Source organism: Streptomyces sp. NPDC052101 (assembly GCF_040680235.1).
Classification (GTDB): Bacteria; Actinomycetota; Actinomycetes; order Streptomycetales; family Streptomycetaceae; genus Streptomyces.
In genome coordinates this window covers 56390-170437 of record NZ_JBFAWH010000006.1, presented here as the reverse complement: position 1 = coordinate 170437, position 114048 = coordinate 56390, and the positions used below count along the sequence as shown (strand labels likewise).

Here is a 114048-nt window from a genome sequence, read left to right as displayed (position 1 = left end):
TGGCTGGAGCCGGAGCAGGCCGCCGACGCGCTGGAGGAGATGGAACCGGCCGAGCTGGAGAACCTGCTGCGCGAGGCGGCCCCCGAGCACGCCGCCCGGCTGGTGGACGAGATGGAACCGGACGAGGCCACCGACGCGCTGCGCGACCTCGCCCCCGAGGAGCGCGAGGCCCTGCTGCGCCGTATGCCCAAGAGCGAGGCGGCGGAACTGCGCCGACTGCTGACCCACCGGGAGGGAACGGCGGGTGGCGCCATGACCACGCTGCTGGTCACTGCCCGCCAGGACGAGACGGTCGCCGAGGTGCGCGGTCGGCTGGCCGAACAGGCTGAACACCGTACCGAGATCGATGCCGTGGTCGTCGTCGACGCCAAGGGCCATGTGCTGTGCGACATCTCCCTGTTCGACCTGGCGGTGGCCGATGACACGGCCTCGGTGGCCGACGTGGTGGCCTGGCTCGGTCAGTTCGGTCCGCCCGTGGTCGTGCGCCCCGACATCGGCCTGGCCGAAGCCGCCAACCAGCTGGTGGCGGCCCGCGCCTCTTCCCTTCTGGTGGTCGACGACACCGACCGCGCGATCGGCCGGATCCTGGCCGACGACCTGCTCGACGCGATGCTGCCCGAGCGCGGGCGCCTGCACTTTAGGAGGTTCCTGCAGTGACCCGCGACCCGGACACGACCACCGAGCCCACCGCCCCCGCCGCGGCGCCGGTACGACGCACCGGCTGGCGGCGCATCACCATGGTCGCGGCGATCGCGGGCCCCGGCCTGGTCGCCGCGAACGCCGGAAACGATGCGGCAGGCATCGCCACCTATGCCTCGGCCGGCTCCCAATTCGTCTACGGCACCCTGTTCTTCATGGTGCTGGTCACCATCGCCCTGGTGATGGTGCAGGAGATGGCCGTCCGCCTCGGCGCCCACACCGGCAAGGGCCTCGGCGCGCTGATCCGCGAGCAGTTCAGCCTGCGCCTGACCGGGCTGGCCGTCTTCTGCCTGCTGCTGGCCAACACGGGCTTGGTGGTGAGTGAGTTCGCGGGTATAGGCGCGGCGTTCGAGCTGCTGGGCATCCCCAAGTGGGCGGTGATTCCGCCGGCGGCGATCCTCCTGTGGGCGTTGGTGTTGTTCGGCTCCTACCACTGGGCCGAGCGCATCTTCCTGATCATGTCGCTGGCGTTCTTCGCCTACCCCATCGCGATGATCCTCGGCCACCCCGACTGGGGCGCCGTCGGCCACCACCTCATCGTCCCGCACATGGAGCCGCACAAGGACTTCATCCTGCTGGCGGTCGCCCTGATCGGTACGACGGTCAGCCCGTATATGCAGTTCTACGCCGCCGCGGGCGTCGTAGACCGGGGGGCCAAACCGGCCGACTACCCGCTCATCCGCACCGACGCCATCCTCGGCGCCGTCTTCGCCTGCGTCATCAGCCTGACCATCATCATCGCCACGGCCTCCGCCATCGGCGGCACCGGCCCGCTCGACTCCGCCGCCCAGGCGGCCGAGGCCCTGAAACCGGTCGCCGGCCAGAACGCCGAGCTGCTGTTCGCGCTCGGCCTGATCGGTGCCTCCGCCCTGGCCGGAGCGGTCGTCCCGCTGTCCGCCAGCTACGCCGTAGGAGAGGCGGCGGGTGTGGAGCGCTCGGTCTCCCGCAGCTTCCGTGACGCCCCGCTGTTCCTGGGCCTGTTCACCGCCCAGATCGTGCTGGGCGCCACGGTCGCGATGACCCCGGTGGACGTCATCCAGCTGCTGATCGGCACCCAGGTCCTGCAGGGCCTGATCAGCCCGATCGTCCTGGTCTACCTGCTGGTCCTGACCAACCGCCGCTCCGTCCTCGGCGACGCCGCCAACGGACCGCGCTACCGCATCGCCGCCACGGCCGTGGTCGTCGGCGTCGCTGCCATGTCCACCATCCTGCTGGTGCAGACGGTGCTCGGCTGGTTCAGCCTGGCTTGACCCCGGGGACACGGCGCACCGTGGGACACCACGGTTCCCGTGGGTGGATAGCGTGACGCATATCTGATGACGCATGTAAGAACCCGCGCAGATAGGTGCGGCACCCCTGGCAGGTAGGCAGGCGCAGGTCAGCCGGTCTGGGCGATGGCGCGCAGGGCGTCGAAGGTCTCCTGTTCGTCTTGCTGGTCGCCGTAGTCGCTGAGTTTCACCGCGACGGTCCTGCTTACGGGGTCGACGTAGATGTACTGCCCGTACACGCCGACGGCGGAGTAGTCCTTGCCGTTGCCGCCGGGGGGATGCCACCACTGCGCGGAGTAGCCCCAGCCGTCGACTTTGTGGGGTGCTGGGGTGGCGATGCGCTTGATCCACGCCCGGGGAATGATCTGTTTGCCCTGGGCGCGGCCGTTGTTCAGGACGAGTTGGCCGAGCTTGGCGTAGTCGCGGGGGGTGGCGTTGATACAGCAGAACGCCTTCTCGTTGCCGTTGTTGTGGTCGAGGTTCCAGGTGGCGGTGTCCTGTGCTCCCATCGGTGCCCAGATGTTGTCCGTCAGGAGGTCGGCCAGTGGTCGGCCTTGGACCTTGGTCAGGACCTGTCCGAGGAGTTCGGTGTTGATGCTGCGGTAGGCGCCTTGGCTGCCTGGCGGGAACTGCAGGTCGCGATGGTCGTGTGCGAAGGCGGGCAGGTCACGGGTGAGGTACATCCGGGCGGTGCCGGTCAGCGGGTAGTACTCGTTGTAGTTCTCCGGGACGTCCACGCCCGAGGTCATGTCCAGAAGGTCGCGCACGGTGATGGCGTCGTAGGCCCCGCCGGTCTTCAACCGGGGCAGGATGTCGACCAGCCGGTCGCCCTCGCGGAGTCTGCCCTGCTCGATGGCCTGCCCGGCCAGCAGGGACACCACCGACTTTGCGGCCGACCAGGAGGACAGGCGGGTGGTGGGGCCCACCCCGTCGCGGTACCACTCGTGGGTCAGCCGACCGTCCCTGAGGACGAGGAAGGCGTTGGTGTGCGTGGTGGCCAGGAACTGCCCGGTCGGCACCCGCTCGCCCTTCCACGGCACGGTGGCGGGAAGCCGCTCTTTGTGGACGGGCAGAGGCGCCGGTGCGGCCGAGGCGGGGATCGTGCGGGTGGCGAACAGGTCGCCTTGCCGCGAGGGCTCGGTGGTCAGCAGTTGGGCCAGCGTGGGCGGCGAGGGGATGTCGAGCAGCGCGGTGGCCGTGTAGGAGCCGGCCACCAGCACGCCAAGCGCCACCGGCAGCGCGATGAGGATGCGCCGTAGTGCGCGTCGTGCCCGCGGCTTCGCAGACGTCGAGGCGGCCACGGTTCGGTCGGTCGGCGCGGCCACTGGGGTGGCGGGGTCGGCGGCGGGAGCGGGCCGGGGGTTTACTGCCGGCCCGGGGCCGCGGCTGTGCGGGGCTTTGGGGTCCGTGTCGGCTGCCTCGTCGGCGACTTCCTCGGCAGGATGGCGGTCAGGCATCGGCGTCGTCCTTGGGGGTGGTGCGGGCGGTTGCGTCGACAGCCAGCCAGAACGCCTCCATCAGCGTCTGGAAGACGGCCTCGTCGTCCTGCGCGGCCAGGTGCGGCAGGTGCGTGGTGATGGCCGGATAGCGTTCGGGGGAGATGGTGGCGTAAGCCCCGGCCCAGGCGTGCTCGTCAGCGGCGCGCACCTCCTGTGGGAGCGCGGCATACCCGGCACGCATGCCTGCGTACGCCAGCACGGTGTCGGCGAGCATCCGTTGGTACCGGGCCACACTGCCCTCGTCCAGACCGATCTCCTCCAGCGCCGCGAGCATCGTCTCCATCGCGGCGAACTCCCCCGGGCCGCGGGTTGTCCGGCACGCGACGGCCGCACCGACGTACGGGTGGGCCTCGAAGACCTCCACCAGGGAGCGGGCCAGCTCCTGCAGCACCTCCCGCGGCCCCAGACCGTCTGGTACCCGTTCCACGGCCATGGTCAGCAGCCGATCCCCCACGGCCAGCAACAGCGTGTCCCGGTCCGAGAAATGCCGCCACACCGCCGACCGGTCCACCCCTAGTTCCTCTCCTAGAACTCGTCCGGTCAGCCCGTCCGGTTCCGCCCGCGCTGCGATCCGCAAGGCCGCCTCCACGATCAGCTCCGGCGACAACCGCACCGCCCGGCCTTTGCCCACAGCCATATCCGCCCCGCCTTCGCGCATATCAGTGTTGTCATCAATGATGACAACACTGATACGAGATGGTCAACTCCTCGATCTGTTCGGTGATTCGGTAGACGTCGTCCGAGACCATCCGTTCCAGGTTCGCGGCGTAAGCCTCGCCGTTTCGGAGGCCGCATCCGGACATCAGGTCGATGACGACGCGCAGGCCGTCGCTGGCGACCGCCTTCATGGAGTGGAGCTCGTCCAGCGTGGGGACGGTGATCTTCCGAGGGACGTACTCGGGCGGGATCACTCCGGCAAAGAGGTCATCCGTGATGCCTCCGCGACGTCGTGCATCGAGAAGGATCTTCTTGAGCGTGTCGAAGGCGTTCTGCTGCGCGGCCAGACCTACTGAACGTTCCTCCATCGACATGATGAAGTCTTCGACAACGGTTGATGTGAACGTGTTCATCCGGCGGGACTCGAGAACCGGAAGAATCTGGCTGCTGAGTACTTGATTGACCGACCGGATGCTTCCCGCAGCGTAATGGCGCTGTCGGGTAAGCCAGGTGGAGGCGTACGCCCCGAAACGTTGTGCTCCGATCTCCCGCTTGAGGTCTGCCTGCTGGCGAGGGGTGTTGCACTTGTCGCTGTAGATCCTGGTCAGCCGTTCCAGCGCTGACTGCTGAGTCGCGTACCCCGTCTCCTCGCACTGGCGACCTGTTGCATCGCGGTAGCGAATGACATAGGGATGGGGGCATCGGTTCTGGCGAGAGCAGGCGCAGTTCTTGAAGAAGCTGCCCATCCCACGTATGAGCTGGGTGGCCAATGTGCACGTCTCCTGATTCATGCTGAGGATTTGCTGACCAATGAGCCCTCAGCATGGCCGTGACCTGCGGCCGCGCCAAACTACGGAACGTTGATCAGCATCTTCATGCCTATCTCCTAGGAAGCTCGGTAGGTGATCCGACGGGTCATCGGGGCCCCCTGGGGTCGCCTCGGGGAGGGTGGACGAAAGCCTTGCTCATCAGTATCGGCCTTGCGGGCGGTGAAGATCATGTGTCCTGCGGCTTCCGGCACGGGGTGACCCGGCCGTCAGCCATCGAGACCCGGTGGTCGGCGCCGTCGCGGACGGAGCCGCCCCGCAGCGGATTCCCGTGGCCTGGGCGGTGCGCGACGGACGCCGCGGGTACTCGGAGAGCGGGACGACCCGTCGGCGTCCGTCCGCTCTTGACGGTGAGGGAGGAAGCATGACCCAGCAGGTGCGCGAGATCATGACCACGGACATCGTCACGGTGGAGCCGCTGACCTCGGTGGTCGACGTCGCCCGGCTGATGCGCCGTGCGGACGTCGGCGATGTGCTGGTGGTCGACGAGGGCCACTTGCGCGGAGTGGTGACCGACCGGGACCTGGTCGTCCGGATCATGGCGGAAGGCGGCGATCCCGGGGACCGTACCGTGGTGAGCGCCTGCAGTGAGGACCTGGTCACGGTCGCCCCCGACGACGACGTCGACCAGGTCATCGGCCTGATGCGGGAGCGGGCGGTGCGCCGGGTGCCCGTCGTCGAGGGTGACCGCCCCGTCGGGATCGTCTCCCTGGGCGACCTGGCCATCGAACGCGATCCCGGCTCCGCGCTCGGGGACATCAGCGCGGCACGGCCCAGCGACTGAACGGGGACTTGGGCGGTCGCGTGACGGGAGACGGATCTCCCGTGCCGGCAAGATCGCCGTCCTGGCCGCGTGGACGCCGACGCCTCCCCACGGGACTTCGTCGGCCTGGTCCGTTCGCACCGGGTCCTGAGGAGCATCCGGGCGCCGGCTGCTGCCGCTCCCTCCGGGGGCGATGCGGGTACTCGGCCGGGGTGGACCCACCGGGTGGCAGGGGATGAGAGCCATGGCCGCGACACATACCGAGGTCCAGGGCCGCCGGGACGGCCAGGGACACGACGCGACGCCCTTCCTCCCGGGCCGGCGCGCGGGTCTGCCCGGGCTGCGGAAGGCGGCCGCGCAGTGTCGCGGCTGCCCGCTGTACCGGGAGGCGACCCAGACGGTGTTCGGCGCGGGCGACGCGGACGCACGCGTCCTGCTCGTCGGCGAGCAGCCCGGGGACCAGGAGGACCGCCAGGGCAGACCGTTCGTCGGCCCCGCGGGCAGGGTGCTGAGACGGGCCCTCGCGGACGCGGGTATCGATCCGGAACAGGTCTACGTCACCAACGCGGTCAAGCACTTCAAGTTCACCGTTCCGGAAGGCCGCAAACGCCGTATCCACAAAGCCCCGACCTTGCGCGAGATGACGGCCTGCCGGCCCTGGCTCGCGGCCGAACTGCGGGTCGTGGCCCCCACCCTGGTCGTGGCGCTCGGCGGGACGGCGGGCAAGGCCCTGCTCGGCCCGGGATTCCGGGTGACCGAGCAGCGCGGTGCCCTGCTGCCCTGGCCCGGCCTCGACGAGAGCGGCGACGCGGACGGTACGGGCGGGGCCGACGAGGGGATCAGCGGGCTGGTGGCGACGATCCACCCGTCCGCCGTCCTGCGCGCCACCGACCGCTCGGCGGTCTACGACGGCCTGGTCGCCGATCTGCGGCTCGTGGCGGACCTCCTCGCGGACGGCGACGGGCGCGCCCGGTGCGACGAGGGCCGATGACCCTCCCCTATCCCGCCAACCTGGGACAGAACCGTGGAACAGAGGATCGGTGACTGGGCGATGACGACCAAGACCGGCAGGAAGACGCGAGGCGGCGCCACGGACAAGGCTGCGGTAAGCGCTCTGCTCGACCGGCAGAAGCGCACCTATGCCGCCGCGGCCGGCATCCGGCTGCGGAACACGCCGGCCCCGCTGTATCAGGCACTCATGCTGGCGATCCTCCTCAGCGCCCGGATCAGGGCCGACATCGCGGTCGCGTCGGCTCGCGCGCTGTTCGACGCGGGGATGCGTGATCCGCGGGCGATGGCGAAGGCGTCCTGGCAGGACCGCGTCGACGCATTGGGCAAGGGCGGCTACCGGCGCTACGACGAACGGGCCTCCACCCTGCTCGGCAGGGGAGCGGACCTGGTGCTCGACCGCTACGGCGGTGATCTGCGCCGGTTGCGTGCGGAATCCGCCCCGGAGAAGGCCCTGTTGGACATCCCCGGGATCGGGCCCACCGGGGTCGACATCTTCCTGCGCGAGGTGCAGGGCGTCTGGCCGGAGTTCGCGCCGTACATCGACCGCAAGGCCCTGGACGGGGCGCGCCTGCTCGGGCTGCCGGCCTCGCCGGCAAAGCTTGAGGGCCTTGTCGCAGAGCGTGACATGCCGCGTTTGGTGGACGGCCTGGTCCACGCGGCGCTCGACAAACCGCTGGCCCACGAGATCCTCGCCGCCGCCGGCGCCACCTGACGTACGGCACGCCTCGCGCAGCTTCTGAGCGCGCCGCCCCCGGGTCGAGGGCGCCGTCCACACCGGCCAGCCGCTTGCCCGCCCGCGCGAGGCCGGGCGCGTGCAGCACACCGTTGACGAGCCCCGGGGCCGGCCGTGCCAGGTGCGCCCATACCGGCAGCCAGCCCATCGAGTAGTGGGCCGCCGGGCGCAGCCGGCCGGCATAGTGGTGGGCGAGGAACTCGGCCTTGTACGTGGCCATGTCCACCCCCGTCGGGCAGTCGGACCTGCACCCCTTGCACGCCAGACACAGATCGAGCGCGTCGCGCACCTCGGTCGAGCGCCAGCCGTCCGTGACGGCCGAGTCGGGGTGGCCGTCGAGCATCTCGAACAGCAGCCGGGCGCGGCCACGGGTCGAGTGCTCCTCCTCCTTGGTCGCCCGGTACGACGGACACATCACGCCGCCCCTTAGGGTGCGGCAGTTCCCGATCCCCACGCAGCGCAGCACCGCCCGGTGGAAGGAGTGGTCGTCGTGCGGGTAACCGAAGTACGTGTCGGACGCGGCGGGCCGCCAGGTGGGGCCAAGCCGCAGCTGACCGTCGACCGGCTGCGGGTCGACGACCTTGCCGGGGTTCATCCGGTTGCCCGGATCGAACACCGCCTTCAGCTCGCCGAAGGCGGCCACCAGCCGCTCGCCGAACATGCGGGCCAGCAGCTCACCCTGCGCCTGGCCGTCCCCGTGCTCACCCGACAGCGAGCCGCCGTAGGACGCGACGAGGTCCGCGGCCCGCTCCAGGAAGCGGCGGAAGTCCGCGACGCCCTGCGCCGTCCGCATCCCGAACGGGATCCGGGTGTGCACACACCCCTGCCCGAAATGGCCGTACAGCGAAGGGTGGTCGTAGTCGAACTCCGTGAACAGCCGCTTCAGGTCGCATATAGTCGCCGAGCCGCTCGGGCGGGACGGCGGAGTCCTCCCAGCCCTCCCAGGTCTCGCGGCCGTCCGGTGGACGCGCGGTCACCCCCAGCCCGGCCTCGCGGGCCCTGAGCATCCTGTCCTTCCGCTCGGGATCGTCGGAGAAGGCGACCGAGGCATCCTTCGCGTCGCGGCCGATCGCCTCCAGCAGCGCGTGCGCCTGCTCGTCGACGTCCTCCTGGCTGTCGCCGCTGAACTGCAGCAGCAGCCAGCTGTCGCCCTCGGGAAGGGTGCGGAGCGAGTCGAGGTAGGCGTGCTCCTCGCGCATCAGCTGGGCCATCCGCCCGTCCAGGGCCTCCAGCTGGCCGGGAGAACAGTGCTTCAGCAGCCGGGGTACGTCGTCGGCGGCGCGGCAGATGTCCTCGTAACCGAGGACGAGCAGGGACCGGCTGGGCGGTACCGGGACGAGATCGAGTTCGGCGCGCAGGACGGTCACCAGGGTGCCCTCGCTGCCGACCAGGGCCTTGGCGAGGTCGAAGCCGTTCTCCGGCAGCAGGGAGTCGAGGTTGTAGCCGGACACCCGGCGCGGGATCCTGGGGTAGCCGTGCCGGATGTCGGCCAGATGACCGGCGACGATGCGGTCCAGTCCGTCGTAGACCTCGGCCCGGCGCCCGCCCTCGGCGGCGATCCGCGCACGCTCGGCGCCGGACGTAGGCCCCACCCACATGCGCAGGCCGTCATAGGTAAGGACCTCCAGCCGGCGCACGTTGTCCACGGTCTTGCCGTACGCCTGCGCGGAGGCCCCGCACGAGTTGTTGCCGATCATGCCGCCCAGGGCGCAGTGGCTGTGGGTCGAGGGTTTCGGCCCGAACTGCGGGCGGTGGTCGGACAGCCGCCGGTTGAGTTCGTCCAGGACGATGCCGGGTTCCACCACGCACGAACGGGTCTCGGGGGTGACGGAGACGACGGCCTCGACACCGCGCGGGATCACGACGCCGATCGGCACCTGCCGGTAGTTGGAGCCGTCCGTGGAGTACGCGCCCCCGGTGCCTGCGTCGAAGCGGACCTCGGCATCGGTCTCATGGCGCAGCGCCGCTGCCGGCCCGGCCTCGTCCACGGGGGCTGCGCGTGCCTCGCCCGCACGCCTGCTCATGGTCGCTCTCCGGTCCTCGCACTGGCATCCGTCCGCTGACTCGGACACCGGGTACCCCGGCGGCGCGGAGGCAACAGCGATCCGCCGGAGTACCCGAGCGTACGGACGAGGAGAGACCTCGGCTCACGGGCAAGGAGCGGTCGAGGATCAGGCGGGTACTCCCTCGGAAGCCATGAGGACCGTGGAGCGTGCCTGATGCCGGCGCTCATAGTCCAGCACCCGCCGGGTGACCCGCTCGGTGGCCTCACCGAGGCGCTTGAGGATCTCGTCCTCGTCCATGCCGTCGTACCCGGGCCACGGCTCGGGCCCGAGCAGGTCCGCGATCCTGCTCAGGACCGCGGGGCGCGCCGCATGAGAGCGCTCGTAGGCGCCGACCGTGGCGAGATCCGTCTGGTGCAGCTGCGGCAGCCGGTCGAGGATCGTCCTGGCGCCGAGCCGCCGGTAGTCGGAGATCGGCAGTTCCATCTCCGAGATGAGGGCACCGTCCGGCGCACCCCGAAGCCGGTCCGCTCCCGGCATGCGCTCGGCGGTTTCCCGCAGCCAGTGGCTCCATTCGCGCACCGCATGGGCGACGCCGCCGGCGGCCGGGCTCTCGGCGGCCACGACCGCCGCCTCGGCCTGCTGTTCGAGGCTGTTGCCCAGTTCCTCCAGCGTCTCCTCGCCGTCGCGGCGAATGGAGCGCAGCAGTTCCGAACTGACGCTGTCCCGGGCCTTCTGCGCGATCCGCTCGGCCGCCCGGCAGATCGCCACCCCGAAGGCGGTGACCGCGTACTCGTCCTGGGCGTTGTTGAGCAATTGCTGCTCTGCGGCCGTTCCCCGCCCCCGCAGCAGGGCGTTCGGGACGACCCACACCGTTTCCAGGGTCAGCCGGGCCGCGTGCTCGGCGATGTGCCGGACGTTCCCGGCAGCCGTCTGCACCAGCCCACGGGGCTTCAAGAAGTTCAGCCGTTCGTCGAGGAGATACACATGGCCCCGGGCATCCCCCATGCGACGCTCCAGGATCTCCCGGTACTCCCCGACGGGGGTGACGGCGAGGTGGGCTCTGAAACGGCCGGCGAGCGCCGCCTCGGCCTCACGGACCTCACGCAGTGCCTGAACAAGCATGTCTGTGGCTACGGTCATCACGTTTCCTTCGGCTGGTGCGATGCTCGCAACAATCGGACCGGCTGGATGGCCGGCCCGGCCTCCTCACGGTGCCCCGAAACGACCGCCCCCGCATCTCGCGGGGTACGGATGGAGCAGCGCTGCCGACAGCACGTGAACGCGTCCGTCGCGCGGCGTGTCGCGCAGGCCACCCCGCACATCCCCCTGATGCCGCAGCTGACCTGCCCGACGATGCGCTACCGACAACCAACCCGCCGCCCCTCGGGGTGGCGGTCTCCGGCGAGCAGTCCTGCCGGCCGGCGGGCCGACTCGCCGACTCGCCGACCTGATGACCGCCGTCGAGCCGGCCGCGAGGCTTGCCACCGCCTTGGACGAGAACGGTGGCGCCGCGCAGTCGCCCGACCTCGACCGGGCGGAGAAGACGCCGCCGCCCGTACGCCGCCCCGATCCGGCCGGATGCCGGCTGCACGGCCCGTGGTGCGACACGCCCGAGGCGAATCGTTGCGTCAGGGGCGGGGCGGAGGCACAGTGAAGCCCCGGTCAAGACGCGGCTGGCTGATCCTTCCCCACCCAGGAAGTCCGATCCCCAGGAAGTCCGATCCCATGGAAAACGGCCAGCTGTCCCGTGCCCGGGCCCGCCCCGGCCACCCGGCCCCGCTTCTTCTGACGCAGACCGTGCACGAGCACCGGCCCGAGACCGGCGCGCTCAGTGTCCTGAAGGCCCGGGGCACGGTCGACGCCTCCAACGCCATGGCGTTCTCCGAAGCGGTCGCCGAGCACATCGCCCGAGCCGACCGGGCCGGCGAACACCCCGTGCTGGACCTGACCGAGGTGTACCTCGCCTGCGCGGCCGCTGTGCGGTCCATGGACCGGGCGACCGGGGTCCTCGCCTTCTCCGGCCGCGTCCTGCCCGTCGTACAGCCCCGGCCGCATGTGCGGGAGGCGCTGCGCGCGGCGGGCCTGCCGGGCGTCCGGGTGCACGCCACGATGGCGTCCGCCCTGAACTCCCTGGACCCCCTGACTCTCGTGCACTCCCCGGAGGCCCGCCGGCGCCCCGGCCCGCCCCCCGGCGGCACCGATTGGTGACCACGGCGGTCCGGCCCCCGCCCGGCGCGGTGGATGGCGCGGCCGGGGGCCGGGCACCTACCGTGCACACAGGTCAGGAAGAGGCCCATCGAGTTCTGCGCGACATCTTGTCCGGGTGATGCCATGAAACCCTCTTCCGACCCGTCCACCGCCCCGGCCCCGCTCGTCATCGAGTCGTCCGTCGTCGACGGACTGCCCGCCGAGGAAGCCCTGCTGCTGCGCATCTCCGGCAGCCTCGACACCGCGGGGGCCCATGCCTGGGCGGCGGCGCTGCGCGGCCACCTCGAAGAGGCGGACCGCGCGGGCCTGCGGCCCGTCCTGGACATGGCGCATGTGCAGCTCGGTGGCGCCGCGGTGCTGCACACGCTCAGCGAGACGACCCGGTCGCGCACCGGACGCCCGGACCTGATCATCGTCCGCGCCCGGCCCGGAGTACGGGAGGCGGTGCATCTCGCCCGGCTGGACGGCGTCCGGCTCTACGCCACCCTCGACGAGGCGCTGCGGGAGCTGGCCCGCGCCGCCGCCCGCGTGGAGGACCTGCCGGCCTGGCGCTCGCAGATGGCGGATCCGCTGCGGCCCAGCTACGACGATCTCCGCAAGGAGGTCCGCGCGCTGCGCGCCCGGGTGCGCACCGCCCCGGTCATCGGCATGGCGCAGGGCGTGCTCATGGTCCGCTACGGCCTGCCGGACTCCGGCAGCGCCTTCCGGGCGCTGTGCGAGGCCTCGCAGCGGTTCAACGTGCCGCTGCGGGTCCTGGTCTCCGCCGTGGTGGTGGCCCGGCCCCCGGACGGCGAGCTGTGGTTCCCGGGCCGTCGCCCCCTGCCCGTGCCGCCGCTGCGCATCCTGGCGCGCGCCGACCGGGACCCCCGCTACCGGGGCCGGATGATCGACGCCGTCCTGCACGAGGCGCTGGCCCTGGGGCGCGCACCGGCCGGGTACGTGCGGCTCGTCGACCCGGCCGGGAACGCGCTGATGCTGGAGAATCACCGGGGCTGCGCGGACCCGTTCCTCGACCACCTCGTGCGCGGCCGCGACGAGGACACGGCCGACGCCGTGGCCCGCCTGCGCGGACGACGGGTGTGCGTGCCCGACGTGGCCGACGGCGCGCTGCTCTCCGAGGAGTGCCGGCGGGTCCTGCTGACCTCGGGCACCCGCGCCCTGCAGAGCATCCCGGTGCTGTCCTCGGCCGGCTCGTGCACCGGCGTGATCACCCTGCACTGGCCCGACGCCGGGCACCGGCCCACCGACGGCGAGGCCGAGACCCTCGGTGTACTGGCCGCCGACACCGCGGCCTGGCTGAGCTGGTACCACCGCACGGTACTCCTCGACGCCCTCGAACACCTCCACCGGACGGTGACCGCCTCGACGTAGTCCCGCGCCCGCTCGGCGTACGACACCTGGTGCCCCGGCCAGGGCCCCGCAGGCACTACGCTCACCGGTATGCGGATCTCGGTCTCCTCCGACATGGACGAACCCGTGGCCCGTCAGCTCCTCGCCGAGCTGCGGCGCCGCGGTCACGAGGTACGGACGCACGGCGCCCTGCGGCCCGGCGCCGACGCGCAGTGGGCGGCCTGCTCGGAGGCGGCCGCCCGGGACGTGGCCGACGGCGCCGCCGATCAGGCCGTGGTGTGCTGCTGGACCGGTACCGGCGCCTCCATCGCGGCCAACAAGGTGCCCGGCGTACGCGCCGCGCTGTGCACGGACGCCGTCACGGCGGACGGCGCGCGCCGCTGGAACGACGCCAACGTCCTCGCGCTGAGCCTGCGCCTGACATCCGCACCGCTGCTGGCGGAGATCCTCGACGCCTGGTTCGCCGGCGAGCCCAGTCAGGACCCCGAGGACCGGCAGAACGTGGACCGCGTCGGCCGCCTGGACGCCGCCCGGACGGATTCGTAGCCGCGGGACGGGCCGAGCCGGGCCGGCCGGACGGGCCGGGATTCAGTGGGCGCCGAGACCGCCGCCGCCGAACGAGCCGCTGGAACCCCGGCTCCAGCGCGGACGCTCCTTGGACGCGCTCGGCCTGCTGTCCATGTTGCTCAGCTCGTACGGGGTGAGCGGGCGACCGCCCTTGGGCATCTGGGGAACCTCCTGGGATTCCCTGTTCTCCCGGACTTCGCGCACCGGACCCTCCGGCGGCAGCTTGGGCTGTTCCTCGGGGCGCGGCCGAGGGGACTCGCGGTACTTGACGCGGGAGTTCATCCAGAAGCCGCCGGCGAGCAGCGCCAGCACACCCAGGGCCACGACGAACAGGACGAGGCTCATCAGGCCGCTCGCTGCGGCCAGCTGCATCGATGCGGTACTCATAGGATAGGGATACCCCGCCCAGAACTGGACGAACCGGACACTTTGCGTGACGACCGGTCGACGGGCGGCGACCTCGCGCTCCGCGGAATTGGACCGGGGCGTGTCATTCCCTATTTCTGGAACACGTTCTACGGTGTGCGCCGTCAGGACCGCCCTTGGGGAGCCTGGAGGCGCCGTGCATCTCGACCACACGCCCGAGCAGCAGCGACTGCGCGCCGAACTGCGCGCCTACTTCGCACAGCTGGTCCCGGACAACGCCTACGCCCGCTATGTCGACCCGGCCGCGCAGAAGCGCTTCTACCGGGACACCATCCGCCGCCTCGGCGCGGACGGCTGGCTCGGCGTCGGCTGGCCCGAGGAGTACGGCGGGCGGGGCATGACGGCGATGGATCAGTTCATCTTCTTCGACGAGGCCGCGCAGGCCGGCGTACCGCTGCCGCTGATGGCGCTGAACACCGTCGGCCCGACGCTCATGCGCTACGGCACCGACGAACAGAAGGCGTACTTCCTGCCGCGCGTCCTCTCCGGCGAGATCGACTTCGCGATCGGCTACAGCGAACCGGACGCCGGCACCGACCTGGCCGCCCTGAAGACCAGGGCCGTACGCGACGGCGACGAATATGTCGTCAACGGGCAGAAGATCTGGACGACCAACGGCGACACGGCGGACTGGGTCTGGCTCGCCGTGCGCACCGACCCCGCCGCCCCGCCGCACAAGGGCATCACCATGCTGTTGGTGCCGACCTCCGATCCGGGCTACTCCTGCACGGTGATCAACACGCTCGCCTCCCACGACACCACCGCGAGCTACTACGAGAACATCCGCGTCCCGGTCTCCCGGCGCGTCGGCGAGGAGAACCAGGGCTGGCGGCTGATCACCAACCAGCTCAACCATGAACGCGTCACCCTCGCCGCCCACGGCACCATGGCCATCCGCGCCCTGTACGACGTGCAGCGCTGGGCGCGGGAGACCAAGCTCGCCGACGGCCGCCGGGTCGCCGACCTGCCCTGGGTCCGCCGGCTGCTGGCCCGTACCCACACCCGGCTCGACGCGATGAAGCTCATGAACTGGCAGATGGTCACGGCCGTCCAGGAGAGCACGCTCACCCCGCAGGACGCCTCCGCCGTCAAGGTCTACGGCTCCGAGGCCCGCCGCGACGCCTACGCCTGGCTCATGGAGATCGTCGCCGCCGCGGGCCCCCTGAAGGAGGGCTCGGCCGGCGCCGTCCTCCACGGCGAGCTGGAACGCGGCTACCGCTCGGCGGTCATCTTCACCTTCGGCGGCGGCAACAACGAGATCCAGCGCGAGATAATCTCCTGGATCGGCCTGGGAATGCCGAGGGTGCGGCGCTAGCGGGACCTGTCGGCAGAGAAAGGTGACATCCAGCGGTGGTGGTCATACCCGAGGCCATGGGCGACCCCGGCCTGTTCACGCCGGACTCCGTGACCTGGCAGATGCACGGCGACCCCATGATGTGGGTCGCCGGTGTCCGCGCGCTCTACCTCCAGGCCCTGCACCCGCGCGCCGTCCGCGGCGTCATGCAGAACTCCGACTTCCGGCGCGACGCCTGGGGCCGGCTCATGCGCACCGCCCACTTCGTCGGCACGACGACATACGGCACCACCGAGGCCGCCGAACGCGCAGGCGCCCGCGTACGGAAGATCCACAGCATGCTCACGGCGACCGACCCGGACACCGGCGAGCGGTACGGCATCGACGAACCCGGACTGCTGCTGTGGGTGCACTGCGCGGAGATCGACTCCTATCTGCAGGTGCTGCGCCGCTCCGGCTTCCCGCTCACCGACGCCCAGGCCGACCGGTACATCGCCGAACACCGGATCAGCGCACGCCTGGTGGGCCTCGACCCGCAGACCGTACCGGCGAGCCGGGCCGAACTCGCCGCATACTTCGCCACGGTGCGGCCGGAGCTGGCCGTGGGAGACGAGGCACGCGCCGTGGACGACTTCCTGCTCCGCCCGCCGACGCATGTGCTCCTCGTACCGGCGCGCGAGGTGCTGTGGCGGCGTGTGGCGCAGTTGGCCTACGCCGCGCTGCCTCCGTACGCCCATGAGCTGTACGGCAGACCGGCTCCCGCACCCGCTGTCGTCACCCGCCGGCTGCGGGCCACGGGCACGCTTCTACGGTGCGTTCCCGCACGTGTGCGCTGGCAGCTGCCGCCCAAACACATCCTGCGCGCCATGGCGAGGCTCGGCCCCGGGGCACGTCCGGCGCCGTACAAAGTCGGGCGATAGGCCGCCATACTGGACGAGCAGGGGGTGTGGCGGGGTGCGGCCGGGCGCGGCCCGGGGCAGCTTCCCGGCAGCGGGGCGGTTGGCGACGGGGGCGGCGGATCGCTATGGGGGAGAACAGGCTGGTTCAGGACCGGTACCGGCTGCTCGACCTGATCGGGCGGGGCGGGATGGGCGAGGTGTGGCGGGCCCGGGACGAGTCCCTGGGCCGGCAGGTCGCGGTGAAATGCCTCAAGCCGCTGAGCCCGTACGGCGATCCGTCCCTCACCCGCGTCCTGCGGGAACGGTTCCGCCGTGAGGCCCGGGTGGCCGCCGCCCTCTCGCACCGCGGGGTGACCGTCGTCCATGACTTCGGTGAGTCCGACGGGATCCCGTACCTGGTGATGGAGCTGCTGGAGGGCCGTGACCTGAGCCGGCTGCTGGAGGACAACAAGGGGCATCCGCTGCCCGTGGACGATGTGCAGGACATCGCCGCCCAGGTCGCCGCCGCACTCGCCTACACCCACCGACAAGGCGTCGTGCACCGCGACTTGAAGCCGGCCAACATCGTGCGGCTGACCGACGGCACCGTGAAGATCTGCGACTTCGGCATCGCCCGCCTCGGCCACGACATCGGCCTCACCGCCCGGCTGACCGGCACCGGCGTGGCCCTCGGCACCCCGCACTACATGTCCCCGGAGCAGATCGTCGGCGACGAGGTCGACCGGCGCAGCGATCTGTACTCGCTGGGCTGCGTGCTGTACGAAATCGCCACCGGCGCACCGCCGTTCGACCTGGAGGACGCCTGGGCGGTCCTCATCGGCCACCGCGACACCCCGCCCCGGCCTCCGCGCGAACGGCGCCCGGAGCTGCCCGGCCACCTGGAGGAGATCATCCTCGGCCTGCTGGCCAAGCAGCCCGAGGAACGACCGGACGACGCGGGGGAGTTGGTCCGCCGGATCCGGGAGGGCCGTACAACGGCCGTCCCCGGTACGGCCGCAGGACCCGCGCTCCCCGAGGCCGGAGTGCGCCTGCCGCGCTGGACCCAGGGCATGACCACCGGCCACAAGGCGCTCGGCGCCGGGCTCGGCGCGCTGCCCCCGGACGCCGGGGCGGCCCTGTCGGACCGATGGGCCGGGCGGACCGCCGCCGCACCGGTGACCGTGCTCCCTGCCGTACCGCAGAAGGTGCCGCTCCCCGCCGTGCCGTCTGAGGTGCAGCTCCCTGCCGTGCCGCCGAAGGAGCCCCGCTTCGCCGTGCCGCCGAAGGTGCCGTCCCCCGCTGTGCCGCCGGAAGCTCTCATGGCCCTCGCCGCGCGGCAGCGCGATGCGGTCCGGCTGGCCGGGCTCGGCCGGTGGGCCGAGGCGGCCGAGGCACACGGAGCCGTGACCGCCGAGCGGGCCGCGCTGCTCGGTGCCGACCGCCCCGAGACACTGGCGAGCCGCTACGAGACCGCCTTCGCCCTCGTCCGCGCCGGCCGCGTCGCCGAGGCGCTGGCCGCCTATACCGACCTCGCCGAGACCAGAGCGCGCGTGCTCGGCGCCGACCACTGCGACACCCTCGCCGCCCGCCAGGAGACCGCCTATGCCCTGGGGCGGCTGGGCCGCCACTTCGAGGCCCACCAGCTCTACGCGGAGGTGCTGGCCGCCCGGGTGCGCGCCATGGGCCCCGACCACCCCGACACCCTGCGCTGCCGCCACAACCTCGCCTGCACCCTCGGCCGGCTCGGCCGCCTGGAGGACGCCTGCCGTACGGCCCTGGAGGTGGCCGCCGCCCGGGCCCGGGTACTCGGCCCCGACCACCCCGAAACCCTGGTCTCGCGCTGCGAAGTCGCCTACGCCCAGGGCCAGTCGGGCCGCTGGGAGGAGGCGCTGCGCATCTATCGCGAGGTCGCGGCGGCCCGGGGGCGCGTGCTCGGCGCCGATCACCCCGACACCCTCGCCGCCCGCTACGAGACCGCCCTCAGCCTCGGTCGCCTCGGCCGCAGCGCGGACGCCCTGCGTCTGTACCGGGAGCTGATCGTGGACCGTTCCCGTGTCCAGGGCCCCACCCACCCGGAGACACTCCGGGCCCGGCACGGCCTCGGGGTCAACCTCGGCCGGCTGGGCCGCTGGGAGGAAGCCCTGACCGAGGCACGGGACGTCTGTCTGCTCCGCGAGCAGACCCTGGGGCCCGCCCACCCCGACACGCTCGTCAGCCGACGCGAGGTCGCCGTCGCCCTGGGCTGGCTGGGCCGCTGGGCGGAGGCCCTCACCGAGTACCGGCGGGTCACCGCCACCCGCGAGCAGCTCCTCGGCCCGGACCACCCGGACACCCTCGCCGGCCGCAGCGACGAGGCCCACTGCCTGGAGCGCCTCGGCCGGGGCACCGAGGCCGGCGAGCTGTACCGCAGGGTCGCGGTGATCCGCCGCCGCTCCGCGTCCGAGGGCACCTGACCCCGCTCGGGGCGGCGGCGCGTGGCCATGGCCGGGGCCCACCTCTGGCCGCCGTGGATCATCACGTGTTACGAAGAACCATGGCTGCCAACGAGCACACCCGCACCTACGACGCCGTCATCGTCGGCGGTGGACACAACGGCCTGGTCGCCGCCGCCTACCTGGCCCGGGCAGGCCGCTCGGTGCTGGTGCTGGAACGGCTGGACCACACCGGCGGCGCCGCCGTCTCCACCCGCCCGTTCGCCGGCGTCGACGCCCGGCTGTCGCGTTACTCCTACCTGGTCAGCCTGCTGCCGCGGAAGATCGTGCGCGATCTCGGGCTCGACTTCCGGGTCCGCTCCCGCACCATCTCCTCGTACACCCCGGCCGAGCGGGACGGCCGGCCCACCGGACTGCTCGTCGGCGGCGGCGAGCAGCGCACCCGGGAGGCCTTCGCCCGGCTGACCGGCGGCGAGCGCGAGTACGCGGCCTGGCAGCGCTTCTACGGCATGACCGCGAGCGTGGCCCAGCGGGTCTTCCCCACCCTCACCGAGCCCCTGCCCACCCGCGACGAACTGCGTCGCCGCATCGACGACGACACCGCCTGGCGGGCCCTGTTCGAGGAACCGATCGGCGTCGCCGTGGAGGAGGACTTCGCCGACGACCTGGTCCGGGGCGTGGTCCTCACCGACGCCCTGATCGGCACCTTCGCCGACGCCCACGACCCCACCCTGGTCCAGAACCGCTGCTTCCTCTACCACGTCATCGGCGGCGGCACCGGCGCCTGGGACGTGCCCGTCGGCGGCATGGGCGCCCTCACCGACGCGCTCGCCGCCGCGGCCCGCTCGGCGGGCGCGGTCCTCGCGACCGGACACGAGGCGGTCCGGATCGCCACCGACGGACACACCGCCGAGGTCACCTACCGGACGGCCGACGGCGAGGGCGTAGCCGCCGCCCGGCACGTCCTGGTGAACGCCTCCCCGCAGGAGCTGGCAGTCCTGACGGGGGAGTCGTCGCCCGAGCCCGCCGAGGGCGCCCAGCTCAAGGTCAACATGCTGCTCACCCGGCTACCGAAGCTGCGCGACCCGGCCGTCGATCCCCGCGAGGCCTTCGCCGGCACCTTCCACATCGCCGAGGGCTACGCGCAGCTCGCCATGGCCCACGCCCAGGCCGCCGCCGGTGAACTCCCCGCCGTCCCGCCCTCGGAGATCTACTGCCACTCCCTGACCGACCCCACCATCCTCGGCCCCGACCTCGCCGAGCGCGGCTACCAGACGCTCACCCTGTTCGGACTGCACACTCCGGCCCGGCTCTTCGACCGGGACAACGACGCCGTACGCGAGGAGCTGCTGAAGTCGACCCTCGACCAGCTCGACGCCCATCTGGCCGAACCCCTCGCCGACTGCCTTGCCACCGACACCGACGGCCGCCCCTGCATCGAGGCGAAGACCCCGCTCGACCTCGAACGGGACCTCAGGCTGCCCGGCGGCAACATCTTCCACCGGGCGCTGTCCTGGCCGTACGCCCAGGAGGACACGGGCCGTTGGGGAGTGGAGACCCGGCATCCGAACGTCCTGCTGTGCGGCGCGGGCGCGGTGCGCGGGGGAGGGGTGAGCGGGGTGCCGGGGCACAACGCGGCGATGGCGGTGCTGGAGGCGACCCCGCAATGACGACCCTCAACGGGATCTGGCGGAACGTCAGGAAACTCTTCCCTCCTCCGGTCGGCTGCGGCATCCTGCGCCCATGCAGACGGAGCTGAGCAGGAAACTGGGAGTCGAGCACGCCGTCTTCGGCTTCACGCCGTTCCCCGCCGTCGCCGCGGCCATCAGCCGCGCCGGCGGCTTCGGCGTGCTCGGCGCGGTCCGCTACACCGCCCCCGACGACCTCAAACGCGACCTGGACTGGCTCGACGCGCACGTCGGCGGCCGGCCCTATGGGCTGGACGTCGTCATGCCGGCGAAGAAGGTCGAAGGGGTCACGGAGGCCGATGTCGAGGCCATGATCCCTGAGGGGCACCGGCAGTTCGTGCGCGAGACCCTCGCCAAGTACGGCGTCCCCGAGCTGGCCGAGGGCGAGGCGTCCGGGTGGCGCATCACGGGCTGGATGGAGCAGGTCGCCCGCACCCAGCTCGACGTCGCCCTCGACTATCCGATCCGGCTCCTCGCCAACGCCCTCGGCTCCCCGCCCGCCGACGTCGTCGCCCGCGCCCACGACCGGAACATCATGGTCGCCGCCCTCGCGGGCAGCGCCCGGCACGCCCGCAAACACCAGGAGGCGGGGATCGACATCGTGGTCGCCCAGGGCTACGAAGCCGGCGGCCACACCGGCGAGATCGCCACGATGGTGCTCACTCCGGAGGTCGTGGAGGCCGTACACCCGCTGCCCGTGCTGGCGGCCGGAGGCATCGGCAGCGGACAACAGGTGGCCGCCGCCCTCACACTCGGCGCGCAAGGCGTGTGGCTGGGCTCCCTATGGCTGACCACCACAGAGGCCGACCTGCACGCGCCCGCCCTCACCCGCAAGCTCCTCGCCGCCGGGTCCGGCGACACCGTCCGCTCCCGTGCCCTCACCGGCAAGCCCGCGCGCCAGCTCCACACCGAGTGGACCGACGCCTGGGACGACCCGTCCGGACCCGGCACCCTGCCCATGCCGCTGCAGGGCCTGCTGGTGGCCGAGGCGGTCTCCCGGATCCAGAAGTACGAGGTCGAACCGCTGCTCGGCACGCCGGTCGGCCAGATCGTCGGCCGGATGAACAGCGAACGCAGCGTCCAGGCCGTCTTCGACGACCTCACCCGCGGCTTCGAACAAGCCGTGGACCGCGTCAACCGTATCGCCGGAAGGAGCGGCCAGTCGTGAGCACACCCCTCGCCGGTTTCTGGGCCCAGGCCGCCCAGCAGCCCGACCGCACGGTCCTCGTCGCCCCCGACGGCGAGGAGTGGAGCGCCCGGCGCCTGCACGCCGCCGCCAACCGGCTCGTCCACGGGCTGCGCGCGGCCGGCCTGGAGCGCGGCGACGCCTTCGCCGTCGTCCTGCCCAACGGCGTCGAGTTCGTCACCGCCTATCTGGCCGCCACCCAGGCCGGCCTCTATCTGGTCCCGGTCAACCACCACCTCGTCGGCACCGAGATCGCCTGGATCGTCGCCGACTCCGGGGCCAGGGTGCTCATCGCCCACGAGCGGTTCAGCGAGGCCGCGCGGGCCGCCGCCGACGAGGCGGGCCTGCCCGCCTCCCACCGGTACGCGGTCGGCGAGGTCGAGGACTTCCGTCCGTACGCCGAACTCCTCGACGGGCAAACCGAGTCCGCACCCGACGGCCGTGAACTCGGCTGGGTCATGAACTACACCTCCGGCACGACGGGACGCCCGCGCGGCATCCGCCGCCCACTGCCCGAGAAGGCCCCGGAAGAGGCCTACCTCGGCGGTTTCCTCGGCATCTTCGGCATCAGGCCGTTCGACGACAACGTCCACCTGGTCTGCTCGCCGCTTTACCACACGGCCGTCCTGCAGTTCGCGGGCGCGTCCCTGCACATCGGCCACTGTCTGGTGCTGATGGACAAGTGGACCCCCGAGGAGATGCTCCGCCGTATCGACACCCACAGCTGCACCCACACCCATATGGTCCCGACCCAGTTCCATCGCCTGCTGGCCCTCCCCGATGAGGTGAAGGCCCGCTACGACGTGACATCCATGCGGCACGCCATCCATGGCGCCGCCCCCTGCCCCGACCACGTCAAACGCGCCATGATCGACTGGTGGGGGCACTGTGTGGAGGAGTACTACGCGGCCAGCGAGGGCGGCGGCGCCTTCGCCACCGCCGAGGACTGGCTGAAGAAGCCCGGCACCGTCGGCAAGGCCTGGCCCATCAGCGAACTCGCGGTCTTCGACGACGACGGCAACCGCCTCGCGCCCGGCGAACTCGGCACCGTCTACATGAAGATGAGCACCGGCGGATTCTCGTACCACAAGGACGAGGCCAAGACCCGCAAGAACCGCATCGGCGACTTCTTCACCGTCGGCGACCTCGGCTATCTGGACGAGGACGGCTATCTCTACCTCCGCGACCGCAAGATCGACATGATCATCTCCGGCGGCGTCAACATCTACCCGGCAGAGATCGAGTCCGTGCTGCTCTCCCACCCGGCCGTCGCCGACGCGGCCGCCTTCGGCATCCCGCACGACGACTGGGGCGAGGAGGTCAAGGCCGTGGTCGAACCGGCCCCGGACCACGAACCCGGCCCGGCCCTAGCCGCCGCCCTGCTCGACCACTGCGCGGGGCAACTCGCGGGCTACAAGCGGCCCAAGAGCGTCGACTTCATCACCGAGATGCCCCGCGACCCCAACGGCAAGCTCTACAAGCGGCGGTTGCGGGAACCGTACTGGGAGGGGCGGACGCGGATGGTGTGAGCGGGCCGGCAGGGCGATCGAGCCGACCGCTTCAAGGGCGACGGCGAGGCTGGTTCTCCAGGAAACCGGCGAGGCCGGCGGCGTCGGTACCGATCTTGCGATAGACACTGGACAGCAGCTGCCGCACACCTTGCTCGGTGAGGCGCAGCTGCTTGGCGATGACCGCCACGGGGTGTCCCTGGACGGTCAGTTCGGCGGTGCGGCGTTCCCGAGCGGTCAGGGTGTCCGCCGGCACATAGCGCAGCGGCAGCGGACGCATGCCAGCCGCCGAGAGTTCCGCCCTGGCCCGGCCGGCGAGTGCCTCGGCCCCGCAGTGCACGGCGCCTTCCAGGCCCTGGTAGAGCCGATCGGCGGCCTCCTGAAGCCGCCCGTTGCGGGACAGCGCGGCACCGTGGTCGATCTGGGCGCGGGCGAGTTCGTAGGCGGCGGGCGACTGCTCCAGGTGGTCGACGGCCTCCGCGTACAGGTCCAGTGCCGCAGGCCCGCCGGTCACCTCGGCGAGGGTGTGCAGGGCCTGCCCGATGGTGGAGGCGGCGCCGAAGTCCCGGGCGCGCTTCACGGCGTCCTGGGCGTGGCCGACCGCTTCCCGCGGGGCGGTGGGGGCGAGCGCGGAGGCGAGGCGGAGCTGCCACGAGCACCAGGCCGGATTCCGCCAGGCCCGATTGTCCAGCCAGTCCCCGACCGAGGACAACAGCAGCGCTGCCTCGGCGTGCCGTCCCTCCGCCAGGAGCAGTTCCGCGTACACGGTGCGCGGGTCGGGATAGATGACGGCGTTCGGAGTCGTCTCGCCGAAGTGGCGCTCGTCGGCGAGGGCCCGCGCCTCGGTGACACGCCCTCGGGCCAGCAGGGTCTGGATCAGGATGCCGACGGCGAACCACAGGGCGGGCAGGGCCCCCGCCACCTTGTCGGCGATGCGCAGACCCTCCCGGACGAGATCCTCGGCTTCGGCCAGGCAGCCCCGGTGGTAGCGGATGTAGCCGGCGAGGGTCTGGCCGAGCGCCAGATGGGAGCCGCGCCAGCCCTTGGCCACGCATTCGGCGATCCCCTTGTTGAACAGCTCCTCGGCCCGCCGCGGCTGGTCGCCGTACATGAACACCAGGGCGACCGACACGGGCACCTCGAAACCGTGGTTCTCGTCGGTCCAGCTCATCCCGCCGCGCAGGGCCCGCTCGGCATACGTGAGCGCGGTCTGCCGTGGCTCGCCGCGCTTGACGGCATCCCAGGCGCGCAGCCCCAGGATGTAGCGCTCCTCCAGGCCGGGTCCGGACAACTGCTCGGCCAGCCGCGCCAGAGTCCGGGAGCGGGCGGGGGAGTCGGGGTCGTCGGTGCGGACCATGCTCCAGACGAACTGATCGGCCTGCATCCGCAGTTTGACACGCGGATTCTTGGCCTGCCGCGCCTCCTTGGCGGCCACGGTCACGGCCTCGGCGAGCCGATCGGTGTGAGCCAGAGCCTGCGTCAGCCGAAAGACGATGGAGGCACGCAGATCGGGGTCGACGTCGCGCTGCGCCAGGGCCTGGCGCAGATGCCGCACCGTGGCCGTGGGCTCGATCAGGAACGTGGCGCACGCGAGTTCGTGAAGGAGTGCGGCACGGTCCTCGGGAAGAGGCGGCTCCTGCAGCGCGCGGGTCAGCAGGCGCCCGGCGGCCTCGGTCGCCCCGGCGCGGAGGTACTCGCGAGCCGCTGCGCGCAGACACGCGACGGTCTCGGGACTGCCCTCGCAGGGCACCTCCAGCAGATGCCGGGCGGCGGCGGTGGGGCCGTATCCCGCGGCCAGCACGGTCTGCGCGGCGGTGTTGTGCAGACCGACGCGGAAGCCCGTGCGGATGGACCGGTAGATCGTCGTGGCGATCAGCGGGTGGACGAACTCCAGCTCACCCTCGGTGCCGCGGCCGTCGGCAAGGATCCGGGCCGCGCGCAGCTTCTGGGTCGCCTCGGCGGTCGCCTCCTCGCCCAGCACCGCGATGGTCGCGGCGAGCCGGGGTGAGAACGGCGAACCCAGTACGGCCGCGGTGTGCGCGAAGCGGACGGTCGCCGTGTCGAGCCGTTCCAGACGCTCGATCAGCCCTGGCCCCTTGATCGCGGCGGCGAGTTCGCGCATCGCGGGGAGGTCGTCCTCGGTGCCCCTGAGGTTCCGCTCGGCGAGTCCGATCGCCAGTTCCACCGCTTCGAACGGGCTGCCGCTCGTGGCCGACCAGCATTCCTTGCAGAACCGGTCCTCGGCCTCCTCTCCGATTTCGTCCCTGACGATCTGTGCCACGCCGTCAGCGGTGAGCAGCGCCAGGTCGTGGGGACGGTCCCCTTGGTGCCCGGCCAACGCGCGGAGTGCGCCCTCGGACGGCAGTTCGTCGGGCCGGTACGCGACCACGATCAGCAGCGGAAGGTTCTCCACCCGTGGCGCGAAGGAGGCGAGCCAGCTCAGCGATTCGGCGTCCGCCCAGTGCAGGTCGTCCAGGAGCAGGACGACAGGCGCCTTCTTCACCGTGAGGCGTGTCATGACCCAGTCGAGACCTTCGCGGACCCCGGTCGGATCCGGCGCGGGGGAGGGGCCCCTCGCTTCGAGACCGAGCACGGCGGCGACGATGTCGTACCAACTGCCCAGGAAGGCACGGAGTTCCGCACCGTCCATCATGGCCAGCGAGGGCTGCACCAACTGGCGCACCACTCGGAACGCCGACCCCTGTTCCGCCTCCCCGCCTCTGCCGGACAGCACGGTGAATCCCTGGGCCGCGGCCCGCGCACGTGCTTCCATGACGAGTGCCGTCTTGCCCAGTCCGGCCGGCCCGGTGAAGGCGAGGAGCCCCCTGCGCCTGGCTCGCGGCACACCGTCCGTGGCGCGCCGCAGCTCCTGGAAAGCGGCGTCGAGAGCCTGAAGTTCCCGCTGGCGCTCGATCAACGCGCGTTGCTCGGTGATCGGTTGCCGCGGCCCCATCGCCATGTGCCGTACCGCCTTCTGTCGTTCGGCCAGGGACAGCCGAGGGTACGCCTCACGGCGGTGGGGCAGGCGGGATTGGCCTCCATGGGGTGAATCATTGGCTACGGGTGGGAAAATGCCCGCCCGCCGGGTACGGGACCCGGATGCACACTTCCTGGTGACGTCGTCGCCGCAGGGCGACCGGGGCGACTACGGGATGGCGGGTACCGACGCCACGTCCGCGTACCGCGGCACGGTGCGGGACCAGTGGTAGCACCCGCGGATCCAGCCGGTCATGCCCTCCACATAGCCGACGCCCGCGGGGCTCAACTCCGGCTTGATCTCCGCGTAGAGCCTCTGGAACTCCTCGATCGTGCCGTTGATCTCCTCGATGGCCAGCAGGACGGCGGCCTGCAGAGAGCACTGGTGCTGGCGTCGGTGGGCAAGGGCCAGGTTGATCATTCCGCCCGCGCGCTGTTCCTTCACCACGGAGAACAGGTCCGGTATCCACACCGCTGCGTCGGCCGACAGCCGGCCCAGTCGCCGTACGACGGGGTGGTGGAGTTCGGCAGGGGACAGTTCGCGCGGCTGTGCGGCTTCGCACAACGGGTGGAACGGCTCCACGCCCGCGGTCAGCGACCGGATCGAGGTGCAGTCTGCGGTCCGTACGAGGAAGGGGTAGGCCTGGGCCACCGCTTCGTACAGCAGACCGTGCACGTATTCACGGCTCTTCCAGGCCCACCGCGCGGCCTGCGAGGGTGTGGCCCGCTCCCGGACCTGCCGGTGGAGATCGGCCAGTGCCGCGCCGAGAGGAGTACTGGGCGGCCGGCCGTCCCGCAGGATCGCGACACTCTCGCCCAGCATGGGCAGCAGTCTGCCCGGAGAGCGCCGCCCGATGTCCTCCGCGCGGTCGTCGAAGACGAACTGATAGGCGATCTGATTGGCCACGATCTGGAGGAGACCGGAGTCCATGGCGGGGCTGGTGAACGACGCGAGTTCGGCGGGGCGCGTGCGGGCGATCATCGCCGCCACACCGGGTTCGTCGGTCAGCCCCCACACGCTCAGCCACGCGTCGACACCGGCCGCGGCCTCGGATTCATGGGGGTTGCGCCGGAACGGGAAGGGCATGTGGAGGTGGGAGTCGATCAGGTCCCTGAGCGTGGGGACCGGAGTTCCGTCCGGTACGCCGACCGCGATTTCCTCATGTGTTGTCGACACCGTGGTCACCTGCCGTCCCGGAATCCGATGCGCGAGGGTCGCCGGCTCGGGGCGCTGAGGGTCCGGCCGAAGGCCGTGCGCCTGACGGCATGGGTGAACGGGCCTCGCAGTCCATGACCAGGGCACGCTGGCCCAACGTGATCGCCGGGCGCGGTATCTGTGCGGCGTACCCGGGCCGATGTCGCAGGCGACGCCGCCCGGCGATGGTCGCGAGCGCCAGGGTGGCCTCCACCATGGCGAACTCGTCGCCGAGGCATTTGCGGTTGCCCGCCGAGAACGGCATCAGCGCCCGGCGCTGTGCGGCGGTGGGCTGCCCGGGCAACCAGCGGCCGGGGTCGAAGCGCTCGGGGTCGGGGAACGACGAGGGGTCGTGGTGCAGCAGGTAAGGACTGTACAGGACGGTGGCCCCCTCGGGCAGTCGGCACCCGGCGAGTTCCGTCTCCCTCGTGGTGACACGGGTGAAGAGCCAGCCGGGGGACGAGTGGCGCAGCGTCTCGGAGACGACGCATCGCGTGTGAACGAGGTGCGGCAGGTCGTCGGGGCCGGGCCGTCGGCCTCCGGGGAGGACGGCGTCCAGCTCGGCGTGCAGACGCTGCTCCGCCTCCGGATGGCGGGCCAGCAGGCTGAAGGCGTCGGCCAGGCACAGGGCCGGGGCCTCGACGCCCGTCAGCAGCAGCGTGATCAGGTGGTCGTGGACCTCCTGGTCGGTGATCGCCGCCGCTTCGCCGTCGCCGCGCGCGGCCGCCAGCAGAGTTCCCAGCACATCGTCGCGCTCGGTGCCTCGGCGGCGCTCCGCGATCGCCTCGTCGATGATCGCGTGCAGTCGGGTGAGCGCGCGCCGGTAGCGGCGGTTGGGGGGCGTGGGGAGCCGGAACAGGGCGTCGATCGGTACGACCGTGCGGACGAACAGGCCGCGGACGACCTCGGTGAGGCAGTCGCGCACCTCGGCGGTCGTGGCCTCGTCCAGTGAGTCGGAGAGCAGGACCCGGCTGATCACGCGTGTCGTGAGGGCCATCATCGCCTCGGTGACGGGAACCGGCCGACCCGCCGGCCACGCGTGGCACACCGACTCGGCCTCTTCGGTGATGAGATCCGTGTAGTCGGCGACATGGGAGGGACGGAAGCCGGGTTGGAGCAGCCTGCGCTTGCTCCGGTGCGTCGGCTGGCGGCAGGTGACGAGACCGTCCCCCATCAGCTTCCCGAGCCTGTCGTAGAGCGGGCCCCCCTTGTCGAAGGTGTGCGGATCCATGAGCACCTCGTGGGTCAGCTCCGGATCACACACCATCCAGGCACGCTGGGGGCCCAGCCGTATTTCGACGAGATCCCCGTACGCGGGCAAAGAATTCAGAAACGCCAGCGGCCGACGGTAGAAGGCGATACCGTGACCGAGGAGTGGGAATATGCCGGGAGCAGTACCTGTCCTCCACGTTCGTTTCTGTTCAGGCACAGCACGGGTCATGGAATCCTCCTGCCCAATGTGACGCGCTAAATGTGTGAACCGCTACGGACTTGGCGCTTGAGACATGTCCTGCCCAGGTTCAACGGTGCTCGGTGTCCGGAAACCTTTCTCCAAAGGGGCGCACAGGAGCACGTAGAAGCAAAAGTCGCATTCCTCGGCGTTCACGCCCGCGTGCTTGACCTGCCTCCGTGCCGGACCGAGGATCATGTGCCATGACGCAGGGACATGGCAGCACCGTCGACGGGGTGCTGCGGCGCAGCGCCCGACGCACCCCGGCCCGCCTCGCGGTGGAGTACGGCGAGCGCCGCTGGACATACGAGGAACTCGACGACGCCGTCTCCCGCGCGGCCTCCGTCCTGCTCGCCCAGGGCCTGGCCCCCGGCGACCGGGTCGGCGCCTACGGCCACAACTCCGACGCCTACCTCATCGCCTTCCTCGCCTGCGCCCGAGCGGGCCTGGTCCATGTGCCGGTCAACCAGAACCTGACCGGCGACGACCTGGCCTATCTCGTCGGCCAGTCCGGCAGCACCCTGGTCCTCGCCGACCCGGCCCTCGCCGGCCGACTCCCCGACGGTGTACGGCAGTTGCCGCTCATGGACGCCGAGGGATCGCTCCTTGTCCGGCTGGCGGACACGCCGCCATACGACGGGCCCGAACCCCGCACCGAGGACCTGGTGCAGCTGCTGTACACCTCCGGCACCACCGCCCTGCCCAAGGGTGCGATGATGACCCACCGGGCTCTCGTGCACGAGTACCTGAGCGCCATCACCGCCCTGGACCTCAGCGCCGGTGACCGTCCGGCGCACGCGCTGCCGCTGTACCACTCGGCCCAGATGCATGTGTTCCTGCTGCCGTACCTCGCCGTCGGCGCGACCAACATCATCCTGGACGCGCCGGACGGAGACCGGCTGTTCGACCTCGTCGAGGCGGGCCGTGTGGACAGCCTGTTCGCGCCGCCCACGGTGTGGATCGGCCTCGCGGGCCGGCCCGACTTCGCCACCCGCGACCTCGACGGCCTGCGCAAGGCCTACTACGGCGCGTCGATCATGCCCGTCCCGGTCCTTGAGCGGCTGCGCGAACGCCTGCCGCGGCTCGCCTTCTACAACTGCTTCGGACAGAGCGAGATCGGTCCGCTGGCCACGGTGCTCGGCCCCGACGAACACGAGGGCCGGCTGGACTCCTGCGGCCGGACCGTACTGTTCGTGGACGCGCGGGTCGTGGACGACAAGGGCGAGGACGTACCCGACGGCACGCCCGGCGAAATCGTCTACCGCTCACCGCAGTTGTGCGAGGGCTACTGGGACAAGCCCGAGGAGAGCGCCGAGGCCTTCCGGGACGGCTGGTTCCACTCCGGCGACCTCGCGGTGCGCGACGCCGACGGCTATCTCACGATCGTGGACCGCGTGAAGGACGTCATCAACTCCGGTGGCGTGCTGGTGGCTTCGCGCCAGGTCGAGGACGCCCTGTACACCCACGAGTCCGTCGCCGAGGCCGCCGTGATCGGCCTGCCCGACGAGCGGTGGATCGAGGCCGTCACGGCGGTCGTCGTCCCGCGCGGGGAGGTGACGGAGGATCAGCTCATCGCGCATGTGAAGGAGAAGCTCGCACCCTTCAAGGCGCCCAAGCGAGTGCTGTTCGTGGCCGATCTGCCGCGCAACGCCAGCGGAAAGATCCTCAAGCGCGAGCTGCGCGACCGCTTCAGCGCCTAGCGCGCTGCCGCCGCCGGAGAGATCCGGCTCCAGCATCTTCGGGCCGTACGCCGTCAGCAGGCGCCGGACGGGCTGTGCCGGGCCGGGGTCGGGAGCCTCCATGGTGTCCAGCTCCTCCAGCTCCCGGATCGACTCGCGTGGGCAAGGCTGACTCCGTGAGGAACGCCGCGGGGATCGGTGATGTGCGGTTCTAGAGTGTCTGCCCCAGCTCCGCGACCAGGTCGGCGATGCGCTGCTCGTCCCGCCTGTAGTGGGTCCACTTGCCCACGCGGGTGGCCCGGACCAGCCCCGCGCGCTGGAGTTCGGCCATATAGGCCGACACCGTGGACTGGGCGAGGCCCGCCTTGGCCTGGATGTGGCTCACGCACACACCGACCTCGGCCGGATCGGCGACGGCCGCCCCCATCGGGAAGTGCCGCTCGGGCTCGCGCAGCCAGCGCAGCATCTGCAGCCGCATCGGGTTGGACAGCGCCCGCAGCGCGTTGACCAGGTTCGGGTCCGGGGTGGGGGCGGTGTCCGTCATGCCTTGGGATTATAGGGCTACCGCGACATTTCGAGGTACGTCGATACGGAAGCGCCCGATACGGCCCCGGTCAGCCGCCCGCCCTGCTGCGCAGAGCCTCCTTCTTCGCGCGGTTGCCGCAGGTGTCCATCGAGCACCAGCGCCGGGAGCCGGGGCGTGAGGTGTCCAGGAAGAGCGCCCCGCACGCGGCTCCGGCGCAGTCGCGCACCCGGTCCAGCGCCGGGGAGATGACCAGCTGCAGCGCGTCCCGGGCGACCAGGGCGAGTGTCGCGCGCACCGGGTCCACGGCGTGCCAGGTCAGCTGCCCCGAAGCGGCGAGGACGGGTACCGGTACGGCATGTGCTGCGGCCTCGTTGACCTGGGTGCGCGTCTGGCTCGGGGTACGGGCATACGACCGGCTCGGCTGGCCGGGGGTGACGGGGCTGGTGGCCCTGACCGCGTTGATCGCGCTGACCCGGCATCTGACCAGCGGACGCACGACGCCCGTCCCGGCCGGGGACGCGACGGCACCGAGTCGGGTGACGTGACCTACGGCGACCCGGCCGGGTCTCCCTGCCCGTACGCCCTCCCGTGGGCCTGTCCGGAAGCGGGCGGGGTGGCTCTACCCAGCGTCCCGTTGCCGCAGGTCCACGATCCGGCGGATCTTGCCGACCGACCGCTCCAGCGACTCCGGCTCCACGATCTCCACCTCGACGGACACCCCGATGCCGTCGTTGACGGCCGCGACGATGGACCGGGCCGCCGCGTCCCGTGTCTCCGGGCCCGCGTCCGGGCGGGCCTCGGCCCGGACCGTCAGCCGGTCCAGTCGGCCTTCGCGGGTCAGCCGGAGCTGGAAGTGCGGCGCCACACCGGGCGTGCGGAGCACGATCTCCTCGATCTGGGTCGGGAACAGATTGACCCCGCGCAGGATCACCATGTCGTCACTGCGCCCGGTGATCTTCTCCATCCGGCGGAACGTCCGCGCCGTGCCGGGCAGCAGCCGGGTCAGGTCCCGGGTGCGGTACCGGACGATCGGCATGGCCTCCTTGGTCAGCGAGGTGAACACCAACTCGCCCCGCTCGCCCTCCGGCAGCACCTCACCCGTGATGGGGTCGACCACCTCCGGATAGAAGTGGTCCTCCCAGATCGTCAGCCCGTCCTTGGTCTCCACGCATTCCTGAGCCACACCCGGGCCGATCACCTCGCTCAGCCCATAGAGGTCGACGGCGTCGATCGCGCACCGCTCCTCGATCTCGCGCCGCATCTGCTCGGTCCAGGGCTCGGCCCCGAAGACGCCCACGCGCAGCGAGGTGCCGCGCGGGTCCACGCCCTGCCGCTCGAACTCGTCCAGCAGCGTGAGCATGTAGGACGGGGTCACCATGATGACGGCCGGTTCCAGGTCGCGGATCAGCTGCACCTGGCGGGCCGTCATGCCGCCGGAGGCCGGGACGACCGTACAGCCCAGGCGCTCGGCACCGTAGTGGGCGCCCAGGCCGCCGGTGAACAGCCCATAGCCGTAGGCCACATGAACGATGTCTCCGGGGCGGCCGCCGGCCGCCCGGATCGACCGCGCCATCATGTCGGCCCACATGGAAAGGTCGTTGTCCGTGTAGCCGACCACCGTGGGGCGTCCGGTGGTGCCGCTGGAGGCGTGCAGCCGGCGGATCCGCTCGCGCGGCACGGCGAACATGCCGTACGGGTAGTTCTCCCTGAGGTCGGCCTTGGTCGTGAAGGGGAAGAGGGCCAGATCGGTGAGGGAGCGGCAGTCCTCGGGGCGGACACCGGCCTTGTCGAAGGACGCCCGGTAGAACGGCACGTTGTCGTAGGCGTGCCGCAGCGAGGCGCGCAGCCGCTCCAGCTGGAGCCCGCGCAGTTCCTCGGGCCCGAGCCGTTCGCCCGCGTCGAGCAGGTCCCTCGCATCCGCCATCGCGTCCGTCTCCCTCGCCGTCCCGACATTCCGGACGACCGATCATTCGGTCGACCCATTCGGGGTCAGTAATTCAGGCCATGCGGTTCCAGGCAATAGGGCTGCGAGGAATTTCTGCGACTCTCCCGCCACGGGCGGTAAGGCATTGCGCATTGCGCCGGTGCGCGGCGGACCGACATGATCACGACTATGCCGACCTTCATCGCACCCGACGGCACCCGGCTCGCCTACCACCACCGGGGTGCCGGTGAGCCCCTCGTCGTCCTGCCCGGCGGCCCGATGCGTGCCTCCGCCTACCTCGGAGACCTCGGCGGGCTGGCCGCGCACCGCCGACTGGCCCTGCTGGACCTGCGGGGCACCGGTGACTCCGCGACGCCGGCGGACCCGGCGACGTACCGCTGCGACCGGATGGTCGAGGACGTGGAGATGTGGCGCGCCCACATGGGGCTGGAGCACATGGATCTGCTCGCCCACTCCGCGGGCGCGGCCCTGGCCATGCTCTACGCCGCCCGCCACCCGCAGCGGATCAGGCGGCTGGTGCTGATCACGCCCAACCCGTCCGCCCTGGGCATGCGGGCGACCCCGGAGGACCGGCTGGACGCGGCGCGGTCGCGCGCGGACGAGCCGTGGTTCGCCGAGGCGTTCCCCGCCTTCCGGGCCTGGCTGGCGGGCGAGGCGGACTTCGACGACGTGTTCCTGCCGTTCTTCTACGGCCGCTGGGACGATGTCGCCCGCGCCCACACGGACGCCGAGCTGGAGCAGACCAACGAGGACGCGGGGGAGCGCTACTTCGGCGACGGCGCCTTCACACCCGACGCCACCCGGACCGCACTTGCCACGCTGGCCGCGCCGGTCCTCGTGCTCGCCGGGGAAGTCGACGGCGGCCCGTGCCCCGACCTCGCCCGCCGTACCGCCGCGGCCTTCCCGAAGGCCGAGTGCACCGTCCAGCCCGCCGCCGCGCACTACCTCTGGCTGGACGGCCCGGAGTGGTTCCGGCGGCGCGTCCTCGCCTTCCTCGACGAGACCGTCCTCGACGAGCCGGCGGACGCCGCTCTGCCCTCGGCAGAACAGCGGCCAGTGCCGGGGCGACGCGGCTAGCGTGCCCGCCATGGACAGCACGGCGCCGCGCACCACCGAGGCGAACGGCATCAGGATCGAGGCGAACGGCATCGAGCTGGCCTGCCGGACCTGGGGCCCGACGGACGCCCCGCCCGTCCTGCTGCTGCACTGCCGCGGCGCCGACGGCGCGGACTGGACCCACGTCGCCGAGCGGCTCGCGGCACCCCCGCGTCCGCGCCGGGTGTACGCCCCCGACCTGCGCGGCCACGGACACAGCGACTGGCCGGGGGACTACCGGGCCGAGACCATGAGCGACGACGTCCGTGCGCTGCTTGCCGCCCTCGGCCACGACAGCGCCGATGTCGTGGGCCATTCGCTGGGCGGCCTCGTCGCCTACCTGCTGGCGCAGCGTCACCCCGGGGTCGTACGACGCCTGGTGCTGGAGGAGGTAGGCGCTCCCGTGCCGCTCGACCCGCCCCGGCCGCCTGCCGAACGGCCCGCCGAAGAGCCGCCCTTCGACTGGGCGATGATCCGGGGCACCGATGAGCAGCGCAACGCGCCCGATCCTGTGTGGTGGGACCACATGGACCGGATCACCATGCCGACGCTGGTCATCGGGGGTGGCCCCACCAGCCTCATCCCGCAGGACCACGTCGCGCAGCTCGCCGCCCTGATCCCGGACGCCTCGCTCGTGACGGTGGCGGCGGGGCACCTGGTGCACGAGTCCCGCCCGGCGGAGTTCCTGGCCGTGGTGCGGGAGTTCCTCGACGGACGACTCGTGACCGACGACTCGTGACCGACGACTCGTGACGGACGACTCGTGACGGACGACTCGTGACGGACGACTCCTGACCGATGGCGGACGGTGGCGGCGGGTTCAGCCCCTCTGCGGGCCGAACGCTGTGAGGAATCGGTCGCGGAAGCTGTCCATCGCCCAGATGGGCGCCTCCGCGGCGGGCTTCAGGCCCTCCGTCCAGCCCCAGCCGGAGACCCGGTCCAGCACCCTCGGGTCGCGCGCGACGATGGTGACCGGCACGTCCTTGCGGGGGCTGTTCGAGGTGACGGTCGGCACGGGCTGGTGGTCGCCGAGGAAGACCACGACCGTGTTCTCGTTGCCGTAGCGCCGCAGGAACCCGACGAGGCTGTTCAGCGAGTACTCGATGGAGGTGCGGTACTCGGTGCGCACGCTCTCCGGGTTGCCCCAGACCTCCTGCTCGGTCTTGCCGCCACGTCTGACCTGCTGGAAGACAGAGCCGTCACCCAGCGCCGACCAGTCCACCATGCGGGGCAGGGGAGCCCACGGATAGTGGCTGGAGGTCAGGATGATCTCCGCCATCAGCGGAGCGCGGCCCCGCTTGCCGAACTCCCGCCGCTGGAACGTCTCCAGCGCGAACTGGTCCGGCACCTGCGACCAGCCGAAGTCCGGGCCGTGGTAGTCGAGATGATGGCCGTCGTAGACATGGTCGAGGCCGAAGAACCGGCCCTCCGGCCAGGCCACCAGCACCCCGGGCACGACCCCGACCGTGCGCCAGGCGCCGGTTCTGCGGAAGGCTCCGGTGAGGGTCGTGCGGTCGCTGGAGGTGAGGGTGCGGAACCGCTGCTGGTTGCTGATCCACAGGCCGGACAGGAACGTCGAGTGGGCCAGCCAGCTACCGCCACCGGTCACCGGCGAGCGCAGCCATCCGCTGCGCGCCCCGAACCCGGCGGCCTTGAGCGTCGCGCCGCTCTGCTTGAGCACCGCGTCGATGCGCGGGGCCATCGCCGGGTCCTCGATCGCCGAACGGCCGTAACTCTCGATGAACGTGAACAGCACGTCCTTGCCGCGCAGGCCGGCCAGCAACTGGTCCGACGGCGTGTGGGCGAACGCGTCGACGGCGGCCTGCCGCCGGAAGAGACGCGCGTCCGCGAGGGAGACACGTACCTGCTTGGCACGGTCGCCGAGGAGGTCGGCGTCGAGAGTCGAGGCGACCGGCGCGCCGTCGGTGCGCAGGCCGAGCACCACGCACGTGATCCAGGCGGTGGTCAGCACCAGGACGACACGGACGGCCCGGGCGCGGTGACGCGCCATCAGGGCGGTCAGCCGGACCGTCGCGCCGGTGGTCAGGACGAGGACCGCGACCGCGAGGAGCACGGCACCGGTGATCGCGGCCAGCTCGCCGGAGCGGCCGGACGTCTCACGAAGATAGTCCGCCGCGTTGCCCAGCAGGCCCCAGTCCAGCACCAGGTCGAAGGGGCGGTACAGAACCGTGTAGAAGCCCACGTCGAGGCATTTGAGGAGGGTGACCAGCCCGATCAGCACACCGGCGGCCACCGCCCCGGCCCGTCGCGTCCGGGGCGGCAGCACGAGCAGTACGGCGGCGAGCAGGATGCCCTCGCCGGGCAGCCGCAGGAACGCGCTCGGGCCGAGGTGGTCGGGCTCGTTCGGCAGCAGCAGGGCGACCAGGAGCAGACCGACGGCGAGAACCGTCACAGCCACGGCCACAACCCGTGCCATACGGCTGCGCCCGCCGAGCCGACCAATCCGTGCGGCCAAGCTCTGCGCGTCGCGGATGCGCCTGCCGGAAGGGCCGGACGCCTCGAGCCCCTCTGCCCCCGCCCCCGGAGCAGAAGGCCCCCTGACTTCCGCGGGCCCGGCAGACCCCTCGACCCCTTCCGGCCCGATGGGCCCGTCGGCTCCTGACGCCCTTGCGACTCCCTCGTCTTCCGCCACCCCGCCTGGCCCGTCGTCCTCCGCCACCCCGCCAGGTTCCTCGCCCCCCGCCATCGAGGCAGGCCCCTCACTCTCCGCCGACCTGCCAGGCCCCTCGCCCTCCACCGCCCCGACAGGTCCCCTGGCTCCCACCGTCCCGGCAGCGGAGCCTCCACCCCCCGCCAACCCGTCAGATCGCCCAGCCCCAGCACCAGCCTCAGCCCCCGCCGCTCCGTCAACCCCCGCGGCTACCGCGTCTACCGCGGCTCCCCCCACACCCGTGTTCGGCTTGTCCGTGCTCCCCGGCTGGTGGTCAGGCGTGCGGTGCGTCACCCGGAGATCCTTCCGTGCGTGGCCGGTGCCGGTACGGAAGGCCGGGACCGGCGTCACTCGACCGACCGGCAGTCACCGAGCGTGGCCGGATGGCGTCGATCGTGCGCACAGAGTAGTCCCGAGGGACGGTGGGGGCGGTGGGACACCCCGGTCGCTATCGCTGGTCGGCGGTCACCGCCACCTCCCGTGCCCAGCGGTAGTCCGCCTTGCCGCTCGGGGACCGCTGGATGGAATCGGTGATCACCAGCTGGCGGGGGATCTTGTATCCGGCGAGCCGGGTGCGGCAGTGGCCCTGGATGTCGTCCAGCGACGGACGCGCCGCTCCCTCGCGCAGCTGCACCACCGCCGCCACATGGTTGCCCCACCTGGCGTCCGGGACCCCGGCGACCAGCGCGTCGTACACGTCCGGATGCGCCTTGAGCGCCTGCTCGACCTCTTCCGGGTAGACCTTCTCGCCGCCGGTGTTGATGCACTGCGAGCCCCGGCCGAGCACGGTGACCACGCCGTCCTCGTCGACCGTCGCCATGTCGCCGAGCAGGACCCAGCGCTGTCCGTCCTTCTCGAAGAACGTCTCGGCGGTTTTCCGCGGGTCGTTGTAGTAGCCGAGCGGGACATGGCCGCACTGGGCCACCCGGCCGATCTCGCCCGCGGCGACCGGTTCGTACGTTGCCGGATCCACCACGCGCGTACGGGAGTTGACCCGCAGCCGGAAGCCGCGCTCGGGACCCGAGTCCTCGGTCGCCGTACCGTTGAAGCCGGACTCTGAGGACCCGAAGTTGTTGAGCAGCACGGCGTTCGGCACCAGCTCGCGGAACTGCCGGCGCACCGTCTCCGACATGATCGCGCCCGACGAGGACACACTGAACAGGGCCGAGCAGTCCGTGCCCTTGAGCGGCCCGCTCAGCGCGTCGATCAGAGGCCGGAGCATCGCGTCGCCCACCAGTGACATGCTGGTGACCTTCTCCTTCGCGACGGTGCGCAGTACGTCCTCCGGTACGAACTTGCGGTGCAGGACGACGCGTTGGCCGAAGTTGAAGCCGATGAACGCGGTCAGCGTGGACGTGCCGTGCATCAGCGGGGGAGTGGGGAAGAAGGTGATGCCGGAGCCGCCGGCGGCGACCCGCTCGGCCAGTTCCTCCGGCGTCTTCACCGGCTCCCCGGTCGGCGCCCCGCCGCCGAGCCCCGAGAAGAACAGATCCTCCTGACGCCACATCACACCCTTGGGCATGCCGGTCGTGCCGCCGGTGTAGATGATGAACTGGTCGTCCCCGGAGCGGGCCGGGAAGCTCCGAACGGGCGAGCCGGCCGCCTCCGCGTCGGCGAACGCCACGGCCCCCGGCACCGCCACGGCCCCCGCCGCCGTCCCTGCCCCCGGCGCCACGGCCCTCGCCGAGCCCACCCGCAGCAGATGGCGCAGCTTCGGCGCCCGCGGCAGCGCGCCCGCCACCCGCTCCGCGAACTCGGCGTCGAAGACCAGCGCGACCAGGTCGGCGTCCCGGTAGAGATAGACCAACTCGTCCTGTACATAACGGTAGTTGACGTTGACCGGGACGATCCGCGCCTTCAGGCAGGCCAGCACCGTCTGCAGGTACTCGACACCGTTGTACAGGTGGAGACCCAGGTGCTCCCCGGGCCGAATCCCGCCATCGAGGAGGTGGTGGGCGATGCGGTTGGCGGCCGCGTCCAGCTCCGCGTACGTCAGACGGCGCTCCGCGCCGGTGCCGGGATGGTCGACGTACACGAGCGCCTCGCGGTCCGGGACCGCGTCGACGACCGACTCGAACAGGTCGGCAAGGTTGTACTCCACCGCTCCTCCTGACCCCGGCAGCCCTGACGAAGAAAGGTGAGAACCATCGCTTCGCCCGTCATCAGAGCAAAGGGCGCCGCAACTGGGAAGGCCTCACGCCAAGAAATCTGACTGTCTGTCAGAAAACCCTTGAAGTGCCTCCCCACCTACTGCAACCTGTTCTCGTTCTCACCGAGGGGAGAAAGCCCATGGGCGGGACGGAACACCTCACAGTGCGGCGCGAGGGCGCCACCCTGGTGCTCGCACTCAACCGGCCCGACGCCAGGAACGCGCTGTCGCTTCCGATGCTCGTCGGCCTGTACGACGGCTGGATCGAGGCCGACGAGGACGACGAGATCCGCTCGATCGTGCTCACCGGGTCCGGCGGTTCCTTCTGCGCGGGAATGGATCTGAAGGCGCTGGCCGGGAACGGCATGCAGGGCGAGCACTACCGCGACCGGCTCAAGGCCGATCCCGATCTGCACTGGAAGGCGATGCTGCGCCACCATCGCCCCCGCAAACCGGTCATCGCCGCCGTCGAGGGGTACTGCGTCGCGGGCGGCACCGAGATCCTCCAGGGCACCGACATCCGGATCGCGGGCGAGTCCGCGACCTTCGGCCTGTTCGAGGTCAGACGCGGGCTGTTCCCGATCGGCGGCTCCACCGTCCGGCTGCAGCGCCAGATCCCGCGCACCCACGCCTTGGAGATGCTGCTCACCGGACGGCCGTACAGCGCCCGGGAGGCCGCGGACATCGGCCTGATCGGCCATGTCGTCCCCGACGGCACCGCGCTCGAGGCGGCCCTTCGGATCGCCGAGCAGATCAACGCCTGCGGACCGCTCGCCGTCGAGGCCGTCAAGGCGTCGGTGTACGAGACCGCCGAGATGACGGAGACCGACGGCCTCGCGGCCGAACTCGCGCGCGGCTGGCCGGTCTTCGACACCGCCGACGCCAGGGAAGGCGCCCGCGCCTTCGCGGAGAAGCGGCCCCCCGTCTACAAGCGCGCCTGAACCGCCGAAGGAGCCCCCAGGATGCCCGAAGTCCTCCAAGCACCCCTCGTCGTCGAGTTCCCCTTCACCCGCTCCCTGGGTCCCGTCCAGAGCGCCTTCCTCACCGGCCTGCGCGAACGCGTCGTGCTCGGTGTGCGGACCACCGACGGACGCACCCTCGTCCCGCCCGTCGAGTACGACCCCGTCACCGCCGAGGAGATCCGCGATCTGGTGGAGGTCGCCGCCACGGGCACCGTCACCACCTGGGCGTGGAACCACGAGCCGCGCCGGGGCCAGCCCCTCGGCACCCCCTTCGCCTGGGTCCTGGTCCGGCTCGACGGCGCCGACACCGCCCTGCTGCACGCCCTCGACGCCCCCGGCCCCGACGCCGTCCGCACCGGCATGCGGGTCCGTGTGCGCTGGGCCGGGGAGCGCACCGGCGCCATCACCGACATCGCCTGCTTCGAGCCGTACGACGGGGAAGCCGGGCAACCGGGCGGTCACACGGGCGAGTTCGGGCAACCGCTCACCGGGATCGTCGCCCCGGCCCGACTCGACTACACCTATTCACCCGGCCGCGCCCAGTCCGCCTACATCCATGCCCTCACCGAACAGCGGACCGTCGGCGAACGCTGCCCCTCTTGCCGCAAGGTGTACGTCCCGCCGAGGGGTGCCTGCCCCACATGTGGCGTGGCCACAAGGGAACAGGTCGAAGTAGGTCCCCGTGGCACAGTCACCACCTACTGCATCGTCAACATCAAGGCGAAGAACCTCGACATCGAGGTGCCCTACGTCTACGCGCACATCGCCCTCGACGGCGCCGACCTCGCTCTGCACGCCCGGATCGGCGGCATCCCCTACGACCAGGTGCGCATGGGCCTGCGTGTCGAGCCCGTGTGGACCGAGGGCGCCCGCCACCCCGACCACTACCGGCCCACCGGCGAACCCGACGCCGACTACGACACCTACAAGGAGCTGCTGTGACCCGGCAGATCGCGGTCGTCGCCTTCGCCCAGACCGACCACCGGCGCTCCACCGAGGAGTCCTCCGAGGTCGAGATGCTCATGCCGGTGCTGCACGAGGTGCTGGACCGGACGGGCCTGAAGACCTCCGACATCGGCTTCACCTGCTCCGGTTCCAGCGACTACCTCGCCGGCCGTGCCTTCTCCTTCACCCTCGCCCTCGACGGCGTCGGCGCCTGGCCGCCGATCTCCGAGTCGCATGTCGAGATGGACGGCGCCTGGGCGCTGTACGAGGCCTGGACCAAGTTGCTGACCGGCGACGCCGACACCGCGCTCGTCTACTCGTACGGCAAGTCTTCGCCCGGCTCGGTGCGCGACGTGCTGACCCGCCAGCTCGACCCCTACTACGTGGCCCCCCTGTGGCCCGACTCCATAGCGCTGGCCGCCCTCCAGGCACAGGCCCTCATGGATGCCGGCCACACCGATGAGCCCGCGCTGGCGGCCGTCGGCGCCCGCAGCCGGGCGGACGCGGAAGCCAACCCGCATGCCCAGCTCAGGGGCGGGACACCGCACGGCGACTATGTCGTACGGCCCCTGCGCACCGGTGACTGCCCGCCCGTCGGCGACGGCGCCGCCGCCGTGATCCTCGCGGCGGGGGAGCGGGCCCGGGAGCTGTGCGCGCGGCCCGCCTGGATCCGGGGCATCGACCACCGCATCGAGGCGCACGGCCTCGGTGTCCGCGACCTCACCGACTCACCGTCCGCCCGGCTGGCCGCCCAGAAGGCCGGCGCCTTCGAACGGCCCGTCGACACCGCCGAGTTGCACGCGCCGTTCACCGCCCAGGAGGTGATCCTGCGCAGGGCGCTCCGCCTCGGCGACGACGTACGCGTGAACCCCTCCGGCGGGGCGCTGGCCGCCAACCCCGTCATGGCCGCGGGCCTCATCCGCATCGGCGAGGCCGCCGCCCGCATCCACCGCGGTGCCTCCGACCGCGCCCTCGCGCACGCCACCTCCGGCCCCTGCCTGCAGCAGAACCTGGTCGCCGTACTCGAAGGGGATCCACGATGAGCAAGGAGCCCGTGGCCGTCACAGGCATCGGCCAGACCAAGCACGTGGCCGCCCGCCGGGACGTGTCGATCGCCGGACTCGTCCGTGAGGCGGCCCGAAGCGCCCTGGACGACGCCGAGTTGACGTGGGCCGACATCGACGCCGTCGTCATCGGCAAGGCGCCCGACTTCTTCGAGGGCGTGATGATGCCCGAGCTGTACCTCGCCGACGCGCTCGGCGCCGTCGGCAAGCCCATGCTGCGGGTGCACACCGCCGGCTCGGTCGGCGGATCCACCGCGCTCGTGGCCGCGAACCTGGTCGCCGCCCGCGTCCACGGCACGGTCCTCACCCTCGCCTTCGAGAAGCAGTCCGAGTCGAACGCCATGTGGGGACTGTCCCTGCCGATCCCCTTCCAGCAGCCCCTCCTCGCCGGCGCCGGCGGCTTCTTCGCCCCCCATGTGCGCGCCTACATGCGGCGCAGCGGCGCCCCCGACACCATCGGCTCCCTCGTCGCCTACAAGGACCGGCGCAACGCCCTGAAGAACCCGTACGCCCACCTCCACGAGTACGACATCACCCTGGAGAAGGTCCAGGCCGCGCCCATGTTGTGGGACCCCATCCGCTACTCCGAGACCTGCCCGTCCTCCGACGGCGCCTGCGCCATGATCCTCACCGACCGCGCCGGAGCCGCCCGCGCGCCCCGCCCGCCCGCCTGGATGCTCGGCGGCGCCATGCGCAGCGAACCCACCCTGTTCGCGGGCAAGGACTTCGTCTCGCCGCAGGCCGGCAAGGACTGCGCCGCGGACGTCTACCGCCAGGCCGGCATCGCCGACCCGCGCCGGGACATCGACGCCGTCGAGATGTACGTGCCGTTCTCCTGGTACGAACCCATGTGGCTGGAGAACCTCGGCTTCGCCGCCGAGGGCGAGGGCTGGAAGCTCACCGAGTCCGGGGTCACCGAACTCGACGGGGACCTGCCGGTCAACATGTCGGGCGGGGTGCTGTCCACCAACCCCATCGGCGCCTCCGGCATGATCCGCTTCGCCGAGGCCGCTCTCCAGGTGCGCGGCCAGGCTGGAGAACACCAGGTGGACGGCGCCCGGAAGGTACTCGGGCACGCCTACGGCGGAGGCTCGCAGTTCTTCTCCATGTGGCTCGTCGGAGCGCTGCCTCCGGAGTCCTGAAAGTCCTCCCCACGTGGCCTGTTGGGCATCGTGAGCGGTCGCTAGGCTGACCCGCGGACGACGAACCGGGAGGAGCACGGACGTGGCCGAGAGCACGACCCAGCAGCAGCCGCTCGTGGGCTGGGACAAGCCGGAGCTGGACCTCAGCGAGGCCGAGTGGCAGTCCAGCAGCCGAGGTCTGGGCGATGTCCAGATCGCCTTTGTCGAGGGCTTCATCGCCATGCGCAACAGCGGCAGTCCGGGGGGCCCATCCCTGATCTTCACACCTGCGGAATGGGGTGCCTTCGTCTCCGGAGCCCGGGAAGGGGAGTTCGACCTCACCTGACCCCACCCGAGCGCCCGGCGCCGCACGGGCACCGGCAGCCGAACCGGGGGTGTTCCGCGCCGATTTCCGGACACGCGACCAGCAGGACCCCGCTGGGACCGAGGCCTGCGTCAGGCTGGGCCCGGGCCTGCCGGCCCAGCAGGGGGAAGGTCGTGTTCCGAAAGGTGAGGAACGATGAGCACTGCACCCGTCATCGCCGCGGTCGACGGTTCGGACGACAGCCTGCGCGCACTGGAGTGGGCCTTCGACGCCGCCCGCCGCCACACCGCCCCGCTGCGGGTGGTGCACGTACGGCAGTACGCCGCCTGGGGGCAGGCCGATGTGCTGGTCGCCGGGCCGCCCGAGGCGGAGGGCGACCCCGTCCTGGACGACGTGCGCACCCGGCTCGCGGACCGCGGCCCGCAGCCTTCCGTGGAGTACGTCGCCCTGGAGGGCGTCCCGGGCGCCGCGCTGCCGGAACTCGGCACGGACGCCCAGCTGTTGGTCCTCGGCTCCCGGGGCCGCGGCGGCTTCGCCAGCCTGCTGCTCGGCTCCAACGGCCTCGCCGCCGCCCGGGACGCCGAGTGCCCGGTGGTCGTCGTACCCCGGCCCGGCCGTCAGGTGCACGGGGACGGGCCGGCCGAGCCCGGGCCCCGGGTGGTCGTCGGGCTGCACGCCGACAGCCCCGACGAGGCCGCTCTCGCCTTCGCCTTCGCCGAGGCCGCCCTGCGCGCCGCCCGCGTCCAGGTGATCGCCGCCTACCCGTGGCCGGTGCAGACCTGGTCCGTCCCCGGCCAGATCCTTGCGCCCCAGGTCGACCAGGACGCCGTCGAGAACGAGACCCGTGCTCTCGCCGAGGGCTTCCTCGCCCCGCACCGCAAGCGGCACCCCGAGGTCCGTGCGGACGTCGAAGCGCTGCCCGGCGACGCGGCCGGCCATCTCGTCGCCGCCTCCAAGGACGCCGAGCTGGTCGTCGTCGGCCGGCACCGGCGGCGCCTGCTCGCGCCGGCCCGCATGATGGGCTCGGTCACCCAGGCCGTCCTGCTGCACGCGGCCAGCCCGATCGCCGTCGTGCCGCCGGGACCGTCCGAGGAGTGAGGCGGACGGGGACAGCGGCCGAGCAGGGGTAGCAGACCATACGGCGCTCGGCAATGCGTCCGGCGCCGACCGGCGGGCACCCGGCTGTGGTGTCCCGCGCCATGGTGCCGGGCCACACCGGGTTCGTACGGTTCCGCCACGCCCGGCGCTCCAGGCGCCGATCCGCGCACGAGCGCCGGGACACATGTCCGCCAAAGGAGCCGCCCATGTCCCTGCCGACGTTCAGAAAGGCGCCCGGAGCGACGCCCCGTGCGCGTCTGCTGCCCCGCCTCCTCGCCGTCGTGGCCGTCGTCCTCGGCACCGCGCTCGCCGGCCCCCTGCCCGCCGCCCGGGCGTCCGTGGCCCTCACCGAGGTGAGCGACTTCGGATCCAACCCGGGTGCCCTCACCATGTACGTGTACCGGCCCGCGTCCCTGCCCGCGCACCCGCCGGTCGTCCTCGCCCTGCACGGCTGCACCCAGAGCGCCCAGGTCTACGCCGACAACTCCGGCCTGCCCCAACTCGCCGACCGGGACGGCTTTCTGCTGGTGTTCGCGCAGACCTCCACCGCCAACAACCTGAGCCGGTGCTTCAACTGGTTCCAGACCGCGGACAACCGGCGCGGTCAGGGCGAGGCGCTCTCCATCCGCCAGATGGCGGGCCAGGCGGTGACCGCCTACGGCGCCGACCCGCAGCGGGTCTACGTCACCGGCCTCTCCGCGGGCGGCGCCATGACCGCCGTCATGCTCGCCACCTACCCGGACGTCTTCGCCGCCGGCGCCGTCGTCGCGGGCCTGCCCTATGACTGCACCAAGGACAACAGCCCCTACATCTGCATGAACCCGGGCGTCGACCTGAGCCCCGACGAGTGGGCCCGACGGGCGCGGGACGCCTACCCGTCGTACACCGGGCCGTGGCCGCGCACGGCCATCTGGTACGGCGACCAGGACACCACCGTCGTCCCGCGCAACGCCACGGAGCTGCGCGACCAGTGGACCGCGCTGCACGGCCTCGCCCAGACCCCGACCCGCACCACGGCCATCGGCCCCGACGCCACCAGGCAGGACCAGTACCTGGCCGCCGACGGCACGGTCGCCGTCGAGGTCGACCGAGTCCCCGGCATCGGCCACGGCACCCCCGTGGACCCGGGCACCGGCACCGAGCAGTGCGGCAGCACCAGCGCCCCCTACTTCCCGGCCTCGATCTGCTCCAGCTACTGGATCGCCCGGTTCTTCGGCCTGGGCACGTCCGATCCGGGCGGCGGCAGCGGCGGTGGTGGCACGGGCGGTGGCGGCAGCGGCGCTTCCTGCTGGACGGCGAGCAACTACGCCCAGGTGCAGGCCGGACGGGCCACCACCAGCGGCGGCTCCCAGGCCAGCCGCACCCGGTGATGGTGTTGTCGCACAACGCTTCGGGGGCCGCCTTCATGGCGGCCCCACATATGTCCGGCACACCCACTCCACCCCTAGCCTCCAGCGCGTCCACCGACCGCCGGAGGAATCCGTATGCCCGCCACACCGCCCGGACGTCCCACCCGCCGATCCGCTCTCCGCGCCCTGTCGCTCACCGCGGCTTGCCTGCTGCTGGCCACCCCGGCCACGGCGGCACCCAGCGGCCCACCGGACGGCCACTGCGCCGACCGCACCCACCTCCGGGTGCCGGGCGCCGCCCGCCAACAGGCCGACTGCCTGGGCGAGCTGACCACCGCCGGCACCGTGGCCTCCGGCCACACCGACCCCGCCGACTACGCCGGTCTCACCCCCAAGGACCTGCCCACACCCAGCGGCGTCCCCGGCATCCAGATCGACGGCTACTTCCCGGACACCTCCACCACCAACACCGACCACGGCTGGAACCACGACTCCCAGTTCGTCATCCGGCTGCCCGACCACTGGAACGGCGGCCTGGTCGTCGCCGGAACGCCCGGCAACCGGGAGCAGTACGCGAACGACAAGGCCATCGCCGACTGGGTGCTCGCCCGCGGCTACGCCTACGCCGCCACCGACAAGGGCAACACCGGCACCGCCTTCTACCGCGACGGCCGCCGTCCCGGCGACGCCATCGCCGAGTGGAACACCCGCCTCACCCAGCTCACCCGAGCCGTCCGCACTGTCGTTGCCCAGCGCTACCACCGGCCCCCGGCCCGCACCATCGCCACCGGCCTGTCCAACGGCGGCTACCTCGTCCGCTGGCAACTGGAGCACCACCCGGAGCTGTACGACGGCGGAGTCGACTGGGAAGGCACCCTCTGGCGCACTGCCGGCCCCAACCCGCTCACCTTCCTGCCGCCCGCGCTGCGCGCCTACCCCGCATACGCCGCCGGCGGCACCGGAGCCGCCGAGGCCGAGGCCACGCTGCACCGGGCCGGCTTCCCGGCCGGCTCGGAGTTCCTGTGGCCGTACCACCACCAGGTCTACTGGGACCTCACCCAGCGCATCTACCGCGAGGAACTCGACCCCGGCTACGACGGAGCCACCGAGGCCGGCACCCCGTTCTGCCGCTCCGGCACACCCGCCTGCGACGCCGACTACGACTACGCGGCCCGCCCCGCGGCCGTGCACCGCGCGGTCGACCGGATCGCCCTCACCGGACGCATCGGCAAACCGTTGATCACCATCCAGGGCACCCTCGACGTCCTGCTGCCGATCAGCCAGGACTCCGACGTCTACACACGCATGGTCCACGCGGCCGGGCGCGGGGCCCTGCTGCGCTCCTACCGCATCGAGGACGGCACGCACACCGATTCGCTCGTCGACGCCTTCCCCGGCAGGCTGCGCCCGATGGTGCCCTGCCACCGCGCGGCCTTCGAGGCCCTGGAACGCTGGATCGCGGGAACCGGCCTTCCACCCGCCGACCACACCGTCCCGCGCCCGCCCGGCGCCACCATGGCCACGCTGCTCACCAACTGCCCCCTCAACTGAGCGGCGGCGCCCCGAAGGGGTACGCCGAGAGGGCCGCGGGGAAGCGCGCGACCGGCGACGAGGGCCCCGCAGACGATCACACGATCAACCCGTACCCGATCTACGGCCCATCCCGGCTCTACCGGCGCAGCCCAGGCACGTACCATGGCCGCATGTCGTTCCTCCGCCGCCGCAGCGCCACTCCCGCCGGGCCCGACTTCGACGTGCTGGCCATGGACCCGGGCGACTGGCCGGGCAACCTCGGCGCGGGCCTGCTGCCCGCCCCCGACGGCACCTGCCAGGGTGTCTTCCTGCGCTACGACCTCTTCGGCGGCCGCGGCCCCGCCATGATCATCGGCAATCTGCCGGAGGGCTCCCCGGCCCGCGAGGTCGCCGAGGGCGAGATCCCCTTCGAGGTGGGCCAGCTGCTGCTGGCGCTGGAGAACGACGAGGAGGTCACCGTCGTCGGCGTCGAGGACACGCCGGTCCTCCAGGGTGACAACCTCCTCATCGTGCGGCGGCTGAAACTGTCCGAGTCCCGGATCTCCTGCGTCCAGTTCGACCGCAGCGACGGTGTCCTCGTCACCATCGCCGCCTGGGACCGCCCCATCACCGACGACCTGTACGCCCTGCTGAAGCCGCTCCCGGCGGAGCTTTTCCAGCAGGGCTGAGGCCGCCCGCCCGCGGCTAGCGGGTCCCGCTCTGGAGGGTCACGTCCTCGGCGCGGACGAAGCCGACCCGGTGGCCGTACTGGATCTCGTAGTACAGGTCCTTGCCCACCACGACCCGGTGCGAGTCGGTGGTGAAGGTGACCGAGTAGTCGTACTCGCCCGCCACCTCGTCACCGACCACGTACCTCTGCCCCGCCGGGATCGTGTACGGCAGCGGCACGACCGACTGCGCGGGGACGCCCTCCGGGTAGGCCTCCTTCTCCGGGTAGGCCCGCCCGTACACGGGGATGCTCGTCAGGCCGTCCTTCGGTGTGATCACCAGTCCCTTGGCGGGCACCGCCGTCGGTGCGCTGCGCGGGTTGAGGAACCAGGCCTTCTGGCCCAGGTACCAGATCGCGGTCCAGTCGCCCCAGCGGTCCGCGACCGCGTACTGCTGACCGGTGGCGACCCGGGACGACAGGTCGTTGACGTCGATGGTCGGGTCCGTCTTCATGCCGATGTCCTTGATGAGCGGCGCGTTCACGTCGTGGTCCGAGTACAGCCGGACCGCGCTGGAACCGTGCGCCGTGCACGGATCGGCCTTGGTCGTGCAGCCCGTGTACGCCGGCTCGTTCGAGGCGTAGTTCGGCAGGATCGTCACCAGCGCGGACTGCTGGCCGGCGGTGCGCCTGAACGGGTGGCCCAGCAGCTGGAAGTAGTGCCGCCAGTCCCAGTACGGACCCGGGTCCGTGTGCATGCCGGGGATCGTCGACGCCGTCGGACCGGGCACGTTGTCGTGGCCGAGGATGTGCTGCCGGTCCAGCGGGATGCCGTACGTCCAGCTCAGGTACTTCACCAGCCGGGCCGAGGACCGGTACATCGCCTCCGTGTACCAGGCGTCGGGGTTGGCCAGGAAGCCCTCGTGCTCGATGCCGACCGACCGGGCGTTGATGTCCCAGTTGCCGGCGTGCCAGGCCACGTCCTTCGCCTTGACGTGCTGGGCGATCAGCCCGTCGGTGGAGCGGATGGTGTAGTTCCACGACACATAGGTGGGGTCCTGGACCAGGTTCAGCACCCCGTCCCAGGTGCCCTCGGTGTCATGGATGACGATGTACTTGATGCGCTGCGACACCGGGCGGTCGCCGAGGTCGTGGTTGCCGTAGTCGTCGTTCCCGAACTGGGCGTACGGCGCCCACACGGCCTCGCACGACACCGACCGGGGGCACTCGACGTCGTCCGTGGGCAGTGTGCGCAGGCGCGCCCGCTTCAGCTGGGCGGCGTCGGCGGTCAGCCTCGGCTGGGCCGCGAGGGCGACCAGCTGGCCGGCGTCCGTGGTGCGCTCCTCGCCGGTGCGCAGGACGTCGTACACGTCGCCCGCGTACGCGGCGGCTGTCGCCGTGTCGTCGGCACCGGAGAAGCGGGCCACCGCCCCGTACCATTCGGCCGGGTCGGCGCTCAGCGGTTCGCCCAGTTCCCGCTGCGCGGCGGCGAGCAGGGCGGCGCCTCCCGCCACGTTCGCCGCCGGGTCGGTGCGCAGTTCCCCGGTCGGCAGACCGGTCAGCTTCGCGGCCTTCGGCAGTGTCTTCAGCCGGGCGGGCAGCGCGGACTCGGCCGGTTCCCTGACCTTCGGGTGCACGGCGCCGCGGGAGCCGTCGCCGCGGGCGTCCTCCGTGCCCTCGGCGAGATGCTCCGTGGTGGCGATCGCGGTCCGGGCGTCGGTGAGGTGCATCGGGCCGTAGCCGCCGGTCACGCTCGGCGCGCCGGCGTGCCAGTCCCAGCGGGACTGGAGATAGGAGACGGCCAGCAGGACGCTCTGCGGTACGTGGTACTCGGCCGCGGCGGTGGCGAAGGCCTGCTGCAGCCGGTGCGTGGCGTAGTCCGGGGCGCTCTGCGCGGGTGCCGCGCCGAGCAGCGGCACCAGCAGGGCCGCGGAGGCCAACGGGCCAGCGGCCCGCCGTAGTTGTCTGTGGCCGGGTGTGGGCGTGGAGTGCGTGGCGGAACCTCGCAATGCGGCCTCCTGAGACGGGCGGGCGTGGCGGGGCGTACGGCGCCGAGCTGGGTCAGTGGTACCCGCTGGCCGACGATCCGTCAATGATGCCTTCAGGACGGCGATTTCCCATGTCACGGAGGGGGTTCGGCGAGTTTCGCGGCGGCGGTGCCCGGGCCTGCGGGGCGTCACTGGCGTACACCAGTGGCCACTTCACGCCCGCATGTGCGAATCGGGCCCGAATGTACGAAGGTCCGCGGTGCGCCGCCGCTCTGGCGCACCGCGGAACCGTCGTCCCCGTCAGCGAGTGCCGACCGCCGCGCGGACGGCCTTGCGGGCCATCTGGCAGTCGTCGTGCAGCCGCCTGAGCAGCAGCCGCTGTTCCTCGCCGGACGGCGCAGCACCCGGGTGGGCCAGGCCCGGTGCCGCCGGGGCCGCATCGTGCATCGAACGCTGCACGGCCGTCTCGTACGTACGGATCTCCCGGGTCAGCACCAGCATCAGGTTCACCAGGAAGGCGTCCCGGGAGGCCGGGCCCGCCGCCTGGGCGATCTGGCTGATCTGGCGCCGGGCCACCGGCGCGTCCCCGAGGACCAGCCACAGCATCGCCAGGTCGTACCCCGGCAGATACCAGCCCGCGTGCTCCCAGTCCACCAGCACTGGACCGGCCGGTGACAGCAGGATGTTCGACAGCAGGGCGTCGCCGTGGCAGAACTGCAGCATGCCCTGGCGGCCGACCTCGTGGGCGATGCCGTGCAGCAGTTTCTGCAGGTCGCCCAAGTCCCGGTCGGTGAGCAGGCCCAGCTCGTGGTACCGGGAGATCCGGGCGCCGTAGTCCAGCGGCATGTCGAAGGTGCCCGCCGGCGGCCGCCAGGAGTTCAGCCGGCAGATCGCGCCCAGCGCGACCCGGATGTCCGCGCGCGGTGGCGCCTCCACCGGATGCCGCTGCAGCGCCGCCACCCGGCCCGGCGCCCGCTCGATGACCAGAGTGCAGTTGTCCGGGTCCGCTGCGATCAGCCGGGGCACGCGGACCGGGGGCCGGTGCCGGACGAACGAGCGGTATGCCGCTATTTCGTGGCGCGTCCGCTCGGCCCAGGCCGGAGAGTGGTCCAGCAGACACTTGGCGACAGCCGTGCTGCGCCCTGTCGTCCCGACCAGGAGGACGGACCGTCCGCTGCGCCGCAGCACCTGCACCGGAGCGAACTCCGGACAGATCCGGTGCACCGAGGCGATCGCGGTGCGCAGCTGCGCGCCCTGAGGACCGGACAAGTCCAGTCTTCCGCTGAGCGGTTGGGTACCGGGCTGGCCCGGTACCCGCCGGGGCCGGCCCGCGACCGGCACGGGTCCGCCTGGACGCGCCACCGGGTCGAGGTACGGCCCGCCGCCCGCCGGGCGGGGACGCAGCGGCCGGGGCGGGGCGGACACGGAGGACGATGCTGCGTACATGGGAGATACAGATCCCTTCGTGTGCCTGCGGTGCCTGCCTGTGGTTCCGTGCTCGGCGCAGCTGCGCGGGGCCGGTGCTCCGGGGAGCCCGTACTCCGATCGCATGCACTACGAGCGTGCGCCCGCCCGGCCCGGCCGCCCGGATGCACCCTGGGGAATGCACCCGTCAGCTCCGATCAGACCGGAAGGCGACCGGGTCGGGGTGGCGCGTTCCTACTCGACACCCGATGCCCAGTGGCACACCATCTGGCGGACCCTGGCGAACCCTGGCGAATAGTCGCCCGGCAACCTCCACGGGTCTACTGTCAACTCAGCCGAGAACCTGGGGGCTTGACGTGAGCGGACAACCCAACACCCGCCTGGCGGACCTGTTCGGCCTGGCCGGCTGGTCCAAGGGCGAACTCGCGAGGCTGGTCAACAAGCAGGCGGCGGCCATGGGCCACCCCCAGCTGTCGACCGACACCTCCCGGGTGCGGCGGTGGATCGACATGGGAGAGATCCCGCGCGATCCCGTACCGCGGGTGCTGGCGGCTCTGTTCACCGAGCGTCTCGGCCGTGTCGTGACCATCGAGGACCTCGGTCTGGTGCGGCACGGGCGTGCGGGAAGACGGCAGGGCGACGGGATCGAGGAACATCCCGACGGCGTGCCGTGGGCGCCCGAACGTACCGCCGCGGTCCTCACCGAATTCACGGGAATGGACCTCATGCTCAACCGACGCGGCTTGGTGGGCGCGGGTGCCGCGCTCGCCGCGGGATCCGCACTCAGCAGCGCCATGTACGACTGGTTGCACACCGACCCGGCCCTGAAGGCCGACGCCCCCGTCCTCGACGACCCCCTGCACGCCGACCCCGCCGGGTTCGACCGCTATGAGGCCGCCCCCATCGGATCGCAGGAGATCGAGGAGCTGGAACGCTCGGTCGAGGTGTTCCGTGCCTGGGACGCGGCCCGTGGCGGCGGGCTTCAGCGCAAGGCGGTCGTGGGCCAGCTCAACGAGGTGGGCGGCATGCTCGCCTACCACCATCCACCCCATCTCCAGCGCCGCCTGTGGGGCGTCGCCGCCAACCTCGCCGTCCTCGCTGGCTGGATGTCGCACGACGTCGGCCTGGAGCCCACGGCGCAGAAGTACTTCGTCATCGCCGCCCATGCCGCCCGGGAGGGCGGTGACCGGCCGCGGGCCGGCGAGGCCCTGTCCCGGGCGGCCCGGCAGATGGTGCACCTCGGCCGGCCCGACGACGCACTGGACCTGATGAAGCTCGCCCAGTCCGGCGCCGGCGACCGCCTGCAGCCGCGCACCAAGGCGATGTTCCACACCATCGAGGCCTGGGCCCAGGCCTCGATGGGCAAGGGCCAGGCCATGCGCCGCACCCTCGGCCAGGCGGAGGACATGTTCGTCGCCGACCGGGGCAAGGCCGAACCGCTGGAATGGATGCAGACCTTCAAGGACGAGGACCTGTACGGCATGCAGGCCCTCGCCTATCGCACGCTGGCCGAGTTCGACCCGAGCGAGGCCGTGCACGCCCAGCACTACGCGGAGAAGGCGCTCGCCCTGCGTGTCGACGGGCGGGAGCGGTCGAAGATCTTCGACCATCTGTCCATGGCGTCGGCCTGCTTCATCGCCGACGACCCCGAACAGGCCGACCGCTACGCACGGCTGGCCCTGATGTCGATGGGCTCGAATTCCTCCCGTCGCACCTGGGACCGGCTGCGCCAGATGTACCGGTTGACCGCGGAGTACGCCGGCTATCCGAGGATCCACGAACTGCGGGAGGAGATCCGGCTCGCCCTGCCCAAGCCGAGGGCCAAGGGCGCGGGCAGCGCGCAGGCGTGAGCGCACAGGCCCAGGGCCTGTGCGCCGATTCACCTCGACAACTCGTACCTCAGCGACTCACGGTCCAGCTCATGCGGTGACCCTCATGCGGTGACCCTGGCGACGAGCACGCACGCGTCGTCCTCGCGTCCGGCCCCGCCGAACTCCTCGACCAGTGTCCGTACGCAGTCCTGCGCGGTGCGCGCCGCGCCGAACCGCGGGGCGAGGTCGAGCAGGCGGTCCACGGCCGCGGCCGGGCTGTGCCCCGGTACCAGTCCGTCGGTGTGCAGCAGGAGGAGGTCTCCGGGCCGGAGGGTCTCGTCGGCCTCTCCGTAGACGGCGCCCGAGGTGGCGCCGAGCAGGACGCCGTCCGGTGCGTTCAGCATGCGCCCCGTCCCGTCGCGATACAGCAGCGGGGCGGGGTGTCCTGCCTGCGCCCACACCAGGGTGTGCGTCTCGGGACGGTAGCGGCAGCAGACGGCGCTGCCGAGGGCGGGCTGCACGGTGGCGTCCAGTAACTGGTTGAGCATACCGAGCAGTTCGCCGGGCCGGGTGCCGGCCAGCGCCATGCCGCGTACGGCACCGAGCAGCATCGCCATGCCGGAGGCGACGGCCACCCCGTGCCCGGTGAGATCGCCGACGCTGAGCAGGGTCTCGCCGTCGGACAGTTCGAGCGCGTCGTACCAGTCGCCGCCCATCAGGGTCTGCGTCGCCGCGGGGAGGCGGTGGGCGGCCAGGTCGAGGGTTCGTGGCCCTTGGTGCGGGAGCCGCAGGGAGCCGCGCCACGGCGGCAGCACGGCTTCCTGCAGCTCGGCCGCGATCCGGTGCTCGGTCTGCTCCTGCCGGCGATGACGCTGCAGCGAGTCACGGGTCTCGTGCACCGTCCGCTGGCTGCGGCGCAGCTCGCTCACGTCCCGCAGCACGGCCCACATCGAGGCGGTCCCGCCGTCGGCGCCGAGCACCGGTTCGCCCATCATGTGCACCGCCCGGACGAGGCCGTCGGGCCGTACGACGCGGAACTCGCCGTCGATGGGCTTGCCGTCGACCAGGCAGTCCGTCACCATCGCGGTCAGTTTCGGCCGGTCCTCGTCCAGCACCAGCGAGGGCAGTTCGTCCAGGGTGAGGGCGGGGGCGTCCGGGGCGAGGCCGAGGATCTGGTACAGCTCACCGGACCAGGTCGCCTCGTCCGTCAGCAGGTTCCACTCCGCGCTGCCGACGCGGCTGAGCAGCGAGCCGGGCGGGGGGGCGGCCGGCACGGGCCGTACGGCGGGTGCCCCGGCGGATGCGGCCGCAGCCGCCGGCTCGGTGTCCGGGCCGTCCCGGAGCTGGGCCAAGTGGGCGTCCAGATCGTCGAGTTGGTGCAGCGCGAGGTCGCACAGGGCGCGCTGCCAGCGCTCCTCCGGGTCCGCCCCGTCGCTCGGGGTGTCCCGCCGTACGGCGTTCACCTCGCCTTTCAGCTGTCGCGTCTGTGTGATCAACGCCTCGAACGAGCCGCGTCCGGGTGGCTGGGCGGATGAGCGGTCCGCGGAGACAGGGGACGGCATGACGCACTCCGATGGGGACGAAACGGCCGGGAGGGGACGGGGGGACCGTTACGACTCTTGCACAGCCCGCGACGCCCCGTAAGGGATTTGGCAACACACGATAGGTTGGTGCTTCCGGCATATGCCAGAGTCTTGCCGGAGTGATCCCGGCACACAAATGACGTACGCGTATCGCCGGTCAAGTCGTAGTCGCCCTACGGGAGTTGCGTAACGCGGGGCGCGTGCGCCCGGCGCTCGCTCATGTGTTTGCCGCTCCTGTGTTCCAGCGTGGCGCAACCGTCCTGTACCCGTCGAACTATGACTGGATTTGGTGTCATGCGAGGCGCCTTCGCAGAGTCCATTAAGGCATGGATGCCATCACAGTCGAACAGTCCGCCCAGGCCAGGCTGATCACCGCGGAGGATCAGGAGATCCCCGTGTCGGCCACGCTGCGCTACTCCACGGACGACCCCCTGGCCGTCTTCGTGGACTTCCCCGCCGAGGCCTCCCTGGAGGGCGAGGAGGTCAGCTGGGTCTTCGCGCGCTCCCTGCTCGACCAGGGGCTGCGGGCCCCGGCCGGCCACGGGGACGTACAGATATGGCCGTACGGCCGTACCCGGACCGTGCTGGAGTTCCACTCGCCCCACGGCCTGGCCCTGCTCCAGTTCCCCGCCTCCGCGCTGCGCCGCTTCCTGCTGCGCACCTACGCCACGGTGCCGGCCGGGCAGGAGGACGTGTCCGCAGTGGTGGAGCGGGGGCTGGGCGCCCTGTTCGGCGGGGTGTGAGGGCGCTCCCCGAACGACTTTGACTTTTGTTCATCTCCACCTCACCGCACCGGTATGGACCCCGACTGTCACCACGGGCACCCTGGCGCGCGGCGTGCCGCAGGGGCACCGAAGGGGACAAGGACGGGGCGAATGACACCGATCAGCCGAAGAGGCTTCGTGGGACTCGGCGCATCCGTGGCGGCGGGTGTCGCGCTGAGCGCCGGAACGCGCACCGCCGCGGCAGCGACCACGGCGACCACGGCGACCGGCACGATCAAGGACGTGCAGCACGTGGTGATCCTCATGCAGGAGAACCGCAGCTTCGACCACTACTTCGGCCGGCTGAAGGGCGTGCGCGGCTTCGACGACCGCAGCGGCATCACCCTGAGCGGCGGCTACCCGGTCTTCAACCAGCCCAACGGGACGGGCCGTCAGTACCCGTGGAAGCTCAGCGCGACCCCGGACGCGGGCGGCAAGGACGGCGAGACCCTGGCCCAGTGCAGCGGCGACCTGCCCCACTCCTGGTCCTCGCAGCACTCCGCCTGGAACAAGGGCCGGATGGACAACTGGGTCGCGGGCGTCGGCAACGTCCGCTCGCTCGGCCACCTGGACCGCTCCGACATCCCCTTCCACTACGCGCTCGCCGACAACTACACCATCTGCGACGCCTACTTCTGCTCCACGCTCAGCGCCACCGGCCCCAACCGCACCTACCTGTGGAGCGGCAAGGTCGACTCCTCCAGCTACGACGGCGGCGACGAGTCCGGCCTGACCTGGCAGACCTACGCCGAGGCGCTGCAGGCCGCCGGGATGACCTGGAAGGTCTACCAGAACGCGGCCGACAACTACGGGGACAACGGCTGCGCCTACTTCAAGAACTTCACGAACGCCAAGGCGGGTGACCCGCTGTACGACCGCGGCATGTCCTCGGTGCCGAAGGCAACCGGCTCGACGCCCGACGACATCGCCGCCGCCATCAAGGCCGACGTCGTCGCCGGCACCCTGCCGCAGGTCTCCTGGGTGGTCCCCAACCAGGCCTTCTCCGAGCATCCCTACGCCCCGCCCGGCGACGGCGCCCACTTCGTCAACCTCGTCTACCAGGCCCTCGCAGCCGACCAGGACGTCCTCGACTCGACCGTGCTGTTCCTCAACTACGACGAGAACGACGGCTACTTCGACCATGTGCCCCCGCCGGCACCCCCCGCCGGCACGGCCGGTGAGTTCCTGAACGGGGTGCCGTACGGCTTCGGCTTCCGCGTCCCGATGCTCGTCATCTCGCCCTGGACGCGCGGCGGCTGGGTCTCCTCGGAGGTCTTCGAGCACACCTCGGTGCTGCGCTTCCTGGAGACCTGGACGGCCGCCCTCGGCAAGCCCGTCACGTGCGCCAACATCAGCGACTGGCGGCGCCGGGTCAGCGGCGACCTCACCGGGGTCTTCGACTTCGCCAACCCGGTGTACGGCGCGGTGTCCCTGCCCGCGACCGGCGTCATCGGCATCGACACCTGCGGCCCGCTGCCCAACCCGGTGCCGACGGACAACGCCCTGCCCGCCCAGGAGCCCGGCACCCGCCAGGCCCGTGCGCTGCCCTATCAGCCGGGCGGCTACCTGGACCACCTGGAGTTCGGCGCGGCCGGCAAGATCCTCGCCTGGTTCACCATGACCAACCAGGGCGCTCCGGCGTCCCGGGCGGCTCACTTCTCCCTGCACCCCAACGCCTACCGCGACACCACGCCGTTCCAGTACACGGTCGACGCGGGCGGCACCGCCTCCGACTACTTCAACATCGGCACGGGCTTCGGCGGCGGCAAGTACGACCTGACCATGGTCGGCCCCAACCGCTTCCTGCGCCGCTTCCAGGGCGACGCGACCAAGGCGGGCAGGTCCGCGGAGGTGAGCACCCGTTACGCGACCGAACCGGGCACGGGCAAGCTGGCCGTCTACTTCAAGATGACCAACTCGGGCTCCTCGACGGTGAAGTTCACCATCACCTCCCACCACTACCGCAGCGACGGACCCTGGACCTACACCGTCGCCGCGGGCGGCTCGACGGAGGACTTCTTCAACGCCGTCGCCTACCAGAACGGCTGGTACGACTTCACGGTGACCGTCGACTCCGACACGACCTGGTCACGCCGGTTCACCGGGCACCTGGAGACGGGTGCCGCCAGCGTCAGCGGCTGAGGCCGGCGCAGGGGGCGTACAGGTCCGGGCGCGGGGCGAGTTCGACGGCCACCCGGCCGCCGCGCTCCAGCGCCCGGACCCCCGCCTCGGCGACGACGGACGCGGCATAACCGTCCCAGGCGCCCGGACCGGTGACCTCGCCGCGCCGGGTGGCGTCGACCCAGGCCTGCACCTCACGGTCGTAGGCGTCGGCGAAGCGGACGAGGTAGTCCTGTGCCACCTCCTCGCGGGCGCTGCCCGCCGCGGTGACGACCATGCCGTGCCCGGCACCGATCCGGGCGCTGCCCCGCTCGCACACGGCCTCGCAGCGCACCTGGTAGCCGAATCCGCAGTTCACGAACACCTCGACGTCGACGAGTGCGCCTCCTTCGGTCTCGAACAGCACGAACTGCGGATCGAGCAGGCCCTCGGGGGCGTCGGCGGACGGTGTGGGGCGCAGCACGGTCACCGCCGTCAGCTCCTGCCCGAGCAGCCAGCGCGCCGCGTCGATCTCGTGCGACACGGAGCTGTTGATCAGCATGGCGCTGGTGAAGTCGTCGGGGGAGGAGACGTTGCGGTGGGTGCAGTGCAGCATCAGGGGCCGGCCGAGGCTTCCGCCGGCCAGCAGCGCCTTGAGGCGGCGGTACTCGCTGTCGTAGCGGCGCATGAAGCCGATCTGGGCCAGCCGGCGGCCCAGCCGCGCCTCGGCCTCCACGATCCGCAGCGCACCGGTGGAGTCCGGCACCATGGGCTTCTCGCACAGCACCGGCAGTCCGCGGGCGAAGGCGGCGAGCAGGGCCTCCTCATGGGCCGGGCCGGGGGAGGCGATCAGCACGGCCGCGACACCGGGTGCGTCGAGCGCGGCCACCGGGTCCGTGTGCACGGTGACGCTGTCGAGGCCGGCCGCCGCTTCCTCCGCCCGCTCGATGTCGGGGTCGGCCACCGCCGCGACCCTTGCTCCGCTGACCACTTGGTCGAGCCGCCGTATGTGGTCGGCCCCCATGTGTCCGGCACCCAGTACCGCAACCCCGAGCAGGTCACCCATGTGCGCGCGCTCCCTTACGCCGACGATCACGCCGTAGCGTACGCCGCGCAGGGAGCGCTGCCGGGGGGCTCAGTACCGCAGCACCCCCGCGATACCGTCGGCGTCGCCCAGCGTGCCGTCGGGTACGAAGCGGACGTCGGCGCCGGTCTCCAGACACTGCTCGACGATCTCGTCCACGATGTCGTCGCGGGCGTCCAGGTCGCCGGGCTCGGCCGGGACGAGGTGGTCGCCCTGGTCACGGACGGTCGTGCGGTAGTTCTCCTCGACGGCGAGGAGCCGGACGCGGCCCTCCCGGGCGTTCTGCCACAGCTCGTCCACCCCGGCCGCGAAGGTCTTGTGCCCGCGTGCCGAGGTCAGTTCCTCGACGACGGTCGTGGTGTCCTTGCGTGTCTCCGCTGCCAGGACCGGCTGCAGAGCCTGCCACACGGCCTCCGGGCCGGAGTGCGAGAGGCCGCCGTAGGGGACCTGGACGGCGTTCCTGGCGAGGCTGCCGGCCTCCTCCAGCAGGGACAGTGCCGCCTGCTCACCGGTGACGTACAGCGGCCGTGGCTGCTCGCGCAGGAGCGTGCTCATGGCGGTGTCCGCCGCGCGCAGGAAAAGCCGGGTGCCCTCGTCACGGAAGTTGCTCGGCACTTCGCCGATCTGCATCTGGCGCTCGGCGTCGAAGTTCTCCTGCCTGCGCTCCAGCGGGAAGCCGCCCGAGCGGTCCTGCACCACCCGGCCCTCGCCGCCGCTCCACAGGGTGACGCGGTCCGCCGAGACCGACAGCACCCAGAAGGGCCGCTCGGCCGCATGCGCGGCGACCAGGTTGCGGGTGAGGAAGGTGTCCGAGAGCACCACCCGCTCGGGGACGGTGCGGGCCAGGGACCACACCTGGTGCTCGCCCGGAGCGGCGAAGATCACCAGGCCGTCCTCGGCATGCGCCAGGTCCACCTCCGTCAGCGCCCGGTCGAGCTGCGCCACGACGTCGTTGCGCCGCTCACGGGTGACGGCGGGATCGGACTCCAGGCGCCTGCGGGCCTCGGTGACCACATTGCGCAGCCGGACGGGATCCTGTCCGTTCTCGGGTTCGCGACGGTGCGTCGGGGTCAGCACGGACACCGCGGGATAGGGGCGCGGGCGCCGCAGTTCGGCAAGGGTCGCGGGACTCAGTGCGTGCTCCATGACAGCACGATAGGTCCGATTCACAGGCACGGCATTCGGGGTAATCCGGACCGGGGGTCGCGGCGGATCTCCGCGCCGCGGAACGGTGACAGGGCGCCCCGCGGACGGATACCTTACCGGCCAGTAACCGGTCCGCAGTGCACCCCAGGAGGCCTGAATGCCGCAGCTCGAAGTCGACGGAGCGGCCCTGACGTACGACGACGAGGGTCCCCGTGACGCACGGGAGGTGCCCCTGGTCCTCATCCACGGCTGGACCGCGAACCGGCACCGCTGGGACCACCAGATGGCGCACTTCGGCGAAAGACGCCGGGTGATCCGGCTGGACCTGCGCGGGCACGGGGAGAGCACCGGGGCCGGGGTGCGTACGATCGCGGAGCTGGCGCGGGACGTCCTCGCCCTCCTCGGCCATCTGGAGGTCGAGCGGTTCGTGCTGGTCGGCCACTCGATGGGCGGCATGATCGCGCAGACCATCGCCCTGGCCCACCCCGAGCGGGTGGAGCGGATGGTGCTGGTGGGCTCCATCGCCCGGATGACGTACAGCCGTGGCCGAGGTCTGCTCATGGCCGCCTCCACCCTCGTGCCGTACCGGCTGTTCGTGGCCGCCAACATCCAGCGCGCCTTCGCGCCCGGTCATCCGCGCGAGGAGATCCGGGCGCACGTCCGCGCCTCCGCCGAGACCCCGCGCGAGGTCGTGATGACGCTGTACGGCGCCATGCGCGCCTTCGACGTCCTCGGCCGGGCCGGCGAGATCCGCACGCCCACCCTGATGGTGCACGGCTATCACGACGTGCAGCTGCCGGTGCGGCAGATGCTCCGGATGGCCAAGGCCTATCCGGACGCGGTCGTCCGCATCCTCGACGCGGGTCATGAACTGCCGCTGGAGAAGCCGGCCGAGCTGACGGCCGTGCTGGACCGGTTTGTGAGCGAAAAGCCCTGACCCTCGGGTCGCTTGGTGAAGTCTTTGCCTGTGGCCGGTTCCTGGTGGCGCCGGCCCGACGGCATGGGCTTCGCAGATTTCGCGCAAGCAAAAGACGGCCGAAATGATGGGGGTGGGCGGGTCGGCCGTGTTGCGGCCGAGTTGACTGCCTGAGGCAACTGACGGACGCTCGTCATATAGGTGCTCGATACAACTGGTTTGTCGGCCGCTCCCTGGTTCACCTGGGAAAGCCCAGGTGAGCGCCGGAGCCGGCCGCGAGCCGGAGGCAGGAGGCAGCGCATGTGCGGCATCACCGGATGGGTGTCCTTCGACCGTGACCTGACCACCGAGGCCACCACATTGCATGCGATGACCGAGACGATGGCCTGCCGCGGCCCGGACGACCGCGGTGCCTGGGCCGAGGGCCCGGCCGCCCTGGGCCACCGCCGACTCGCGATCATCGACCTCCCCGGCGGCCGTCAGCCCATGTCCTTCGACACCCCCGAGGGAACCGTGGCGATGGTGTACTCCGGGGAGGCGTACAACTTCACCGAACTGCGCGGGGAACTGGCGGGCCGCGGCCACCGGTTCACGACCGACTCCGACACCGAGGTGGTCCTGCACGGCTACCTCGAATGGGGGGACGCGGTCGCCGAACGGCTCAACGGGATGTACGCGTTCGCCGTGTGGGACGGCCGGCACGACAAGCTCGTGATGATCCGCGACCGCATGGGCATCAAGCCGTTCTACTACTACCCCACCTCCGACGGCGTTCTGTTCGGCTCCGAGCCCAAGGCGATCCTCGCCAACCCGCTGGCCCGCCGCCGGGTCGCGCTGGACGGGCTGCGGGAGCTGTTCGTCATGATCAAGACCCCCGGACACGCCATCTGGGACGGCATGCGCGAGGTCGAACCCGGCACGGTCGTCACCGTCGACCGCTCGGGCCTGTCGACGCGCGTCTACTGGCGCCTTCGGACCCGTCCGCACACCGACGACCGCGACACCACCATCACCACCGTGCGCTCGCTGCTCGACGACATCGTGCGCCGCCAGCTGGTCGCCGACGTCCCGCGCTGCACACTGCTCTCCGGCGGCCTCGACTCCTCCGCGATGACCGCGATCGCCGCCCGGCAACTCGCCGAGCAGGGCGAGCGGGTGCGCAGCTTCGCCGTCGACTTCGTCGGCCAGACCGACCATTTCGTCGCCGACGAACTGCGCGGCACCCCCGACACCCCCTTCGTGCACGACGTGGCCAAGCTCGCCGACACCGACCACCAGGACATCGTGCTCGACGTGCAGTCCCTCGCCGACCCCGCCGTGCGCGAGCAGGTCATCCGCGCCCGCGACCTGCCGGTCGGCTTCGGCGACATGGACACCTCGCTGCTGCTGCTCTTCCGCGCCGTCCGGGAGAAGTCCACGGTGGCCCTGTCCGGCGAGTCGGCCGACGAGGTCTTCGGCGGCTATCTGCAGTTCTTCGACGAGGAGGCGCGCCGCGCCGACACCTTCCCCTGGCTGGTCCGCTTCGGCCGCGACTTCGGCGACGACTCCGAGATCCTGCGCGCCGACGTGGCCAAGTCCCTCGACCTGGAGGGCTACATCGCCGACGGCTACCGCACCGCGGTCGCCGCCGTCGACCGGCTCGACGGCGAGAGCGACTTCGAGTACCGGATGCGGCAGATCAGCCATCTGCACCTGACCCGTTTCGTCCGGATCCTGCTCGACCGCAAGGACCGGACGAGCATGGCGGTCGGCCTGGAGGTCCGGGTGCCGTTCTGCGACCACCGGCTGGTCGAGTACGTCTACAACGCCCCGTGGGCGCTGAAGTCCTTCGACGGCCGGGAGAAGAGCCTGCTGCGGGAGGCGGCCGCGGACGTCCTGCCGCGCTCGGTGTACGAGCGGGTCAAGAGCCCCTACCCGTCCACCCAGGACCCGCAGTACGCCCGCGCCCTCCAGGAGCAGGCCAAGGACCTGCTCGCCCAGCCCTCCCACCGGGTCTTCGACCTCATCGACCGCGACCGGCTGCGCCAGGCCGCCGAACGCGAGGCGCCGGTCAGTACCCAGGCGGGACGGCGAGGGCTGGAACGCACCCTGGATCTCGCGCGCTGGCTGGACGTCTACTCGCCCGAGGTGGACCTCAGCTGAGGCCGATGGCCCGGTCCGCGGCCGCCGCCGTGGGCTGCCACCACGTCGTCACCGGCTCCCACACCAGGACCTGCTGCCCGGTGCCGAGCTGAGCGGCGGTGAAGGAGCGGCCCCGGTGCGCGGTCGAGGCGGCCACGGCCACGGTGTCCACCCGGCGGGCCTCGGGGTCCGCCGGGTCGCCGATGGTCCGGACGTCGGCGTAGGCGGTCCGGCCCGGCGCGAGCCGGTAGCTGCCGGTGCCGCCCTGCGGCGTCGGCAGTGCGGCGCCGTCCAGGTTCCCGAAGGTCACGGTGGGCACACGGTCGACGAGACACGCGCGGGCGCCGCGGTTGCTGACGCTGACGCGCACCACGGTCGGTGCGCCGGCCGCGGCCTTCGCCCGCATCGGCAGGGTCTTCTCGGCGCAGCGGACGGGTGGGGAGTCGCCGGTGGCGGCCTGACTCTGCGGTGCGCTCAGCAGCAGGACCGCGGTGGCGGCCGAGGCCGCCGGTACGGCGATGGCGGCGCGGATACGCATGGTCATTCCCCCTGTCGCGGGCACGTACGGGATGCGGCGGCCGAAGGGCGCCTGCCTGTGTGACGGCCGGGAGGGGCGGAAGGTTGTGCCGGATTCGCACGCATGACCCGGTTGCGTCGTCACTGTCATCAGTTGGTGGTGTTCATGATGTCGCTCCGATCGGTCCCGTCCGCCGGGCAGGAGCTGCCGTTCGGCGGCAGGGAGCCGTAGAGCAGGAAGTCGTCGACCTTCCGGTGCACGCACTTCGAGGAGGTGTATCCGGTGTGGCCGTCGCCCTTGTTGTCCAGCACGACGGCCGACGAGCCGAGCCGGGCGGCCGTCTCCACGGTCCACCGGTACGGCGTCGCCGGGTCGCCGCGCGTCCCTACCAGCAGCATCTTCGGCGAGTGGACGTTCTTGACCCGGTCACGGATGAAGTCGGTGCCCTTGGGGCGGCCGTAGCACATGAGCAGCTCGGTCAGCCGGTAGCGTCCGAAGACCGGCGAGGCCTGCTCGTACGCGGCCCGCAGGTTCTTCAGGTCCTTGGTGATCTGCGCCGCGTCGGGCCGGTCGGGGTCGTCGGCGCAGTTGATCGCCATCAGCGCGGCCGGCAGGTTGTCCGACGGGACGTCCTGCGGATCCACCAGACCGCCGTTCCCGCTCCGTGCCACGCCGGCCGGAGCGGCACCCCCGGTGGCGAAGGTCAGCACGCCCCGGGTGTCGCCGTCGTCGACCAGTGAGGCCAGGGCGCGCTCCAGGGAGGGCCACAGCTGCCGGCTGTAGAGGGCCTGCCCGATGGCGCCCACCAGGTCCTGCCCGGAGAACGAGCCGCCGGAATCCGTCGGGACCGGGTTCTCGTCGAGCGAGTGCACCAGCCGGACCACCTGGTCCCCGGCGGCCCGCCGGTCCTGGCCGAACGGACAGGCGACGTCCATCGCACACCAGTCCAAGAAATCGTCCAGCGCTGTCTGCTGCCCCTCGGCACCGGCCACCCCCTGCTCGGACAGCGGCTCGGTCAGGGTGTCGACGCCGTCGAGGGTGAACCGGCCGACCTTGTGCGGGAACTGCGCCGCGTACACCGCGCCGAGCCGTGTTCCGTAGGAGAAGCCCAGGTAGTTGAGCTTCTTGTCGCCGAGGGCCTGGCGGATGACGTCCAGGTCGCGGGAGGCGTTCACGGTGCCTATGTACGGCAGTACGGGGCCGGAGTGCCGGGCGCATTCGCCGGCGGCCTTGCGCAACTGCGCGAGCAGCGTCTGGGGATGGCTGAGGTCGGCGTTGTCGGCCGTCGCCTGCGAGGCCTCGTCGGTGGCCTCGCCGCAGCTGACGGGGGAGGACTGGCCGACGCCGCGCGGGTCGAAGGTGACCACGTCGTAGCCGTTCGTCAGATCCATGAACTCCCGGCCCTCGGCGGCCAGTTCCGGTATGCCCGCACCGCCCGGTCCGCCGAAGTTCAGCAGCACCGAACCCAGCTTCTGCCCGGTGGCCTGATAGCGGGCCAGGGCCACGTCGAGCGTGCCCGTGCGGGGCCGGGCGTAGTCGAGCGGGACGGTGACCTTCGCGCACTGCAGGTCCTTCGGCATCTCCGGGCCCTTGCAGGCCGCCCAGGTCACCTTCTGCCGGTAGAACCGGGTCAGGTCGGGCTGCGGATGACCGTCGGCGGCTGCGGGCAGCCCGGCTCCCAGCAGCGCCAGGGCGAGGACCCCGGTACCCGCGCAGTGCCGCACGGCGGACCGTGTGGACGGCTTGGCCAGCATCGATCGCCTCCCGGGACGCCTGTCGCGGACCGGGGACGGCGCCCTTCGGATCACCATAAGCGGGCCCCGGACGGCCCGCCTCCGGGCGAGCGGTACGGCGTCCGGTGCCGTACCCTTCGCCCGCTTCATTCCCAGTTGGCGATCATTGAGCGGCTTTACATGCAGTTCGATAACAGTATCGCTCGACGGGGTGAAAGACCGATAAGCCATAACTCCGATGGTTCGCGGGCGTTTTACGGGTTGCGGGCGACTGCCCGCGACGAAGTCTGGAAGGCAGGAAACCTATGAGACGGGCTACCCGTAACGGCGTGATCGCCGCCGTCGCAGTCTCCGGGGCGATGGCCGTGGCGCTGCCGGTGTCCGCGGCCTTCGCGGCCGGCGGCGCCGGGGCCGACGGCTCCGCGGCCGGCTCGCCCGGGCTGATCTCCGGCAACGGCATCCAGCTCCCGCTGCATGTACCGGTGAACGTGTGCGGCAACACCGTGAACGTGGTGGGGCTGCTCAATCCGGCCGCCGGCAACGCGTGCGCGAACGGCGACGACGGAAAGGCCCGGTCGCGGAAGTCGGGCGGGGCCTCCGCACACGGTGAGGCGAAGGGCTCGCCCGGCGTGCTCTCCGGCAACGACGTCCAGCTCCCCGTCGACGTCCCGGTGAACGTCAGCGGCAACAGCGTCAACGTGATCGGGGCGGGCAACCCGGCCGAGGGCAACCGGTCGGTCAATGGCTCCGACGGCCTGCCCCGCACCCCTCGCCACCGGCACGGCCCGGCCGTGAAGCCACCGGCGAAGCACCACGCGGACCTGGAGCCGATGGCGTCCGCGCTGGCCCACACCGGTACGGACGCCGTCTTCCCCGTCGTGGCCGGCGGCGCCGCGCTGCTCCTCACGGGCACGGCCCTCTACCGCCGCTTCCGCCCCGGCCGTCCCGACTGACCACGCTCCACCCGAGGCCCCACCGGACGTAGACCCGGTGGGGCCTTGCGCGCCGGGCTCCACGCCCGCACCGCCCTCGGTCCTTTCCCGTCGCAGGTGCTCTTCGTCGCGCGGCCGCGAAAGCGGCGGCGGCCGGGGCGCGCGGGGCGCAACGGCTGATCTCCCCGTGGCGCGGCCCCCGTTGATCCGGAAGGATGCGGTGCGGCAGTCCGGTCCCGACGGAAATGGAGCGCATCGATGACCCCTGCGGCCCCCCACGACCTCGTCGTCACTCAGGCCACCCTCGCCGACTGGCCGGTGATCGCCGGATGGGCGGCGGCGGAGGGCTGGAATCCCGGACTGTCGGACGGGCCCGTGTTCTTCGCGCAGGATCCCGAGGGGTTCTTCCTGGGCCGCCTCGACGGGGAGCCGGTGTCGGCCATCTCCGTCGTCAACTACGGCGCGGACTACGCCTTCCTGGGCTGCTATCTCGTCCGCCCCGACCTGCGCGGCCACGGCCACGGCCTCACCACCTGGAAGACCGCACTCGCGCACGCCGGTGACCGCACCGTCGGCCTGGACGGCGTCGTCGCCCAGCAGGACAACTACCGCCAGTCCGGCTTCGAACTCGCCTACCGCACCATCCGGTTCACCGGCACCGCCCCGCAGGGCGAGGCGCCCGCGGGGATCCGGCCGGCCGGCCCCGCCGACCTCGCCGCGATCACCGCCTATGACAGCGCCTGCTACCCGGCCGACCGCCCGCGCTTCCTCGCCGAGTGGCTCACCGGCCCCGGCCACCGGGCCTTCGTCCGCCACGACGGAGCACGCCTGACCGGTTACGGCATGATCCGGCCCGGCCGCGACACCCTGCGCATCGGCCCCCTCTTCGCGGACACCGCCGGCGACGCCCGCGCCCTGTTCACCGCCCTCACGGCCGAGGCCGCCGGACGCGAGGTCGCCATCGACGTGCCCGAACCGAACACGGCCGGTGTCGCGCTCGCCGAAGAGGCCGGATTCCAGGCCTCGTTCGAGACCGCCCGCATGTACACCGGGCCGGTGCGCGAGCACGCACAGCACCGTGTCTTCGGGGTCACCACACTCGAACTCGGCTGAGGGGCAGGGGAGTCGCGAAGGAAACGGCGCCGGATCAGTTCCGTGCGGTCTGCCCGGCGAGCACCGGCCCGGCCGGCGCGTCCGCTCCCGGGGCGACACCCTGTCGCCGCGCCGGAAAGGCGTACCGGTGGCCCGCGACCGTCGTCAGCGCCAGCAGGGCCGGTGCCAGGGCGGTCCACGGCAGGGCGCCGGGGCCCAGACCGTCCAGCGCCACACCACCGGTGAGCGAACCGGCGGCGATGCCCGCGTTGTACACCGTCGTCTGCAGCGAGGTCGCCACATCGGCCTCGGCCGGTCCCGAGGCGTCGACCAGCGCGGTCTGGATCAGCGTCGGCGCCCCGCCGAAGGCCACGCCCCACAGGGCCACCGCGCCGACCAGCACAGCGTGCGTCCGCGCGCCCAGGCCGAGCGTCGGCAGCACGGCGGTGAACAGGGCGAGCGCGGCCAGCAGCGTGGTGCGCGGATGCCGGTCGATCAGCACTCCGGTGAGCCAGATCCCGGCCACCGTGGCCGTCCCGAACACCGCGAGCAACAGTCCCGTACGGCCGTACCCGGCATGTCCGGCGAACGGGGCGACGTAGGTGTACATCACCTGGTGGCCGAGCAGCAGGAACAGGGTCACCGACAGCACCGGGCGGATTCCGGGGCGCAGCGCGACCCGGACGAGCGGCACGCGCGCGTGCGCGGGTTCGCCGGGGAAGCCGGGCACCCGGACCCGTATCCAGGCCACCAGCGGCACGGCGAGGACCGCAAGCGTCGCGAAGGCCGCCCGCCAGCCGACCGCCCCGGCGAGCGCGGTACCGGCGGGCACCCCGAGCGACAGGGCCAGCGTGATTCCGGCGAGCACGATCGCGATGGCCCGCCCGCGCCGCTCGGCCGGCACCATCCGGGCCGCGTAGCCGACCAGCATCGCCCACAGCGTGCCGCCCGTGGCACCGGCCAGCAGCCGGGCCGCGAAGGTGAGCGGGTATGACGACGACAGCGCGACCAGGGTGTTGCTCACCGCGAAGCCCAGCAGGGCGCCGCACAGCACCGGGCGTCGCGGCAGTCCGCGCAGGGCCGCGGTGACCGGGATCGCGGCCAGGAAGGAGGCCGCCGCGTAGGCGGTGACCAGGAAGCCGATCCGGGACTCGGTGACGCCGAGCGGGGGCGCCATCGCGGGCAGCAGGCCGGCCGGCAGGAGTTCGGTCAGGACGGCGGTGAACGCGGCGCAGGACAGGGCCAGCAGCCCCGACCAGGGCAGCGGATCCCCGTTGACCTGGGAAGACGAGGAGGACTTGGTCATGCGACCATGGTCGGAGCCTGACATCAGTGTGAAGGTCAAGCGCGCGGGCGGGAGGCGGGCATGCGGATCGGTGAGCTGTCGCGGCGTACGGGTGTGCCCGCTCGTCTGCTGCGCTACTACGAGGAGCAGGACCTCCTCCACCCCGAACGCGCCGGCAACGGCTACCGCAGCTACCCAGAGTCCGCGGTCGCCGATGTCCAGCAGATCCGCGGCCTGCTGGACTCCGGTCTGACCACCGAGATGATCCGCGCGATCCTGCCCTACCTCTCCGGACCCGGCGAACTCCATCCGCCCGCCCAGTGCGTGACCCCCGCGACCGCCGCCCTGCTCCAGGGCCACCTGGAGCGCATCCAGTCCCGGATCGACTGCCTGGCCCGCAACCGCGACCGGCTCAGCGCCTATCTCGCCGCCGTACGGCCGGAGAGCGGCGGGCGTTAATCGCTTTGCCCGGCCCCGTCCGGCATGGTCGAGTGGAGGGCATGGACCACAAGGCGGTGCTTGCCCGCTACGACCGTGACATGCGCGAGAACGCGACTCCCGACGGCCCGGACGCCCGGATCGAACGGGCCGGCGCGGTGGTGCGTCAGGTCGCGGACGCGGAGGGCTGGAACGGCGTGCTCTGGTCCGATCTGGACCCGGCGGGCGCGGACCGGGCGATCCATGAGCAGGTCGCGTACTTCACCGGCCTCGGCCGCGACTTCGAATGGAAGCTCTACGGACACGACCGGCCGGCGGACCTCGGCGCCCGGCTCACCGCGGCCGGATTCAGGGCCGAGCCCGAGGAGACGCTGCTCATCGGCGAGACCGGCCGGCTCGCCCTGGACGCCGCACCGCCCGCGGGCATCCGGCTCGTGCAGGCCACCGACCCGGCCGGCGTCGATCTCGTCGTGGACGTGCACGAGAAGGCCTTCGGCACCGACGGCACCCGGCTGCGGCACCGGCTGCTCGCCCGCCTGGCCGCCGCCCCCGGCACGGTCGTCGCCGTGGTCGCGCTCGCCGGGGACGAACCCGTCAGCGCCGCCCGGATGGAGCTGGTGCCCGGCACCCTGTTCGCGGGACTGTGGGGCGGCGGCACTGTCGAGGGCTGGCGGGGCCGGGGCATCTACCGCGCCCTGGTCGCCCACCGCGCGCACGTCGCCGCCGCCCACGGCTACCGCTATCTCCAGGTCGACGCCTCACCGATGAGCCGCCCGATCCTAGAGCGCCTCGGCTTCCACGCGCTGAGCACCACGACCCCGTACCTGTACGAGAGCTGATCCTGCGTCAACGGCGCGGGGAGCGGTCGCCGGAGGCGGAAGCGGTCCGCTCCGGTTATTGCCGGGACTTTCTGTTCATCCGGCCTTCATGCCATGTACCTTTCAACCAATCGACGCGTGTAGAACCCTCAAGCCGGCTCTACGCGCGCAGACTTGGCGCCGCACCGCCTCTCCCCACCCCTCATGGAGGTTTCGCCGGATGCTTGGATCCAGGAGATCCCGCCGCAGACTCACCACCGCTCTGGCCGGATTCGGGCTGCTCCTCACCGGAGCCGCCGTCCAGGTCGGCAGCGGCACCGCCGCGCACGCGGCCACCACGCACCGCATCCTGTTCGACAACGCCCACGCCGAGACGGCCGGGAACGCCGACTGGATCATCTCCACCAGCCAGCCCGACCCGCTCGGCGAGAACTCCTCCCCGTCCGCCGAGACCGACTGGACCGGCGCCCTGTCGTCCTGGGGCGTGGCGCTGCAGAAGACCGGCGACTACAGCCTGAAGACGCTGCCGTCGGGTTCCAGCCTCAGCTACGGCGGCTCGTCCTCGACGGACCTGTCGAACTTCGACACGCTGGTCCTGCCGGAGCCGAACACGCTGTTCACGAGCGCCGAGAAGACGGCGATCATGAACTTCGTGAAGAACGGCGGCGGTCTGTTCATGATCTCCGACCACACGGGCTCGGACCGCAACAACGACGGCTACGACTCGGTCCAGATCCTCAACGATCTGATGACCAACAACAGCGTCGACTCCAGTGACCCGTTCGGCTTCTCGATCGACTCGCTGAACATCAGCTCCGACCACCCGGCAGCGATCAGCGACAGCACCGACCCGGTGCTGCACGGCTCGTTCGGCACGGTCACCAAGAGCCTGATCGCCAACGGTACGACCGCCACCCTCAAGCCCGCCGACAACTCCTCCGTCAAGGGCCTGCTCTACCGCAGCGGTTACTCCGGCAACACCGGCGCCTTCTTCCTCACCAGCACCTACGGCAGCGGCCGGATCGCCTACTGGGGCGACAGCTCCCCGATCGACGACGGCACCGGCCAGCCCGGCAACACCCTCTACGACGGCTGGAACGACTCCAGCGCCACCAACGCGGCCCTCGCCCTCAACGCCACCGCCTGGCTGGCCGGTGCGGGCACCAGCGGAGGAGGCGGCGGTGGCGGCACCGGCACCTGCACCGCCGCCCAGCTCCTCGGCAACAACGGCTTCGAGTCCGGCAACAGCATCTGGAGCGCCACCAGCGGTGTCATCACCAACTCCAGTGGCGAATCGCCCCGTTCGGGCTCGTACTACGCCTGGCTCGACGGAAACGGCACCGCCACCACCGACACCCTGTCCCAGTCGGTGACCATCCCGTCCGGCTGCTCGGCCACGCTGAACTTCTCTCTGCACATCGACACGGCCGAGACCACCACCAGCACGGCCTACGACACCCTCAAGGTCCAGGTCCTGAGCAGCTCCGGCACGGTCCTGGGCACCCTGGCCACGTACTCGAACCTCAACGCGGCCTCCGGCTACACCCAGCGCAGCTTCGACCTCAGCGCCTACGCCGGGCAGACCGTCACGCTGAAGTTCACCGGTACCGAGGGCTCCAAGTACCAGACGTCGTTCGTGGTGGACGACACCGCGCTCAACGTCGCCTGAGCCGAACCGGCGGGGGTGGGTCGCCGGCTCCACCCCCGCCCGTGTCACGCCGCCGGCACCGTCCGCTCCGGAGTGTTCCAGCCGGACACCCGCACACCCGGCGCCGAGCCGCGCAGATCGGCGGTCCGGTAGGTGGCGGTCAGCGTCACCGACTCACCCGGCCACAGGCTCACCTCGTTGTCGGACCAGCGCACCGGCAGCACCGGCTTCCCCTGCGTGTCCACGAGGTGGACGTCCGTCAGCAGCGCCGGGGTCTTCCCGCTCCCGGTGTTCCGCAGGGTGACCGTCGTGGTCGACGTACCGTCCGACGACTCGGTGGCCGCCGTCGCCGACACCGGTACCTGTGCCATCGAGGCCAGCCCCGTCAGGTCGGCGTAGCTCGTCGTCGGCGTGTAGTACCAGGTGGTGCCGGACCAGTCGAGGGTGTCGGGCCGGGTGGAGAGCCAGTACACGTTGCGGCTCACCTCCCTGCCGCCCGCGTCCGTCAGGACCAGGCGGAGCAGATACGTCGACGACAGTCCGCTCACCGAGGGCGGCAGGGTGAGGGCGGTGCCGTGCGCCCCGTCGCCGTTGACCCTCAGCCCGGTGACGGTCTTGTCGTACTTCTGTGTCCCGTCGGGGTCGAACAGCGTGGCCCGTGCGGTGAGTCCGGTCGTGGCGGTGTGCCGCTGGTTGAGGACGACGACCGAGTGGTCGTCGTACCCGTACTGGATGTGCAGCGGCTCGTTCGCCTTCTTCGCGCCGAAGTAGGCGCCGCCCTGGTCAAGATAGCGGTCCGTCAGCTGCCAGTGCAGGGACGTCCAGCCGCTGTTGAACATCCAGTGGATCACACCGGTCGAGGGCTTCGAGGTGTCCGTGGCGTTGCGTTCGTACGCCTCGAACTGGGCGCGGACGTTCTCATACTGGGCCAGCTGGGCCTTGCGCACATAGTCGGCGAGGCTCGTGGGGGCGCCGTAGCGGCCGGTCAGCGCGGCGTCGTAGATCTTCAGGGTGCCGAAGACCGGGGACGGCGAGCGGTGGTACTGCCTGGCCCCGGGATCCTTCCAGAGGGTGTCCAGTTCGGCCGGGGTCAGCATGCGGCGCAGGGTGTCGAGGGTGGGGATGCTCGGGCCGGCGCTGGTCTCGGAGTTGAAGCCGACCGCCCCGCCCTCGCGCTTGGCGTACCAGTAGCCGGGCGGCACCCAGTCGTACGGGCCCGTCATCTTCATGCCCGAACGGCCCAGCTGCGGCGAGGAGTTGTCGGAGGCGGCACTGACCACCGGGTCGGGCCAGTCGGCAGCCTCCAGGGCGTCCAGATAGGTCTTCTCGATCTTGGCGTCGGGTGCGAAGTCGCTGCCGATCAGGAACGAGACCACGCTCGGGTGGTCCCGCAGCCGGGCGGCCTCGGCGGCCATGGACGCCCTCGCCACCGGATAGTCGGCGTCGGTCCACGGGTCCCCGGGCTCGCCGTCGCCGTTGACGTTGCCCTCCCACTTGTCGCAGCACTCCCAGCCCGGCAGCGTGAGCACGCCGTAGCGGTCGGCCAGCTCGAAGAACTCGTCGGGCTCCAGGTGCCCTTCGAGGCGGATGGCGTTCAGTCCCAGGTCGAGGGCGTACTTCAGCCGGTCCTCGACATAGCGGCTGTCCCAGCGCAGGAACTCGTCCGGCGACCAGCCGCCGCCCTTGATCAGCAGCTTGCGGCCGTTGATCCGGTACTGGCGTGCGCCGTCCGCGTTCAGCGGCGCCCGGATGTCGCGGATGCCGAAGCTCTCGTGCGCGGTGTCGGACGTCGTACCGGCCACGGACGCGGTGAGGTCGAGGTCGTACAGCGGCTGTCCGCCCATCCCGGCCGGCCACCACACCTTCGGAGAGGTCAGATGCAGGCCCGGAGTGTCGGCGGGGGAGAAGGTGACGGTCCTCGTCTCGTGGGCGGCGAGCGGGACGCGCCCGGTGAACGTCGTCGCGCCGACGGTGCCGGTGATCTCGGCCGTGACCGGTTCGCCGGTGTCGTTGCGGGCCTGCGCCTTCACCGTCAGGTCGGCGGAGGAGAGCGACGGCACGGCCAGCCGGGTGACGACGTGCGCGTCGCGCAGCGCCACCGGCCCGCCCCTGCGCACCAGGACGTCCCGGACGATGCCCATGTTCCGGTCGGGCGGCGGCTGGAGCCAGTCGATCCAGCCCATCGTGAGGTCCTTGTCCGGGTCGTTGGGCCGGACGCGGAAGGCGACCGTGTTGCCGCCGGACCTGACCAGCGGGGTGATGTCCAGCTCGTGGCGGGTGTAGGCGCCGGTGATGTCCGCGGCCTCGGCCACCTGGTGGCCGTTGACGTAGACGTCGGCCGCCGGGAGTACCCCGCTGAAGTCGAGGGTGGTGCGCCGTGCGGGGTCCTCGACGGTGAAGTCGGAGCGGTACCACCAGGGGACCTGGAAGTCGGCCCTCGGGATCTTCTGCTGGTTGGTGGAGAAGAACGGATCGGCGTACACGCCGTCGGCGAGCAGCGCGGCGAGGACCGTGGAGCGGGGGACCGCCGGATACCAGCCCTTGGCCGGATAGCCGGGGGAGGAGACAGCCGCCGGCGAGTCGGTCACCTGCGCCGAGGACTGGATCGCGTAACCGGTGAGCGGGGTGGCGGTGCCGGCGGCGGAGGAGACACGGGTCGTCGGGGCCGGCCCGTGCGACGGCGGCTCATGCCGCGCGCCGGCCCGGGCAGCGCCTCCGGCCAGGGCGGAGAGCAGGCCGAGGACCAGCGCGGTGACGGCGTACCGGCGTCGGAGGGCGCGGCGAGGGGGCATGGCAGGGCTCCGGCTTGTAAAGTTAGGAAACTTTACTAACTCGACTCAAGCTAGGGCGCCGCGCGGGCCCTGTCAACGACCGTGGGCCGGTGGGCCATCGGGCCGGTCAGGTTCCGGCCGTCCTGCGCTCGAACACCTGGTCCCGGGCCGTGTCCAGCGCCGTGGCCACCGCGCCGAGCAGGACCGCGTCCGCGCCGAGCCGGCTCGGCGCGATCCGGGGGCGCAGCGGGGTGAGGGCGCGCACCCGCTCCTGGACCGGACGCAGCAACAGGTCGACGCTGTGGCCGACACCGCCGCCGAGCACCACCAGGTCCGGGTCGAGCACGGCGGCGGCCGCCGCCACGGTGTGCGCGATCCGCTCGCCCTCCAGCTGCACCGCCCGCAGGGCCGCCGACTGGCCCTGCCGGGCCGCGTCGAAGACGGCCTTCGCCGTGAGCTGCCCGCTCATCCCGAACTCCCGGGCGGCCTCCACCACCGCCACCCCGGACACCGCGTCCTCCAGCCGCTCCGGCTTCTGCCGGCCCGCCCAGGGCAGGAAACCGATCTCGCCGGCCAGCCCGTGCGCCCCGGTGAACAGCCGTCCCTCGCTGACGACGCCCATGCCGAGTCCGGTGCCGATCAGGATGTACGCGAACAGCCGGGTGCCCGTGCCCTCGCCGTACGTGTACTCGCCGAGCGCGGCGAGGTTCGCGTCGTTGTGCACCTCCAGCGGCACGCCCAGCTCCTCGCCCATCCGGTCGACGAGCCCCGCGCGCCCCCAGCCCGGCAGGTGCATCGCGTACCGCACCCGCCGCTGCTTCGCGTCGTAGACGCCGGGCGTGCCGACCACCCCGTGCACCACCTCGGCCGGGTCCACTCCCGAGCCCGCGATCACCTGGCGCGCGGTGCCCACGACCAGGTCGGCGAGCGCGGCCGAGGTGCGGGCGCGGTTGCGTACGTCGGACCGGGCGACCACCGTGCCGTCCAGGTCGACCACGGCCACCCGGAGCCAGCCGCGGCCGATGTCCACGCCGAGCGCGTACCCGGCGGCCGGGTCGGGGGCGTACAGCACGGCGGTGCGGCCGCGCTCCGGGGCGTGGGTGCCGACCTCGTGCACCAGGCCGGCCGTCTCCAGAGAGGCCAGCGCGCTGGAGACCGTCGGCTTCGACAGGCCGGTCTCGCGGGCCAGTTGGGCGCGCGAGGCGGCGCCGAGGGCACGCAGCCGGTCGAGCAGCAGCCGCTCGTTCGTACTGCGCAGCCGCCGGCGGCTCCAGGGCTGTTCCTGCTGCTCCATGACATCGCTCGCGGCCATCGCACCATTCTCACGCATTCCCCGCGGATACTTGACGCCGCTAGTAAGGCTCCTTAACTTTATCGGCCATGTCCGGTAGCCCGCCGCCCCCGGGTGGCTTCGCCCGCCGTGTCGGCCTGTTCCAGGCCACGGCCATCAACATGAGCCAGATGTGCGGCATCGGCCCGTTCGTCACGATCCCGCTGATGGTCGCCGCGTTCGGCGGCCCGCAGGCGGCCATCGGTTTCGCGGCGGGCGCGGTCCTCGCGCTGTGCGACGGACTGGTCTGGGCCGAGCTGGGCGCCTCGATGCCCGGTTCCGGCGGCAGTTACGTCTATCTGCGCCAGGCCTTCCAGTACCGCACCGGCCGCCTGGTGCCGTTCCTGTTCGTGTGGACGGCGATGCTCTTCATCCCGCTGATCATGTCCACCGGCGTGGTCGGTTTCGTGCAGTACCTGGGCTATCTGGCCCCGGATCTCGGCCAGAACGCCGGGGACGCGACCGGCCTCGGCGTCATCGCCCTCGTCGTGCTGCTGCTCTGGCGCGGCATCGAGCACATCGCGCGGATCACCGCCGTGATGTGGACCGTGATGATCGCCTCGGTGCTCCTGGTCATCGTCGCCGCGGCCGCCGACTTCAGCCCGCATCTGGCCTTCACCTACCCGTCGGGCGCCTTCGACCTGACGAGCAACCACTTCTGGCTCGGCTTCGCCGCGGGCCTGACCATCGGCATCTACGACTACCTCGGCTACAACACCACCGCGTACATGGGCGCCGAGATCAAGGACCCGGGCCGTACCCTCCCGCGCTCGATCCTCTTCTCCATCCTCGGCATCATGGCGATCTACCTGCTGCTCCAGATCGGCACCCTCGGCGTCGTCGACTGGCGCCGGATGACCGACCCGCACGACATCGCCTCCACCTCGGTCGCCTCGGCGGTGCTGGAGAAGACCTGGGGCAAGGGTGCCGCCGACGTGGTGACCGTGCTCATCCTGGTCACCGCGTTCGCCTCGGTGTTCACCGGCCTGCTCGGCGGCTCCCGGGTGCCCTACGACGCCGCCCGCGACCGCGTCTTCTTCCGGCCGTACGAGAAGCTGCACCCCAGGCACCGCTTCCCGATGCTGGGCCTCGCGACCATGGGCGTGATCACCGCGGTCGGCTTTCTGATCGGCCGGCACACCGACCTCGCGACGCTGATCCAGTTGCTCACCACGGTCATGGTGATCGTCCAGGCGCTCGCCCAGATCGTCGCCCTGACCGTCCTGCGCAGACGGCAGCCGGACCTGCGCCGCCCGTACCGGATGTGGCTCTACCCCGTGCCGAGCATCCTCGCGTTCGCCGGCTGGTGCGTGATCTACGGCTACGCCGACAGGAACTCCCCGGGCCGCCACCCCATCGAATGGTCCCTGGCCTGGCTGGCCCTCGGCTGCGTGGCCTACGTGGTGTGGGCGCGGCTGGAGAAGGTGTGGCCGTTCGGCCCGAAGGAGATCACCGAGGAGTACAAGGCCCTTGAGCTGACCTAGAGTTACGGCACTCTTCGCGAGCAGAGACCTCTTCCGCGGACGTGACGGTCCGCCGAACTCCGGCCGGTACCGGACCGGCCGGAGCTGCCCCCGGACGTGTGGACCTCGTTCGCCGTGACCGGCTGAGCGGAGCCGGGTTACTGCGCCTGCGCGGCCTCCGGCGTGCTCTGGGCGACCGGCGCGTCCGTGATCACGGGCGCCGGTGCGGCGGCCTTGTCGTTCTTGTCGCTGCCGTTGTCCGGCAGCGGGGTCGGCGCGTCGTCGCTCTTGGCGGGCTGCGGGGCCGGCTTGGTGTCGGAGTTGTCCGTCGTCGGCGCCGGCTTCGGCGCGTCGTCGACCCAGGAACTCAGCCGGCCGTCCGGCTGGAGGGCCACGTGCAGGCCGTTGTTCTGGCCGTAGGCGGCGCGGTCCTTGGCGACCAGGGTGTCGATCTTGCTGCCGTGGGCGTAGATGTCGGCCTCGTAGTGATGGGCGCCGAGCTTGTAGACCTTGCCGGTGGAGGCGTCGTCGGCCAGCGTCGCCACGGAGACGAGGATGCGCTGGGCGACGGGCTGCGGCTTGGGCGCGGGCTTCGGCTTGGCCCGCTCGACCCAGGACGTCACCTTGCCGTTCGGGTGCAGCGTGACGTGCAGCCCGTTGTGCCGGCCGTGCGCGTGCTTGCCCTTGGTGGCGAGGGTCCCGTACTTCTTGCCCTTCGCCCAGATCTCCGCTTCGAAGCGGTGCTTGCCGGTCTTGTAGACCTTGGCGACGGAGACCTTGTCCGCGAGCCGCACCGTCTTGACGAGGACGCGCTTGTCGTTGCAGTGGGTCGAGGCGTGGGCGACGGGCGCCGCCTCGGGAGCGGCGGCGGCGAACGCGCCGGAGGCCGAAGCGGCGAGGACGGCGGTGGCGCCGGCGGCTACGAGGGTGGTGCGTAGGGTGCGAAGTGCACGCATCGGTGAACTGTCCTTCGATCGGTTTCGTTCGTCGGTGTGTCTTCGACGCTACGAACCGTTCATCAAGGCCACCCATACATCATGTAACAGATGTTCGTAGCGTTCTCCTCGAATCGGTACATATTCCATCGCTCAACCTTTGAATCCAAGGGCAAAACGGGCACGAGGGAGGCCGGCCCGCTCGGGCGGACCGGCCTTCGTCACTCCCTGTTCTTCCTTTCCTCGTCTCCGGCTACGGCCTGGGTGTGCTCCGCGCCGCCGTACCGGCACAGACCAGTCCGAGTACGAGCGCCAGTGCGCCGATGATGACGTTGTTGATGATCACGCCCCTGTCGGGGCCGCTGCCCACGATCCACGGAGCGACGATCAGCCAGATGCCCATGGCGCACATGGCCCAGCTGAGGCCGTACATCCGCTCGGGGGCCCGGGTGAATCCCAGTGCCAGCAGGCCTATCGCTATCCCCACGATCAGGTTGTGGGTCACGAGTGCGGGCTGGCTCGTCGTGTAGTGCACGATCCACGGAGATGCCGCGCAGTAGAGCCCGAGCAGGAAGACCGGCCCGTCCACGAGCGCCACATCACGACCGCCGAGCATGCGGGCGTAGCGTTCCCGCATTTCGGAGACATCGGGGTGGGCCGATATATCACCCCTGTGCGAGACGTTGGCCATGACTCGTCTCCTTTGACTTTGCAGGCCAGACCGCGTCTGGTGCGGTGTGAGGTAAGCACCGCTTGACCCCAGTTTGCTCTTATTTCGTCTTTATGTGTAGAGCTGTGCGACCCACTTCGGCCGGGCCACGGGATGCTCCGGCGTCGGGTGACATGTCCGCATCGAATCCGGGCAGGCGGAGCAGTGAGGGACGTGCCGCGCGTCCTGCTGCCGGCCCGGGAGGTGACCGACCGTCATGGGTGGGAAAGTGCTGGAGCGGTTCCCCGCCGGGGCCCCGCGAGGATCGTGGCCCGCGGAGGAGTACGCGGCCGCGCGCCGCGCCGAGGGCGAGCGCGTGCGTGTGGTGATGGACCTGAAGTCCGACGCCTTCCTCGTCGTGGCCGAGCCGCGGGACGAGGACGGCCGCACTCCGTGACGGCCGCACGCCGTCACCGGGCAGTGCGGCGACCGCCGGCTCCGCCTCGGCCGTCAGGCCGCCGCCAGCTCCCGGGCCCGGCGCACGAAGACCTCGTGCAGGTCCCAGGCCGCCCTCGGCACCGACTCCGCGCGCCGACGCCGCGGCGTCAGCAGCACCAGGGCGGTGTCGTCGGCGATCGGCCGATACGTGATCGTGCCGGCCCGCCGACAGGCGTTGCGCATACCGGCCAGGCGCAGTGAGCCGAGCCGGGTCGTCGCCGCCGCCGGGTATTCCTGCTGTTCGGTCACCGCAGCCGCAGAATGCGCGGTGTCACGCAGTCCGTTCAAGGGTTTTCCTGTCGCACCTTCGTGAAATTCAATGGTCCGCGATACGAGACCGGTCGGGTCTTCCTTGACGGTCCTCACCGGCGGCTGCCACGATCGACGCCATGACGATGCGACTGGACCTCACGCGGCGACGCCATGTCGACCTCGCGCGCGTTTCCAGCGCCTCCTGTTGCGCCGCGGCCTGATCGTCCGGCCTCTCCCGGACCCGCCGCTCCCCGCTCCGCTCCGGCGCCGCTGAATTCCCCCGCGTTTCCCCGTACATGGATTTCGGCATGCCCGGAATACATCACCGGCCAATTCACCGACGGCGGCTTCGCTCGGATCCGGCAGAGCCACTTCGCCTACGCCCATGTGATCCGCCGTCAAAGGGCGGAGCGACACCGCAGCCCGACGGGTCGTACCTGCTGACCGGCGTAAAGCACTGCCGCTCCCGCCCACCCGTCGCCCGCCCACCACGTACGTGCTGACCGGAACCCGGCCGCCGCGGCACGGCCTGCTCTCACGGACACTCGCGATCGGAGACCCCACGTGTCCCTCACCTTCCACTGGTTCCTGCCCACCAATGGCGACAGCCGCCATGTGGTCGGCGGCGGCCACGGCACCCCGGCCACCGCCTCCGGCCGGGACCGGCCCCCGACGGTCGCCTATCTGAGCCAGATCGCCCGGGCCGCCGAGGACCTCGGCTTCGTGGGCGCGCTGACCCCGACCGGTGCCTGGTGCGAGGACGCGTGGCTGACCACCGCCATGGTCAGCCAGAACTCCGAGCGGCTGAAGTTCCTCGTCGCCTTCCGGCCCGGGTTCGTCTCGCCGACGCTGGCCGCGCAGATGGCGTCCACCTTCCAGCGGCAGACCGGCGGACGGCTGCTGCTCAATGTCGTCACCGGCGGCGAGAGCCACGAGCAGCGGGCCTACGGCGACTTCCTCGACAAGGACGCCCGGTACCGCCGTACCGGCGAATTCCTGCACGTCGTACGGGACTTGTGGGACGGCAAGAGCGTCGACCTGCACGGGGAGCACCTCCAGGTGGCGCAGGCCCGGCTCAGCCGGGTGCCCGACCCGGTGCCCGAGGTGTACTTCGGCGGCTCCTCGCCCGCCGCAGGCGAGGTCGCGGCCCGGTACGCCGATGTGTACCTGACCTGGGGCGAGCCGCCCGCCCAGGTCGCCGAGAAGATCGCGTGGGTCCGCGCACTGGCGGCGGAGCGCGGCCGTACGCTCCGCTTCGGCATCCGGCTGCACGTCATCACCCGCGACACCTCGGCGCAGGCCTGGGCGGAGGCGGACCGGCTGCTCGCCGGCTTCGACACGGAGACCGTACGGGCCGTCCAGGCGGGCCTCGCCCGCAGTGAGTCCGAGGGCCAGCAGCGCATGCTCGCCCTGCACAGCGGCGGCCGGGAGAGCCTGGAGATCCACCCCAACCTCTGGGCGGGCATCGGCCTGGTGCGCGGCGGCGCGGGCACCGCCCTGGTCGGCAGCCACGACGAGGTCGCCGAGCGGATCAAGGAGTACCACGCCCTCGGCATCGACGAGTTCGTGCTCTCCGGCTACCCGCACCTGGAGGAGGCGTACTGGTTCGGCGAGGGCGTACTGCCCCGGCTCGCCGCGCAGGGGTTGTGGACGCACCCCGATGCTACGGCGCCCGCTCCCTCGGCCCAGGTGCCGTTCGCTAGCTGACCAACCCGCCCTGGCAGACTGCCGGTTCATGACACGAGAACCGAACGACGTCGACGCGGCCGTCACCTGGGGGCTGCTGGCCGCGTGGGCGCTGCACGACACCGAGGAAGTGGTCATGGTGCCGCACTGGGTGCGCACCCAGGTGCCGGAGCTGCGCAAGAGGTTCCCCCGGGTGCCGGAGGCGGTGTGGCGGCGGCTGGAGTCCGTGGACACGCGGGAGTTCACCACCGCGGTCGCCGCGATGGCGGTCGTCCTGGCCGCCGCGTGCGCCGACGGGCAGCGGACCGGGGGCCGGTCCGCCGTCTACCAGACCGCGCTCAACGCCTTCGGGCTGCACGGCCTGGTCCATCTGGCGCAGGCCGCCGTCATGCGGGGCTACACCCCGGGCTCCGCGACCACACCGATCGTGGTCCTCCCCTTCACCGTGTGGGCCCGCGGCCGGCTGCGCAGGTCCGGCGTCCTGCGCCCCACCCGGGCGCGAGACCTGGCCGAGGGGCTCGCCTTCGCCGCGGCGGCCGCGATCGCCACCCACGCAGTGGCTCAGGGCGTGCTGCGCCGGCGGTGATGGCTCAGGTGCCCGCCAGCGCTCGCAGGTGCGCGGCCTTCGATTCGGCCGTTTGTCCCTGTACCAGCAGAAACAGGGCCTCCTGTGCGAGGCGCTGGGCCGGGCTGGTCAGGGCCATGGATCGGCCGCCGCCGGCTTCGATCGCGGTGGTGGTAGCGGTGCGCAGCACCTCGCAGTGGCTCAGGGCGTGCTGCGCCGACGCTGATGGCTCAGGCGCCCGCCAGCGCTCGCAGGTGCGCGGCCTTCGATTCGGCCGTTTGTCCCTGTACCAGCAGAAACAGGGCCTCCCGTGCGAGGCGCTGGGCCCGGCTGGTCAGGGCCATGGACCGGCCGCCGCCGGCTACGACCGCGGCGGTGGTGGCCGTGCGCAGCACCTCGTACGCCTCCGCGCGTACCGCGAGCCGCTCCGCGACCCGTTCCAGCGGCGCCGGATCATCGGCCAGGGCGTAGGCGCGGCGGCGGACATCGGCGAGCCGGGCCGTGATGGGGGCGGCCGTCGCGGCGTCCAGCAGCGACAGGGCGGCCTCCGCGACGCCGAAGACCGCCGGGCCCGCGTTCAGCGTCCTGGCCCGGTCGCCGGGCGCCCACCGCTCGTACGGCATCCGCAGGGCCACCGACTCCTCGGGCAGCCACAGCCCGGTCAGCTCCAGCGACACCGTGCGCGCGGCGGTCAGCGCCGCGAGGCGCATCGGCTCCGATGCGCGCAGCCCCGGCTGGTCGCGTGCCTCGGCGAACGCGAACAGGGCCTCGTCCGCATCGGTCACCCCGGCGAGCAGCATCACGTCGTTCAGGCCCCATCCGGTGTACCAGGGCACCGTCCCGTCGAACCGCCAACCCGCGCCCTCCCGGCGGACGCGCACCGGGATGCGCGGATACGACCGCAGATGCGCGTACGCCACCCCGGACAGCAGCTCACCCCGCGACAGCGGGCCCAACAGCCGCTCCCGGACCGGGAGTTCACTCTCCACCAGGGTCTGCACCGGAGTGTGGTGCTGGGTCTGCACGAACCATGTCGCACAGCATGCCCCGGCCAGGATCTCCGCGATCCGGCGGACCACGTCCGGCGGCGCTCCCGAGCCGCCGTACGCGACCGGCGCGCCCGCCCCGAGCAGCCCTGACCTCTTCACCGCCTCGATGTGGCTCGCGGGCACGCCCTCCCGGTCGACCCGCTCGGCCTCGGGAATCAGCAGGTCCGCAGCGAGCCGGCGGGCCCGGTCGAGGAGCGGATGCGCGGTGGTGGCTGTCATACGGAAGATTCTTCCGAAGATTTCCCCCCGCACCGTGTCGATCCGGGAGCCGTGCGTTCGTGTAGGTGGTGACACGCATCCGCGAGACCCTGAAGTCACCTAGGAGGACGTCATGAAGCACTACCTGCTCAGCGTGGTCCAGCCGGCCGGCGGCACCCCGCCCGCCCCCGACGCGCTCGCCGCGATCATGCGCGATGTGGAGGCCTTCAACGAGGAGCTGCGGGCCGCCGGAGCCTGGGTGTTCTCCGGCGGCCTGCACGGTCCGGAGACCGCCACCGTGCTCCGCCCCGAGGGCGGCAAGGTCCTCGTCACCGACGGCCCCTATGCCGAGGGCAAGGAGTACCTGGGTGGACTCTGCCTGATCCGCGCCGCCGACCTGGACGAGGCGCTGGAGTGGGGCCGCAAGGCCGCCCTCGCGACCACGCTGCCCATCGAGGTACGGCCGTTCGTCGACCGGCACTGATGTCCGGGGCCTGCGACGTCGAGGCCGTCTTCCGCGCGGAGTACGGTCGTGCGGTCTCCGTCCTCGTCCGCTTCCTCGGCGACATCGACCTCGCCGAGGAAGCGGTGCAGGACGCCTTCACCACCGCCGTACGCACCTGGCCCGGGACCGGCGTGCCGCCGAGCCCGGCCGGCTGGATCATCACCACGGCCCGCAACCGCGCGATCGACCGGCTGCGCCGCGAGTCCTCCCGGGACGCCCGGCACGCCGACGCCGCCCGGCTGTACGCGCCGCACCTGTACGCACCCGACCCGTACATGCCCGACGCGCCGCCCAAGGAGGGCCCCGTGCGCGACGACCGGCTCCGCCTCATCTTCACCTGCTGCCATCCCGCGCTCGCCCTCCAGGCCCGGGTCGCCCTCACTCTGCGCCTGCTCGGCGGCCTGAGCACCGCACAGATCGCCCGCGCCTTCCTGGTGCCGGAGCCGACACTCGCCCAGCGGCTGGTCCGCGCCAAGGCCAAGATCCGCGACGCGGGTATCCCGTACCGTGTGCCCCGCGACGCCGACCTGCCCGAGCGGCTCGGCGCCGTCCTCGCCGTCGTCTACCTGATCTTCAACGAGGGCTACACCGGCGACCCCGCCCTGTGCGCGGAGGCGCTCCGCCTCGGCCGGCTGCTCGCCGTGCTGATGCCGGACGAACCGGAGGCCATCGGCCTGCTCGCGCTCATGCTCCTCATCGAGTCGCGGCGGCCCGCGCGCCTGGACGCCGAGGGCGTCCTCGTACCGCTGCCCGAGCAGGACCGCGCACGCTGGGACCGCGCGCTGATCGCCGAGGGCCAGGACCTGGTCCGCCGATGCCTGCGCCGTGACCAGCCGGGGCCGTACCAGATCCAGGCCGCGATCAACGCCGTACACAGCGACGCCCCGACCGCCGCGGCCACCGACTGGCGCCAGATCCTGTGCCTGTACGACCAGCTCATGGCGGTGGCGCCGTCCCCGGTCGTCGCGTTGAACCGGGCGGTCGCCGTGGCCGAGGCCGACGGCCCGGCCGGCGCGCTCGACCTGGTCGACACCCTCGACCTCGGCCGCTATCACGTGCTGCACGCGGTCCGCGCCGACCTGCTGCGCCGCCTGGGCCGCACCGCCGAGGCGGCGGCGGAGTACGCCCTCGCCGCCGAGCTGGCCGGGAGCGAGGCCGAGCGGGCCTACCTGGCGCGGCGCCGCACGGAGACCGACCCCACGACGACGTGACCGGCGTCACCCCGCGTCGCCGGAATCAACTTGAGGACCTGAAAGGTTGGCAAATACATCAACCGAGACCTAGGCTCGGGCCGAACCAGCCCGGCACCACCAGCGAGGCATCCGTGAACCACCCCGCCATCGAGCAGCCCGCCGACATCGTGGCCCGGCTCCGTGCCACCTTCGCCACCGGCCGCACCAAGCCCGTCGAGTGGCGCACCGGCCAGCTGGGCAGGCTGCGCACGATGCTCACGGAGCGCGGCGCCGACCTCGCCGCCGCCCTCCACGCCGACCTCGGCAAGAGCAGCACCGAGGCCTACCGCACCGAGATCGACTTCACGATCCGCGAGATCGACCACACCCTCGACCACCTCGACGAGTGGCTGCGCCCCGAGCCCGCGCCGGTCCCCGCCCACCTCGGCGCCGACGCCACGGCCTGGACGCAGTACGACCCCCTCGGCGTCGTCCTCGTCATCGCCCCCTGGAACTACCCGGCGCAACTGCTGCTCGCCCCGATGGTCGGCGCCCTGGCCTCCGGCAACGCGGTCGTCGCCAAGCCCAGCGAGCTGGCCCCGGCCACCTCCGCCGCCCTGGCCGAACTGATCCCGGCCTACCTGGACACCGACGCGGTCGCCGTGGTCGAGGGCGGCATCCCGGAGACCACGGCCCTGCTCGCCGAGCGCTTCGACCACATCTTCTACACCGGCAACGGCACCGTCGGCCGGATCGTGATGCGCGCCGCCGCCGAGCACCTCACCCCGGTCACCCTCGAACTCGGCGGCAAGTCCCCGGTGTTCGTGGACCGCGACACCGACCTCGACGTGGTCGCGGACCGGCTCGTCCGCGGCAAGTTCCTCAACGCCGGCCAGACCTGCGTCGCCCCCGACTACGTCCTGGCCGACCCGGAGACCGCCGCCGCGCTGGAGCCCGCACTGGTCCGTGCGGTCGAGGTGCTGTTCGGCACCGACCCGGCCGCGTCGCCCGAGTACGGACGCATCGTCAACGAGCGGCACTTCGACCGGCTCGCCGGCCTGCTCGGCTCCGGCCGGGTCGCGGTCGGCGGCGTGAGCGACCGTACGACCAAGTACATCGCGCCGACCGTCCTCGCGGACGTCGACCCGAAGTCGCCCGTGATGCAGGAGGAGATCTTCGGCCCCATCCTGCCCGTCGTCACCGTGGCCGGCCTGGACGAGGCGATCGGCTTCATCAACGACCGTGACAAGCCGCTCGCGCTGTACGTCTTCACCGAGTCCGACGCGACCCGTGCGCGCATCGCCGCCGAGACGTCCTCCGGCGGCCTCGGCCTCGGCCTGCCGCTCGCCCATCTCACCGTCTCCGACCTGCCGTTCGGCGGCGTGGGGGAGAGCGGCATGGGCAGCTACCACGGCCGCTACTCCATCGAGACGTTCAGCCACCGCAAGGCGGTCCTCGCCAAGCCGCTGAACTGACCCGATTCGCCGGACAGTTGTGCGATACTCCGCCGAATGACCGTTGAAACGATCACCGCGGACGCCTCCGGCACCTTCGCACTCGGCGACCTGCCCGTCCACCGCATCGGCTTCGGAGCCATGCGGCTGACGGGCAGCGCCGCGTTCCACCTCGGCACCCCGAGCGACCGGGAACGCTCCACGGCCGTACTGCGGCGGGCGGTCCGGCTCGGCGTGAACCACATCGACACCGCCGCCTTCTACTTCTCCGCCACGCGCTCCGCCAACGAACTGATCAACACGGCCCTCGCCCCGTACGCCGACGACCTGGTCATCACCACCAAGGTCGGCCCCTTCCGCGACTACTGCGGCGAGTGGGGCACCTCGGCCCGGCCCGACCAGCTGCGCGGCCATGTCGAGGAGAACCTGCGCCAGCTCGGCCGTGACCATCTCGACGTCGTCAACTTCCGCCGCCAGCAGCAGGATTCGATCGCCGAGCACTTCGGCGCCCTCGCCGAGCTGCGCGAGGCCGGCCTGATCCGGCACCTGGGCATCTCCGGGGTCGCACCGCGCCATCTCGCCGAGGCGCTGGAGATCGCCCCGGTGGTGTGCGTACAGAACCGGTACGCCCTGGACCGTCCCGACCCGGTCGACGACGAGATGCTGCGGCTGTGCGGCGCCCGCGGCATCGCGTTCGTGCCGTTCTACGCCGTCGCGGGCGAGGCCGGACCGCAGGCGGCGGCCGACACCCACGACGAGACCGTGCGCGACATCGCCCGCGCCCACGGTGCGAGCCCCGCGCAGATCCGCATCGCCTGGACCCTGCACCAGGGCCCGCACGTCCTCGCCATCCCCGGCACCGGCAACCCGGACCACCTCGCGGAGAACATCGCCGCCGGCGCCCTGCGCCTCACCCCGGACGAACTGACCCGCCTCGACGCGCTCCACACCGCGGCGACCTGACACGGCCCCGGGAGTACGGGCCCTGGCGGCGACCCTCGATGACGGGGAAGCCGGGGCACGGCCGTACGATGGGCGGAATGACTACCATCGTGTAGACGGTCGCCGGGCCGCAGACGATGACGGGGTGAGGAACGTTCCATGACCGAGGCCAAGGACGAGCGCCGGCCGGCCGGTGAGCTAGAAGCGAGCGTCATGGCCGCACTCTGGTCCGCCGGAGCACCTCGGACGCCCGGCCAGGTCCAGCGGAGCCTCGGTGCGGACCTGGCCCGTACGACGGTGACCACGATCCTGACCCGCCTGTACGACAAGGGTGTCGTCGAGCGGCACCGCCAGGGCCGCGGCTACGCCTACTTCCCGGTCCAGGACGTCCCGGACGCCCACGGCCTCACCGCCCGCCGGATGCACAGCGAGCTGGACCGGGACAGCGACCGCGAGACCGTCCTTGCCCGTTTCGTCGCCCAGCTCAGCCCTCACGACGAGCGCATCCTGCGCGACCTGCTCGAACCTGACGAACGATGACCGCGCTGCTTCTGCTGCCCCTGCTGCTGCCGCTGGCCCTGCCGGCCCTGGCCCGGCGGGCCCTGGACCGGCTGGCCCCGGTCGCCGCGCTCTGGGCCGTCACCGGCTGCGCGGTAGTGCTCGCCGGCTGCTCGCTGGCCGCGCTGGGCTCGTTCGTCCTGATCGGGCTGCTCAAGGTCCCGCTCTTCGCCGCCGTCGGCGAGCTGATCCACCCGCTGCGCACCGCCTCGGACCTCGTCGTCCTGCCCGCCGCCGCGACCTCCGTCGGCGCTCTCGCGGTCTGCGGCTGGACCCTCGTCCGCTCGGTGCTGCGGCAGACCCGCGCCTTCCGCGCGGCCCGCACGGAGGCCGGGCGCCGACCGGCGGCCGGCGATCTGTGCGTGGTGGACTCGCCGCGCCCGGACGCCTACGCGCTGCCGGGCCGCCCGCACCGCATCGTCGTCACGACCGCGATGCTGCGCAGCCTGGACGGCCCCGAGCGGGAGGCGCTGTTCGCCCACGAACGGGCGCACAACGACGGCGGTCACCACTACTTCCTCGCCGCCGCCGAGCTGGCCGCGCACTGCCATCCGGCGCTGCGCCCGGTCCGCGAGACCATCCGCCTCGCCGCCGAGCGCGCCGCCGACGAGGCCGCCGCCGCCCAGGTCGGCGACCGGCGGCTGATCGCCCGGGCCATCGCCCGCGCGGCCCTCGCCGGACATGCCGCCCGCTCCGAGCGCCCCGACTTCGCACCCGCGGCGACCTCGGGCCCCGTCCCGCAGCGCGTCCAGGCCCTGCTTGCCGCCCCGCGCGTGCCCCAGGCCGGCCGTGCGATCGCCGGCCTCCTGCTCGCCTGCACCGCCGTCTCCTGCGCCGCCGCGGGCATCGGCATGGCCGACTTCCACCACCGGGTCGAGATCGCCCAGGGCGACGAAAGGCCCTGACGCACCCGTCCGGACGACACCTCGGGCCGCCCGGCCACGCCTCTGGAACGCCCTCGGGCAACGCGCGTAGAAGAAGGACTGGCGCACGTGGGGTTTTACGTATAACCTCACCCGCTAACCACTCCCACCGGAAGGTCCCGATGCGACGCGTCGCCCTGGTCACCCTCGTCGTCGACGACTACGACGACGCCATCCGCTTCTACACCGAGGCGCTCGGCTTCCGGCTGGCCGAGGACGCCCCGCGCCCCGACGGCTCCCGCTGGGTCGTCGTGGAACCGGGCGGCCCGGACACCGGCACCGGACTGGTGCTCGCCCGTGCCAAGGACGAGGCCCAGCGGTCCCGGGTCGGCGACCAGACCGGCGGACGCGTCGGGTTCTTCCTGCACACCGACGACTTCGCCCGCGACCACGCCCGGATGACCGCGGCCGGCGTGATCTTCCTGGAGGAGCCGCGGCACGAGCCGTACGGCACCGTCGCCGTCTTCCAGGACCTCTACGGCAACCGCTGGGACCTGCTCCAGCCCGCCGACCACTGACATTCCACCGCACCACCCGAGGAACGCCCTGCCATGACCGTGTCCCGCATCGACACCGAGACCCTCCGCCGGCTCCCCAAGGCCGTGCTGCACGACCACCTCGACGGCGGCCTGCGCCCCGCCACCGTCGTCGAACTGGCCGCGCAGGTCGGTCACACCCTGCCCACCACCGACCCCGACGAGCTGGCCGCCTGGTACTTCGAGGCCGCCAACTCCGGCGACCTGGTCCGCTACATAGCCACCTTCGAGCACACCCTCGCCGTCATGCAGACCCGCGAGGGCCTGCTGCGCACCGCCGAGGAGTACGTCCTCGACCTGGCCGCCGACGGTGTCGTCTACGCCGAGGTGCGCTACGCCCCCGAGCTGAACACGCAGGGCGGGCTGTCGCTCAGCGAGGTCGTGGAGACCGTCCAGGAGGGTCTCGCCGCCGGTATGGCCAAGGCGGCTGCGGCCGGCACCCCCGTCCGGGTCGGCACCCTGCTGTGCGGGATGCGGATGTTCGACCGGGTCCGTGAGGCCGCCGACCTGGCCGTGGCCTACCGGGACGCCGGTGTCGTCGGCTTCGACATCGCGGGCGCCGAGGACGGCTTCCCGCCCGCCGACCACCTGGCCGCCTTCGAGCACCTGCGCCGCGAGAGCGTGCCCTTCACCATCCACGCCGGTGAGGCGCACGGCCTGCCCAGCATCCACCAGGCCCTGCAGGTGTGCGGCGCCCAGCGCATCGGCCACGGCGTGCGCCTGACCGAGGACATCGTGGACGGCAAGCTCGGCCGCCTCGCGTCCTGGGTGCGTGACCGCCGGATCGCCCTGGAGATGTGCCCCACCTCCAACCTGCAGACCGGCTGTGCCACCTCCATCGCCGAGCACCCGATCACGGCGCTGAAGGACCTGGGCTTCCGGGTCACCCTCAACACCGACAACCGTCTGGTGTCGGGTACGACGATGACCCGGGAGATGTCCCTGCTGGTCGAGGAGGCCGGCTGGACGGTCGAGGACCTGCGCACGGTCACGGTGAACGCCCTCAAGAGCGCGTTCATCCCGTTCGACGAGCGCAAGGCCCTCATCGAGGACGTGGTCCTGCCGGGTTACGCGGCCGCGCTCTGAGCGAGCCCCCTGAGGTAGGCGGCCTGTCCGATGTGCTGAAGGTCGTCGGACAGGACGCTCACCAGGCGCACCCCCAGCGTGACCGGGGGATCCCAGCGCTCGTCCACGACGCGTTCGAGATCCTTGGCGGCAAGCGAGCGCAGCGCGCCGAGGGTCTGCTCGTGGACGGCGTCGTAGTACCCGGTCAGCAGGCCGGCCGACTCGACCCGCACCTTCGCGACCTTGGCGGGGCTGTGCCCGTAGCCGGTGTCGTGCCGGGGCAGGTCGAGGCCGAAGCGCTTCTCCCAGTCCTGGGAGTGCCACACCTGGTCGAGGTCGAAGGCGTCGGCGATGTGGTCGTCCTGTACCCGGGTGAGATGCCAGACGAGCCAGGCGATGGAGTTGGCGCCGGGCGCCGGGCGGTGGTGCAGCGCCTCCGGCCCGAGGCCGTCGAGGGCGGCATGGACTTCTTCCTGGATGCGGCCGTAGCCGTCGATGAGGATGTCCTTGGCATGCATACCGTCCACCATCCCAAACGGCGGGCGCTCACGCGTCCGCAATCCAGCTCCCGTGAAAGCCGAGCGGCACCCGCCCCGGCAGATGGACCCGCGCCACCGGCTCCCCGGTGAAGTCCTGCGCCGCGAGGATCACCAGGTCGGCCGCGCCCCGGTCCGGGTCGTGGACGTACGCGATCGCATACCCGTCGTCCTCCGCCGCCTGTCGCCCGGCCGCATCCCGCGGAACGAACACCGCCTCGCCCGCCGCCGCACCCCTCGGCAGCCGGTGCACCTCGGTGGTGCCGCGCAGCAGGTCGTGCTTGACGAGCGCGTTGGAGAACGCGTCGTCGGGCGGGGTGCCGCCGTCCGGTGTCAGATAGGCGGCCGTCAGCTCGGCGGCCGCGGCCGTGTAGCCGTAGCGGTGCCGGCGGGACACCAACGACTCGTTCACACGCGGGAATTCCTGCGGCCGGTCGTCCAGCACCCGCTGCCGTACCCGCCCGTGGCGCAGGTCGACGGTCCAGCGTTCCAGTTTCGAGGTGCCCCTCGCGTACGGACCGTCCGAGCCGCGGCCGGCGACGTGGAACGGCGCCGGGTAGGTCGTCAGGTCGACCACCACGCAGCCGTCCTCGTCGTAGGCGTTGAGCGTGTGCGAGAAGAAGACCGGCTCGATCCCGAACCAGCGCACCGGCCCGCCGTCCCGCCGCATCACACCCACCCGGGTCGGATGGTGCCGGTTCCAGGAGTACGGCACGGGCGCGCCCTGTTCGGCCGCCGCGGCGTCGAAGGTGACCGGGATGTCGAAGACGACGACGTACCGCTCGGTCAGCGCGAAGTCGTGCATCATCGGCGCGTCCGCCACGGGGATCCGGGTGGTGCGGGCGAGACGCCCCGCGCCGTCCACGACCAGGTGCCGGACGTGGTCCCAGGCCGGGTGGTAGGTGACGGCGTGCAGCTCACCGCTGTGGACGTCGAACTTGGTGTGTGCGGTGAACGTGCCCTCCAGCGTGCCCTGGAAGTCGTATGTGCCGACGGTGTCGAGGTCTCCGTCGAGTTCGTACGGCAACGGGCCGCTCTCCTGCAGCGTGAGGATCCGCCCCCGGTAGGGGATCACATGCGTGTTGCAGGCGAAGTCCTCCTGCGGCACCGGACCCGGGTACGGCAGGCCCAGCTTCCTCGCGACCTGCGCGGAGCGCACCCAGCGGTTGCGGTACCACTCGGCCCTTCCGTCACGCAGCCGCACGCCGTGCACCATGCCCTCGCCGAGCATCCAGTGATGGGCCCGGGGGTCCTCCAGACCGAGGACGTTCGGGCCGTTGCGCAGGAAGCGCCCGTTCAGCTCGCGCGGGATACGGCCGGTCACCGGCAGGTCGAACGCTGTGAGTTCCTCGGTGACCGGTGCGAACGCGCCTTCCAGGAACGGATAATGACGTGCCGTCACTTTCCCTGCGGGGCGGGCCGCCGTCTCGCTCGCGCCCAGGCCGGTGAGTGCGCCCGCCGCCGCGAGTCCGGCCGTGCCCCGCAGCACGGTCCGCCGGGTGTGTTCCGCCATGATGTGTCCTCCTGACCGTCGTGGTCCTGCCCGACGGTCTTGAGTCTGTGGCGGCCGGCGGCCGGAATCAGGAGGCCTGGGGCCCCTCCTGGGGTGGTGCCAGGCCCCCCTCCCCGCCTCCGGTCTCCAGCAGGGTGACGAGTGCCCGGGCGGCGGGGCTGGTGGCGCGCTCCGGCGGCAGCAGGGCCACCGTCTCGTACGCCGCCTCGCCCGTGCCCTTCAGCGGCAGCGCCGTGAGCGAGGGTCGCTTGTGCCTGAAGTGCCGGGGTACGACCGCGATCCCCAGGTTCTCGTCCACCAGGTCCAGCAGGCTGTGCACGTCGTTCACCTCCAGTGCGACCATGCGCCCGACACCCGCCGCGGCGAACGCGCCGTCGGTGGCGCGGCGCGGGCCCCAGTCCGGATGGAAGTCCACGAAGACCTCACCTGCCAGGTCCTCAGGGGTCAGCACGGCGCCGGCCGAGGCCAGCGGGTGGCCGGGATGGCACAGCACGGTCATCGGCTCGCTCGTCAGCGACACCGAACGCAGCTGGTCGCTGTCCGCCCGGGTGCGGTAGGCGAAGGCGAGGTCGAGCCGCCCGGCCGCGACCTCCTCGGCCAGCGCACCCGAACCCGCCTGCCGCAACCGGATCTCCACGTCCGGATGCCGGCCCCGGAACGCGGCCAGCAGCCGCGCCACATGCACCCCGGCGATGCACTGCTCGGTGCCCAGCGCCAGCGTGCCCCGCAGCACGCCCTGCACCGCCGCCACCGCCTCGTGCGCCGAACGCACCTGCGCCAGGATCCGCTCGGCCTCCACCAGCAGCGCCCGCCCCGCCTCGGTCAGCGTCACCCGCCGGGTGGTGCGCACGAACAGCGGTGCCCGCAGCTCCCGCTCCAGCGCCCTGATGGACGCCGAAAGACCCGACTGGGACACCATCAGGCGTTCGGCGGCCCGGGTGAAGTGCTGGTCCTCGGCGACGGCGACGAAGTGCTGGAGGTGACGCAGTTCCATGATTGAGAAGCCTAGCCGCTGAATTCCATCGGATTCTTCTGTTGGACCGCTGTACGCCGCCCGGGAACAGTGGACCCGGTAGACCGTGTGCCAACCCCTCTGGAGTCGCGTTGTACACCGCACACCCCGACCGCTACGCCGACATGCCCTACCGGCGCACCGGACGCAGCGGACTGATGCTCCCCGCGCTGTCCCTCGGCCTGTGGCACAACTTCGGCCCGGACCGGCCCGCCGAGACCCAGCGGGCCATCCTGCGCCGCGCCTTCGACCTGGGCGTCACCCACTTCGACCTCGCCAACAACTACGGCCCGCCGCCCGGCGCCGCCGAGTCCGCGCTCGGCGAGGCGCTGCGGGCCGACTTCACGCCGTACCGCGACGAGCTGGTCATCTCCACCAAGGCCGGCTATCTCATGTGGCCCGGCCCGTACGGCGAATGGGGCTCGCGCAAGTACCTGCTGTCCTCGCTCGACCAGAGCCTCAAGCGCATGGGCCTGGACCACGTCGACATCTTCTACTCGCACCGCTTCGACCCGGACACGCCGCTGGAGGAGACGATGGGCGCCCTGCACACGGCGGTGCAGCAGGGCAAGGCGCTCTACGTCGGCGTCTCCAACTACTCGGCCGAGCAGACCCGCGACGCCGCCCGCATCCTCGCCGGCCTCGGCACCCCGCTCCTCATCCACCAGCCGCGCTACTCGATGCTGGACCGGCGCCCCGAAGACGAGGGCCTGCTCGACGCCCTGGACGAACTCCGGGTCGGCTCCATCGCCTACTCCCCGCTGGAGCAGGGCCTGCTCACCGGCCGCTACCTCGACGGCATCCCCGAGGACTCCCGGGCCGCGAGTGACAGCCCCTTCCTGAACTCCGACGCCGTCACCGAGGACCTCGTCGCCCGCCTGCGCTCCCTCGACGAGATCGCGGGGTCCCGCGGCCAGACCCTGGCCCAGCTGGCCCTCGCCTGGGTGCTGCGCGGCGGCCGGGTCTCCTCCGCGCTGGTCGGCGCGAGCAGCCCGCAGCAGCTCGAGGACAGCGTCGGAGCCCTCCGCAACCTGGACTTCGACGCGGAGGAACTGGCGCGGATCGACGCCATCGTGAAGGGCTGACGCCCCCGCTTCCCGGTCCCGTACCGCTCGCCTGCCGTCGGACGGCGGCTCCCCGGGCGGCTCGGCGAACCCACGGCCGGCCAGGCGGTGTCAGGCGGTCGCCGGCACGCGGTCCAGAAAGCCGAGCACCTGCCGGATGCGGCCGTCGCCGTCCAGCGTGACGACGTCGAACCCGGCGACTGGCGCCGATCCTCCTCCAGAGGGGGTACCCCCAGCTTCGTTCACCAGCTCCCAGGCGAAGCGCGCGGTGTCGTGGTGACCGTCCACGGTGCCGAGCGGGCGGAAGACGAACCCGGGGAACTGCTCGTGGGCCGCCGCGATCACCGCCGCGATGCCCTCGTGGCCGCGGACGTCGCAGAGAGGGTCGGTGTAGCCGCCGTCCGCGGTCCACGCGGCGGCGACCGCCTTCTTCAGCGCCTCCGGCTCGGTGGCGTTCCAGGCCTCTAGGTAACGGGCGGCGGCGCTCTCGTAACGGTTGGTGTTCACGGACATGGTGAATCAGCCTCCATCGAGGTGGTAACTGCTGGTCGGAGCCGGATCCGGGGCTTCGCCGATCCGGTGTGACCACCATGCCGGAGGACCGGGGAGCGGGTCGATTACCTGCCTGGTAATGCCCGGGAGGCGGTATGGGCCGGTGCATTTCCTGCCAGAACGGACGGTGAATATGCCAACAGACTGGCCGGAAAGTCATGGTGACAGTGTTTCGGGAGTGGCGATACTCGAACGCCAGGGGCACTTCACCGCACAGGAGCCGCACGGAGGGCGAGGGTCAGGCCGGCCGATCAGCGAGGCGACGGGGGAGTGGGACGTGCACGATGAATTCCTGTGCCATGTCACGGCGTACGGCATGTGCGACGGCCGCCGCATCGGGGTACCGCTCGGTACCTATCGCGCGCCCACGCTGGCCCTGGCCCTGTGGTGGCTGCGGGACCGGGCGTCCTGGATCGCCGAGCGCCTCGACCCGAGCCCCGAGGGTCCCGCCTTCCCGGCGGGCGCGCTGGTGCCGGTCGCGGACACGGTGGCCGACGTGCCCGCGCTGCTGCGCGCCTGGTGCGCCGACGACGTACGCCAGGAGCGGGTGGCCGACGAACTGGCGGGCGGCCGGCTGGTACGGATCGCCGCCAGCGACGACACCACCGAGTACGAACTGCTCGCCGAGTCCGTGGACGCACTGCGCATGCAGCGCACCCTGCCGGCGCTCGTCGTCCCCGTCGCCTGACACGTGTCCATCGGGGGCCCCTCGGTGCCGGGCGCACAGGTGAACGAATCGGTAGAATCCTGACCATGGCGGAGCGGTCGGTCGCCCCGACGGCGCCCGAACTCGTCCTGGAGACCGACATGGGCTCCACGGTGATGAGCCCGGGCCAGGACTACCACGTCGGACGCGACCCGTTGAGCGACATCGTCCTCGACGATGCCCGGGTCTCGTGGCACCACGCTGTGCTGCGCTGCGACCACGACCACTGGACCCTGAAGGACCGGCACAGCACCAACGGCACCTACGCCGACGGCCGCAGGATCGACGAGTGGGGCGTGCGCCCAGGCAGCGTGATCCGCTTCGGCAACCCCGTCGACGGTCCCCGCGCGGTCCTCACCGGCGCCCCGCCGCCCACCCCCGACCGCCCCTCCGCGGTCTCCCTGCCCCTGCTGACCGGGACCTTTCGTCAGCCCAGCAGCGTCCGCCCGCTGACCCCGCGCACGGTCCGCATCGGCCGGGCGGCCGACAGCGACCTCGTGGTGGACGACCTGATCGTCTCCCGCCGGCACGCCGAACTGCGCGCCCACCCCGACGGCACGTACGAGATCGTCGACCTCGGCAGCCACAACGGCACCTACCTCAACGGCCGGCCCGTCACCCGCGCACCCGTGGGCCCCGGCGACATCGTGGGCATCGGCCACTCCGCGTTCTGCCTGGTCGGCGACGAACTCCAGGAGTACGTCGACAACGGAGAGGTCTCCCTCGACGTCCAGGACCTCACCGTCGCCGTCGACGACGGCACCAAGGTGCTCCTCGACCACGTGTCCTTCCCGGTGGGGGAGAAGTGCCTGCTCGCGGTGGTCGGACCGAGCGGCGCCGGCAAGTCCACCCTGCTGAACGCCCTGACCGGACAGCGGCCCGCCGACCGCGGCACCGTCCTGTACGACGGCCGCGACCTCTACCGCGACTACGCCGAACTGCGCCAGCGCATCGGCCTGGTCCCGCAGGACGACATCCTGCACCCCCAGCTCACCGTGCGCGCCGCCCTCGTCTACGCCGCCGAACTGCGCTTTCCCGAGGACACCGCCGCGGCCGAGCGGCGCGCCCGGGTGGACGAGGTCATGCGCGAGATCGGCCTGGAACAGCGCGCCGACCAGCCCGTGCACAGCCTGTCCGGCGGGCAGCGCAAGCGGGTCAGCGTGGCCCTGGAGCTGCTCACCAAACCCTCGCTGCTCTTCCTGGACGAGCCGACCTCGGGCCTCGACCCCGGCATGGACCGGTCGGTCATGAACATGCTGCGCGGTCTCGCGGACGACGGCCGCACGGTCATCGTGGTCACCCACAGCGTCCTCAGCCTCGGCGTCTGCGACCGCCTCCTGGTGCTCGCCCCCGGCGGCAAGGTGGCCTACTACGGGCCGCCCGACGACGCCCTCGCCTTCTTCGGCTTCGAGCAGTGGCCGGAGGCCTTCGAGGCCTTCGAGCGGGCCCCGGACCGCGACTGGGCGCGGGAGTACCGCGAGTCGCCGTTCCACCGCCATTACGTCGCCCAGGCCACCACCCAGCCCCACCACCCGGGCCCGGCCCCCGTCCCCCCGGCACCGCCGCCCCGCCCACGCGGCTGGGGCGCCCAACTCGGCACCCTGGTCCGCCGCTACACGGCCGTCCTCAGCGCCGACCGCACCTTCCTGCTCGTCATGATCGCCCTGCCGTTCGTCATGGGCGCCATGGCCCGCGCCGTGGCGGGCAGCCGGCTCACCCAGGACACCGCGATGAACGCGCTGCTCACCCTGTGCGTCGGCGCCGTGCTGGCCGGCGCCGCCAACGCGGTGCGCGAGCTGGTCAAGGAACGCGTCGTCTACCAGCGCGAACGCGCCGTCGGCCTGCCCCGTTCGGCCTATCTGATGTCCAAGATCGTGGTGCTCGGCACGATCAGCATCGCCCAGGCCGTCGTCCTCACCCTGGTCGCCCTCCTCGGTGTCGACCTGAACGCTCCCGGCGGGAAGGGCGTCCTGCTGCCGCCGCTGGTCGAGATCACCCTGGCCGTCGCCCTGCTCGCGTTCACCGCGATGACGCTCGGTCTGCTGGTCTCCGCGCTGGCCCGCAAGGAGGAGATGACGATGCCGCTGCTGGTGCTGCTCGCCGTCGTCCAGGTGGTGTTCTGCGGAACCCTGCTCAGACTCAACGGCGTGCCCGGCCTGGAGCAGCTGGCCTGGCTCGTGCCCTCCCGCTGGGCGCTCGGCGCCATGGCCGGCACGGTCGGACTGTCCCGGATCGTGCCCGGCCCGCTGACCGCCGACCCCCTCTTCCGGCACTCGACGGGCGTCTGGCTGCTCGACCTGGCCATGCTGGTCGTGCTCTCCGTCCTCTACGGGCTCGTGGTCGTCCGCCTGCTGCGCCGGCACGAGCCCGCCGTGATGCGGAAGTAGGCGAACGCGATGGCCCACACGCGGAAGCAGGCGCCCCGATGAGCAAAGCGCCCAGTCCCGGATTCCAGCCCACGCACGTCGTACCGCGGCGCGGCCTGCCCGCCTGGGAGGCCCCCGACCCGGCCCGCCCCACCGTGCCCCTCGATCCGCTGCTGCCCGTCGAGCTGGTGGAGCGACGCGGCGACTGGGGGTACGTCCGCTGCTCCAACGGCTGGGGCGCCTGGGTGGACAGCCGCCGACTCATCGCCGTACCGGAGGACCCGCCCGCCGTCGATGGCACGGGCGGCACCGCCGACCCGCTGCCCCTGCTGGCCCGCGCCGAACAGGCCCTCGCCGACTACCGGACCGCCGTACGGCAGCTGGCGGACGGTGCCCTGGACGGAGAGGACTTCGAGGACCGCACCCGGGGCCTGAGGATCGGGATCGTGGTCGACGGGGAGTCCATGTGGCTCTACGACCCCGGGGAGGGCCGCTGGGTCTACGGCGACGGACGGCGGCTGGCCACCTACGCCACCGACCGCGACGTCACCGGCGCGCAGGACGCCGGGCATGCACCGACCCGGCTGGTGGCACCCGAAGGTGAGCGCTGATGGCGCGCGAGACCAGCCTGTTCTCCGGCCGGCCCTCGGAACTGATCGGCCGGCAGATCGCGAGCTACCTGATCGAGAGCGAGATCGGGCGCGGCGGCATGGCCGTCGTCTACCGCGCCCGCGACCAGCGCCTGGACCGCACGGTCGCCCTCAAGCTGCTCGCCCCCGAACTCGCCCGCAACGACACCTTCCGTAAACGCTTCACCCACGAGTCCCAGGTGGCCGCCGCGATCGACCATCCGCACATCGTGCCGGTCTTCGAGGCCGGCGAGACCGACGGCGTGCTCTACATCGCCATGCGCTACGTCCCCGGCAGCGATCTGCGCCGCCTGCTCGACCTGCGCGGACCGCTGCGGTTGCCGGACGCCGTGCGGATCGCCTCGCAGGTGGCCTCCGCCCTGGACGCCGCCCACGAGCACGGCCTGGTCCACCGGGACGTCAAGCCCGGCAACATCCTGGTCGCCGAGGGCATCGACAGCGACCACCCCGAGCACGTGTACCTCACCGACTTCGGGCTCACCAAGAAGTCCCTGTCGCTGACCGGTTTCACCAGCGTCGGCCAGTTCGTCGGCACCCTCGACTATGTCGCCCCCGAGCAGATCTCCGGCCGCCCGGTCGACGGCCGCTGCGACGTCTACGGCCTGGCCTGTGTCATCTACGAGAGCCTCGCCGGCCGCCCCCCGTTCCTGCGCGAGGACGACATGGCCCTGCTCTGGGCCCACCAGTACGACGACCCGCCCCCGCCGAGCGAGGCCTGCCCCGGTCTCCTCCCGGCCGTCGACCCGGTCTTCGCCAAGGCCCTCGCCAAGAGCCCGGACGCCCGCTACGACACCTGCCTCGCCTTCGTCGCCGCCCTGCGCGCCCCCCTGGCACCCGCCCCCACCCCCGCCCCCGCCGAGGTCCGCCCCCCGGCGGAGCCCGACACGGAGACGGACCACACGGCAACCGAGGCCCCGAGCCCCCCACACTGGGCCGACCCGGTGTTCCCGCCCTAGGCCCACGTGGCGCCTCCCTCACGCACGAATACGCTCGCGCGACGGGGATGTGACGAGCGGCCCTAGGACCCGTCGACCTCGCCCGGCCGGCGGACCGGACGGGCCAGCAGACCGCCCAGGAAGCCGGCGACCAGGCCCCACAGCGCGCCCAGGCCCACCGCCCGCCACAGCTGCGGCCTGAGGAACAGCTCCCCGGACAGCCCGCCGCCCAGGTCGCCGATGCCGAGCAGGGAGAGCCCGTAGTGCGCCGAGACACGCCCCGTCAGACAGATCATCAGCACCGTCAGCGCCAGCGCCACGGCCAGATGCACGGCGTGCTGCCACAGCCGGATCCGGGCGGGTGAGGCGACCGCCATCCGGAACGCCACGGCCAGCAGCAGGATCGCGTCCACGGCCATCAGCCACCACCACCGGCCGTCGTAGGCGGTGAGCGAGCGCAGGTTGAGCGCGGAGACGTCCCGGGTGCGCAGGATCACGTCCAGGACATGCGGCATCGGCAGGCCGAACGGGCCGTCCACCCGGCCGTCCCAGGTCGCTCCCAGGCCGATGGTCAGGGCCAGCCAGGCCAGATTGGGCAGTCCGAGCATGATCAGCGCGAAGGTGGCGGCGGCGTGGCCGCGGGTGGCCGCCGTGATCAGCGCGGTACCCAGGGCGACCACGACGTACGCGAGGAGCAACACCACCATCGCGTGCGCCGCGGGCCGCACCGACTCCTGGCAACGCAGCAGCCGCGCCGGAAGCGGGGCCCCGCGTGCGACCAGCAGCGCCAGCAGCAGCACTCCGGCCAGCCACAGCAGCCCGAACAGCACCGTCAGCGGTACGTCCGTGGTGAACCCGATCCTCGGCGTCGCGTCGAACAGCCCGGTCAGATCGCTGAGCGTGCCGCTGCCCACGTCCACGGCGAAGGTCTGCCGGGCGCCGAGGGCCAGGCCGATCAGCGCGAGCAGCCACAGCACCGCGATCCGGGCGGCCCAGCCGGCCAGTTCCCCGGCCGAGGCGACCGCCCGGTGCCGCAGCGGGCGCAGGAAACCCGCGCCGATCACCAGGGCCCCGGCGAGGGTCACCGACAGCGGGATCACGGTGAGCCCCGCGTGTGTCCGCGCCAGCGCACCGGCGTTGCCGGAGAGTTCCACGCTGCCGCCGACCGCCGTGACCAGAGTCGCGGCCACCACCCGCGGGAACGCGCCGTCCGGCAGGTCCGTCGCTCCGGCCGCCCACAGTCCGAGCGCCGCCACCAGCACCATGACGGCCAGCCCGGTCAGTACCGCGGCCACGGCCCGAGCCCAGCCGTGGCGGGCGGCGGGCCGCGCGGTGACGGTGGGAGCGCTCACGGTTGACACGCTAAGCAGTGGCCCGGCACCCCGCTCGCCGGGTGGGCCGTCCGCGTCGGCTTGCGAGCGGCACCGCATTGGGACACACAATAGGATCAATGTGCAGCCAAATGCACCAATCGGGATTTGACTGAGAAAAGCCGCGCATCACGCCGCGCACCGCGGCGATCGCGACGGAAAGAAGTGCTCGTGAGCGCCGAACCTCCGTCTTCCGGCCGCCCGACCGGGCCGCCCTCCGGCCCGCTGTCGGGCTCCTCCCGTCCCCCCTCCGGGCCGCCGCCCGGCGGTGGCGGTGGGGCCAAGGGACCGCACGGGCCGTGGTGGAAGTCCGTTCCCCGCGTGGCGGCCCTTTCCGCCGCTGTCGTCGCCGCCGTGGTTCTCGCGGTGGTGTTCACCCGTCCGAGTGGCGGCCCCTCCGCCAAGGGCGGCGAGGTCTTCCTGCAGTCCGCGAGCAGCAGCGGCCAGGACCCGTTCACGGAGTCGACCGCGAAGGAGAGTTCCGCCCCGCCCCCGCCCGCCGCCTCCGCCGCGCCCTCCGGCACGGCCAACGCGGTGCAGGGAGTGGAGGGCGGGGCGCCCGGCCTGTACGGCGGCACCCAGAAGACGCCCGCCTGTGACGTCGAGAAGCAGATCAAGTTCCTCCAGTCCGACCCGGGCAAGGAGAAGGCGTTCGCCTCCGTGGCCGGCGTCCAGCCCTCCGGCGTACCCGCCTACCTGCGCTCGCTGACCCCGGTCCAGCTGCGCGTCGACACCCGCGTCACCAACCACGGCTACCGCGACGGCGCTCCGACCGCCTACCAGTCGGTGCTCCAGGCCGGCACCGCCGTACTGGTCGACAGCCACGGCGTACCCCGCGTGCGCTGCGCCTGCGGCAACCCGCTGACCTCGCCGGTCGCGCAGAAGACCGCGCCGACGCTGGTGGGCCAGCGCTGGTCGGCGTACCGGCCCTCGAACGTGATCGTGGTCACCCCCGCGCCGACGATCGTCAACGTCTTCGTGCTCTACGACCCCCACCACAACGACTGGATCCACCGCCACCGCGGCGACCACGACTGCCGGCACGACCAGCACGCCAAGCCGCCGGAGTTCCCGCACCCGTGGAACCCGCCGGTGGTACCTTGCCCGCCGGGTACGACCTGGATGCCGGGCGCCTCGCCGCGGCCCTGCCGCTCCACGTCGGGCAAGCCGACCCCGTCGACGTCGTCCTCGTCGAGTTCTTCAGCCTCGCCGTCCTCGTCGAGTTCGGCCTCCTCGTCCGCCTCGCCTTCCTCGTCCTCGTCCTCGCCGTCGTCGAGTGCGTCCTCCTCGTCGAGTCCGGCCCCGTCCCCCTCCTCGTCATCGCCTTCGTCGTCGCCGTCCGAGTCGAAGTCCTCGTCCTCACCGTCGGAGTCGAAGCCGACGGCATCGAAGGCGCCGGAGTCGTCGTCGGCCACGTCCTCCTCCACCGAGGGGGCGTCACCGTCGGCGGGTTCGCCGTCGACCGAGCGCTCGACCGGGCAGCCGTCGACGGCCTCGACCGAGCAGCCGACCGAGCAGCAGCCGGCCACGTCCGCGCAGCCGGCCACGTCCGCGCCGGCGGCTACCCCCGCGCCGCCGTCCTCGGAGCGCTCCGTTCCCGCCCCGGCGGTCCCCGAGACGCCCGGCGAGCCGCCGGCCGTGCCCACGGCCGCTCCCACGGCCGCGCCCACCCATGAGGAGCCGCAGGGCTCGCCCCCGGCATGAGCGGTCGTGGTCTGCGGGTACCGTGACCATCGCCACTCTGCACGGTCGGCGAACGCCTCGGGGGACTGCCGAAGCCGGCTCGGGGTACGAGGACTGGTGCAACAGGAGACCGGCCGGGCCGGGTTTTCGAGAGAGACAGAATGACGAAGCACCTGGGCGGAGCAGTGATACCGACTGGTTTCGACGTACCCGTGGAACCGCTGCGACGCGCGGCGCACTACACCGGTGAACCCGGAAGCATCGCCGAGGCGCGTGCCTTCGCGTCCCAGTTCCTCCAGCAGCTGCGGACCGAGTGGTGCGCCACCGCCGACCGCCGCGCCGACGGCGAGCTGCTCCTGGTCGTGAGCGAACTGGTCACCAACGCCGAACGGCACAGCAACGGCCCGTACATCCTGGAACTCGAAGGCACGGACAGCGCCGTCACAGTGTGCGTCTACGACAGCAGTTCCGCCCTGCCCCGCCCCTACCCCAAGGACCCCGCACGTGTCGGACGGCACGGTCTGGAGATCGTGTACGCCCTGGCCTCGGAGGTCGTCGCGGAGCGCGTGCCGGTCGGCAAGCGGGTGCGCGCCCGCTTCGCACTGAGCCGCTGAGCCGGCGCGCGCCCACCGCCTCAGGCGCAGCCGAGTTCGCCGAGCATGCCCTCGCGCAGCCGGGTGATGATCCGCTTGATCAGCCGGGACACATGCATCTGGGAGCAGCCGAGCCGTTCCCCGATCTCCGCCTGGGTGGCCTCCTCGACGAACCGCAGATGGATGATCCGCCGGTCCCGCTCGCTCAGTTTCGCCATCAGCGGGGCGAGCGCGTGGACGTCCTCGACGAGCCGCAGCCCCTCCTCCTCCACGCCGATGAAGTCCGCGAGCACCGCCTCACCGTCCTCCGGCCCATCGCCGCCGAGCGCGGCGTCCAGGGAGGAGGAGTTGTACCCGTTGGAGGCGAGCTGGGCCTCGACCACCTCGTTCTCGGAGATGTTCATCAGCGTCGCCAGCTCGGCCACCGTCGGGTTCCGGTCCAGCCTGCTGGACAGTTCCTCGCGCGCCTTGGCCAGCTCCACCCGCAGCTCCTGGAGCCGGCGCGGCACGTGCACCGCCCATGTGGTGTCCCGGAAGAACCGTTTGATCTCACCGACGATGTAGGGCAGCGCGAACGTGGTGAACTCCACCTCGCGTGCCAGCTCGAACCGGTCGATGGCCTTGATCAGGCCGATCATGCCGGTCTGGACGATGTCCTCCATGTCGTCGCCGCGGCCCCGGAACCGTCCGGCCGCGAACCGCACCAGCGACATGTTCATCTCGATGAGGGTGTTGCGCGCGTACTGGTACGCGTACGTGCCCTCCTCCAGCTCGGTCAGCCGGCGGAAGAACTGGCGGGACAGCTGACGTGCGTCCAGGGGAGCGACGGACGCCGGGTCCGCGATGCCGGGCAGCACTGCCTTGCCCGTCCCGCTCCACGCGGCCCTCTCCGCGACCTCTGCGTCCGACCGGATCCCGGCGGTGTCCATTGCCTCTCCCACGAAAGTCACGGTGGTACGTCTGCCTCGGCGGCCGCTCGTGCCGATCCTCTGCCGTTCGCCCCGAGTACCCGGAACCCGGCGTTCCATGCGTGCCCGTGCTGCCGTTCACGGAGCGGGTACCCCCGCTCACGCCGCGCATGCACGCACCGCCCCGCAGTGGCGGGAAACGGACCCCGCCCGTCCGGGAGGCCCGGTTTCCCTCAGGGCGCAATGCCGGACCCTTGCTGTCGGCCCTCCCGTCCCTAGGCTGACGTGGGTGAGCAACCAGGTGAGCGACGAAGCCCGAGTGATCCCCCTGCGACCGGTGCCCGCCCGTCCGGCGCGGCCCGAGCCCGAGCCCGCGGAGCCCAAGGAGCCGCTGTGGCGCGATCTGGTCGGCGAGGTGCTGCGCCGCGAGCGGCGGGCACAGGACCGCACCCTGAAGGACGTGGCCGACGCGGCCAGGATCTCGCTGCCCTACCTGTCCGAGATCGAGCGCGGCCGCAAGGAGGCCTCCTCAGAGGTCCTCGCGGCCGCGGCGCACGCCCTCGGCCTGGGCCTCGGCGACCTGCTGTCACTGACGCACGGCGAGCTGACCCGGCGCACCGTCACCCACCGCCGCCCCGCCACCGCGCCGCACCGCGCCTACGACGGGCTCTGCCTGGCCGCCTGAGCGGTCACTTCCCCGGAGCCCGGGTCACTTCTCCCGGAGCCCGCGGAAGAACGCCCGGACGTCGCCGATCAGCAGGTCCGGCTCCTCCATGGCCGCGAAGTGCCCGCCCCGGTCGAACTCCGTCCAGCGCACGAGGTTCTCGGTGCGCTCCGCCTTGTGCCGCAGCGGGATCTGGGGATCGGCCGGGAACACGGCCAGCGCGGTCGGCGCGGTGGACGGCTCGGCCGGCCGGGCGGTCCGTCCGCCGCTCGCGTGCGCCCGCTCGTAGTAGATCCGGGCCGACGAACCGGCCGTTCCGGTGAGCCAGAACAGCATCACGTCGGTCAGCAGCCGGTCCCGGTCCACCGCCTCCTCCGGCAGCTCCTCGCAGTCCGACCACTCGCGGAACTTCTCGACGATCCAGGCGAGTTGACCGACCGGCGAATCCGTCAGGGCGTAGCCGAGCGTATGCGGACGGGTGGACTGCAGGGCGGCGTACCCGGCGCCCTCGCGGAACCACTCGTCCCACCGGCGCCAGGACCGCAGCGTCCGCTCCCGCTCCGCGGGGCCGAGCGCGGCCAGCTCCTCCTCGGTCGGCTCGGTCAGCGCCTGCGCGCCCGGCAGCAGATTGAGATGGACGCCGATCGCCCGGTCCGGATGGGCGCGGCCCAGCTCACGCGAGATCGCCGCGCCCCAGTCACCGCCCTGCAGCCCGAACCGCTCGTAGCCGAGCCGCCGCATCAGCTCCACCCAGGCGTCGGCCACCCGGCGCGCCTCCCAGCCCCGCTCGGTGGTAGGCCCGGACAGTCCGAAGCCGGGGATGCCGGGCAGGACGACATGGAAGGCGTCCGCCGCTTCGCCGCCGTGCGCCACCGGGTCGGTGAGCGGGCCGACCAGGTCCAGGAACTCCACGATCGAGCCCGGCCAGCCATGGGTGATCACCAGTGGTGTGGCGTCCGGCTCAGGGGAGCGGATGTGCGCGAAGTGGACACGGGCGCCGTCGATCGTCGTGGTGAACTGCGGCCACCGGTTCAGCTCGGCCTCCGCGGCGCGCCAGTCGTACTCGTGCCGCCAGTACCGGACCAGCTCCCGCAGGTAGCCGGCCGGGACGCCGTACTCCCAGCCGGCGCCGGGGAGTTCGGCCGGCCAGCGGGTGCGGTCGAGCCGGTCGTGGAGGTCGTCGAGATCGCTCTGCGGGACGGACAGCCGGAAGGGCTCGATGCGTTCGGCGGGTGTGGACGTCATGATCGGAATGCTAGGCGGGATCGCCGTTCACCCGTAGGGATTAGCCGGCGGCCCGGCCGATGAGTTTCGCGGCGCGGATCGGTCCACACTCACGACCGCGCCCCCGCGCAGGAGGTACTCATGACCACCGACGGATTCATCACCTGCCTCTGGTTCGACGGCCAGGCCGAGGACGCCGCCGCGTTCTACGTCTCGGTCTTCAAGAACTCCAGCATCGGCCGTGTCAGCCGCTACACCGACGCCGGGCCCGGCGAGACCGGTTCCGTGCTGACCGTCGAGTTCACGGCCAACGGCCAGAAGTTCGTCGCGCTCAACGGCGGCCCCCAGTTCAAGTTCAACGAGGCCGTCTCCTTCCAGATCCTCTGCGCCGACCAGACGGAGATCGACCACTACTGGACCAAGCTCACCGAGAACGGCGGCGAGGGCGGCCCCTGCGGCTGGCTCAAGGACAGGTACGGCGTCTCCTGGCAGGTCGTCTACGACCGGCTGCTCGACATGATCCAAGACCCCGACCCGGAGAAGAACGCCCGCACCATGAAGTCCATGATGGGCATGGGCAAGCTGGACGTGGCCGCGCTGGAGGCGGCGCACGCGGGGGAGTAGCGCACCGGCACCGGCACCGGCACGGGCACCGTCACCCGGCCTCGGCGAGGATCTCGGTGATCACATGCCGGGAGTTCTCCGCCAGGGCCGGGTAGGTGTCCCAGTAGTACGGCAGCTGGATCAGCGAGATCGACAGCGCCCAGCCGCGCCCCCGCGCCCACTCCGCGTCGTCCGCGCCCACGGCCTCGCGGAAGGTGTCCCGCACGGACACGGGCAGCAGATTCCAGGCCACGATCAGATCCACGGCCGGATCGCCCGCGCCCGCACAGCCGAAGTCGATGACCGCGCTCAGCCGGCCCCCGTCGACCAGCACGTTCCCGGGCGAGAGGTCCCCGTGCGCCCACACCGGCGGACCGGTGTGCTCCGGGGCGCGCAGGGCCTGCTCCCACAGGGCCGCGACCGCGCCGCCGTCGACCCTTCCGCCCAGCTCGGCAAGGGCCGCGCGGGTGGGCTCGTCCCGGTCCCGCAGCGGACCGCCGCGATAGCCGGGCGGAGCGTCGTGCGGGGCGATCCGGCGCAGCCCGCGCACGAACGCCGCCAGGTCCTCGGCGAGCCGTTCCGGCTCCCGTACGGCGCCCGCCACCGGATTGCGCCCCTCCAGCCAGCGGTAGACGGACCAGGGCCATGCAAAGCCCTCGTCCGGCTCGCCGATGCCCACCGGCTCGGGCACCGCGACCGGCAGCAGCGGCCCGAGCCGTGGCAGCCAGCGCTGCTCGTGCGTCAGGTCCGGTACGGCGCCGGGCCGCCGGGGCAGCCGTACCAGCAGGTCGGTGCCCAGCCGGAACATGGCGTTCTCGGTCCCCGAGGACGCGAGCCGCCGTACGGGCAGCGCGGCCTACCGTGGGAACCGGCGGGCGACCAGGCGCCGCACCAGCGGGGCGTCGAGGTCGACCTCGTCCGCGTGCATCCTCTGCGGCAGGTCGCTGTCATCGGCACTCATCGGGTCCATGACAGCGCCTCGACGCCCTCGCTGTCGACCGGTTTCCCGCTGCGCTCAGACCCGGTCGGCCGCGATCAGCAGATACTGGAAGCTGCCGTTGCGGTAGGCGTCGAGGAACGTGTCCTCGATGCCCGTGACCAGATGGCCGGCCTCCTTGCGCAGTTCCCAGTAGGGGATCGTCGCCTCGGTCAGATCCTCGACATGCACCGGCACCAGGCGGTTGCGGGCCATCGCCTTGAAGTACTCCGAGCGCGGGTGGATGTCGCAGATGTAGTGGGCGTTGATCAGGGACACCTCGCGCGAGGCCTGCCCGTAGGTGTCGTTGTAGCAGCCGGTGATCACCACATAGCGTCCGCCGCGGCGCAGCAGCCGGGCGTGCTCGGCGAACAGCAGGTCCAGCTCGACGTACATGGTGGACTCGTTGTTCCAGGACGCCGCGTACGCGCCGGTCTCGAAACCGGTGTCGAGCATGTTGCGGTGGTGGTAGCGCACCTTGTCGTCGATGCCGCGGGCGCGGGCCTGCTCATGGGCGAAGTCGGCCTGTTTCGCCGAGATGGTGACGCCGTCGGCGTGGCAGCCGTAGCGCAGATGGGCCACGACACTGCCGCCGCCCCGGCCGCAGCCGGCGTCGAAGACGCGGTCGGCGGGGGAGAGCGGGCCGAGATGCGAGGCGAGCAGTTCGGCCTGGGCGTGCTCCAGGCGGTGCAGCTCGGTGGTGATGCGGTCCCGGCGCAGGGCCGGATCGGATTCGTCGAGGACCGACCGGTCGGCCGCTCCGATGCCGTAGTGGTGGTGGTACAGGTCGTCGATCCTGCCGAGTTCGAGGTTGACCGGGTTCTCCTCGGCGTTCCAGTAGTCAGCGACCCGGGTCTGGTAGGTGGACTGGGCCGGGACGGGAACGGGAGTGGTCCGGGCGACAGGGGCAGTGGTCAACGGTGGCTCCTCGTGGCGCATGTGACGGTGGTTCCAAAAGACGCGGTAGGGCGCGGTTCTCACCAGTAGTCGGGCAGGTGGTAGCGGTGGGTGTTGGTGGCGTGCCACTCGTGGTTGCCGGACACCCAGGCGGCCAGGCCCTGGGCGTAGCGCTCCACCAGGGGCGAGGTGGCCGACAGCACGGCTGCCTCCTCCTCGAAGGCCGCCATGATCCGGTTGTGGATGTCGACGGACTTCAGGTACGCGGCCTTCAGCCCGTTCCGCTCGTTGGCGGCGATGACCTGGGGCAGATTGAGGTGGGTGGGGTCGCTGGCCAGTTCCTTGGTGAAGGAGTACAGGTCGTTGACGAGCGTGGTGGCGTTGCTGGCGAGGGCGGTGATCCGCTGGATCTCGGGACGGGCGTAGATCTGCTCGGGCAGTTCGTAGCCGTCCACGGCGTCGACGAGCGTCAGACAGGGGCGGAAGTTGTTGAACTGCCGCATCACCAGGTACTCCCAGACCCGCGGCACGTACTTCGTCTCCATCCAGGCGCCCTCGCCCAGATAGCCCAGGTGCAGCCGGGCGATGTCGTACACGAACCGGCTGGTCTGGCTGGGCGTGGCGAAGGTCGCGTAGTCCTCCAGGGCGAAGTAGTACGAGCGCAGCGGACCGTCGGCCTGGATGCCCTCACGCCACTCGGCCTCCAGCTCCGGCACGCCGTGGAAGGGGTCGAGCGCCGACTGGGCGATGATCAGCGGGCCGCCCAGACCGCGCCGCGATCCGCCCCGGCCCTCGTCCTCCTCGCAGTAGCAGGAGTCGACGATGTTCTCGGCGAGCAGGAACTTGCCGGCGGCCGTCAGCCGGTCCAGGTCGAGCGCGCCCGGATGCTGCAGTACGACGGCCCGGCCGAACTGGAAGCCGGAGAAGTCCCCCTTCCAGGCCGCCGGGAACAGATCGAGGTCCCGGGCCCAGGCCTCCAGCCGGCGGTCCACCTCGGCGGCCTTCTCCGGGTCGGCGGAAGCGGCCGGCTGGTAGTGCAGCCCGGGGATCGCCCCGGTGCGCCGCCGCCTGCGCAGGCTCTGCGCGATGTCCGGCGGCCCGGGCAGGGTGTAGACCGGAGCGGATGTGGCCGTGGACTGCTCGGAGGTCATTCGGGGAACCGGCCGATCTGGACGTTCTCCAGGATCCCGGCCGCGTCGGGTACGAGGATGGCCATCGAGTAGTAGGCGGTGACGAGGTAGCTGATGATCGCGGCCGAGTCGATGCCCATGAACCGGACGTTCAGGCCCGGCTGGAACTCCTCGGGGATACCGGTCTGGTAGAGGCCTACGACACCCTGGTCGGCCTCGCCGGTGCGCAGCGCGATGATGCTGGTGGTGTGGTCCTCGCTGATCGGGATCTTGCTGCACGGGAAGATCGGCACCCCGCGCCACGCCGGTACCTCGTGGCCGTCGACGCTCGCGGTGCCGGGCACCAGACCACGCCGGTTGCACTGCCGGAAGAACGCCGCGATCGCCTTGGGATGGGCGAGGAACACCTTGGTCTTGCGCCGCATCGACAACAGCTCGTCCAGGTCGTCCGGCACCGGCGGGCCGGTGAAGGTGCTGATCCGCTGGCCGTAGTCGACGTTGTGCAGAAGCCCGAACTCCCGGTTGTTGACCAGCTCCCACTCCTGGCGCTCGCGGATCTCCTCGACCGTGAGCCGGAGCTGCTGCTGGGTCTGGTCCATCGGATGGTTGTAGAGGTCGGCGACCCGGGTGTGCACCCGCAGCACGGTCTGGGTGAGGGACAACTCGTACTCACGCGGGGCGAGTTCGTAGTCCACGAAACCGCCGGGCAGGGTGGGCTCGCCGACATGGCCGGCCTGCACCGGCACCTCGGCCTCGCCCTTGCGGTTCATCGGCCTGTTCTGCCGCTCGACATACGCCTGCAGATGCGCGGCGAGGGACGGCACCCGCTCGGTGAACTCCTCCACGACGGCCCAGGGCAGCGCGAGCACCACACCGGCTGTCTCGGCCCGCACCGAGCCCAGCCACAGCGGGTCGGACTGGCCGACCGCCTCATCGCCCATCTGGTCGCCGTCGGTGACGACCCCGGTGATCTCCTCCTCGCCGTACTTGCCGGTGGTGTAGCGGGTGAACCGGCCGTGGACGACCAGATACGCCTCCGTCACTGGCTGGCCGGCCTCGAACAGCACCTGCCCGGCGCGCACCTCGCGGGGCTGGAAACGGCCCGCGATCTCGCGCAGCACCTCGATGTCGGGATAGCCGCGCAGGATCGGCAGCTCGGTCAGCGTCTCCGGGATGACCCGGATGTCGTCGGCGCCGTTCTGCTCGAAGTGCACCCGGCCGCGCCCCGTGCGCAGCTGCAGACGCCGGTTGACCCGGTAGGCGCCGCCCTTGACGTCCGTCCACGGCAGGGTCTTCAGCAGCCATCGCGAGGTGATGGCCTGCATCTGCGGTTCGGACTTGGTGGTCGTGGTGAGCTGCCGTGCCGCGCGGGTGCTCAGACTGGTGAGCTGCCCGTCTGCCTCGGGCTCGGGGACGGGCTCGTCGACTGCGGAACCGGTGGCGCTGTCCGGTGTGGTCACATTCCCTCCAGCGGAGCTGCTTGCGAACAGGGGTGGCGGGATCGATGGGTGGTGAGCGTGGTGGCCCTGTACCCGGGCCAAGCCAAACAGCCCTCGTGAGGTGCCCGATACAGCGCGAAGGGGGCGGAACCGTCTACTGAGGTGCGTAAACCTCCGGATGGACGCACACCCGACGAACGCCGCACCCGCGCGCCGGTCCACTGCCCCCTTGATCACCCCCGCCCGACATGCCCGTCAGCGCGCACCCTGCCCTCTCCGGCCTGCACCCTGCCCCCCTCCGGCCTGCGCCCTGCCACCTCCCGGTCTGCGGCCTTCGCCTCCCGACCCGCGGCTCCCGACCCGCGGCCCCCGACCCGCGGCCCCCGACCCGCGGACCGCGGACCGGCTTCGGTGGGTCGTGTTCGTTCGGCGCGCGGGGTGGCGGTGGGGTGGTTAGCGTGTGGTTCGGGGTATAGCGCCACAGGTGGGGATCATTCGTACGGGACACACGCCAGGAGGGCCGCGAGCATGGCCGTACAACCCGAGGGAACGCCCTGTTGGGCCGATGCGATGTTCAGCGATGTCGAGGGAGCCAAGCGGTTCTACAGCGATGTCCTCGGCTGGACCTTCGGCGAGTCGTCGTCGGAGTACGGCAACTACACGCAGGCCTACGCCGACGGCAAGGCGGTGGCCGCCGTCGTCCCGCCCATGCCCGGCCAGGAGGGCCAGTCGCAGTGGTGTCTGTACTTCGCCTCGCCGGACGCCGCCGCCACCGCGGCCAAGATCCGGGAGAACGGCGGCGAGGTGCTGATGGAGCCGATGCAGGTCGGCGACTTCGGCACGATGTGCCTGGCCCGGGAGCCCAGCGGAGCCGTCTTCGGTGTCTGGCAGGCCGGCACCCACGAGGGCTTCGAGGCGGTCGCGACCCCGGGCGCCTACTGCTGGGCGGAGGTCTTCACCCGTGAGCCCGAGAAGGCCGACACCTTCCTGTCCGCCGTCTTCCCGTACCGGATGAAGCAGATCGAGGACCACGCCGTCGACTTCCGGATGTTCGACGTCGGCGAGAACACCGTTCTCGGCCGTATGCGGATGACCGACGACTTCCCGCCCGAGGTGCCGTCGTACATCAACGTCTACTTCACGGTCGACGACTGCGACGAGGCCGTGGCCCGCGCCACCAAGCTCGGCGGTGTCCTCCGCTTCGGGCCGATGAGCAGCCCCTTCGGCCGGTTCGCGGCGCTGAGCGACCCCCAGGGCGCGAACTTCTCGGTGATCGACATCACGACCACTGAGGGCGAGATGCCGAAGGTCAAGGACGTCTGACCCGCCCGTGACGACGTCCGGCCCGGCCGTGGCATGATCGTGCGTATGCGTGAACGTGTGGTGGCCGCGTGCGACGGGGCTTCGAAGGGAAACCCCGGACCGGCCGGATGGGCGTGGGTGGTCTCCGACGACGAGCGGACCGCCGCCCGCTGGGAGGCGGGCCCGCTCGGCAGGGCCACCAACAACGTCGCCGAACTGACGGCCCTGGAGCGGCTGCTCACGGCCGTGGAGCCGGATGTGCCGCTGGAGATCCGCATGGACTCCCAGTACGCGATGAAGGCCGTCACCACCTGGCTGCCGGGCTGGAAGCGCAACGGCTGGAAGACCGCGGCCGGCAAGCCGGTCGCCAACCAGGACCTGGTCGTGCGCATCGACGAGCTGCTCGACGGCCGGTCGGTGGAGTTCCGCTACGTCCCCGCCCACCAGGTCGACGGCGACCCGCTGAACGACTTCGCCGACCGCGCCGCCAGCCAGGCGGCCTCCGTCCAGGAGGCGGCCGGCAGCGCGCTCGGCTCTCCCCTGCCGCCGTCGTCGCCCGACACCCCGAAGGCCGCCGCCCCGCGCAAGAAGGCGCCCCGCCGCACCGGCGGCGGAGCGTCCTCGCGCACCATCAAGGCGAAGTTCCCCGGCCGCTGCCTGTGCGGCCGCTCCTACGCGGCCGGCGAGTCCATCGCCAAGAACACGCAGGGCTGGGGCCACCCGGAGTGCCGTACGGCCGAGGCCTGATCAGCCGTCTTCAGCCCGCCCTCAGCCGGTCTTGGGTCGGTCGTGGGTCGGTCTCGGGCAGTCTTGGCCCGGTCTTCACGCGTTCTCGCTGTCGAAGGTGTAGAACTTCGTGTGGTCCAGCAGGTCCGCCGGACGCACGTCGTTCCACGGCTTCATCGTGTCGTTCAGGTCCACGACGTCCGGGGTGTCGCCGGCCGGCACATACGTCGCGTCCGGATGCCGCCGCTGCCACTCCGCCCACAGCTTGTCGACGAAGGCGTGGTGCAGCCAGAACACCGGGTCGTTGGGGGAGACCCCGGTGCCCATCTGGCCGCCGACCCAGACGTGGACCCGGTTGTGCAGATTGACCCCGCGCCACCCCTCCAGGTTGTTGCGGAAGCCGTCTGAGGCGCTGTTGTACGGCGCCATGTCGTACGTCGGTATCGACAGCACCGACTCCACCTCCGCGCGCGTCGGCAGCTCGCGCACGCCCGTGCCGAGCGAGCGGCGCAGGAAGCCGCGGCCGTCCACCCGTATGTTCATGGGCCAGTTGCCGGCCGCGGCGGCGAACGGGCCGTCCATCACCCGGCCGTCGGTGCTGCGCCCGGTGCCGCCGAGGAAGTCCGGACCCCAGAGCGCGGCACGCACCGTGCGGTCGGTGCTCCAGTCCCAGTACGGCAGCGCGACCGAGGAGTCCACCGACTGCAGCGCCTGCTCGAAGTCGAGCAGGAATCTGCGGTGCCAGGGCAGGAAGGACGGGGAGCGGTGGCCGGTCCGCTCGCCGGTGTCGGTGTCCGACATGATGAACTCGTTGTGCGTGCGGACGAATTCGTCGTAGCGTCCGTTGCGCTTCAACTCCAGAACGGCGCCTACGAATCGCTTCTTCTCGTCGGCGGTCAGGGTGGCCTGGTTCTTGCGTACGGTCATGGTGCGCGATGCTCCGGAAGTCGTTGCGGGGGCGGTCAGTTGGCGGGGAAGGGCAGCAGCGGGGCGCCCTGCAGCTCGTCCACCGCGGCACGGGCGGCGGCGCGCGGGGTGGCCACCGGGGCGTAGTGGCTGACGACGCTGATCCAGCTGCTGTCGGCGTTGCGCATCACGTGCAGCTGCACGCCGTCGATCAACACCTCGATTCCGCCGCCGTGTTCGTGGTGGTGGCCGCCGCCGCTCATCGGGCGGCCCTGTATCCGGCGGCCCTTGTAGACCTCGTCGAAGGTCTGCGGCATCGGCATGGGGTGGTCATGGCCGGCGGCCGAGGCCGCGGGCGCCGCGAGGGTGGTGACGGCTGCCGTCGCGGCGAGAGCTGCCGTCGCGGTGAGCGCGCGGCGCCGGGTGATGTCGGGCATACGGGTCCTCCTGGAGGGTGTTCCGGTGGTGACGACGCATGCCTATCGGGGGCTGCGGGAGCGGAAGAAATCGCCCGGATGCGGTTGGCTGTGATCCGGACAATTGGCTACATGTCGTACAGTGTTGAACCAAGATGATCTTGCTGTGGTCAAGGGGTGATCTGGCCCGGAACGG

The 114048-nt window shown here is 71.8% G+C and carries 98 protein-coding genes and 5 pseudogenes (1 of these 103 running past the window's edge); 61 read left to right on the top strand and 42 right to left on the bottom strand.

Annotation, left to right across the window (positions count from 1 at the left end):
* Positions 1-657, top strand: partial view of a CBS domain-containing protein gene (locus tag AB0L75_RS14110; protein ID WP_365180227.1) — the 3' portion only. It extends 711 nt beyond the left edge of the window; 657 of the gene's 1368 nt are visible here — the last part of the coding sequence; its start codon lies beyond the left edge, outside the window; it ends in the stop codon at positions 655-657.
* Positions 654-1949 carry a divalent metal cation transporter gene (locus AB0L75_RS14105; protein WP_365180224.1) on the top strand — a complete coding sequence of 432 codons (1296 nt, stop codon included), beginning with the start codon at positions 654-656 and terminating at the stop codon, positions 1947-1949. The genes AB0L75_RS14110 and AB0L75_RS14105 overlap by 4 nt, the downstream gene beginning before the upstream one ends.
* A gap of 128 nt (positions 1950-2077) precedes the next feature.
* On the opposite strand, the gene AB0L75_RS14100 is transcribed toward AB0L75_RS14105, so the two are convergent.
* From AB0L75_RS14100 to AB0L75_RS14090, 3 genes are read right to left on the bottom strand one after another with little or no spacing between them, the layout of a single operon-like run.
* A complete protein-coding gene (locus AB0L75_RS14100) occupies positions 2078-3424 on the bottom strand; it encodes a serine hydrolase (RefSeq protein ID WP_365180221.1) in 1347 nt (448 codons plus the stop codon).
* The gene (locus tag AB0L75_RS14095) at positions 3417-4103 is read right to left on the bottom strand and encodes a TetR/AcrR family transcriptional regulator C-terminal domain-containing protein (RefSeq protein WP_365180218.1); all 687 of its coding nucleotides are present in this window, start codon (positions 4101-4103) and stop codon (positions 3417-3419) included. Before AB0L75_RS14095 ends, AB0L75_RS14100 begins: the two co-directional genes overlap by 8 nt.
* Before the next feature lie 34 nt (positions 4104-4137).
* Positions 4138-4869: a hypothetical protein gene (locus AB0L75_RS14090; protein WP_365180215.1), complete on the bottom strand. Its 732-nt coding sequence runs from the start codon at positions 4867-4869 to the stop codon at positions 4138-4140.
* A gap of 445 nt (positions 4870-5314) precedes the next feature.
* Between AB0L75_RS14090 and AB0L75_RS14085 the strand changes: the two genes are divergently transcribed.
* The 3 genes from AB0L75_RS14085 to AB0L75_RS14075 all read left to right on the top strand — a co-directional run bounded on the left by AB0L75_RS14085 (position 5315) and on the right by AB0L75_RS14075 (position 7436).
* The gene (locus tag AB0L75_RS14085) at positions 5315-5734 is read left to right on the top strand and encodes a CBS domain-containing protein (RefSeq protein WP_365180212.1); all 420 of its coding nucleotides are present in this window, start codon (positions 5315-5317) and stop codon (positions 5732-5734) included.
* A 223-nt stretch (positions 5735-5957) separates the two neighbouring features.
* Positions 5958-6704: a UdgX family uracil-DNA binding protein gene (locus AB0L75_RS14080; protein ID WP_365180209.1), complete on the top strand. Its 747-nt coding sequence runs from the start codon at positions 5958-5960 to the stop codon at positions 6702-6704.
* A 60-nt stretch (positions 6705-6764) separates the two neighbouring features.
* The gene (locus tag AB0L75_RS14075) at positions 6765-7436 is read left to right on the top strand and encodes an endonuclease (RefSeq protein WP_365180625.1); all 672 of its coding nucleotides are present in this window, start codon (positions 6765-6767) and stop codon (positions 7434-7436) included.
* A gap of 55 nt (positions 7437-7491) precedes the next feature.
* Here AB0L75_RS14075 and AB0L75_RS14070 read toward each other — a convergent pair.
* A pseudogene (locus tag AB0L75_RS14070) lies at positions 7492-9481 on the bottom strand (FAD-binding and (Fe-S)-binding domain-containing protein); the annotation flags it as partial.
* A gap of 147 nt (positions 9482-9628) precedes the next feature.
* Complete coding sequence (locus tag AB0L75_RS14065) at positions 9629-10603, bottom strand: hypothetical protein (RefSeq protein ID WP_365180206.1); 975 nt, start codon at positions 10601-10603, stop codon at positions 9629-9631.
* A 310-nt stretch (positions 10604-10913) separates the two neighbouring features.
* On the opposite strand from AB0L75_RS14065, the gene AB0L75_RS14060 reads away from it, so the two are divergent.
* From AB0L75_RS14060 to AB0L75_RS14045, 4 genes are all read left to right on the top strand, one after another.
* Positions 10914-11117, top strand: a complete 204-nt coding sequence (locus AB0L75_RS14060) for a hypothetical protein (RefSeq protein WP_365180652.1) — start codon at positions 10914-10916, stop codon at positions 11115-11117.
* A gap of 71 nt (positions 11118-11188) precedes the next feature.
* On the top strand, positions 11189-11671 hold the full coding sequence (locus AB0L75_RS14055) for an STAS domain-containing protein (protein WP_365180203.1): 483 nt from the start codon (positions 11189-11191) through the stop codon (positions 11669-11671).
* Positions 11672-11794: 123 nt separating this feature from the next.
* Complete coding sequence (locus AB0L75_RS14050) at positions 11795-13042, top strand: ANTAR domain-containing protein (protein ID WP_365180201.1); 1248 nt, start codon at positions 11795-11797, stop codon at positions 13040-13042.
* Between the two features lie 69 nt (positions 13043-13111).
* Entirely contained in the window at positions 13112-13567 is a 456-nt protein-coding gene (locus AB0L75_RS14045; protein WP_365180198.1) for an RpiB/LacA/LacB family sugar-phosphate isomerase, read from the top strand.
* Between the two features lie 42 nt (positions 13568-13609).
* On the opposite strand, the gene AB0L75_RS14040 is transcribed toward AB0L75_RS14045, so the two are convergent.
* Positions 13610-13975 (bottom strand): DUF6479 family protein, encoded by a 366-nt coding sequence (locus AB0L75_RS14040; RefSeq protein WP_365180196.1) that lies wholly within the window; start codon positions 13973-13975, stop codon positions 13610-13612.
* 175 nt (positions 13976-14150) lie between these two features.
* Here AB0L75_RS14040 and AB0L75_RS14035 point away from each other — a divergent pair, with 175 nt between their 5' ends.
* From AB0L75_RS14035 to AB0L75_RS14010, 6 genes are all read left to right on the top strand, one after another.
* Complete coding sequence (locus AB0L75_RS14035; RefSeq protein WP_365180193.1) at positions 14151-15329, top strand: acyl-CoA dehydrogenase family protein; 1179 nt, start codon at positions 14151-14153, stop codon at positions 15327-15329.
* A gap of 56 nt (positions 15330-15385) precedes the next feature.
* A complete protein-coding gene (locus tag AB0L75_RS14030; protein ID WP_365180622.1) occupies positions 15386-16228 on the top strand; it encodes an oxygenase MpaB family protein in 843 nt (280 codons plus the stop codon).
* Between the two features lie 104 nt (positions 16229-16332).
* A complete protein-coding gene (locus tag AB0L75_RS14025) occupies positions 16333-18639 on the top strand; it encodes a tetratricopeptide repeat protein (protein WP_365180190.1) in 2307 nt (768 codons plus the stop codon).
* A gap of 80 nt (positions 18640-18719) precedes the next feature.
* A complete protein-coding gene (locus AB0L75_RS14020; protein ID WP_365180187.1) occupies positions 18720-20288 on the top strand; it encodes an NAD(P)/FAD-dependent oxidoreductase in 1569 nt (522 codons plus the stop codon).
* 73 nt (positions 20289-20361) lie between these two features.
* Positions 20362-21474: a nitronate monooxygenase family protein gene (locus AB0L75_RS14015; RefSeq protein WP_365180184.1), complete on the top strand. Its 1113-nt coding sequence runs from the start codon at positions 20362-20364 to the stop codon at positions 21472-21474.
* Complete coding sequence (locus tag AB0L75_RS14010) at positions 21471-23021, top strand: acyl-CoA synthetase (RefSeq protein WP_365180181.1); 1551 nt, start codon at positions 21471-21473, stop codon at positions 23019-23021. Before AB0L75_RS14015 ends, AB0L75_RS14010 begins: the two co-directional genes overlap by 4 nt.
* Positions 23022-23052: 31 nt before the next feature.
* On the opposite strand, the gene AB0L75_RS14005 is transcribed toward AB0L75_RS14010, so the two are convergent.
* The 3 genes from AB0L75_RS14005 to AB0L75_RS13995 form a co-directional block, all read right to left on the bottom strand.
* On the bottom strand, positions 23053-25959 hold the full coding sequence (locus tag AB0L75_RS14005) for an AAA family ATPase (RefSeq protein ID WP_365180179.1): 2907 nt from the start codon (positions 25957-25959) through the stop codon (positions 23053-23055).
* Between the two features lie 186 nt (positions 25960-26145).
* Entirely contained in the window at positions 26146-27153 is a 1008-nt protein-coding gene (locus AB0L75_RS14000) for a (-)-alpha-amorphene synthase (RefSeq protein ID WP_365180176.1), read from the bottom strand.
* Positions 27137-28612, bottom strand: coding sequence for a cytochrome P450 (locus tag AB0L75_RS13995; protein ID WP_365180173.1), 1476 nt, complete (start codon positions 28610-28612; stop codon positions 27137-27139). The genes AB0L75_RS14000 and AB0L75_RS13995 overlap by 17 nt, the downstream gene beginning before the upstream one ends.
* Before the next feature lie 212 nt (positions 28613-28824).
* Here AB0L75_RS13995 and AB0L75_RS13990 point away from each other — a divergent pair, with 212 nt between their 5' ends.
* Positions 28825-30321: an acyl-CoA synthetase gene (locus AB0L75_RS13990; protein ID WP_365180170.1), complete on the top strand. Its 1497-nt coding sequence runs from the start codon at positions 28825-28827 to the stop codon at positions 30319-30321.
* Positions 30322-30511: 190 nt separating this feature from the next.
* Here the strand turns inward: AB0L75_RS13990 and AB0L75_RS13985 are convergent, their stop codons facing one another.
* The 3 genes from AB0L75_RS13985 to paaK all read right to left on the bottom strand — a co-directional run bounded on the left by AB0L75_RS13985 (position 30512) and on the right by paaK (position 32750).
* Positions 30512-30844, bottom strand: coding sequence for a metalloregulator ArsR/SmtB family transcription factor (locus tag AB0L75_RS13985; protein WP_365180167.1), 333 nt, complete (start codon positions 30842-30844; stop codon positions 30512-30514).
* Between the two features lie 70 nt (positions 30845-30914).
* A complete protein-coding gene (locus AB0L75_RS13980; RefSeq protein ID WP_365180164.1) occupies positions 30915-31322 on the bottom strand; it encodes a CGNR zinc finger domain-containing protein in 408 nt (135 codons plus the stop codon).
* A gap of 123 nt (positions 31323-31445) precedes the next feature.
* On the bottom strand, positions 31446-32750 hold the full coding sequence (gene paaK, locus AB0L75_RS13975; RefSeq protein ID WP_365180161.1) for a phenylacetate--CoA ligase PaaK: 1305 nt from the start codon (positions 32748-32750) through the stop codon (positions 31446-31448).
* Positions 32751-32939: 189 nt separating this feature from the next.
* Here paaK and AB0L75_RS13970 point away from each other — a divergent pair, with 189 nt between their 5' ends.
* Together AB0L75_RS13970 and AB0L75_RS13965 are read left to right on the top strand one after the other, a co-directional pair.
* Positions 32940-33848: an alpha/beta hydrolase gene (locus AB0L75_RS13970; RefSeq protein ID WP_365180158.1), complete on the top strand. Its 909-nt coding sequence runs from the start codon at positions 32940-32942 to the stop codon at positions 33846-33848.
* 10 nt (positions 33849-33858) lie between these two features.
* Positions 33859-34605 (top strand): alpha/beta hydrolase, encoded by a 747-nt coding sequence (locus AB0L75_RS13965; protein ID WP_365180156.1) that lies wholly within the window; start codon positions 33859-33861, stop codon positions 34603-34605.
* 81 nt (positions 34606-34686) lie between these two features.
* On the opposite strand, the gene AB0L75_RS13960 is transcribed toward AB0L75_RS13965, so the two are convergent.
* Both AB0L75_RS13960 and AB0L75_RS13955 read right to left on the bottom strand, forming a co-directional pair.
* Positions 34687-36303 carry a sulfatase gene (locus tag AB0L75_RS13960; protein ID WP_365180153.1) on the bottom strand — a complete coding sequence of 539 codons (1617 nt, stop codon included), beginning with the start codon at positions 36301-36303 and terminating at the stop codon, positions 34687-34689.
* Between the two features lie 682 nt (positions 36304-36985).
* On the bottom strand, positions 36986-38638 hold the full coding sequence (locus AB0L75_RS13955; RefSeq protein WP_365180150.1) for an acyl-CoA synthetase: 1653 nt from the start codon (positions 38636-38638) through the stop codon (positions 36986-36988).
* 188 nt (positions 38639-38826) lie between these two features.
* On the opposite strand from AB0L75_RS13955, the gene AB0L75_RS13950 reads away from it, so the two are divergent.
* From AB0L75_RS13950 to AB0L75_RS13910, 9 genes are all read left to right on the top strand, one after another.
* A complete protein-coding gene (locus tag AB0L75_RS13950; protein WP_365180147.1) occupies positions 38827-39627 on the top strand; it encodes a crotonase/enoyl-CoA hydratase family protein in 801 nt (266 codons plus the stop codon).
* Positions 39628-39648: 21 nt separating this feature from the next.
* Positions 39649-40590: an OB-fold domain-containing protein gene (locus AB0L75_RS13945; protein WP_365180144.1), complete on the top strand. Its 942-nt coding sequence runs from the start codon at positions 39649-39651 to the stop codon at positions 40588-40590.
* Positions 40587-41636 carry a thiolase domain-containing protein gene (locus AB0L75_RS13940; RefSeq protein WP_365180141.1) on the top strand — a complete coding sequence of 350 codons (1050 nt, stop codon included), beginning with the start codon at positions 40587-40589 and terminating at the stop codon, positions 41634-41636. The genes AB0L75_RS13945 and AB0L75_RS13940 overlap by 4 nt, the downstream gene beginning before the upstream one ends.
* A complete protein-coding gene (locus tag AB0L75_RS13935; RefSeq protein WP_365180138.1) occupies positions 41633-42799 on the top strand; it encodes a thiolase domain-containing protein in 1167 nt (388 codons plus the stop codon). The genes AB0L75_RS13940 and AB0L75_RS13935 overlap by 4 nt, the downstream gene beginning before the upstream one ends.
* Positions 42800-42881: 82 nt before the next feature.
* Complete coding sequence (locus tag AB0L75_RS13930) at positions 42882-43124, top strand: DUF397 domain-containing protein (RefSeq protein WP_365180135.1); 243 nt, start codon at positions 42882-42884, stop codon at positions 43122-43124.
* A 174-nt stretch (positions 43125-43298) separates the two neighbouring features.
* Positions 43299-44201, top strand: a complete 903-nt coding sequence (locus tag AB0L75_RS13925; protein WP_365180132.1) for a universal stress protein — start codon at positions 43299-43301, stop codon at positions 44199-44201.
* Between the two features lie 206 nt (positions 44202-44407).
* Positions 44408-45571, top strand: coding sequence for a PHB depolymerase family esterase (locus AB0L75_RS13920; RefSeq protein ID WP_365180129.1), 1164 nt, complete (start codon positions 44408-44410; stop codon positions 45569-45571).
* Positions 45572-45685: 114 nt separating this feature from the next.
* A complete protein-coding gene (locus tag AB0L75_RS13915) occupies positions 45686-47101 on the top strand; it encodes a 3-hydroxybutyrate oligomer hydrolase family protein (RefSeq protein WP_365180126.1) in 1416 nt (471 codons plus the stop codon).
* Between the two features lie 152 nt (positions 47102-47253).
* A complete protein-coding gene (locus AB0L75_RS13910) occupies positions 47254-47751 on the top strand; it encodes a hypothetical protein (RefSeq protein WP_030339601.1) in 498 nt (165 codons plus the stop codon).
* 16 nt (positions 47752-47767) lie between these two features.
* On the opposite strand, the gene AB0L75_RS13905 is transcribed toward AB0L75_RS13910, so the two are convergent.
* Together AB0L75_RS13905 and AB0L75_RS13900 are read right to left on the bottom strand one after the other, a co-directional pair.
* Positions 47768-49738 (bottom strand): N-acetylmuramoyl-L-alanine amidase, encoded by a 1971-nt coding sequence (locus AB0L75_RS13905; RefSeq protein ID WP_365180122.1) that lies wholly within the window; start codon positions 49736-49738, stop codon positions 47768-47770.
* A 279-nt stretch (positions 49739-50017) separates the two neighbouring features.
* The gene (locus AB0L75_RS13900) at positions 50018-51163 is read right to left on the bottom strand and encodes an aminoglycoside phosphotransferase family protein (RefSeq protein WP_365180119.1); all 1146 of its coding nucleotides are present in this window, start codon (positions 51161-51163) and stop codon (positions 50018-50020) included.
* A gap of 335 nt (positions 51164-51498) precedes the next feature.
* Here AB0L75_RS13900 and AB0L75_RS13895 point away from each other — a divergent pair, with 335 nt between their 5' ends.
* Entirely contained in the window at positions 51499-52992 is a 1494-nt protein-coding gene (locus AB0L75_RS13895) for a hypothetical protein (RefSeq protein WP_365180116.1), read from the top strand.
* 83 nt (positions 52993-53075) lie between these two features.
* Here the strand turns inward: AB0L75_RS13895 and AB0L75_RS13890 are convergent, their stop codons facing one another.
* Complete coding sequence (locus AB0L75_RS13890; RefSeq protein ID WP_365180113.1) at positions 53076-54515, bottom strand: SpoIIE family protein phosphatase; 1440 nt, start codon at positions 54513-54515, stop codon at positions 53076-53078.
* Positions 54516-54862: 347 nt separating this feature from the next.
* On the opposite strand from AB0L75_RS13890, the gene AB0L75_RS13885 reads away from it, so the two are divergent.
* Together AB0L75_RS13885 and AB0L75_RS13880 are read left to right on the top strand one after the other, a co-directional pair.
* Positions 54863-55279: an SsgA family sporulation/cell division regulator gene (locus AB0L75_RS13885; RefSeq protein WP_365180110.1), complete on the top strand. Its 417-nt coding sequence runs from the start codon at positions 54863-54865 to the stop codon at positions 55277-55279.
* 132 nt (positions 55280-55411) lie between these two features.
* Positions 55412-57442, top strand: coding sequence for a phosphocholine-specific phospholipase C (locus AB0L75_RS13880; RefSeq protein WP_365180107.1), 2031 nt, complete (start codon positions 55412-55414; stop codon positions 57440-57442).
* Here AB0L75_RS13880 and AB0L75_RS13875 read toward each other — a convergent pair.
* Positions 57432-58466, bottom strand: a complete 1035-nt coding sequence (locus AB0L75_RS13875) for a Gfo/Idh/MocA family oxidoreductase (protein ID WP_365180104.1) — start codon at positions 58464-58466, stop codon at positions 57432-57434. The genes AB0L75_RS13880 and AB0L75_RS13875 overlap by 11 nt on opposite strands.
* Positions 58467-58535: 69 nt before the next feature.
* Positions 58536-59630, bottom strand: coding sequence for a chemotaxis protein (locus AB0L75_RS13870; protein WP_365180101.1), 1095 nt, complete (start codon positions 59628-59630; stop codon positions 58536-58538).
* 157 nt (positions 59631-59787) lie between these two features.
* Between AB0L75_RS13870 and AB0L75_RS13865 the strand changes: the two genes are divergently transcribed.
* Together AB0L75_RS13865 and asnB are read left to right on the top strand one after the other, a co-directional pair.
* Positions 59788-60567, top strand: coding sequence for an alpha/beta hydrolase (locus AB0L75_RS13865; RefSeq protein WP_365180098.1), 780 nt, complete (start codon positions 59788-59790; stop codon positions 60565-60567).
* Positions 60568-60846: 279 nt separating this feature from the next.
* On the top strand, positions 60847-62688 hold the full coding sequence (gene asnB / locus AB0L75_RS13860) for an asparagine synthase (glutamine-hydrolyzing) (protein WP_365180095.1): 1842 nt from the start codon (positions 60847-60849) through the stop codon (positions 62686-62688).
* Here the strand turns inward: asnB and AB0L75_RS13855 are convergent.
* A complete protein-coding gene (locus tag AB0L75_RS13855) occupies positions 62681-63205 on the bottom strand; it encodes a DUF4232 domain-containing protein (protein WP_365180092.1) in 525 nt (174 codons plus the stop codon). The two genes, asnB and AB0L75_RS13855, sit on opposite strands and share 8 nt — an antisense overlap.
* 128 nt (positions 63206-63333) lie before the next feature.
* A complete protein-coding gene (locus tag AB0L75_RS13850; RefSeq protein ID WP_365180089.1) occupies positions 63334-64938 on the bottom strand; it encodes an alpha/beta hydrolase in 1605 nt (534 codons plus the stop codon).
* Positions 64939-65222: 284 nt separating this feature from the next.
* On the opposite strand from AB0L75_RS13850, the gene AB0L75_RS13845 reads away from it, so the two are divergent.
* Both AB0L75_RS13845 and AB0L75_RS13840 read left to right on the top strand, forming a co-directional pair.
* On the top strand, positions 65223-65870 hold the full coding sequence (locus AB0L75_RS13845) for a chaplin (RefSeq protein WP_365180086.1): 648 nt from the start codon (positions 65223-65225) through the stop codon (positions 65868-65870).
* 237 nt (positions 65871-66107) lie between these two features.
* Positions 66108-66962 (top strand): GNAT family N-acetyltransferase, encoded by an 855-nt coding sequence (locus AB0L75_RS13840; protein ID WP_365180083.1) that lies wholly within the window; start codon positions 66108-66110, stop codon positions 66960-66962.
* Positions 66963-66996: 34 nt separating this feature from the next.
* Here AB0L75_RS13840 and AB0L75_RS13835 read toward each other — a convergent pair whose 3' ends face one another.
* Positions 66997-68247: an MFS transporter gene (locus tag AB0L75_RS13835; protein ID WP_365180080.1), complete on the bottom strand. Its 1251-nt coding sequence runs from the start codon at positions 68245-68247 to the stop codon at positions 66997-66999.
* Between the two features lie 60 nt (positions 68248-68307).
* Here AB0L75_RS13835 and AB0L75_RS13830 point away from each other — a divergent pair, with 60 nt between their 5' ends.
* The 3 genes from AB0L75_RS13830 to AB0L75_RS13820 all read left to right on the top strand — a co-directional run bounded on the left by AB0L75_RS13830 (position 68308) and on the right by AB0L75_RS13820 (position 71151).
* A complete protein-coding gene (locus tag AB0L75_RS13830) occupies positions 68308-68685 on the top strand; it encodes a MerR family transcriptional regulator (RefSeq protein WP_365180077.1) in 378 nt (125 codons plus the stop codon).
* 41 nt (positions 68686-68726) lie between these two features.
* Positions 68727-69503 (top strand): GNAT family N-acetyltransferase, encoded by a 777-nt coding sequence (locus AB0L75_RS13825; protein WP_365180074.1) that lies wholly within the window; start codon positions 68727-68729, stop codon positions 69501-69503.
* 199 nt (positions 69504-69702) lie between these two features.
* Positions 69703-71151, top strand: coding sequence for a hydrolase (locus AB0L75_RS13820; protein ID WP_365180071.1), 1449 nt, complete (start codon positions 69703-69705; stop codon positions 71149-71151).
* Between the two features lie 44 nt (positions 71152-71195).
* On the opposite strand, the gene AB0L75_RS13815 is transcribed toward AB0L75_RS13820, so the two are convergent.
* Positions 71196-73922, bottom strand: a complete 2727-nt coding sequence (locus tag AB0L75_RS13815) for a sugar-binding domain-containing protein (protein WP_365180068.1) — start codon at positions 73920-73922, stop codon at positions 71196-71198.
* Between the two features lie 106 nt (positions 73923-74028).
* Positions 74029-75213 carry an ROK family transcriptional regulator gene (locus AB0L75_RS13810; RefSeq protein WP_365180065.1) on the bottom strand — a complete coding sequence of 395 codons (1185 nt, stop codon included), beginning with the start codon at positions 75211-75213 and terminating at the stop codon, positions 74029-74031.
* A 68-nt stretch (positions 75214-75281) separates the two neighbouring features.
* On the opposite strand from AB0L75_RS13810, the gene AB0L75_RS13805 reads away from it, so the two are divergent.
* Positions 75282-76715: an APC family permease gene (locus tag AB0L75_RS13805; protein ID WP_365180062.1), complete on the top strand. Its 1434-nt coding sequence runs from the start codon at positions 75282-75284 to the stop codon at positions 76713-76715.
* Between the two features lie 137 nt (positions 76716-76852).
* On the opposite strand, the gene AB0L75_RS13800 is transcribed toward AB0L75_RS13805, so the two are convergent.
* Both AB0L75_RS13800 and AB0L75_RS13795 read right to left on the bottom strand, forming a co-directional pair.
* Positions 76853-77650 (bottom strand): hypothetical protein, encoded by a 798-nt coding sequence (locus AB0L75_RS13800; RefSeq protein WP_365180059.1) that lies wholly within the window; start codon positions 77648-77650, stop codon positions 76853-76855.
* A 232-nt stretch (positions 77651-77882) separates the two neighbouring features.
* Positions 77883-78320: an SPW repeat protein gene (locus AB0L75_RS13795; protein WP_365180056.1), complete on the bottom strand. Its 438-nt coding sequence runs from the start codon at positions 78318-78320 to the stop codon at positions 77883-77885.
* A 235-nt stretch (positions 78321-78555) separates the two neighbouring features.
* Here AB0L75_RS13795 and AB0L75_RS13790 point away from each other — a divergent pair, with 235 nt between their 5' ends.
* Entirely contained in the window at positions 78556-78735 is a 180-nt protein-coding gene (locus tag AB0L75_RS13790; protein WP_365180053.1) for a hypothetical protein, read from the top strand.
* A gap of 53 nt (positions 78736-78788) precedes the next feature.
* On the opposite strand, the pseudogene AB0L75_RS13785 reads toward AB0L75_RS13790, so the two are convergent.
* Positions 78789-78941: pseudogene (locus tag AB0L75_RS13785) on the bottom strand (LysR family transcriptional regulator); the annotation flags it as partial.
* 224 nt (positions 78942-79165) lie between these two features.
* On the opposite strand from AB0L75_RS13785, the gene AB0L75_RS13780 reads away from it, so the two are divergent.
* The 3 genes from AB0L75_RS13780 to AB0L75_RS13770 all read left to right on the top strand — a co-directional run bounded on the left by AB0L75_RS13780 (position 79166) and on the right by AB0L75_RS13770 (position 81300).
* Positions 79166-79249: a putative leader peptide gene (locus AB0L75_RS13780; RefSeq protein ID WP_356032329.1), complete on the top strand. Its 84-nt coding sequence runs from the start codon at positions 79166-79168 to the stop codon at positions 79247-79249.
* Positions 79250-79592: 343 nt separating this feature from the next.
* Entirely contained in the window at positions 79593-80735 is a 1143-nt protein-coding gene (locus tag AB0L75_RS13775) for an LLM class flavin-dependent oxidoreductase (RefSeq protein WP_365180050.1), read from the top strand.
* 28 nt (positions 80736-80763) lie between these two features.
* Entirely contained in the window at positions 80764-81300 is a 537-nt protein-coding gene (locus tag AB0L75_RS13770) for an HXXEE domain-containing protein (protein ID WP_365180047.1), read from the top strand.
* Between the two features lie 4 nt (positions 81301-81304).
* On the opposite strand, the pseudogene AB0L75_RS13765 reads toward AB0L75_RS13770, so the two are convergent.
* Positions 81305-81472: pseudogene (locus AB0L75_RS13765) on the bottom strand (acyl-CoA dehydrogenase); the annotation flags it as partial.
* A gap of 37 nt (positions 81473-81509) precedes the next feature.
* Positions 81510-82547, bottom strand: coding sequence for an acyl-CoA dehydrogenase family protein (locus AB0L75_RS13760; protein ID WP_365180044.1), 1038 nt, complete (start codon positions 82545-82547; stop codon positions 81510-81512).
* 112 nt (positions 82548-82659) lie between these two features.
* Here AB0L75_RS13760 and AB0L75_RS13755 point away from each other — a divergent pair, with 112 nt between their 5' ends.
* The 8 genes from AB0L75_RS13755 to AB0L75_RS13720 all read left to right on the top strand — a co-directional run bounded on the left by AB0L75_RS13755 (position 82660) and on the right by AB0L75_RS13720 (position 89702).
* On the top strand, positions 82660-83010 hold the full coding sequence (locus tag AB0L75_RS13755; RefSeq protein WP_365180041.1) for a YciI family protein: 351 nt from the start codon (positions 82660-82662) through the stop codon (positions 83008-83010).
* Positions 83010-84242, top strand: a complete 1233-nt coding sequence (locus tag AB0L75_RS13750; protein ID WP_365180038.1) for an RNA polymerase sigma factor — start codon at positions 83010-83012, stop codon at positions 84240-84242. Before AB0L75_RS13755 ends, AB0L75_RS13750 begins: the two co-directional genes overlap by 1 nt.
* A gap of 113 nt (positions 84243-84355) precedes the next feature.
* Positions 84356-85678, top strand: a complete 1323-nt coding sequence (locus tag AB0L75_RS13745; RefSeq protein WP_365180035.1) for an aldehyde dehydrogenase family protein — start codon at positions 84356-84358, stop codon at positions 85676-85678.
* Between the two features lie 36 nt (positions 85679-85714).
* The gene (locus AB0L75_RS13740; protein ID WP_365180032.1) at positions 85715-86620 is read left to right on the top strand and encodes an aldo/keto reductase; all 906 of its coding nucleotides are present in this window, start codon (positions 85715-85717) and stop codon (positions 86618-86620) included.
* Between the two features lie 138 nt (positions 86621-86758).
* A complete protein-coding gene (locus AB0L75_RS13735) occupies positions 86759-87139 on the top strand; it encodes a BlaI/MecI/CopY family transcriptional regulator (protein WP_365180029.1) in 381 nt (126 codons plus the stop codon).
* The gene (locus AB0L75_RS13730) at positions 87136-88062 is read left to right on the top strand and encodes a M48 family metalloprotease (RefSeq protein WP_365180026.1); all 927 of its coding nucleotides are present in this window, start codon (positions 87136-87138) and stop codon (positions 88060-88062) included. Before AB0L75_RS13735 ends, AB0L75_RS13730 begins: the two co-directional genes overlap by 4 nt.
* Before the next feature lie 140 nt (positions 88063-88202).
* Complete coding sequence (locus tag AB0L75_RS13725; protein WP_365180023.1) at positions 88203-88598, top strand: VOC family protein; 396 nt, start codon at positions 88203-88205, stop codon at positions 88596-88598.
* A 33-nt stretch (positions 88599-88631) separates the two neighbouring features.
* Positions 88632-89702 carry an adenosine deaminase gene (locus AB0L75_RS13720; protein WP_365180020.1) on the top strand — a complete coding sequence of 357 codons (1071 nt, stop codon included), beginning with the start codon at positions 88632-88634 and terminating at the stop codon, positions 89700-89702.
* Here the strand turns inward: AB0L75_RS13720 and AB0L75_RS13715 are convergent.
* The 3 genes from AB0L75_RS13715 to AB0L75_RS13705 all read right to left on the bottom strand — a co-directional run bounded on the left by AB0L75_RS13715 (position 89684) and on the right by AB0L75_RS13705 (position 92724).
* Entirely contained in the window at positions 89684-90199 is a 516-nt protein-coding gene (locus tag AB0L75_RS13715) for a DUF664 domain-containing protein (protein ID WP_365180017.1), read from the bottom strand. The two genes, AB0L75_RS13720 and AB0L75_RS13715, sit on opposite strands and share 19 nt — an antisense overlap.
* A 28-nt stretch (positions 90200-90227) precedes the next feature.
* Positions 90228-91730 carry a carotenoid oxygenase family protein gene (locus AB0L75_RS13710; protein ID WP_365180014.1) on the bottom strand — a complete coding sequence of 501 codons (1503 nt, stop codon included), beginning with the start codon at positions 91728-91730 and terminating at the stop codon, positions 90228-90230.
* Between the two features lie 67 nt (positions 91731-91797).
* Positions 91798-92724: a LysR substrate-binding domain-containing protein gene (locus AB0L75_RS13705; protein WP_365180011.1), complete on the bottom strand. Its 927-nt coding sequence runs from the start codon at positions 92722-92724 to the stop codon at positions 91798-91800.
* A gap of 110 nt (positions 92725-92834) precedes the next feature.
* Between AB0L75_RS13705 and mgrA the strand changes: the two genes are divergently transcribed.
* Positions 92835-93827, top strand: coding sequence for an L-glyceraldehyde 3-phosphate reductase (gene mgrA, locus AB0L75_RS13700; protein WP_365180008.1), 993 nt, complete (start codon positions 92835-92837; stop codon positions 93825-93827).
* Positions 93828-93917: 90 nt separating this feature from the next.
* Here the strand turns inward: mgrA and AB0L75_RS13695 are convergent, their stop codons facing one another.
* On the bottom strand, positions 93918-94319 hold the full coding sequence (locus AB0L75_RS13695) for a nuclear transport factor 2 family protein (protein WP_365180005.1): 402 nt from the start codon (positions 94317-94319) through the stop codon (positions 93918-93920).
* A 316-nt stretch (positions 94320-94635) separates the two neighbouring features.
* Here AB0L75_RS13695 and AB0L75_RS13690 point away from each other — a divergent pair, with 316 nt between their 5' ends.
* The 4 genes from AB0L75_RS13690 to AB0L75_RS13675 all read left to right on the top strand — a co-directional run bounded on the left by AB0L75_RS13690 (position 94636) and on the right by AB0L75_RS13675 (position 99036).
* Positions 94636-95046 (top strand): hypothetical protein, encoded by a 411-nt coding sequence (locus AB0L75_RS13690; protein WP_365180002.1) that lies wholly within the window; start codon positions 94636-94638, stop codon positions 95044-95046.
* 65 nt (positions 95047-95111) lie between these two features.
* Positions 95112-97451, top strand: coding sequence for an FHA domain-containing protein (locus AB0L75_RS13685; protein ID WP_365179999.1), 2340 nt, complete (start codon positions 95112-95114; stop codon positions 97449-97451).
* A 38-nt stretch (positions 97452-97489) separates the two neighbouring features.
* Positions 97490-98041 carry a hypothetical protein gene (locus tag AB0L75_RS13680; RefSeq protein WP_365179996.1) on the top strand — a complete coding sequence of 184 codons (552 nt, stop codon included), beginning with the start codon at positions 97490-97492 and terminating at the stop codon, positions 98039-98041.
* On the top strand, positions 98041-99036 hold the full coding sequence (locus tag AB0L75_RS13675; protein ID WP_365179993.1) for a serine/threonine-protein kinase: 996 nt from the start codon (positions 98041-98043) through the stop codon (positions 99034-99036). The genes AB0L75_RS13680 and AB0L75_RS13675 overlap by 1 nt, the downstream gene beginning before the upstream one ends.
* 62 nt (positions 99037-99098) lie before the next feature.
* On the opposite strand, the gene AB0L75_RS13670 is transcribed toward AB0L75_RS13675, so the two are convergent.
* Positions 99099-100376 carry a streptophobe family protein gene (locus AB0L75_RS13670; RefSeq protein WP_365179990.1) on the bottom strand — a complete coding sequence of 426 codons (1278 nt, stop codon included), beginning with the start codon at positions 100374-100376 and terminating at the stop codon, positions 99099-99101.
* 180 nt (positions 100377-100556) lie between these two features.
* Between AB0L75_RS13670 and AB0L75_RS13665 the strand changes: the two are divergent.
* Both AB0L75_RS13665 and AB0L75_RS13660 read left to right on the top strand, forming a co-directional pair.
* Positions 100557-101414, top strand: a pseudogene (locus AB0L75_RS13665) (DUF6777 domain-containing protein); the annotation flags it as partial.
* Positions 101415-102229: 815 nt separating this feature from the next.
* Positions 102230-102682 (top strand): ATP-binding protein, encoded by a 453-nt coding sequence (locus AB0L75_RS13660; RefSeq protein ID WP_365179987.1) that lies wholly within the window; start codon positions 102230-102232, stop codon positions 102680-102682.
* Positions 102683-102702: 20 nt separating this feature from the next.
* On the opposite strand, the gene AB0L75_RS13655 is transcribed toward AB0L75_RS13660, so the two are convergent.
* Positions 102703-103590, bottom strand: a complete 888-nt coding sequence (locus AB0L75_RS13655) for an RNA polymerase sigma factor SigF (RefSeq protein ID WP_365180619.1) — start codon at positions 103588-103590, stop codon at positions 102703-102705.
* Positions 103591-103858: 268 nt separating this feature from the next.
* On the opposite strand from AB0L75_RS13655, the gene AB0L75_RS13650 reads away from it, so the two are divergent.
* Positions 103859-104254, top strand: coding sequence for a helix-turn-helix transcriptional regulator (locus AB0L75_RS13650; protein WP_365179984.1), 396 nt, complete (start codon positions 103859-103861; stop codon positions 104252-104254).
* Positions 104255-104278: 24 nt separating this feature from the next.
* On the opposite strand, the gene AB0L75_RS13645 is transcribed toward AB0L75_RS13650, so the two are convergent.
* Positions 104279-105478, bottom strand: a complete 1200-nt coding sequence (locus tag AB0L75_RS13645; protein WP_365179981.1) for an epoxide hydrolase family protein — start codon at positions 105476-105478, stop codon at positions 104279-104281.
* A gap of 120 nt (positions 105479-105598) precedes the next feature.
* On the opposite strand from AB0L75_RS13645, the gene AB0L75_RS13640 reads away from it, so the two are divergent.
* Complete coding sequence (locus AB0L75_RS13640; protein ID WP_365179978.1) at positions 105599-106081, top strand: VOC family protein; 483 nt, start codon at positions 105599-105601, stop codon at positions 106079-106081.
* A gap of 31 nt (positions 106082-106112) precedes the next feature.
* Here the strand turns inward: AB0L75_RS13640 and AB0L75_RS13635 are convergent.
* The 4 genes and pseudogenes from AB0L75_RS13635 to AB0L75_RS13620 all read right to left on the bottom strand — a co-directional run bounded on the left by AB0L75_RS13635 (position 106113) and on the right by AB0L75_RS13620 (position 110523).
* Positions 106113-106988 (bottom strand): annotated as a pseudogene (locus AB0L75_RS13635) (aminoglycoside phosphotransferase family protein).
* An 87-nt stretch (positions 106989-107075) separates the two neighbouring features.
* Positions 107076-107954, bottom strand: coding sequence for a geranyl diphosphate 2-C-methyltransferase (locus tag AB0L75_RS13630; RefSeq protein ID WP_365179975.1), 879 nt, complete (start codon positions 107952-107954; stop codon positions 107076-107078).
* 59 nt (positions 107955-108013) lie between these two features.
* Positions 108014-109084, bottom strand: a complete 1071-nt coding sequence (locus AB0L75_RS13625; protein ID WP_365179972.1) for a family 2 encapsulin nanocompartment cargo protein terpene cyclase — start codon at positions 109082-109084, stop codon at positions 108014-108016.
* On the bottom strand, positions 109081-110523 hold the full coding sequence (locus tag AB0L75_RS13620) for a family 2B encapsulin nanocompartment shell protein (RefSeq protein ID WP_365179969.1): 1443 nt from the start codon (positions 110521-110523) through the stop codon (positions 109081-109083). Before AB0L75_RS13620 ends, AB0L75_RS13625 begins: the two co-directional genes overlap by 4 nt.
* A 507-nt stretch (positions 110524-111030) precedes the next feature.
* Between AB0L75_RS13620 and AB0L75_RS13615 the strand changes: the two genes are divergently transcribed.
* Together AB0L75_RS13615 and AB0L75_RS13610 are read left to right on the top strand one after the other, a co-directional pair.
* A complete protein-coding gene (locus AB0L75_RS13615) occupies positions 111031-111825 on the top strand; it encodes a VOC family protein (protein ID WP_365179966.1) in 795 nt (264 codons plus the stop codon).
* Positions 111826-111858: 33 nt separating this feature from the next.
* Complete coding sequence (locus AB0L75_RS13610) at positions 111859-112551, top strand: ribonuclease H (protein ID WP_365179962.1); 693 nt, start codon at positions 111859-111861, stop codon at positions 112549-112551.
* 75 nt (positions 112552-112626) lie between these two features.
* On the opposite strand, the gene AB0L75_RS13605 is transcribed toward AB0L75_RS13610, so the two are convergent.
* Both AB0L75_RS13605 and AB0L75_RS13600 read right to left on the bottom strand, forming a co-directional pair.
* Positions 112627-113457, bottom strand: coding sequence for a tyrosinase family protein (locus tag AB0L75_RS13605; protein ID WP_365179959.1), 831 nt, complete (start codon positions 113455-113457; stop codon positions 112627-112629).
* Between the two features lie 35 nt (positions 113458-113492).
* Positions 113493-113873 carry a tyrosinase cofactor gene (locus AB0L75_RS13600; RefSeq protein ID WP_365179956.1) on the bottom strand — a complete coding sequence of 127 codons (381 nt, stop codon included), beginning with the start codon at positions 113871-113873 and terminating at the stop codon, positions 113493-113495.
* Positions 113874-114048 lie beyond the last annotated feature (175 nt).

Coding starts and splice junctions, on each gene's coding strand:
- paaK (WP_365180161.1), bottom strand. CDS start 32,750: ATGGCGGATGCGAGGGACCTGCTCGACGCGGGCGAACGGCTCGGGCCC.
- AB0L75_RS13605 (WP_365179959.1), bottom strand. CDS start 113,457: ATGACCGTACGCAAGAACCAGGCCACCCTGACCGCCGACGAGAAGAAG.
- AB0L75_RS13990 (WP_365180170.1), top strand. CDS start 28,825: ATGACGCAGGGACATGGCAGCACCGTCGACGGGGTGCTGCGGCGCAGC.
- AB0L75_RS13820 (WP_365180071.1), top strand. CDS start 69,703: ATGCTTGGATCCAGGAGATCCCGCCGCAGACTCACCACCGCTCTGGCC.
- AB0L75_RS14085 (WP_365180212.1), top strand. CDS start 5,315: ATGACCCAGCAGGTGCGCGAGATCATGACCACGGACATCGTCACGGTG.
- AB0L75_RS13880 (WP_365180107.1), top strand. CDS start 55,412: ATGACACCGATCAGCCGAAGAGGCTTCGTGGGACTCGGCGCATCCGTG.
- AB0L75_RS14100 (WP_365180221.1), bottom strand. CDS start 3,424: ATGCCTGACCGCCATCCTGCCGAGGAAGTCGCCGACGAGGCAGCCGAC.
- AB0L75_RS13815 (WP_365180068.1), bottom strand. CDS start 73,922: ATGCCCCCTCGCCGCGCCCTCCGACGCCGGTACGCCGTCACCGCGCTG.
- AB0L75_RS13970 (WP_365180158.1), top strand. CDS start 32,940: ATGCCGACCTTCATCGCACCCGACGGCACCCGGCTCGCCTACCACCAC.
- AB0L75_RS13900 (WP_365180119.1), bottom strand. CDS start 51,163: ATGTACGCAGCATCGTCCTCCGTGTCCGCCCCGCCCCGGCCGCTGCGT.
- AB0L75_RS13695 (WP_365180005.1), bottom strand. CDS start 94,319: ATGTCCGTGAACACCAACCGTTACGAGAGCGCCGCCGCCCGTTACCTA.
- AB0L75_RS14015 (WP_365180184.1), top strand. CDS start 20,362: ATGCAGACGGAGCTGAGCAGGAAACTGGGAGTCGAGCACGCCGTCTTC.
- AB0L75_RS13910 (WP_030339601.1), top strand. CDS start 47,254: ATGTCGTTCCTCCGCCGCCGCAGCGCCACTCCCGCCGGGCCCGACTTC.
- AB0L75_RS14020 (WP_365180187.1), top strand. CDS start 18,720: ATGGCTGCCAACGAGCACACCCGCACCTACGACGCCGTCATCGTCGGC.
- AB0L75_RS13685 (WP_365179999.1), top strand. CDS start 95,112: ATGGCGGAGCGGTCGGTCGCCCCGACGGCGCCCGAACTCGTCCTGGAG.
- AB0L75_RS13865 (WP_365180098.1), top strand. CDS start 59,788: ATGCCGCAGCTCGAAGTCGACGGAGCGGCCCTGACGTACGACGACGAG.
- AB0L75_RS13920 (WP_365180129.1), top strand. CDS start 44,408: ATGTCCCTGCCGACGTTCAGAAAGGCGCCCGGAGCGACGCCCCGTGCG.
- AB0L75_RS13730 (WP_365180026.1), top strand. CDS start 87,136: ATGACCGCGCTGCTTCTGCTGCCCCTGCTGCTGCCGCTGGCCCTGCCG.
- AB0L75_RS13710 (WP_365180014.1), bottom strand. CDS start 91,730: ATGGCGGAACACACCCGGCGGACCGTGCTGCGGGGCACGGCCGGACTC.
- AB0L75_RS13705 (WP_365180011.1), bottom strand. CDS start 92,724: ATGGAACTGCGTCACCTCCAGCACTTCGTCGCCGTCGCCGAGGACCAG.
- AB0L75_RS13715 (WP_365180017.1), bottom strand. CDS start 90,199: ATGCATGCCAAGGACATCCTCATCGACGGCTACGGCCGCATCCAGGAA.
- AB0L75_RS13850 (WP_365180089.1), bottom strand. CDS start 64,938: ATGCTGGCCAAGCCGTCCACACGGTCCGCCGTGCGGCACTGCGCGGGT.
- AB0L75_RS13840 (WP_365180083.1), top strand. CDS start 66,108: ATGACCCCTGCGGCCCCCCACGACCTCGTCGTCACTCAGGCCACCCTC.
- AB0L75_RS13645 (WP_365179981.1), bottom strand. CDS start 105,478: ATGACGTCCACACCCGCCGAACGCATCGAGCCCTTCCGGCTGTCCGTC.
- AB0L75_RS14030 (WP_365180622.1), top strand. CDS start 15,386: ATGGGCGACCCCGGCCTGTTCACGCCGGACTCCGTGACCTGGCAGATG.
- AB0L75_RS13935 (WP_365180138.1), top strand. CDS start 41,633: ATGAGCAAGGAGCCCGTGGCCGTCACAGGCATCGGCCAGACCAAGCAC.
- AB0L75_RS14075 (WP_365180625.1), top strand. CDS start 6,765: ATGACGACCAAGACCGGCAGGAAGACGCGAGGCGGCGCCACGGACAAG.
- AB0L75_RS13795 (WP_365180056.1), bottom strand. CDS start 78,320: ATGGCCAACGTCTCGCACAGGGGTGATATATCGGCCCACCCCGATGTC.
- AB0L75_RS13960 (WP_365180153.1), bottom strand. CDS start 36,303: ATGGCACGGGTTGTGGCCGTGGCTGTGACGGTTCTCGCCGTCGGTCTG.
- AB0L75_RS14055 (WP_365180203.1), top strand. CDS start 11,189: ATGGAAAACGGCCAGCTGTCCCGTGCCCGGGCCCGCCCCGGCCACCCG.
- AB0L75_RS14080 (WP_365180209.1), top strand. CDS start 5,958: ATGGCCGCGACACATACCGAGGTCCAGGGCCGCCGGGACGGCCAGGGA.
- AB0L75_RS13740 (WP_365180032.1), top strand. CDS start 85,715: ATGACCGTTGAAACGATCACCGCGGACGCCTCCGGCACCTTCGCACTC.
- AB0L75_RS14050 (WP_365180201.1), top strand. CDS start 11,795: ATGAAACCCTCTTCCGACCCGTCCACCGCCCCGGCCCCGCTCGTCATC.
- AB0L75_RS13915 (WP_365180126.1), top strand. CDS start 45,686: ATGCCCGCCACACCGCCCGGACGTCCCACCCGCCGATCCGCTCTCCGC.
- AB0L75_RS13770 (WP_365180047.1), top strand. CDS start 80,764: ATGACACGAGAACCGAACGACGTCGACGCGGCCGTCACCTGGGGGCTG.
- AB0L75_RS13600 (WP_365179956.1), bottom strand. CDS start 113,873: ATGCCCGACATCACCCGGCGCCGCGCGCTCACCGCGACGGCAGCTCTC.
- AB0L75_RS13720 (WP_365180020.1), top strand. CDS start 88,632: ATGACCGTGTCCCGCATCGACACCGAGACCCTCCGCCGGCTCCCCAAG.
- AB0L75_RS13610 (WP_365179962.1), top strand. CDS start 111,859: ATGATCGTGCGTATGCGTGAACGTGTGGTGGCCGCGTGCGACGGGGCT.
- AB0L75_RS14045 (WP_365180198.1), top strand. CDS start 13,112: ATGCGGATCTCGGTCTCCTCCGACATGGACGAACCCGTGGCCCGTCAG.
- AB0L75_RS13995 (WP_365180173.1), bottom strand. CDS start 28,612: ATGACCCGTGCTGTGCCTGAACAGAAACGAACGTGGAGGACAGGTACT.
- AB0L75_RS13925 (WP_365180132.1), top strand. CDS start 43,299: ATGAGCACTGCACCCGTCATCGCCGCGGTCGACGGTTCGGACGACAGC.
- AB0L75_RS13760 (WP_365180044.1), bottom strand. CDS start 82,547: ATGACAGCCACCACCGCGCATCCGCTCCTCGACCGGGCCCGCCGGCTC.
- AB0L75_RS13790 (WP_365180053.1), top strand. CDS start 78,556: ATGGGTGGGAAAGTGCTGGAGCGGTTCCCCGCCGGGGCCCCGCGAGGA.
- AB0L75_RS14090 (WP_365180215.1), bottom strand. CDS start 4,869: ATGGGCAGCTTCTTCAAGAACTGCGCCTGCTCTCGCCAGAACCGATGC.
- AB0L75_RS13805 (WP_365180062.1), top strand. CDS start 75,282: ATGTCCGGTAGCCCGCCGCCCCCGGGTGGCTTCGCCCGCCGTGTCGGC.
- AB0L75_RS13735 (WP_365180029.1), top strand. CDS start 86,759: ATGACCGAGGCCAAGGACGAGCGCCGGCCGGCCGGTGAGCTAGAAGCG.
- AB0L75_RS13875 (WP_365180104.1), bottom strand. CDS start 58,466: ATGGGTGACCTGCTCGGGGTTGCGGTACTGGGTGCCGGACACATGGGG.
- asnB (WP_365180095.1), top strand. CDS start 60,847: ATGTGCGGCATCACCGGATGGGTGTCCTTCGACCGTGACCTGACCACC.
- AB0L75_RS14005 (WP_365180179.1), bottom strand. CDS start 25,959: ATGGCGATGGGGCCGCGGCAACCGATCACCGAGCAACGCGCGTTGATC.
- AB0L75_RS13825 (WP_365180074.1), top strand. CDS start 68,727: ATGGACCACAAGGCGGTGCTTGCCCGCTACGACCGTGACATGCGCGAG.
- AB0L75_RS14025 (WP_365180190.1), top strand. CDS start 16,333: ATGGGGGAGAACAGGCTGGTTCAGGACCGGTACCGGCTGCTCGACCTG.
- AB0L75_RS13885 (WP_365180110.1), top strand. CDS start 54,863: ATGGATGCCATCACAGTCGAACAGTCCGCCCAGGCCAGGCTGATCACC.
- AB0L75_RS13625 (WP_365179972.1), bottom strand. CDS start 109,084: ATGACCTCCGAGCAGTCCACGGCCACATCCGCTCCGGTCTACACCCTG.
- AB0L75_RS13890 (WP_365180113.1), bottom strand. CDS start 54,515: ATGCCGTCCCCTGTCTCCGCGGACCGCTCATCCGCCCAGCCACCCGGA.
- AB0L75_RS13870 (WP_365180101.1), bottom strand. CDS start 59,630: ATGGAGCACGCACTGAGTCCCGCGACCCTTGCCGAACTGCGGCGCCCG.
- AB0L75_RS13750 (WP_365180038.1), top strand. CDS start 83,010: ATGTCCGGGGCCTGCGACGTCGAGGCCGTCTTCCGCGCGGAGTACGGT.
- AB0L75_RS13830 (WP_365180077.1), top strand. CDS start 68,308: ATGCGGATCGGTGAGCTGTCGCGGCGTACGGGTGTGCCCGCTCGTCTG.
- AB0L75_RS14095 (WP_365180218.1), bottom strand. CDS start 4,103: ATGGCTGTGGGCAAAGGCCGGGCGGTGCGGTTGTCGCCGGAGCTGATC.
- AB0L75_RS13945 (WP_365180144.1), top strand. CDS start 39,649: ATGCCCGAAGTCCTCCAAGCACCCCTCGTCGTCGAGTTCCCCTTCACC.
- AB0L75_RS13855 (WP_365180092.1), bottom strand. CDS start 63,205: ATGCGTATCCGCGCCGCCATCGCCGTACCGGCGGCCTCGGCCGCCACC.
- AB0L75_RS13675 (WP_365179993.1), top strand. CDS start 98,041: ATGGCGCGCGAGACCAGCCTGTTCTCCGGCCGGCCCTCGGAACTGATC.
- AB0L75_RS13755 (WP_365180041.1), top strand. CDS start 82,660: ATGAAGCACTACCTGCTCAGCGTGGTCCAGCCGGCCGGCGGCACCCCG.
- AB0L75_RS14060 (WP_365180652.1), top strand. CDS start 10,914: ATGACCGCCGTCGAGCCGGCCGCGAGGCTTGCCACCGCCTTGGACGAG.
- AB0L75_RS13640 (WP_365179978.1), top strand. CDS start 105,599: ATGACCACCGACGGATTCATCACCTGCCTCTGGTTCGACGGCCAGGCC.
- AB0L75_RS13810 (WP_365180065.1), bottom strand. CDS start 75,213: ATGGCCGCGAGCGATGTCATGGAGCAGCAGGAACAGCCCTGGAGCCGC.
- AB0L75_RS13660 (WP_365179987.1), top strand. CDS start 102,230: ATGACGAAGCACCTGGGCGGAGCAGTGATACCGACTGGTTTCGACGTA.
- AB0L75_RS13680 (WP_365179996.1), top strand. CDS start 97,490: ATGAGCAAAGCGCCCAGTCCCGGATTCCAGCCCACGCACGTCGTACCG.
- AB0L75_RS13800 (WP_365180059.1), bottom strand. CDS start 77,650: ATGCGTGCACTTCGCACCCTACGCACCACCCTCGTAGCCGCCGGCGCC.
- AB0L75_RS14040 (WP_365180196.1), bottom strand. CDS start 13,975: ATGAGTACCGCATCGATGCAGCTGGCCGCAGCGAGCGGCCTGATGAGC.
- AB0L75_RS13950 (WP_365180147.1), top strand. CDS start 38,827: ATGGGCGGGACGGAACACCTCACAGTGCGGCGCGAGGGCGCCACCCTG.
- AB0L75_RS13780 (WP_356032329.1), top strand. CDS start 79,166: ATGACGATGCGACTGGACCTCACGCGGCGACGCCATGTCGACCTCGCG.
- AB0L75_RS13965 (WP_365180156.1), top strand. CDS start 33,859: ATGGACAGCACGGCGCCGCGCACCACCGAGGCGAACGGCATCAGGATC.
- AB0L75_RS13615 (WP_365179966.1), top strand. CDS start 111,031: ATGGCCGTACAACCCGAGGGAACGCCCTGTTGGGCCGATGCGATGTTC.
- AB0L75_RS13725 (WP_365180023.1), top strand. CDS start 88,203: ATGCGACGCGTCGCCCTGGTCACCCTCGTCGTCGACGACTACGACGAC.
- AB0L75_RS13655 (WP_365180619.1), bottom strand. CDS start 103,590: ATGGACACCGCCGGGATCCGGTCGGACGCAGAGGTCGCGGAGAGGGCC.
- AB0L75_RS13985 (WP_365180167.1), bottom strand. CDS start 30,844: ATGACGGACACCGCCCCCACCCCGGACCCGAACCTGGTCAACGCGCTG.
- AB0L75_RS13835 (WP_365180080.1), bottom strand. CDS start 68,247: ATGACCAAGTCCTCCTCGTCTTCCCAGGTCAACGGGGATCCGCTGCCC.
- AB0L75_RS13845 (WP_365180086.1), top strand. CDS start 65,223: ATGAGACGGGCTACCCGTAACGGCGTGATCGCCGCCGTCGCAGTCTCC.
- AB0L75_RS14065 (WP_365180206.1), bottom strand. CDS start 10,603: ATGACCGTAGCCACAGACATGCTTGTTCAGGCACTGCGTGAGGTCCGT.